General features: G+C 54.7%; 93 protein-coding genes and 1 pseudogene (1 of these 94 running past the window's edge). 44 read left to right on the top strand and 50 right to left on the bottom strand.

Going from position 1 to position 101,113, the window contains the following annotated elements; all coding sequences use genetic code 11:
• Positions 1-121: 121 nt before the first annotated feature.
• Complete coding sequence (locus DEU53_RS10430) at positions 122-1,483, bottom strand: bifunctional diguanylate cyclase/phosphodiesterase (RefSeq protein WP_110866977.1); 1,362 nt, start codon at positions 1,481-1,483, stop codon at positions 122-124.
• A gap of 198 nt (positions 1,484-1,681) precedes the next feature.
• Between DEU53_RS10430 and DEU53_RS10425 the strand changes: the two genes are divergently transcribed.
• The 3 genes from DEU53_RS10425 to DEU53_RS10415 all read left to right on the top strand — a co-directional run bounded on the left by DEU53_RS10425 (position 1,682) and on the right by DEU53_RS10415 (position 3,454).
• Positions 1,682-2,242: a non-canonical purine NTP pyrophosphatase gene (locus DEU53_RS10425; RefSeq protein WP_101761408.1), complete on the top strand. Its 561-nt coding sequence runs from the start codon at positions 1,682-1,684 to the stop codon at positions 2,240-2,242.
• Positions 2,239-3,033, top strand: a complete 795-nt coding sequence (locus DEU53_RS10420) for an SIR2 family protein (RefSeq protein ID WP_110866976.1) — start codon at positions 2,239-2,241, stop codon at positions 3,031-3,033. Before DEU53_RS10425 ends, DEU53_RS10420 begins: the two co-directional genes overlap by 4 nt.
• A gap of 73 nt (positions 3,034-3,106) precedes the next feature.
• On the top strand, positions 3,107-3,454 hold the full coding sequence (locus tag DEU53_RS10415; RefSeq protein WP_110866975.1) for a YebG family protein: 348 nt from the start codon (positions 3,107-3,109) through the stop codon (positions 3,452-3,454).
• A 42-nt stretch (positions 3,455-3,496) separates the two neighbouring features.
• Here the strand turns inward: DEU53_RS10415 and DEU53_RS10410 are convergent, their stop codons facing one another.
• Complete coding sequence (locus DEU53_RS10410) at positions 3,497-4,606, bottom strand: Fic family protein (protein ID WP_110866974.1); 1,110 nt, start codon at positions 4,604-4,606, stop codon at positions 3,497-3,499.
• 270 nt (positions 4,607-4,876) lie between these two features.
• Between DEU53_RS10410 and DEU53_RS10405 the strand changes: the two genes are divergently transcribed.
• Positions 4,877-6,817 carry a methyl-accepting chemotaxis protein gene (locus tag DEU53_RS10405; protein WP_110866973.1) on the top strand — a complete coding sequence of 647 codons (1,941 nt, stop codon included), beginning with the start codon at positions 4,877-4,879 and terminating at the stop codon, positions 6,815-6,817.
• Positions 6,818-6,828: 11 nt separating this feature from the next.
• Here DEU53_RS10405 and DEU53_RS10400 read toward each other — a convergent pair whose 3' ends face one another.
• Both DEU53_RS10400 and DEU53_RS10395 read right to left on the bottom strand, forming a co-directional pair.
• Positions 6,829-8,046 (bottom strand): MFS transporter, encoded by a 1,218-nt coding sequence (locus DEU53_RS10400; protein WP_101761412.1) that lies wholly within the window; start codon positions 8,044-8,046, stop codon positions 6,829-6,831.
• A gap of 79 nt (positions 8,047-8,125) precedes the next feature.
• Positions 8,126-9,124, bottom strand: coding sequence for a GlxA family transcriptional regulator (locus DEU53_RS10395; RefSeq protein WP_233501722.1), 999 nt, complete (start codon positions 9,122-9,124; stop codon positions 8,126-8,128).
• 108 nt (positions 9,125-9,232) lie between these two features.
• Here DEU53_RS10395 and DEU53_RS10390 point away from each other — a divergent pair, with 108 nt between their 5' ends.
• Entirely contained in the window at positions 9,233-10,069 is an 837-nt protein-coding gene (locus tag DEU53_RS10390) for an alpha/beta fold hydrolase (protein ID WP_110866972.1), read from the top strand.
• A gap of 82 nt (positions 10,070-10,151) precedes the next feature.
• Here the strand turns inward: DEU53_RS10390 and DEU53_RS10385 are convergent, their stop codons facing one another.
• Complete coding sequence (locus DEU53_RS10385) at positions 10,152-11,360, bottom strand: MFS transporter (protein ID WP_110866971.1); 1,209 nt, start codon at positions 11,358-11,360, stop codon at positions 10,152-10,154.
• 137 nt (positions 11,361-11,497) lie between these two features.
• Between DEU53_RS10385 and DEU53_RS10380 the strand changes: the two genes are divergently transcribed.
• Positions 11,498-12,121, top strand: a complete 624-nt coding sequence (locus tag DEU53_RS10380) for a TetR/AcrR family transcriptional regulator (RefSeq protein WP_110866991.1) — start codon at positions 11,498-11,500, stop codon at positions 12,119-12,121.
• A gap of 5 nt (positions 12,122-12,126) precedes the next feature.
• Here DEU53_RS10380 and DEU53_RS10375 read toward each other — a convergent pair whose 3' ends face one another.
• Complete coding sequence (locus DEU53_RS10375) at positions 12,127-13,242, bottom strand: metallophosphoesterase (protein ID WP_110866990.1); 1,116 nt, start codon at positions 13,240-13,242, stop codon at positions 12,127-12,129.
• 87 nt (positions 13,243-13,329) lie between these two features.
• On the bottom strand, positions 13,330-13,686 hold the full coding sequence (locus DEU53_RS10370) for a MerR family transcriptional regulator (RefSeq protein WP_110866970.1): 357 nt from the start codon (positions 13,684-13,686) through the stop codon (positions 13,330-13,332).
• A gap of 85 nt (positions 13,687-13,771) precedes the next feature.
• Here DEU53_RS10370 and DEU53_RS10365 point away from each other — a divergent pair, with 85 nt between their 5' ends.
• Together DEU53_RS10365 and DEU53_RS10360 are read left to right on the top strand one after the other, a co-directional pair.
• Complete coding sequence (locus DEU53_RS10365) at positions 13,772-14,656, top strand: alpha/beta fold hydrolase (protein WP_110866969.1); 885 nt, start codon at positions 13,772-13,774, stop codon at positions 14,654-14,656.
• A 56-nt stretch (positions 14,657-14,712) separates the two neighbouring features.
• Positions 14,713-15,066, top strand: coding sequence for an MmcQ/YjbR family DNA-binding protein (locus tag DEU53_RS10360; protein WP_110866968.1), 354 nt, complete (start codon positions 14,713-14,715; stop codon positions 15,064-15,066).
• Here DEU53_RS10360 and cybB read toward each other — a convergent pair.
• Together cybB and DEU53_RS10350 are read right to left on the bottom strand one after the other, a co-directional pair.
• On the bottom strand, positions 15,050-15,604 hold the full coding sequence (cybB, locus tag DEU53_RS10355) for a cytochrome b561 (protein WP_110866967.1): 555 nt from the start codon (positions 15,602-15,604) through the stop codon (positions 15,050-15,052). The two genes, DEU53_RS10360 and cybB, sit on opposite strands and share 17 nt — an antisense overlap.
• A gap of 91 nt (positions 15,605-15,695) precedes the next feature.
• Entirely contained in the window at positions 15,696-16,190 is a 495-nt protein-coding gene (locus DEU53_RS10350; RefSeq protein WP_110866966.1) for a MarR family winged helix-turn-helix transcriptional regulator, read from the bottom strand.
• A gap of 204 nt (positions 16,191-16,394) precedes the next feature.
• Here DEU53_RS10350 and DEU53_RS10345 point away from each other — a divergent pair, with 204 nt between their 5' ends.
• Together DEU53_RS10345 and DEU53_RS10340 are read left to right on the top strand one after the other, a co-directional pair.
• Positions 16,395-17,543, top strand: coding sequence for an MFS transporter (locus DEU53_RS10345; protein ID WP_110866965.1), 1,149 nt, complete (start codon positions 16,395-16,397; stop codon positions 17,541-17,543).
• Positions 17,544-17,630: 87 nt separating this feature from the next.
• Positions 17,631-18,053 carry an NUDIX hydrolase gene (locus DEU53_RS10340; RefSeq protein WP_110866964.1) on the top strand — a complete coding sequence of 141 codons (423 nt, stop codon included), beginning with the start codon at positions 17,631-17,633 and terminating at the stop codon, positions 18,051-18,053.
• Here the strand turns inward: DEU53_RS10340 and DEU53_RS10335 are convergent.
• From DEU53_RS10335 to DEU53_RS10325, 3 genes are read right to left on the bottom strand one after another with little or no spacing between them, the layout of a single operon-like run.
• Positions 18,040-18,411: a RidA family protein gene (locus DEU53_RS10335; protein WP_110866963.1), complete on the bottom strand. Its 372-nt coding sequence runs from the start codon at positions 18,409-18,411 to the stop codon at positions 18,040-18,042. The genes DEU53_RS10340 and DEU53_RS10335 overlap by 14 nt on opposite strands.
• 10 nt (positions 18,412-18,421) lie before the next feature.
• Positions 18,422-18,886, bottom strand: a complete 465-nt coding sequence (locus tag DEU53_RS10330; protein ID WP_110866962.1) for a GNAT family N-acetyltransferase — start codon at positions 18,884-18,886, stop codon at positions 18,422-18,424.
• Between the two features lie 43 nt (positions 18,887-18,929).
• On the bottom strand, positions 18,930-19,625 hold the full coding sequence (locus DEU53_RS10325) for a B3/4 domain-containing protein (protein WP_110866961.1): 696 nt from the start codon (positions 19,623-19,625) through the stop codon (positions 18,930-18,932).
• A gap of 43 nt (positions 19,626-19,668) precedes the next feature.
• On the opposite strand from DEU53_RS10325, the gene DEU53_RS10320 reads away from it, so the two are divergent.
• The gene (locus tag DEU53_RS10320) at positions 19,669-20,271 is read left to right on the top strand and encodes a helix-turn-helix domain-containing protein (protein WP_101761427.1); all 603 of its coding nucleotides are present in this window, start codon (positions 19,669-19,671) and stop codon (positions 20,269-20,271) included.
• A 33-nt stretch (positions 20,272-20,304) separates the two neighbouring features.
• On the opposite strand, the gene DEU53_RS10315 is transcribed toward DEU53_RS10320, so the two are convergent.
• Positions 20,305-20,445: a hypothetical protein gene (locus DEU53_RS10315; protein ID WP_225608253.1), complete on the bottom strand. Its 141-nt coding sequence runs from the start codon at positions 20,443-20,445 to the stop codon at positions 20,305-20,307.
• On the opposite strand from DEU53_RS10315, the gene DEU53_RS10310 reads away from it, so the two are divergent.
• Positions 20,444-20,938 carry a helix-turn-helix domain-containing protein gene (locus DEU53_RS10310; RefSeq protein ID WP_233501718.1) on the top strand — a complete coding sequence of 165 codons (495 nt, stop codon included), beginning with the start codon at positions 20,444-20,446 and terminating at the stop codon, positions 20,936-20,938. The genes DEU53_RS10315 and DEU53_RS10310 overlap by 2 nt on opposite strands.
• Here the strand turns inward: DEU53_RS10310 and DEU53_RS10305 are convergent.
• Entirely contained in the window at positions 20,935-21,264 is a 330-nt protein-coding gene (locus DEU53_RS10305; protein WP_110866960.1) for a DUF2000 domain-containing protein, read from the bottom strand. The two genes, DEU53_RS10310 and DEU53_RS10305, sit on opposite strands and share 4 nt — an antisense overlap.
• A 484-nt stretch (positions 21,265-21,748) precedes the next feature.
• Between DEU53_RS10305 and DEU53_RS10300 the strand changes: the two genes are divergently transcribed.
• A complete protein-coding gene (locus tag DEU53_RS10300) occupies positions 21,749-27,724 on the top strand; it encodes an autotransporter outer membrane beta-barrel domain-containing protein (RefSeq protein WP_110866959.1) in 5,976 nt (1,991 codons plus the stop codon).
• 106 nt (positions 27,725-27,830) lie between these two features.
• Here the strand turns inward: DEU53_RS10300 and DEU53_RS10295 are convergent, their stop codons facing one another.
• From DEU53_RS10295 to DEU53_RS10280, 4 genes are read right to left on the bottom strand one after another with little or no spacing between them, the layout of a single operon-like run.
• Complete coding sequence (locus DEU53_RS10295) at positions 27,831-28,667, bottom strand: metal ABC transporter permease (protein ID WP_110866958.1); 837 nt, start codon at positions 28,665-28,667, stop codon at positions 27,831-27,833.
• Complete coding sequence (gene sitC / locus DEU53_RS10290) at positions 28,660-29,523, bottom strand: iron/manganese ABC transporter permease subunit SitC (protein WP_101761431.1); 864 nt, start codon at positions 29,521-29,523, stop codon at positions 28,660-28,662. Before sitC ends, DEU53_RS10295 begins: the two co-directional genes overlap by 8 nt.
• Positions 29,507-30,313, bottom strand: a complete 807-nt coding sequence (locus DEU53_RS10285; protein WP_110866957.1) for a manganese/iron ABC transporter ATP-binding protein — start codon at positions 30,311-30,313, stop codon at positions 29,507-29,509. Before DEU53_RS10285 ends, sitC begins: the two co-directional genes overlap by 17 nt.
• Entirely contained in the window at positions 30,310-31,212 is a 903-nt protein-coding gene (locus DEU53_RS10280; protein ID WP_110866956.1) for a metal ABC transporter substrate-binding protein, read from the bottom strand. Before DEU53_RS10280 ends, DEU53_RS10285 begins: the two co-directional genes overlap by 4 nt.
• A gap of 197 nt (positions 31,213-31,409) precedes the next feature.
• Here DEU53_RS10280 and DEU53_RS10275 point away from each other — a divergent pair, with 197 nt between their 5' ends.
• Positions 31,410-32,738: an FAD-binding oxidoreductase gene (locus DEU53_RS10275; protein WP_110866955.1), complete on the top strand. Its 1,329-nt coding sequence runs from the start codon at positions 31,410-31,412 to the stop codon at positions 32,736-32,738.
• A gap of 38 nt (positions 32,739-32,776) precedes the next feature.
• Here DEU53_RS10275 and DEU53_RS10270 read toward each other — a convergent pair whose 3' ends face one another.
• Positions 32,777-34,063, bottom strand: a complete 1,287-nt coding sequence (locus DEU53_RS10270; protein WP_110866954.1) for a PAS domain-containing methyl-accepting chemotaxis protein — start codon at positions 34,061-34,063, stop codon at positions 32,777-32,779.
• A gap of 449 nt (positions 34,064-34,512) precedes the next feature.
• Between DEU53_RS10270 and DEU53_RS10265 the strand changes: the two genes are divergently transcribed.
• Together DEU53_RS10265 and DEU53_RS10260 are read left to right on the top strand one after the other, a co-directional pair.
• Positions 34,513-36,492, top strand: a complete 1,980-nt coding sequence (locus DEU53_RS10265) for an autotransporter outer membrane beta-barrel domain-containing protein (protein WP_110866953.1) — start codon at positions 34,513-34,515, stop codon at positions 36,490-36,492.
• Between the two features lie 320 nt (positions 36,493-36,812).
• Positions 36,813-38,669, top strand: coding sequence for a hypothetical protein (locus tag DEU53_RS10260; protein WP_110866952.1), 1,857 nt, complete (start codon positions 36,813-36,815; stop codon positions 38,667-38,669).
• 55 nt (positions 38,670-38,724) lie between these two features.
• Here DEU53_RS10260 and DEU53_RS10255 read toward each other — a convergent pair whose 3' ends face one another.
• From DEU53_RS10255 to DEU53_RS10220, 8 genes are read right to left on the bottom strand one after another with little or no spacing between them, the layout of a single operon-like run.
• Positions 38,725-40,113: an FAD-binding oxidoreductase gene (locus DEU53_RS10255; RefSeq protein WP_110866951.1), complete on the bottom strand. Its 1,389-nt coding sequence runs from the start codon at positions 40,111-40,113 to the stop codon at positions 38,725-38,727.
• A 54-nt stretch (positions 40,114-40,167) separates the two neighbouring features.
• Entirely contained in the window at positions 40,168-40,968 is an 801-nt protein-coding gene (locus DEU53_RS10250) for an ABC transporter permease (protein WP_110866950.1), read from the bottom strand.
• Entirely contained in the window at positions 40,965-41,798 is an 834-nt protein-coding gene (locus DEU53_RS10245) for an ABC transporter ATP-binding protein (protein WP_110866949.1), read from the bottom strand. Before DEU53_RS10245 ends, DEU53_RS10250 begins: the two co-directional genes overlap by 4 nt.
• Complete coding sequence (locus DEU53_RS10240) at positions 41,795-42,766, bottom strand: ABC transporter substrate-binding protein (RefSeq protein ID WP_110866948.1); 972 nt, start codon at positions 42,764-42,766, stop codon at positions 41,795-41,797. The genes DEU53_RS10245 and DEU53_RS10240 overlap by 4 nt, the downstream gene beginning before the upstream one ends.
• 9 nt (positions 42,767-42,775) lie before the next feature.
• Positions 42,776-43,654, bottom strand: coding sequence for a creatininase family protein (locus DEU53_RS10235; protein WP_110866947.1), 879 nt, complete (start codon positions 43,652-43,654; stop codon positions 42,776-42,778).
• A 14-nt stretch (positions 43,655-43,668) separates the two neighbouring features.
• The gene (locus tag DEU53_RS10230) at positions 43,669-44,124 is read right to left on the bottom strand and encodes a RidA family protein (protein ID WP_101761775.1); all 456 of its coding nucleotides are present in this window, start codon (positions 44,122-44,124) and stop codon (positions 43,669-43,671) included.
• On the bottom strand, positions 44,114-45,313 hold the full coding sequence (locus tag DEU53_RS10225) for an amidohydrolase family protein (RefSeq protein ID WP_110866946.1): 1,200 nt from the start codon (positions 45,311-45,313) through the stop codon (positions 44,114-44,116). The genes DEU53_RS10230 and DEU53_RS10225 overlap by 11 nt, the downstream gene beginning before the upstream one ends.
• Complete coding sequence (locus DEU53_RS10220) at positions 45,310-46,257, bottom strand: PDR/VanB family oxidoreductase (RefSeq protein ID WP_110866945.1); 948 nt, start codon at positions 46,255-46,257, stop codon at positions 45,310-45,312. Before DEU53_RS10220 ends, DEU53_RS10225 begins: the two co-directional genes overlap by 4 nt.
• A gap of 143 nt (positions 46,258-46,400) precedes the next feature.
• Here DEU53_RS10220 and DEU53_RS10215 point away from each other — a divergent pair, with 143 nt between their 5' ends.
• Complete coding sequence (locus tag DEU53_RS10215) at positions 46,401-47,321, top strand: LysR family transcriptional regulator (protein WP_110866944.1); 921 nt, start codon at positions 46,401-46,403, stop codon at positions 47,319-47,321.
• A 161-nt stretch (positions 47,322-47,482) separates the two neighbouring features.
• Here DEU53_RS10215 and DEU53_RS10210 read toward each other — a convergent pair whose 3' ends face one another.
• On the bottom strand, positions 47,483-48,820 hold the full coding sequence (locus DEU53_RS10210; RefSeq protein WP_370445560.1) for a glycoside hydrolase family 10 protein: 1,338 nt from the start codon (positions 48,818-48,820) through the stop codon (positions 47,483-47,485).
• 176 nt (positions 48,821-48,996) lie between these two features.
• On the opposite strand from DEU53_RS10210, the gene DEU53_RS10205 reads away from it, so the two are divergent.
• Positions 48,997-49,323, top strand: coding sequence for a hypothetical protein (locus DEU53_RS10205; protein ID WP_101761446.1), 327 nt, complete (start codon positions 48,997-48,999; stop codon positions 49,321-49,323).
• Positions 49,324-49,355: 32 nt separating this feature from the next.
• Here DEU53_RS10205 and gabP read toward each other — a convergent pair whose 3' ends face one another.
• Complete coding sequence (gene gabP / locus DEU53_RS10200) at positions 49,356-50,750, bottom strand: GABA permease (RefSeq protein WP_110866943.1); 1,395 nt, start codon at positions 50,748-50,750, stop codon at positions 49,356-49,358.
• A gap of 94 nt (positions 50,751-50,844) precedes the next feature.
• On the bottom strand, positions 50,845-52,107 hold the full coding sequence (gene gabT / locus DEU53_RS10195; RefSeq protein WP_110866942.1) for a 4-aminobutyrate--2-oxoglutarate transaminase: 1,263 nt from the start codon (positions 52,105-52,107) through the stop codon (positions 50,845-50,847).
• 109 nt (positions 52,108-52,216) lie between these two features.
• On the opposite strand from gabT, the gene DEU53_RS10190 reads away from it, so the two are divergent.
• Positions 52,217-53,701 carry a PLP-dependent aminotransferase family protein gene (locus tag DEU53_RS10190; RefSeq protein ID WP_199559696.1) on the top strand — a complete coding sequence of 495 codons (1,485 nt, stop codon included), beginning with the start codon at positions 52,217-52,219 and terminating at the stop codon, positions 53,699-53,701.
• Positions 53,702-53,788: 87 nt separating this feature from the next.
• On the opposite strand, the gene DEU53_RS10185 is transcribed toward DEU53_RS10190, so the two are convergent.
• Positions 53,789-54,652 carry an aldo/keto reductase family oxidoreductase gene (locus DEU53_RS10185; protein ID WP_110866941.1) on the bottom strand — a complete coding sequence of 288 codons (864 nt, stop codon included), beginning with the start codon at positions 54,650-54,652 and terminating at the stop codon, positions 53,789-53,791.
• Between the two features lie 97 nt (positions 54,653-54,749).
• Here DEU53_RS10185 and DEU53_RS10180 point away from each other — a divergent pair, with 97 nt between their 5' ends.
• Positions 54,750-55,676: a LysR substrate-binding domain-containing protein gene (locus DEU53_RS10180; RefSeq protein ID WP_110866940.1), complete on the top strand. Its 927-nt coding sequence runs from the start codon at positions 54,750-54,752 to the stop codon at positions 55,674-55,676.
• 37 nt (positions 55,677-55,713) lie between these two features.
• Here DEU53_RS10180 and DEU53_RS10175 read toward each other — a convergent pair whose 3' ends face one another.
• The 4 genes from DEU53_RS10175 to DEU53_RS10160 all read right to left on the bottom strand — a co-directional run bounded on the left by DEU53_RS10175 (position 55,714) and on the right by DEU53_RS10160 (position 59,900).
• Positions 55,714-57,180, bottom strand: a complete 1,467-nt coding sequence (locus tag DEU53_RS10175; RefSeq protein WP_110866939.1) for an aspartate aminotransferase family protein — start codon at positions 57,178-57,180, stop codon at positions 55,714-55,716.
• A gap of 12 nt (positions 57,181-57,192) precedes the next feature.
• Entirely contained in the window at positions 57,193-58,578 is a 1,386-nt protein-coding gene (locus DEU53_RS10170) for a diaminobutyrate--2-oxoglutarate transaminase (RefSeq protein WP_110866938.1), read from the bottom strand.
• Positions 58,579-58,784: 206 nt separating this feature from the next.
• The gene (locus DEU53_RS10165) at positions 58,785-59,552 is read right to left on the bottom strand and encodes an A24 family peptidase (RefSeq protein ID WP_101761452.1); all 768 of its coding nucleotides are present in this window, start codon (positions 59,550-59,552) and stop codon (positions 58,785-58,787) included.
• Between the two features lie 138 nt (positions 59,553-59,690).
• The gene (locus tag DEU53_RS10160; RefSeq protein WP_101761453.1) at positions 59,691-59,900 is read right to left on the bottom strand and encodes a hypothetical protein; all 210 of its coding nucleotides are present in this window, start codon (positions 59,898-59,900) and stop codon (positions 59,691-59,693) included.
• A gap of 243 nt (positions 59,901-60,143) precedes the next feature.
• Between DEU53_RS10160 and arnB the strand changes: the two genes are divergently transcribed.
• Genes arnB through arnF form a run of 7 tightly spaced genes read left to right on the top strand, consistent with a single transcriptional unit; the run spans position 60,144 to position 67,483 of the window.
• Positions 60,144-61,280: a UDP-4-amino-4-deoxy-L-arabinose aminotransferase gene (gene arnB / locus DEU53_RS10155; RefSeq protein ID WP_110866937.1), complete on the top strand. Its 1,137-nt coding sequence runs from the start codon at positions 60,144-60,146 to the stop codon at positions 61,278-61,280.
• Between the two features lies 1 nt (position 61,281).
• Positions 61,282-62,268 carry an undecaprenyl-phosphate 4-deoxy-4-formamido-L-arabinose transferase gene (gene arnC, locus DEU53_RS10150; protein ID WP_110866936.1) on the top strand — a complete coding sequence of 329 codons (987 nt, stop codon included), beginning with the start codon at positions 61,282-61,284 and terminating at the stop codon, positions 62,266-62,268.
• Complete coding sequence (gene arnA, locus DEU53_RS10145; RefSeq protein WP_110866935.1) at positions 62,265-64,244, top strand: bifunctional UDP-4-amino-4-deoxy-L-arabinose formyltransferase/UDP-glucuronic acid oxidase ArnA; 1,980 nt, start codon at positions 62,265-62,267, stop codon at positions 64,242-64,244. Before arnC ends, arnA begins: the two co-directional genes overlap by 4 nt.
• Complete coding sequence (gene arnD / locus DEU53_RS10140) at positions 64,241-65,125, top strand: 4-deoxy-4-formamido-L-arabinose-phosphoundecaprenol deformylase (protein WP_110866934.1); 885 nt, start codon at positions 64,241-64,243, stop codon at positions 65,123-65,125. Before arnA ends, arnD begins: the two co-directional genes overlap by 4 nt.
• Before the next feature lie 17 nt (positions 65,126-65,142).
• Positions 65,143-66,804: a lipid IV(A) 4-amino-4-deoxy-L-arabinosyltransferase gene (arnT, locus tag DEU53_RS10135; RefSeq protein ID WP_110866933.1), complete on the top strand. Its 1,662-nt coding sequence runs from the start codon at positions 65,143-65,145 to the stop codon at positions 66,802-66,804.
• Positions 66,801-67,121, top strand: a complete 321-nt coding sequence (gene arnE / locus DEU53_RS10130; protein WP_101761459.1) for a 4-amino-4-deoxy-L-arabinose-phosphoundecaprenol flippase subunit ArnE — start codon at positions 66,801-66,803, stop codon at positions 67,119-67,121. Before arnT ends, arnE begins: the two co-directional genes overlap by 4 nt.
• A complete protein-coding gene (gene arnF / locus DEU53_RS10125; RefSeq protein ID WP_110866932.1) occupies positions 67,118-67,483 on the top strand; it encodes a 4-amino-4-deoxy-L-arabinose-phosphoundecaprenol flippase subunit ArnF in 366 nt (121 codons plus the stop codon). The genes arnE and arnF overlap by 4 nt, the downstream gene beginning before the upstream one ends.
• A 59-nt stretch (positions 67,484-67,542) precedes the next feature.
• Here arnF and DEU53_RS10120 read toward each other — a convergent pair whose 3' ends face one another.
• Complete coding sequence (locus tag DEU53_RS10120; protein WP_110866987.1) at positions 67,543-68,703, bottom strand: alpha-hydroxy acid oxidase; 1,161 nt, start codon at positions 68,701-68,703, stop codon at positions 67,543-67,545.
• A 369-nt stretch (positions 68,704-69,072) separates the two neighbouring features.
• Between DEU53_RS10120 and DEU53_RS10115 the strand changes: the two genes are divergently transcribed.
• Positions 69,073-69,894 carry a hypothetical protein gene (locus DEU53_RS10115; protein WP_110866931.1) on the top strand — a complete coding sequence of 274 codons (822 nt, stop codon included), beginning with the start codon at positions 69,073-69,075 and terminating at the stop codon, positions 69,892-69,894.
• A gap of 1 nt (position 69,895) precedes the next feature.
• Complete coding sequence (locus tag DEU53_RS22955; RefSeq protein WP_146222853.1) at positions 69,896-71,662, top strand: helix-hairpin-helix domain-containing protein; 1,767 nt, start codon at positions 69,896-69,898, stop codon at positions 71,660-71,662.
• A 103-nt stretch (positions 71,663-71,765) separates the two neighbouring features.
• On the opposite strand, the pseudogene DEU53_RS23170 reads toward DEU53_RS22955, so the two are convergent.
• Positions 71,766-72,215 (bottom strand): annotated as a pseudogene (locus DEU53_RS23170) (MFS transporter); the annotation flags it as partial.
• Between the two features lie 123 nt (positions 72,216-72,338).
• Here DEU53_RS23170 and DEU53_RS23165 point away from each other — a divergent pair.
• From DEU53_RS23165 to DEU53_RS10085, 6 genes are all read left to right on the top strand, one after another.
• A complete protein-coding gene (locus DEU53_RS23165; RefSeq protein WP_233501717.1) occupies positions 72,339-73,430 on the top strand; it encodes a hypothetical protein in 1,092 nt (363 codons plus the stop codon).
• A gap of 9 nt (positions 73,431-73,439) precedes the next feature.
• Positions 73,440-74,870: an autotransporter outer membrane beta-barrel domain-containing protein gene (locus DEU53_RS23160; protein WP_233501714.1), complete on the top strand. Its 1,431-nt coding sequence runs from the start codon at positions 73,440-73,442 to the stop codon at positions 74,868-74,870.
• A gap of 234 nt (positions 74,871-75,104) precedes the next feature.
• Positions 75,105-76,541: a sugar porter family MFS transporter gene (locus DEU53_RS10100; RefSeq protein WP_110866930.1), complete on the top strand. Its 1,437-nt coding sequence runs from the start codon at positions 75,105-75,107 to the stop codon at positions 76,539-76,541.
• Positions 76,542-76,672: 131 nt separating this feature from the next.
• The gene (locus tag DEU53_RS10095; RefSeq protein ID WP_110866929.1) at positions 76,673-77,494 is read left to right on the top strand and encodes a TIM barrel protein; all 822 of its coding nucleotides are present in this window, start codon (positions 76,673-76,675) and stop codon (positions 77,492-77,494) included.
• Positions 77,495-77,505: 11 nt separating this feature from the next.
• Positions 77,506-78,516 carry a Gfo/Idh/MocA family protein gene (locus DEU53_RS10090; RefSeq protein ID WP_110866928.1) on the top strand — a complete coding sequence of 337 codons (1,011 nt, stop codon included), beginning with the start codon at positions 77,506-77,508 and terminating at the stop codon, positions 78,514-78,516.
• 127 nt (positions 78,517-78,643) lie between these two features.
• Positions 78,644-79,864 (top strand): aromatic amino acid transporter, encoded by a 1,221-nt coding sequence (locus DEU53_RS10085; protein WP_110866927.1) that lies wholly within the window; start codon positions 78,644-78,646, stop codon positions 79,862-79,864.
• Positions 79,865-79,904: 40 nt separating this feature from the next.
• On the opposite strand, the gene otnK is transcribed toward DEU53_RS10085, so the two are convergent.
• On the bottom strand, positions 79,905-81,185 hold the full coding sequence (otnK, locus tag DEU53_RS10080; protein WP_110866926.1) for a 3-oxo-tetronate kinase: 1,281 nt from the start codon (positions 81,183-81,185) through the stop codon (positions 79,905-79,907).
• On the bottom strand, positions 81,179-81,844 hold the full coding sequence (locus DEU53_RS10075) for an aspartate/glutamate racemase family protein (protein ID WP_110866925.1): 666 nt from the start codon (positions 81,842-81,844) through the stop codon (positions 81,179-81,181). Before DEU53_RS10075 ends, otnK begins: the two co-directional genes overlap by 7 nt.
• A 205-nt stretch (positions 81,845-82,049) precedes the next feature.
• Here DEU53_RS10075 and DEU53_RS10070 point away from each other — a divergent pair, with 205 nt between their 5' ends.
• Both DEU53_RS10070 and DEU53_RS10065 read left to right on the top strand, forming a co-directional pair.
• Positions 82,050-83,297 carry an alpha-hydroxy acid oxidase gene (locus tag DEU53_RS10070; RefSeq protein WP_008106273.1) on the top strand — a complete coding sequence of 416 codons (1,248 nt, stop codon included), beginning with the start codon at positions 82,050-82,052 and terminating at the stop codon, positions 83,295-83,297.
• A 2-nt stretch (positions 83,298-83,299) separates the two neighbouring features.
• The gene (locus DEU53_RS10065) at positions 83,300-83,989 is read left to right on the top strand and encodes a substrate-binding domain-containing protein (protein ID WP_101761467.1); all 690 of its coding nucleotides are present in this window, start codon (positions 83,300-83,302) and stop codon (positions 83,987-83,989) included.
• Here DEU53_RS10065 and DEU53_RS10060 read toward each other — a convergent pair.
• A complete protein-coding gene (locus tag DEU53_RS10060) occupies positions 83,986-85,020 on the bottom strand; it encodes a LacI family DNA-binding transcriptional regulator (RefSeq protein WP_110866924.1) in 1,035 nt (344 codons plus the stop codon). The genes DEU53_RS10065 and DEU53_RS10060 overlap by 4 nt on opposite strands.
• Before the next feature lie 263 nt (positions 85,021-85,283).
• Here DEU53_RS10060 and DEU53_RS10055 point away from each other — a divergent pair, with 263 nt between their 5' ends.
• From DEU53_RS10055 to DEU53_RS10025, 7 genes are all read left to right on the top strand, one after another.
• The gene (locus tag DEU53_RS10055; protein ID WP_110866923.1) at positions 85,284-86,591 is read left to right on the top strand and encodes an MFS transporter; all 1,308 of its coding nucleotides are present in this window, start codon (positions 85,284-85,286) and stop codon (positions 86,589-86,591) included.
• Positions 86,592-86,604: 13 nt separating this feature from the next.
• Positions 86,605-87,243 (top strand): aldolase, encoded by a 639-nt coding sequence (locus DEU53_RS10050; protein WP_110866922.1) that lies wholly within the window; start codon positions 86,605-86,607, stop codon positions 87,241-87,243.
• A gap of 34 nt (positions 87,244-87,277) precedes the next feature.
• A complete protein-coding gene (locus DEU53_RS10045; RefSeq protein ID WP_110866921.1) occupies positions 87,278-88,426 on the top strand; it encodes a beta-propeller fold lactonase family protein in 1,149 nt (382 codons plus the stop codon).
• 42 nt (positions 88,427-88,468) lie between these two features.
• Positions 88,469-89,176, top strand: a complete 708-nt coding sequence (locus DEU53_RS10040; protein ID WP_110866920.1) for a hypothetical protein — start codon at positions 88,469-88,471, stop codon at positions 89,174-89,176.
• Positions 89,177-89,291: 115 nt separating this feature from the next.
• Positions 89,292-90,701, top strand: a complete 1,410-nt coding sequence (locus DEU53_RS10035) for a cytochrome c (RefSeq protein WP_101761472.1) — start codon at positions 89,292-89,294, stop codon at positions 90,699-90,701.
• The gene (locus DEU53_RS10030; protein ID WP_110866919.1) at positions 90,691-91,209 is read left to right on the top strand and encodes a sugar dehydrogenase complex small subunit; all 519 of its coding nucleotides are present in this window, start codon (positions 90,691-90,693) and stop codon (positions 91,207-91,209) included. Before DEU53_RS10035 ends, DEU53_RS10030 begins: the two co-directional genes overlap by 11 nt.
• On the top strand, positions 91,206-92,858 hold the full coding sequence (locus DEU53_RS10025) for a GMC family oxidoreductase (protein WP_101761474.1): 1,653 nt from the start codon (positions 91,206-91,208) through the stop codon (positions 92,856-92,858). Before DEU53_RS10030 ends, DEU53_RS10025 begins: the two co-directional genes overlap by 4 nt.
• Positions 92,859-92,929: 71 nt before the next feature.
• Here the strand turns inward: DEU53_RS10025 and DEU53_RS10020 are convergent, their stop codons facing one another.
• From DEU53_RS10020 to DEU53_RS09980, 10 genes are all read right to left on the bottom strand, one after another.
• Entirely contained in the window at positions 92,930-94,033 is a 1,104-nt protein-coding gene (locus DEU53_RS10020; RefSeq protein ID WP_110866918.1) for an NADH:flavin oxidoreductase/NADH oxidase, read from the bottom strand.
• A gap of 97 nt (positions 94,034-94,130) precedes the next feature.
• Positions 94,131-94,883, bottom strand: coding sequence for a type II toxin-antitoxin system HipA family toxin (locus DEU53_RS23155; protein ID WP_233501712.1), 753 nt, complete (start codon positions 94,881-94,883; stop codon positions 94,131-94,133).
• Positions 94,877-95,410, bottom strand: a complete 534-nt coding sequence (locus DEU53_RS23150; RefSeq protein WP_233501710.1) for a toxin HipA — start codon at positions 95,408-95,410, stop codon at positions 94,877-94,879. Before DEU53_RS23150 ends, DEU53_RS23155 begins: the two co-directional genes overlap by 7 nt.
• A 9-nt stretch (positions 95,411-95,419) precedes the next feature.
• Positions 95,420-95,869, bottom strand: coding sequence for a helix-turn-helix domain-containing protein (locus DEU53_RS10010; RefSeq protein WP_110866917.1), 450 nt, complete (start codon positions 95,867-95,869; stop codon positions 95,420-95,422).
• 153 nt (positions 95,870-96,022) lie between these two features.
• Positions 96,023-97,408, bottom strand: a complete 1,386-nt coding sequence (locus DEU53_RS10005; protein ID WP_110866916.1) for an amidohydrolase family protein — start codon at positions 97,406-97,408, stop codon at positions 96,023-96,025.
• Entirely contained in the window at positions 97,405-98,178 is a 774-nt protein-coding gene (locus DEU53_RS10000) for a cysteine hydrolase family protein (protein WP_110866915.1), read from the bottom strand. The genes DEU53_RS10005 and DEU53_RS10000 overlap by 4 nt, the downstream gene beginning before the upstream one ends.
• A 1-nt stretch (position 98,179) precedes the next feature.
• Positions 98,180-98,602: a cupin domain-containing protein gene (locus DEU53_RS09995; protein ID WP_110866914.1), complete on the bottom strand. Its 423-nt coding sequence runs from the start codon at positions 98,600-98,602 to the stop codon at positions 98,180-98,182.
• 3 nt (positions 98,603-98,605) lie between these two features.
• On the bottom strand, positions 98,606-99,544 hold the full coding sequence (locus DEU53_RS09990) for an ABC transporter permease (protein ID WP_081112569.1): 939 nt from the start codon (positions 99,542-99,544) through the stop codon (positions 98,606-98,608).
• Positions 99,541-100,656: an ABC transporter permease gene (locus DEU53_RS09985; RefSeq protein WP_110866913.1), complete on the bottom strand. Its 1,116-nt coding sequence runs from the start codon at positions 100,654-100,656 to the stop codon at positions 99,541-99,543. Before DEU53_RS09985 ends, DEU53_RS09990 begins: the two co-directional genes overlap by 4 nt.
• Positions 100,640-101,113 carry the end of an ABC transporter ATP-binding protein gene (locus DEU53_RS09980; RefSeq protein ID WP_110866912.1) on the bottom strand. 1,080 nt of this gene lie beyond the right edge of the window, so the window shows 474 of its 1,554 coding nt (coding positions 1,081-1,554); the start codon falls outside the window, past its right edge — the gene reads right to left on this strand; it ends in the stop codon at positions 100,640-100,642. The genes DEU53_RS09985 and DEU53_RS09980 overlap by 17 nt, the downstream gene beginning before the upstream one ends.

Here is a 101,113-nt window from a genome sequence, read left to right as displayed (position 1 = left end):
AAAATGGGGTTGGGTGGGCTGAGTCCGGTAGCGTACAGGACTCAGCATTACGCAGCGCTTTAACTAAACGGTCCAGGTTATGGGGTTCAGTTCATAAATGGCGACCCTGCAAAAAAGCAGATTATATTTTGGCTTTTTTGATCCATACTTGCGCATCTGCGGGCGGCAGCGGGCGGGCGAAATGGTAGCCCTGAAACAGATGGCAGCCTTTATCGCGCAGGTAGGTGAAGTACTCCTCACTCTCGATGCCTTCAGCCAGCACATTCAGACCCATTTCACGCGATAACTCGATGGTTTTCTGCACCACAATCGCCGATGACTCATTTTTAAAAATCTGCATGATTAATGATTTATCAATCTTAATATCATCAATGGCAAAATCACTGATCGATTTAAGCGATGAATAGCCGACGCCAAAGTCATCAATCGCCCATTTAACACCTAATTGGCTAAAATGGCTGATTACGTCGCCAATGCGCTTCTGGTCGTAGACAAAGGTGGTTTCAGTAATTTCAAACTTGAGGCGTTCGGGGCGGATTTTATAATGTGACAGCGATAACAAGGTATCCTGGGTGAAATCGCGGTGTATTAACTGCAGCGGACTGATGTTAACAGAAAAAACCAAATCACTAAGGTGCTGACCGCGATCCCATTCGGCGATTTGCTGTAAGGTGTGTTCCATCACCCACTTGCCAATGTCGATAATCAAGCCACTTTTTTCGGCCACTGGAATAAACACTTCGGGTGAGATAAAGCCTTTAACAGGATGCTTCCAGCGCAGCAGGGCTTCAAATCCAATCAGCTTTTTATTGCTGTCGACTTGTGGCTGGTAATAGAGCTCCAGCTGATTCTTTTCGATGGCTTGTGAAAGTTCGCGTTTGATCAAATCGGTTTCGGAGTAGTTGCCGCGCAGCGTGAATGCCGTCAACAACAGCGCGATCATTGGCACTGCACAGTTGACGATATAAAAGCCGGATTCATGCGGAATATTGAGCTGAAACGCGCTATGTTGCCAGGTTAATCCGGTCGAGATAAAAAACAGATAAACCACCAGGCAGATTAACGGGAATATTTTACTTAAGTAAGGTGTTTGCTGGCGTAATACCAATGCTGAGCCGACGGTTAACGCCACCAGATAATTGTACTCTGAGTGTTTTTCTACTCTGTGGTCATTATCCAGCAGAAACAACAGCATTATGATCAGTAACAAAGCATGCACGATGATGTAGAGATGTTTGTTCAGCTTGTCACGGAATGCCGCAATGACAATATAAAATCCCATCGCGGTGCTCAGGCAATATAAGGCGGAAACACCATTTTCTCCCTTAATGAAATTCGTCGCTACCATATAAAAACCCGCCAGGATGCTGGAAAATCCAGCAATGAGCAGAGTTAAGCGCAATTTTTTTTCTGGGTTATCACCCTGCAAAATGAAGGGTAAATCTTTTAGCATGGAATATCTGGAGCTAAAATAAGAAATCATCTGAGGTTCTCATTTTTACTGTCATATTTATTAAATTGAATCGCATAATTATTCTAGATTCTTGCATCGATAAAGTCATAATTTTGTTTTCTCCTATCAGAGATTGTTCCTACCCAGTGCCCGGTAGGCGCGCTAGAATCAACGACCAACGGAAAGGCTTTTACAGAGCTTAAACTCACCTTCAACATACTGATTGCAATGAAAATACGATTCCTGTCTGCCAATGAACTAAAGCTGGCCGAGGTGCGTACCATCCTTGAGCCGGTCGGTGTCGAAGTGCTGCCCATCGCACGCCGTATTGAAGAGATTCAGACTGAAAATGAGGTTGAACTGGTGCGCGACAAGCTCACCAAAGCGTTCTCTATTATTGGTCGTCCACTGTTTGTCGAACACACCGGGCTCTATCTGGATGGCCTGAACGGCTTACCGGCCGGATTGACGCGCATCTTCTGGAGCCGCCTGAATGCCGAGCGCTTCACCAAACTGGTGAACGGTTTAGATAGCGCCTGCGTCACGGCAAAAACCGTGCTTGGCTATTGCGATGGGCAAAAAATGTATCAGTTCGAAGGCGAACTGCGCGGCACCATCGCCACCGAGCCTGCTGGTCCACGCGAATTTCAATGGGACTGCGTGTTTATCCCGGAAGGACACACGCAAACTTTCGCCGAAATGGGCGAGCTGAAAAATGAGATTTCGATGCGTCGCCTGGCGCTGGATCGCTTCGCAACCTTTTTGAAAACATCGCGGGGATTGGCATGAAACCCGAGCTAAAACGCGCCTATGACACCGGTAAACTGATCCTGTTCGCCGGTGCAGGCATTTCACGCAATCTTGGCCTGCCGGAATGGCATGAGCTGATTGCGCACCTGGCTAAAGAGCTGGGCTACGACCCAAAAATCTTCAATACCTACGGCACGCATCTGTCGCTGGCGGAGTATTACAAGCAGCGTAAAGGCTCCCTGGGACCGCTGCGCAGCTGGATGGATCGCGAATGGCATCGCCCGGATATTGACGTGCGCAGTTCTGAAATCCATACCATGATCACCCAAGGCAATTTCTCACGCATCTACACCACCAATTACGATCGCTGGCTTGAAATGGCGCATGAGGCGCACAACGTGCCTTACAGTAAAGTAGCGAACGCGGCAGATTTGGTGTCGTTGACTGAAGATAAGCGCCACATCATCAAACTGCATGGTGATTTCGACGACGATACGTCAATTGTGCTGGATGAAAGCAGCTACTTTGAACGCCTCTATTTTGATTCGCCGCTGGATATCAAACTCACGCACGACGTCATGGGCAACTCGGTATTGTTTGTGGGCTACAGCATCAGCGATTTCAATATTCGTCTGTTATTCTACCGCCTGACAAAAATGTGGGGCCGAACCGGCTTGGCCACCGCGCGTCCTAAATCGTACCTGTTCACCAACCGCAATAACCCGGTGGCAAAAGAGGTATTAGGGCAGTGGGGCATTGAGATGATCGTCTCGGAAGAGGACGATCCGCGCAAAGCGTTGGCGCTGTTCCTGGAAGAATTACTGGCTTAACAGCAGAAAGTGATTGCCTGGAAAAGTTTGATCAGAATATACTGTATATAAATACAGTTAATCGAGGTGCATCATGGCAGTCGAAACCAAATATGTTGTAGTCAGAAAGGGTGAAGAAAAGATGACGTTTGCCAATAAAAAAGACGCGGATGCCTGGGACAAAATGCTCGATATGGCAGACGCCTTTACCGATTGGCTACAGCAACATCAGCCAGATTTGGGTGAAGCGCAGGCCGAAGCATTGGGTCTGCTGTTGGCTGAACAGAAAGACGCGGTGCAGCATATCCTGCGCACCAGCAAGCTGCCGGATATTGTAAAGGCAGAAGAGGTTGCGCAAGCGCCTGAAGCCGCTGCGGAAACCGAGAGCGAAGCGGAAGCGGTAGCGCCGGAAAAGAAAGTCCGCGCGGTTAAAGCGGCGTAAGCCGTTTTGTGAGGTGCGCATTGATGCGCACCTGGTTACCCATCAATGCTTAATCTGGTAGCGCGTGCTGCGCCCGCCGCCGGGTAATTTCTCCAGACAACCTTTCGCCAGCAGTTCTGTCAGATGTCGCGTCGCCGTGGCTTTACTCACTTTCGCCACCTTCTGATACTGGCCGGCGCTTATGCCTGCGTTAAATCCCTGTTCACCGCCATCCAGTAAGCGATTCAGCACGCGGGTTTGCTCCGCACTCAGCTCAGCAGCATTGTGCATTAACCAGAAGCGCGCTTTGTTTTGCGTGCGCGTGACGGTTTCCAGCGCGCGCTCAAGGCTGTCATTCAGCACATCACAAAACCACAGCAGCCAATCTGTGACGTCCAGCGCACCGCGCTGCGTCTGCTGCAGGATGCGGTAATAATCGGCACGTTGCGCCAGAATCGATGCGGACATGGCATACAAACGAATGCTTTGGCTATCCGCCTGCGCCAGCGCCAAATCGGTCAGGGCGCGGGTGATGCGTCCATTACCGTCATCAAACGGGTGCAGCGTAACGAACCACAGATGGCACAGCGCGGCGCGCAACAGCGGGTCGAGCAGCGGATCCGCGCGGCTGTGATTAAACCACGCGATAAATTCTTCAAGCTGTACCTCCAGCCCGGCGCGCGGCGGCGCTTCGAAATGTACCGTTGGCCGATCGATACGCCCCGAAACGACCTGCATCGGTTCATCGCCGCGCAGCGTGCCAACATTTAGTCGCTTAATGGTCCATTCGCTTGCGGGGAATAACCAGCGATGCCACTGACATAAACGCGCCAACGTGAGTTCCTGATCGCGTTGCGTGATGGCATCCATCATCATGGTTGCCAAACCTTCGGAACGTTCGGAAACCGGGTAAGGCTGATCGAGCGAAACGCCTAAACGGCGGGCAAGGGACGATCGTACCGACTGCGCGTTGACGCGCTCATCTTCAATCGCTGAGGAAGAGAGGATATTGCTGAGCAGCGTATCCAGCGTTTGTTGATCGCTGTTATCTTGCACGCTGGCGCGGCCCAGCAAGACGCCGCGCTGCTGCTGCAACTGGCGCAGGCGCGGCAGTAATTTCTCATCCTGCCAGCGAAACTGCGGCCAATCAGGCTGCTGCCAAATCCACATCATAAAGTCACTCCTGAATCGCATGAGCTGAATAGAACAGCTATTCGGCTCATATGGTGAGCTGAATAATAGTCTGTAATCGGCTCATTGACCAGTAGAGCAGGCAGGCATCTGGCGCTGACCTGATGTCGGTGACCATCAATGGCAATCCACCGGAGTTTGGTACCTTGCCATCAAGTTCCACCGCCGCGCGCCGATAGAGTGTTCAAAGGGATGTACGCGCACAGGGAGTGGTTCTGAATACCGAAAAGTGTCAACTCCAGGAGCGCCATAATGGCCAAACACGCATCACCTAAGAAAACAATGAGCACCCGCACGCAGATGCTGCTGACGGGCGCCTTAACCATCACACTCGGCTTTGCTGTAACCATCGGCGTGCTGAGCTGGCAATCCAGTAACGAACAAAAGTCGCTGGCCGAAAGCTATCTACAGCAGATTGCACAAAGCCAGGCGCTGCAAATTCAGCATGAACTTAGCTACGCGCGCGATGTGGCGCATAACCTCGGCCACAGCTTGATCGCACTGCCAGCGGCGGGCATTCAGGACCGTAAAGTTGCTGATAAGCTGATGGAATCGGCGCTGCGCGATAATCCCGATTACCTGTCGATCTCGGTGATCTTCGAAGAGAACGCCTTCGACGGACGTGACGCGGAGTTCGCCACCCAAGCCAATGCGGCACCGAAAGGTCGCTACGCCTTCTTCGTCGATCGCGATCAAACCGGCAATTTTAACCTGCATCCGCTGACCTCGATCTTCACGCCAGGTCAGGGCGATTACTATCTGCTGCCGCAAAAAAGTCAGAAAGATATGCTGATTGAACCTTACAGCTACGCCTACAACGGCGTGCCGACGCTGCTGACTTCGGTAGCGGCGCCGATTGTGAGTCAGGGCAAACTGTGGGGCGTGGTGACGTCCGATATTTCGCTGGCGTCGCTGCAGGAAAAGGTCAACAAAATCAAACCGTGGGATGGCAGCGGCTATGCGATGTTGCTCTCCAGCGCGGGTAATGTGGTTTCCTATCCGGATAAAAGCCAGACCAGCAAGCCGTGGAAAGGTGATACCCATAACTTCAGCAGCAGCGTGATGGAACATCATGATGCGTTGCTGGGTGAAGATGCGCTGGTAACCTGGCAGCCGGTGGTGATTGGTAACAGCGATCAGAAATGGTATCTCGGCGTGGTTGCGCCGGTCAGCCAGGTGATGGCGGCGGCGCATCGTCAACTGATTAACGCGGTGATCCTGATGATCATCAGCATTCTGGTGGTGTGTACGCTGCTTGGCATGCTGTTCAGCCGCAAAGTGCTGAAGCCGATTGGTGGCGAACCGCTGGAAGCCGCGACCATCGCGCTGGCCGTCGCCGATGGCAAACTCGATAACGTCATCACGTTGAAAGGGCGCGATAACAGTAGCTTGTTCTATGCGCTGCATACCATGCAAAATCAGCTGCGCGATATCGTGGGGCAGATTCAGGATGCCAGTTCGTCGGTGCGTCAGGGCGCGGGTGAAATCGCCAGCGGCAACCTCAATCTCGCCTCGCGTACCGAGCAGCAAGCTGCCGCGCTGGAGCAAACCGCCGCCAGCATGGAGCAGATTACTGCCACGGTGAAACACAACGCTACCAACGCGCATCAGGCGACAACGCTCACCGACAACGCCACGCACATTGCCAGCCGTGGTGAAACGCTGGTGGGCGAAGTGGTGCAAACCATGGCGCAAATTGACGACAGCGCGAAGAAAATTGGCGACATCACCGCCATCATCAATAGCATCGCCTTCCAGACCAATATTCTGGCGCTGAACGCCGCAGTAGAAGCGGCGCGTGCCGGAGAACAAGGACGCGGCTTTGCCGTGGTGGCGTCGGAAGTCCGTAATCTGGCCCAACGCAGCGCCAATGCGGTGAAAGATATCGGCGCGCTGATTGAAGAATCCACGCAGCGCGTCGGCAGCGGCGTTCAGCTGGTGCAGGATGCGGGCAAGACCATGCAGGAGATGACGCAGGCGGTGAATTCGGTGCGCACCATTATCGGTGAAATTGTGATTGCTTCCGATGAGCAGGCGCGCGGCATCAGCCAGGTGACCATCGCGGTGAACGAGATGGACAGCACCACGCAGCAGAACGCCGCGCTGGTGCAGGAGATGTCTGCCGCCGCCAGTTCGCTGGAAGATCAGGCCTCGCAGCTGGCGAACACCGTTGGGCGTTTCCAGCTGAGTTAATCGAGCCTCAGCTAAGAACGCGCTGAGCGTGGCACGCCGTTTTTCTCTGAATAACGGCTGCCTATCCACCAGGTGATCAGCGCCGCCAGGGCGATTGCGCCTAGCACGGCAAACGCACTGCGATAGGAATAGGCTGCGGCAATGTTTCCCGCCAACGCGGGACTCATTGCCGCGCCGACGCCCTGCATGAGCATGATAAAACCCTGACCGGCATTGGTATGTCCGCTGCCCTCAAGCACCTTCACGATATAACCCGGCACCGCCACGCCCAGCAGACCCGCCGCTACGCCATCCAGAATCTGTACCGGAATCATGAAATAAGCGCCGTCAAAAGCGGAGGCAATCAACGCACGTAATGGCAGCACCAGCAGCGCCGCCGTGATCAGCACGGGGTAGCCAAAACGCGGTGCGTGGCGTGCAGCATACAGCGCCATGGGAATCATCACACATTGTGAAATAACCACCGTGGCGGCAGCATAAAGTCCGGGGCTGATGGCTGCATTGTGCGCTGCCGCCACCCGCAGGCTCAGCATAGGTAATAGCGCGGCATTGCCAAGATGGAAGAGTAACAGCGTGACTCCCGTGATAATGACGGCAGGATTACGGGCAATCTGATAAAGACGCGGGACGTTGCTGGCCGATTCGCTGCCAGAAAGCCCGCGCGCGGCAAGGTTATCGATGTCGTTATGACGAATAGCCAGCACGGCTGCACCTGCGCACAGCGCCATCGTCGTCATGAGTACAAACACCGCACCCGTGCCCCACAACCACACTGAAGCACCCGCAATAATGGCGGCCGTCATATTTCCGCCGTGGTTGAAGGCTTCATTTCTCCCCATTTGATGGCTGAATCCTTGCGGACCGGCCAGGCCAAGGGTAATACCCGTCAACATCGGCGCGATGAGCGCGGCGGAAAGGCCAGTCACAATCTGCGATAAAACCACGATCCATCCCTGATGGAAATACCACAGCAGCAAGGTGGATAGGGTGATCAGGAGTGAACCGATGAGCAACAACGATCGTTTATGGCGAGTAGCGTCTGTGGCTAAACCTGCCGGCAGGGTGGCAACCAGCCCTGCAAGGCCACCGGCGGTCATCACCCAGCCAATATCTCCTGCATTCCAGTGGCGTTCTGTCAGAAATATGCCGAGAAAAGGCCCAAGACCATCTCGTACGTCAGCCATAAAAAAGTTAACCAGACACAGAGCCTGAAGCGAACGCAGTGGCATAGAAATCCTTAGCAAGTAATCGGAACGGGACGAACGTAATCATGGCAGGAAAACGGCAATTTTCCTGCTGTGATGGGCGTTAATTATGTTGCCGGGTACCAAACCGCTGCCGATACTGGCCGGGCGTGACGCCGGTGAGTTTGCGGAAAATTTTGCGGAAAGCGGAAGGGTCGCTGTAGCCGATCTCCCAGGCGATCTGATCGACCGAACGATTACTCAGCTCCAGCGCGTCGCGCGCTTTCATAATGCGTACCTGCTGCAAATAATCCGTTGGCCGCAGGCCGGTCGCTTTCTGGAAATGGCGCAGAAAAGTACGTGGCGTCATGCTTGCCAGCGCCGACATGCTCTCAATGCTGTGCTGCTCGGCAACATGGGCATGAAGATGATGCTGCGCGCGCAGAATCTGGCTATCACCGTGATCGAAATTGGGGATAAATGCCGAATAGGTGCTTTGCTCGCGTCGCGGCGGGTCGATCAGTAAAAAGCGTGAGGTCGCCAGCATGGTGCCGGTGCCGAGCACTTTTTCGATCAGCGTTAAACCCAAATCGGTCCACGCCAAAATCCCACCGGCGGTAATAATGTCGCCATCGTCAATCACCATATTTTCCACCGCGACGTCTACCGCAGGAAAACGCTCCGACAGCGTCTGCGCAAAGGCCCAGTGCGTGGTGGCGCGACGGTGATCGATCAGTCCGGTTTCGGCCAGCACAAAGGCACCGGCGCACACCGAACAGAGCGTTACGCCTGCGTCATAAAGCTCACTCATCCAGTCGGCGGGCACCTTCATTGGCACCATTTTCGCTGGCACCACCAGACTTGGCGGCGCAATCACGTGGCTCAGGCGATGTGCTGTATCGGGATGGCTATCCCAGACGCAAACCATGTGATCGCTGTGCGCATCAATCTGCCAATGTGAGACACGAATCGTCCGCTTGCGCTCTTCACCCGATATATTCTCGGCCCATTCCGCAGCAATCCTGAACATATCGGTTAAGCCATATATCGCCGCGAGTTGGCAATCGGGATAGATCACCAAGCCAATCTCCGCGACAACGCTGCTTTCGTCAGTTTTTATCATTTGTCAGTTACGGCCCTTAATGTGTCATATTTGACAATATTAGCCACTGCCGCTTTCCATAACAATAAGCCCATCGAACGCAGACAATCACATACAGAGGACTTACTCATGAGCAACGGCATCATCACCACCCAAGACGGCACCAAAATCTTTTACAAAGACTGGGGCCCAAAAAACGCCCAACCGGTAGTGTTTCATCACGGCTGGCCGTTAAGCGCCGATGACTGGGATAACCAAATGTTGTTCTTCCTGGCACAAGGTTATCGCGTTATCGCCCACGACCGTCGCGGCCACGGACGTTCCGACCAAACCGCTAGCGGCAATGATATGACCACATACGCCGCTGACGTGGCAGAACTGGCCAAAGCGCTGGACCTGCGCAACGCCATCCATATCGGTCACTCTACCGGTGGCGGCGAAGTGGCGCGTTATGTGGCGCATGCCGAAAAAGGTCGCGTGGCGAAAGCAGTGTTGATGGGCGCCGTGCCACCAATCATGTTGCAAACCGCCGCCAATCCTGAAGGTTTGCCAAAAGAAGTGTTTGACGGTTTCCGCTCGGCGCTAACCGCTAACCGCGCGCAGTTCTTTATCGATGTGCCAGCGGGGCCGTTCTACGGCTTTAACCGTCCGGGTGCGAAAGTGAGCCAGGGTTTGATCGATAACTGGTGGCGTCAGGGCATGGCGGGCGGCGCTAAGGCGCAGTACGACTGTATCGCTGCGTTCTCGGAAACCGATTTTACCGAAGATTTAAAAGCGATCACCGTGCCGGTGTTGGTGCTGCACGGGGAAGACGATCAGGTGGTGCCAATTGATGATTCGGCGCATAAGGCGATTAAGCTACTGAAACAGGGCACGCTGAAAACCTACCCAGGCTTGTCGCACGGTATGTTCGCGACGCATCCTGAGCAGATTAATCCTGATTTGTTGGCGTTTGCGAAAGCGTAAATTACCGAGTTCACGAATCGTAGCGGCGCAATTATTTGCGCGATAAATCGCGCCGCTACAGCATGTGCAATGTATGTTTACGCTAAGCCACCGGTGTAATGCCGGTTTCCCGGCTGTTCTCAGCCGGGAAACCCTGCTTAGCACGCAGCGCAATTCCCAACGCGACCAACAGCAATAGCAGAATCGCCCACGGAAAAGATTGGGAGCCGACATGTTCCAGCAACATTCCGCCGGTCAAACCGCCGAGGGCGATAGCGCTGTTCCAGGTGACGACATTCATGGAGAGCGCGACATCGGCATATTCACCGGCGGCATCTGCCAGAGCCGTTTGCAGCAGCGTCGCGGCACCGCCGAAGGTGAGTCCCCAAACGGCTATGCCCGCATAGATCACGGCGGGTGTTGGCGTACTCAGACCAAAAATCACCGACACCGCAGCAAAGATGGAGAGTGACAGCAGCACCGCTTTGCGCAGATGCGTATCAATGATCTTACCGGTAATGAATATTCCCCCCAATGCCGCCATACCAAAGATCAGTAGCACCACATCCACGCGATCTGCCAGACCGGCTGAAGCAATGAACGGTGCAATGTAGGTGTAGAGAATGTTATGCGCCAGCATCCAGGTCAGCACCACACCCAGCACGGCACCTACGCCGGGGAGGCGTAATACTGCGCCGAGCGGCATTTTTTGCGTAGCAGATTGGCCGGGATAGTTCGGCACGGCCAGCAGAATCCAGCCGATAAGAATGAGAGAGAGACCCGACATGGCGGCAAATGTCAGACGCCATCCCAGCAACGAGCCCATCCATGTGCCTGCCGGAACACCGAGTGAAAGAGCGATGGGCGTGCCCACCATGGCGAGCGCCAATGCACGTCCCTGCAGCGATGGAACCACCATTCTTCGCGCATAGCCCGCAATCAGACTCCACGCCAAACCGGCTGACGCACCAGCAAAAAATCGCGCTATTAAGATGATGACAACGTCAGAAGAGACGGCGGTAAGAGTGTTAAACAGCAGAAATCCACACACGGTGCTCAGCAGCACAACCCGGCGCGACCAGCTTCGGGTCAGCAATGTGAGCGGAATCGCGGCCAGTAGCGAACCGGCTGCATAGGCGGTAACCCATTGACCGGCCAGCGAGGGGGAAATATTAAGGCCCTGACTGATTTGTGGCAGCAATCCCGCGGGTATGGTTTCAGTCAGGATGCAGATAAAACCTGCCATTGCGAGCGCCAAAAGCGCCAGGATTGGCAGCCGTTGGGCTTCTTCGTGCTTAAATGTTGAATTCATTATTTAGCCTGCTCTTGATTTGCAACAGCGCCGCGAAGCGCCATGGATATATGTATCGATCGGTATTTATATTGCGGAGGCGAGCTGTGCGTTGTCAATGAATTCTGTATCGATTAGTATAAATGGCGGAGGATGTGATGATGAGAACAGGCAGACCAAGACAATTTGATCGGGATGAAGCAGTGATCAAAGCGATGCACCTTTTCTGGGAAAACGGCTATGAATCAACCTCGCTGGCGCAGCTCAAAGCCTCGATAGGCAAAGGCATCACCGCGCCAAGCTTCTACGCCGCGTTTGGATCGAAAGAGGCACTCTTTGCTGAAGCCGTGAACTGTTATTTGCAAACCCATGCTCAGGTCACGGAAGCTTTGTGGGATACCCGCGTGCCCGCTCGGCAGGCGCTGGAAACCGCGCTGCTCAACTCCGCCAGAATGCAGTACGATCCTGCGCATCCGCGTGGATGCATGGTGGCGCTAAGCGTGATGTCTTCCTGTTCTGAGGAAAATCGCCACGTGCTTAAACCGCTTGAAGCATCGCGCATGCGCACCCGTGAAGGGATAAAGCATTGCGTTGAAAGAGGGATCGGCAGCGGCGAGTTGCGGGATGAGGAGGAGACGCTTTCGCTGGCGGTCAGCTTCAACAGTTTTATGCTGGGGATCTCAACCCTAGCGCGCGATGAAGTTCCTCTCCACGAGGTTGAGCGCGGAATCGCGCAGATGATGAGATTGTGGGATGCCTCGCGGGCAATCCCACAATCTTAAGGGCGTTACGGTTTGCGCTGCAGCGTAATGCGGGTCAACTCTGAGGGGCGGCCCAAACGCACCGCCATGCCAGGCCAGAGCGCGGTACCATTGTTGACGTAGAGCTGCATGCCGTCGACCTGATACAAACCCGACACGAAGCCCGCGTTGGGTTTGGCAAACAGGCGATCGAAGCCAACAATCAGGCCGCCGTGCGTGTGGCCAGACAGCTGTAGATCGATGTTTTTCAGTGCGTTTTGCCGGGCGTTGCGCGGCTGGTGGTCGAGCAAGATCACCGGAGCGTCTTCCGGCGCACCGGCCAGCGCCAGTTCCAAATTGGGGCCAACTGCGCCACGTCGTGCTGCTGACGTATCCGGCATGCCGGCGATCACCAGCTCGGCGTTATCGCGCTTAATCACCGTATGGCGATTGAGTAACGGCTCCAGACCTAGCGACGCCAGATGTGCGGTCCAGCGCTCCTGCTCAAAGAAATATTCGTGATTGCCGGTGATGGCGAAAACGCCATCGCGCGCGTGTAATCCGCGCAGCGGTTCGACGTCCGCACGACGGTTCTGCAGCGTGCCGTCAATCACATCGCCGGTGACCAGAATCAGATCGACGTCCAGCATCATGGCTTTTTGCACTAGCGCGCGCGTCCATTTCTCATTAAAAAGTTTGGTGATGTGCATGTCCGTTAACTGCAACAGTTGATAGCCTTCGAATTCGCGCGGAAGGTTGTCGATTTCGATGGTCACATCTTTGATGGGCGGAACGCGGATAGCCTGATAAACGCCAACCGTGGCCAAAATCAAGGCAAACGCCGCCGCCACATAACGCACCGCGGGTACGATTTCGAACGGATGGCGGAACAACAGTGAAACCAGCGCCACCCCATCAATCACAAACTGCGTCAGCGCGAGGAATAAAACGGCGCTGAAACCCCAGTTGAACAGGATGACGATGGCGCGCGGCATTTCCGGCGAAAACATGCTGCCAGAGGTAAAACGGCTCACCAGCAGATATTGCGAAGCCAGCAACACCAGCAGAGAAAGGATGATTTTTAACAGCAAGGGCATTGCTAACGGGAACAAAAATCGGGCGATCACATACCAGCTCGGTATGCTGAAAATCAGATGGAACATCATTCACTTCCCTGGTATAAGAGCGCTGATTTAGCGCAAAAATTTATCCGCAAAGAACATTACTACCGCCCTGTTGATAAAACCGCATCATCGAGTGATGCCTTCAGCCAGCGTGGCCATCAGCAATGCCCGACGAGATTCGAGTTCACTAATTTGGCGTTCAATATCCGCCAGTCGCTTATATTGCACAGCCTGAGTTTCCGGGCAGAATGCTGCCCCTTCGATCATGCGCATGCAATCCGGAAAAGAGCAGATTTCGGCAATGCTGAAACCGGTATTGATGAGCCGTTGAATCTGGCGCACCTGGGTTATCGCCTGTGGCGGGAAAAAACGGTATCCATTGCAGGCACGTGTTGAAGTTAGCAGATGATGGCGATCGTAATGACGAATGGCGCGCACGCTCACGCCTGTCTCTCTTGCCAGCTCTCCAATTGATAACTGCATAAGTGACTCCCCATAAAGCGGCTTGACTCTGACATAAGTGTCAGGGTTCAGGATAGCCGGGAATCATTCATTTAAGGAGATTTTTATGCTGTTACTTTTTAAACGCACACTGTTTAGCGTCGTTCTCATGCTCTTTTCTGCCACGCTGTTTGCCGCTGAGAAGCAATACACCATTACCGCGCCAGATGGCGTGAAGCTGGCAGTACAGGAATCAGGTAATCCTGATGGTTTACCTATTGTGTTTATTCATGGTTTGCTTGGCAGCCACTTAAACTGGGAAAAACAGATCAGTGATGCGCAGTTACAGCAACGCTATCGGCTGATTACATTCGATATGCGTGGTCACGGTTTATCCGACAAGCCTGAACAAGAATCAGCTTACCGCGATGGGAAACGCTGGGCCGACGATCTCCGTGCAGTAATTAATCAAAGCCATGCAAATAAGCCGTTATTAGTCGGATGGTCATTGGGCGGGGCGGTGATCACCAACTATCTGGCGGCCTATGGTGACGGTAATATCAGTGGCGCTATCTACGTCGACGGCGTGGTAGAGCTCAATCCCACGTTGATTCCGGCGCATGACGTATATGGCGCAATGACGGCAAGTGATTTGAAAACACATCTGGATGGCGAGCGGGCATTTCTGCAGCTGTGTTTTTACCAGCAACCGGACCGCACCACCTTTGAACGCCTGCTGGCCAACGCCGCGCTGGCTGCGTGGCCCATGCAAAGAGCGGTGCCCACCATGACCATTGCATTAGAAAAAGGAGTAAAAAATGTGCGTGTGCCGCTGCTGTTCATCTACGGTGAGCATGATGCATTGGTGAATCCTGCTGCATCTCTCGCCAGAGTAAAGCGTATCAATTCGCGCATTCAGATACAGATGTTTGCCGATTCTGGCCATGCGCCATTTATCGAAGAACCTGCGCGTTTTAATCGAACACTGGCAACTTTTGCTTCAGCTTTATAAAGTCTCAGGGCCGCCATCTTCGGCGGCCCTTATCCCGCGTTCACCACGGAGGATGCATGCAACGCCAGCAGCTGTTCGACTACATCAATCAGCACTATCAGGTAGAACCCGATTATCCGTGGAAAAAGCACAGTGAGTATGCAGTGCTGCGTCATCCGCGGCACCGCAAATGGTTTGCGCTGGTGTTCCCGCTGGAGAGTCACAAACTCGGTTTACCGGATGGGCCGGTAATTGATGTGATGAACATCAAAGCGCGACCTGAACTGATTGGGTCGCTGCGCCAGTTGCCCGGCGTTTATCCGGCTTACCACATGAACAAAGAGCATTGGCTGAGCATCACGCTGGAGAACGGCTTACCGGATAGCGAGATTCTGGCGTTGCTGGATGACAGCTTCAGTCTGACGTTTTAGCGCGCGAGCGGCGCGCAGGCATCATGCGCATTAACGTATTGTCTTTGAACAGATAATGGTGCGCCAGCGCGGCCACGGCATGAATGCCGATCAGCCAGTATCCGTAAGGCGCGAGGGTTTCATGCCAGTCCGCAATCATGTCGGCGAAATCCGGATCCGGATCGCCACTCACCGGCATCGGAATGCCAAAAATCCACCAGGTGCGGCCCATATAGAAGCGCGACAAAATGCCCAGCGTGGGTAAGACAATGAAAAACACATAGATCGCCAGATGCATCAGATGCGCCAGGCCGGTTTGCCAGTGCGGCGGCTTGGGCAGAATCGCCGGGCTGCGATGGCGAAAACGCAGCAGGATGCGTGACAGCATAATCACCAGCACACAACTTCCTGCGCTGAAGTGACCAATAATCATGGCAAAGCCTTGCCACGAACCGCGCGTCGCCAGTCCACGAAATTCCATGGTGCAATACGCAGTGACGACCAACAGGAAGGTCAACCAGTGAAGAAAAATCTGCGATGGGGCGTATTTATTGCTCATTTTTAATCCGTAAAAAGGCCTGGCGGGACGGTTACTTTAATGGAAAATGCGCTGAATTAATTCATTATTTGACACATCAGCAACAGCGTTTTTACCTTTCCGCTTCTGTTGCCACCAACAATTGACTCAGCAAGGTTTTCAGCTGCGCTTGCTGCGCTGCATCCAGCGTTTCCAGCAGGCTATTTTGCGTTTGCGAGTGTACCAGCAGGGCTTGCTCGATCTTCGCTAATCCTTCTTCAGTCAGCGCCACCAGCATGCTGCGCTTATCGTCGGGATCGGCAACGCGCACAATCGACCCCACTTCTTCCAGCCGATTGAGGCGATTGGTCATCGCGCCCGATGTCACCAGCAATGATTTATACAGCTGAGTCGGCGATAAGCGATAGGGCGCACCCGCGCGCCGCAGCGTCGCCAGCACATCAAATTCGCCATCGCGAAATCCAAACGGTGCCAGCGCTTCAGCGCGCGTTTTTGCCAGATGTTTCATGATGCGCAGCATGCGACCAAATACCGCCATCGACGATGCATCCAGCTCCGGCATCGCGCTGGCCCACTGTTCAACTACAAAATCGACGTGATCGGTCAAATTGATTTCTCCTGATGCTGTTGTTGCCTGTTTGCACAATCCGTAGCGGCGCGATTCATCGCGCAATAAATTGCGCCGCTACGGATTGTGCGGTGATTAATATTCGCCATCTCATCCCCATTTGTTGCTTTGTGCGCATGGGCTGTTGCTGCTGCGAAAAGTATCTTAACGTTAAGATACTTTTAATGAGCATGGAGATGCAAAGTGAATCGTACTTTACCTGCGGTTGGGATGTTTGCCTTACTGGTTTTTGTTATCGCACTGAATTTGCGGCCGATTATGGCGGCGATGGGGCCGCTCTTTCCGCTGCTGCAGCGCGACGCGCAGCTCAGCGCCACGCAGCTTAGCCTGCTGACCACGTTGCCGGTCATCATGATGGGATTGGCGGCGCTGGCCGGGCCGCTGCTATTGCGCCGGCTCGGCGAAGTACGCGGTATCGCTGCCGGATTGCTGTTGCTGGCGCTGGCGAGCGTCGCGCGTGGGTTCGACCAATCTGCCACAGCGTTGATTACCAGCGCGCTGGTGGCGGGTTGCGGTATCGGATTGATTCAGGCCTTAATGCCAGCGCAGATCAAACGTCACTTTGGTGCGAAAGCAGGCACGCTGATGGCGCTATTCACCACCGGGATTATGGCAGGCGCAGCGATTGCTGCCGCCAGCGCCGCACCATTGGCGAAATCGCAAGGTTTAGCGTTAACGCTGGCAATTCCTGTTGTCCCCGCAGTCATCGCGCTGTTGCTGTGGTTGACGTTTTCACGCGGCGTAACGCCAATGCAAAGCAGCCAGGCTCCACGCACTGCTCGCTCACCGCGTGCCTGGCTGTTGATGATCTTCTTTGGCATTGGCACCGGCGCGTACACCTTGGTGCTGGCGTGGCTGCCGCCATTTTACATGCAGCACGGCTGGCAACCTGAACAAAGTGGCTATGTGCTGGGCGCGCTCACGCTGACGGAAGTTGCCGCGGGTTTTGTGCTGTCGGCGTTGATTCATCGCTTCTGCGATCGTCGCCGTCCGTTGCTGGTGGTGTTAACTTTGATTCTGCTGGGCTTGATCAGTCTGCTGTGGCTTGGCGGGGCGCAGGCGTGGCTGCCTACATTGCTGCTCGGATTAGGCATTGGCGCGCTGTTCCCGCTCTCGCTGATCGTCACGCTCGATCACGCGCGCACGCCGGAAGAAGCGGGCGCATTGCTCTCCTTCGTGCAGGGCGGCGGTTATTTGCTGGCGGCGTTGATGCCGCTGATCGCTGGCATCGTGCGTGACCGCGCCGCCTCGCTCGATAGCGCGTGGATAATCATGAGCGTGGGCATTGTGTTGCTGATGGTGATGGCGCTGCGGTTTAAAACGCAGCGATAAACGCACGGCACAGAATGTGATAAAACGTGGGGCAATTTTTAACGCAGGGTCGTCATTTTTGACGGCCTGGCAAACCAAGGAGCAACCATGTCGCCACAAGTGGGAATCGGCGTTTTAATTTTCCGCGATGGAAAACTGTTATTAGGGCGACGCAAAGGCAGCCACGGCGCGGGCGACTGGTCTGCGCCGGGCGGGCATCTGGAGTTTGGCGAATCGCCGGAAGCCTGCGCGCGTCGTGAAGTGCTGGAAGAAACTGGCTTACAGCTTGGTGAACTGCAAAACGGCGCATTCGTTAGCGATGTGTTTCCCGAGGTCAACAAGCACTACATTACGCTACTGATGGTGGCGCAGGACGCAATCGGTGAACCACAACTGATGGAGCCTGAAAAGTGCCACGGATGGCAATGGTTCGCACCAGAGAATCTGCCGCAACCGCTGTTTGCGCCGCTGCGCACATGGATGGCACGCGATGGATTGGCGGCGTTACAGGCGTTGGCTACAGGGCGATAATCGCCTCGATCTCAATCTTTAAATCCGGCGAGAAAAGTTGACTAATTTGTACCAGCGAACTCGCCGGCAGATGTTCGCCATAATGTTTAAACAGCACGCCGCGTAAGACGTTGATCTCATCAAATGAGGTGATAAAAATCGTCACCTTGATTAACTTTTCCAGCGAACTCTTTTCTTCAGCCGCGATGGTATGCAACTGCTGGAATATAGTTTCTGCTTGTGTAGCGATATCAGCTTGCTGCGCTGGCGTACCGAAAGCGGTCAAGCCAGAGACATATAAAGTTTCATTGTGCCTTACCGCGTGCACATAAGGCGCTTTGACTTCACCCAATTGCGGATAGTTTTTACGCATCAGCATCTGCTTCTCCTTAAACAATGTTTAGAACCATCACCGTAACATCTTCATCAGCAATCTCGCGCTGCTCCACATCCTGCCAGCCGAAGCGGCGATAGAGCGCTTGTTGATCCGGCGTATACAGCCACAACGCGGTGATCCCACGCTGACGCGCTTCGGTAATTAAGCGCGTTACCAAATCACTCGCCAACCCTTTTCCACGATGTGTTGCGGCAGTAATGACTTCGCCGAGCCAAAACTCGCGCTCGGCGATATCGTGCAGTTCGTAATGGATAATGCTGGCGGTCGCCATCAATTCGCCATCGCTTGTGGTGGCCACCAGCGTCAGCGTTTTGGCCTCGACGGCATTGCGCGCCTGTAATCGCTGCTCAATCACTGCCGCATCGCGCCAGTTGGGGAAATCTGACCATTCTTGATGCAGCATTTGCGTCACCGCATCCAAAAACTGTGGCTGTTGTGCCAGCAGGCTGATGTGCATTCCGATTCCTAAAAGGTGGCAGGCGAGAGTGACAACATAGCGATTAGTGATTGATATTGCCAAGTATACTGCGTTCGATAATAGCGCCGGGCATCATCTGCTGAATACCTTGCTCCAGCATATCGCCCGCATGTTGCAATGCTTCGAGTGGCATCGCCGGTAATCGCTCCAGCACAAACCACATCTGCGTTTGCTCAATACTGAGACGCGTGCGCACACCTTGTCGCCAGTTCCAGCGACGACAGGTTACGCCTGCGTCATCCCGCCACACCACTTCACCAGGTTCGGGAGATTCATGGCTCAAGACGCCTTCTTTATAGACATCGAAGGGTTCGCTGCCATCGGCGCGCGTCAGCCGCGGGTTCCCCACGTAAGCGGCCACATTCTCACCACCAACCGGAATGGCGAAACGAATGCTCACCGCATTGTAGAGATCCACGATTGGATCGATGGCTGCCATTGATCCGTCGCGCTGCACGCGCTTGCGCAAGGCATCTGCCGAACAGGGCGTACGTTTCGGTTTGGCACCAAAATGTTTGAACATTTCCGTCCATTGCGTCAGATGTGCTTCAGCCCACGGAAAATCATCCTGCAGCATATCGCGACAAGCTTGTACGAGGGCTTCTTTACCAACTTGCGGACGCAACACTGGCGCAGCCTGAACTAAAATGCTGAGCGCGGTAAAGTCAGGCGCTAAGGCAGAAACGGAAGGATCGATTGACGGGCTTAAGGCGAACATAACATAATCCTGTAATGACTAATTTATTCCATGATAGTGACCGATGAAGACAAAAGTCAATAAATTGACCGAAGCAGGTTCTGATATCGACTATGTCAGCGCCGCCGTTTCAGCCAGCGTCAAAAGTTTCCGCCAACAGCAAAAACTGTCGCTGGATGAGCTCTCGCGCCGCGCGGGCGTCAGTAAAGGCATGTTAGTTGAGATTGAAAAAGGCAGCGCGAATCCCAGCATCGCCATTTTGTGCAAAGTGGCGGCAGCGCTAGGAATATCGGTGGCCGATATTGTGAATGTCACCGCCGATCCGCTGGCGCATCTGGTTGCTGAAGAGGACATTCCAATACTTTGGCAAGGGGACAAGGGCGGTACGGCGCGTTTGCTGGCGGGCACGCAAGGCCCGGATATGATCGAGCTATGGCGTTGGGAGATGTTCCCCGGCGAACAGTTCGCCTCGCCGGGCCATCCGCAGCGCACTTACGAACTGCTGCATGTCGAGCAAGGTGAACTTACGTTGACGGTTGATGAACAGCAGTTGCAGGTGCCGCGCGGTAGTTCAGCGGTGGCGAAAACCGCCGCACCGCACAGTTATGCGAACCTCGGCGAACTGCCGCTGGTTTTCACCATGGCAGTCGCCGAAATTCACAGTTAACCCACTTCGTTCGCCAGCGCCACCGCATCTTTGTCAGCTGGAATGCGCATCGGTCGCCGCACGCCACACCGCTTCCGCCACATCCAGCGCCTTGGTGGTGGGTTGTGGCTGCTGCATCGTGCTGAAAACGCCATCTAACAGCGGCTGATACGGCTCAAGCTGCGTGTTCTCCATGCGCGGCGAATCGCGCCTGACCACGCTTGTGCAGTTAGTGATGGATGAGTGCCGCGCACAGCGTCCGGCGCGTCATGTGGTACTGGAACGCTTGCTAGAGCTGCTGTTAATCGAAGCGCTGCGATCAATGCCGATCTGCAATGCGTGTCCGGGCGTGATGAGCGGGTTAGCCGACGGACGGCTGGCGGCGGCAATCCGCGCCATCCATGCAAACCCTGCGCACAGCTGGACGGTGGCCGAACTGGCGAAAGCCGCCGCGCTGTCACGCTCCTCTTTCTTTGTGCGTTTCCGCGAAGCGGTTGGCGTGGCGCCGATGGTCTACCTGCTGACGTGGCGCATGGCGCTGGCGAAAAATCTGCTGCGCGGTAAAAGCATGGCGGTAGCCGAAGTGGCAGAGCGCGTTGGCTATCGCTCCGCCAGCGCCTTCAGCGTGGCATTCAGTCGCTACGTCGGCCAGCCGCCGGCGTGGTTCGCCGCCGAAGAGGATGTTTAGCGATAAAGCTTCAAATTGCCGGTTAAACGGGTAATTTTTTTCTTAGGACCGATCAAACCGATCGCCACCAACTCAATCTGATCGCTGTGCGCGTCAGCAATACGTTCGCCATACTCTTCGTACGTTTTGCAGGATTGCGCCAGCGGCGCGTAGATGACGCCGGGATAATCAACGCCATCCTGGCTTTGCTGATTCGGCCCCACCAAATTTCCTGGTAATTTGCCAAAACTAATGCCGATAATGCTGGCAGCGTTCATTGCCAATCCGGCGGGCAGTTGCTGATCAATCAAGATGGTGCAGCGATGGGTGTTTGCGTCGAAATCCATGTTGAGTATTTCACCTTGAGTGGGAATGCAAAAGTAAGCGATCGCTGGAGTATAAATTCCGCACATTTTGTAGCGGCGCGATTTATCGCGCAGTTGGAGATGCAGAGTATGTTTGTACTGCAGGAATTAAAGGGATTAGCGGCCTGGCCTTTGGCTGAATAAAAGATTCGAATAAATCACAATGAATTCATGAGAGTTTTATTAAATCCCATATAGCTTACTTGATGTTTCAATATCATCATCTTTACGACTATTAGATCCGGATAATTATAAAATCACCCTGGCTTAATTCCTAAATCCTTTCTCCCACCTCACAAATCCTTAACTCAAACTGGACGCTTGCCAGCTAAAGCGTAGATACTCATTTCACCCGATTTCAAACATTAAAAAGCTGAAACAAAATAATTCGATTACTTAAACAAACCTAAAGCGCAACGGTAATAATCCGTGCGCGTATTGTCTTTTCTCTGTTGAGGAAAACATTGTGTTTAAATTAAATCCGGTGTTACTAAGCCTTGTGGCTGCGCAAGGCGTGATGTTTCCTGTGTTGCCGACAACGGCTGCGATATTAAAGCCTTATACGCCTGAAATTAATGACAATAAAGTTGGTGCTTACTGTTTATGTAATGGCAGCACGCAAACGCTGAGCGGATTGCCGCAGTTCGCGCCGGGTGAAAACGGTACGGGCAGCGTAACGATTGGTGAGTTGCGCAATATTGGGCGAATTATCAATGACAACGTGATTGGCGCGGCGCGGCTGCAAATCGGTGCGCAGAATTACGCTATTGGCATCCCCAATTACGAAGAAAATACCTACACCACCTATCAGGTATTTAATACTGCAGAACTGGTTGATTTACCTGCTGTAGGTCTTGATACCGTAGTGCCAGATTATTTTGATGTAAACGACAAACAATATATCAATGCGCGTGTCGCTTCCGTCAGTAATGGCACGCTGAATATCGATATTGGCAAGCATAACGCGGCGACGACGTCTTCCAGTAATAGCTGGTCGATGGCGGCGAAGCAAAGCCAATTATTTACCGCCAGCAAAAAAGGCAATTTGAACTGGAATTCAAATAACCGCATCGCTTTCACCGCCGGCACCACGCCGTACGGTGGTGATCGCCTGGCTTATGATGTTGGCAACGTGGTGCAATACGCGGGTGTGTTCACCGTCAATACACTGGATGGCGGCACTAACACGTTCAACGTCACTAATCTCAATGAACTGCGCAATTACAACGACTGGCTGATCGATCAGCTCTCCAACGCCAACCTCAGCACCGAAAGTTACAACACAGAATTCAATAAGGCCTACGCGCTGCGCGAAGGGCGCGTGGTGTATCGTATGAGCACCAACAACTTCGATGATGAAGTGGCGCTACCGATATTCGATCAGGTGGTGCTTAGCGCCGATGGTCCGAAGGCGACAGTGAAAATCAATCGCGGCAAAACGCTGGAAGTGGTGAACAGCAACAGCGCGGTGATGCGCGCCAGCAACGGGGCGAAGGCCATAGTCGATGGCAAACTTGCCAGCACCGGTTCTGGCCTCGAGTTGCTTAGCGGCGCGCGCGGCTTCAACAACGGCGTCATCAACGCCGGTTTTCTTAATAACGCCAATGGCAAAGGCGTCGATATCAGCTCGGTTGGCGCGGGCGGCAGCGCGGTCGACGTCAGTTATGAAAGTCGGTTTATCAATCGTGGCGTGATCAACCTGCAACCCGGCGCGGGCTTCAGTACCGGCATCAATGCCTACAACAGCAAAGTGGTTAACCACGGCAACATCAACGTTGGCGTCAGCGATGTCAGCAGCGGCGGCACGGCGGCGGGCGTCTTGCTGAGCAGCGATGGCAAAGGCGGTTTCGTTAACGCCAAAGACGGCATCATCTACATCGGGCGCACGCCGCAAAATCGCAAAAATGATCCCACCGAAGATGTCGCCGTCAATCTAAGTGGCGGCGCCAGCGGCATCTATCAATTTCTTGATTCAAAAGCCGTGAATAATGGCCACATCGTGATTGGATCCAAAGTGCAAAACGCGGCAGGGATGAAGGTGGAACTCGCGCCTCACGCGGTTACGCTGAACAATGGCGTCATCGACGTTAACGGCAAGGCGCAAGTTCAACCCGCCGAGAACGTTGGCATGTTGGTGCTGGATTCCGGCAGCCTTGGCAAGGTTGGCAATATCGGCACCATCAATGTCAACGGCTACAACAGCACTGGCCTAAAAGTCATCGCGCGCGATGGCAATGACTCCGTGGCATTTTCCAGCGGCGCGATCAACGTGCCTGGCGATGGCGATCGGTTTGTTAATTCCTTTAACACGGCGGTATGGGTGAAGGGCGATCCGGGCGGCACGGCTTACGCGAAACTGACCGGACCGATCCGGCTCGGCGGAAGCTCGAATATTGGTATTCGTGCCGAAGGGCTTGCGGTGGTTGATGTCAGCGCTAATGCGGTGCCGGTATTCGTGCCTGATCCCAACGTGTATACCGCACGGCATATCAGTTTTTACACCCTTGGCCCCAACGCCAAAATCAACTTGCCCGCCGACGGCAGCTACAGCACCACCGTGCCGTACGGCAATATTTTCCGCGTTGCAGATGGGGCAGATTTTGACGGCACCGGCCGCACGCTTTCCATGACCAACTCCTTCGCCACGGGCGTGTACGGCAGCGGTGAGTTCACCGACGTCAACACCAATGGCGCGACATTCAACGTTGCCGGCAATTACGCGCGTGCTATTGAGATCAGTGATGGCGCGCACGCCACCATTGATGCGGCGACCCGCATCAGGCTGCTCAGCAATGGCGCGACCGGCGCGGTGGCGGATGGCAATAAATTCACCCTGACAGGCGACCCGATCAATCCGCAAACCCAGTTCAATCCCGATACGCTGCTGGTCAACCATGCGGCGCTCAGCGGCGTTGCTGATAATCAGCAGGCGCTGGTTGTCAGCAATCACGCCCAGTTGATCAATACCGGCGACATTACCTTAGGCGGTCAGAGCACCAACGGTATTTATGCGCAGAATGGTGCCTTTGCCTTCAACCGTGGCGATGTCACCGTGACGCGCAGCAGCACCGGTCTGTATGCGTACGGCAATCCCGAGTACACCGATGGCGTAACGCCGACTGAAGTTATCAATATCGGCTTGCTCAATGTGTATAACGTGGATGCCGAGAGTTTCTCACCCAGCAGAGGATTGATCTCCTATCATGAGCTGGCGCGCTTCTATCAAAACGGCACCATCAATTTGTTTGGCTCAAACGCGCTGGCGGGCGCGGTGTTTGCCGGTGGACTACTTGATTTAGGTGATGGCAATCGCGTGGTGTTCCACGACAGGAACCAATACGGTTTTCGCGCCGCGGATCCCGGCACGCGTTTGATCAGCCACGGCGGCAGCGTTGATGTCAGCACTGAAAACTCAAGGCTATACGAGATTGTCAACGGCGCGTGGCTGTATGCCGAAACGCCAGGCAATGTAACGCTCAGCGGGGAAAACAGCACTGGGATGGAGGTGAGCGGATACGACGCGATGGTTTCCCGCACCGACAATTACACCGTGACCGGCAAAAATGCCACCGTGATGCGCGTCAGCGGCAGCGCCGAGGGCGTGATCACCAGCGGCATTGCCCTGAATGGCGAAAACGGCACCGCGGCGGTGGTCGGCGGCGATGAGTCGGAAATCTACGCCGCCTCGCAAATCATCGGTAACGGCAGCAATAGCACCGCTTTTGATGTGAGCGGTGGCGCACGGTTGTTTAATCAGTATCAAGGCGTCGTCGATCTCACCGGACCAAACAGCACCGGCGCGCGCGTGCATGACGGCGGTAACTTCATTAACCGTGGCAGCATGCGTATCGCGTCGGGCATCGGTGTGGATGTCAGCAGCGGCTACGGCCAATACGTACCGGTGGACAGTTCCCTGCGCGTTGATGACGGCACCGCAGCGTTACGCGTTGGCAACGGCGGCTGGCTGAGAATCTACGGCGACGGGCAGGGCGCGAGCAATATTTATGCGATGGGCAAAGCCGATGGCTTGTTGCTGGATCATGGCGCGCAGGGCTTTGAAGCCAACGACATCATCCTCGGCGCTTATGGCAGCGGCAGCGTAATCAACAACCGCGCGGAAACCAGCAATATCTCGCTGGATAACGTGATGCTCGATGTGAGCGGAGGCAACGGCGTGCGTTCGGCGACCTCATTTGATCCTAATGGTCGCGCGTTGATCAACGTCAGCGGTGGTGCTACCGGTTATCGCTTCGAAAATGCCGATGGCTCAACCACCAGCAACGATCTGGTGATCGGCAAGGATTACGCCATTCTGGTTTCCGGCCAGGGTACCGGCGTTCGCGCTAACACCAGCGGCAAGGTGATTTCGCAGGGCTCAATTGGCATTCGCGATTTCAACGGCGGTTCGGCGATCGTCACCAGCACCGCCAGCCAGGTGATCAATCAGGGTTCGATTGCCTCACTCAGCCGCGTCTCTCCGCTGATCGATCTGCGCGGTGGCGATACGGTATTTATCAACCAGGGCACCATCTCCGCGCCGTTCCCGGATCAGGTCGTCGTAGCCGGAGGCGCAGGCAATGATGTGATCGCGCTGCTCGATGGTGCGGTGGTCGGCGATGTGAATACCGGCAGCGGCAGCGATGAACTGGTGGTGGCCGGCGGCACGCTGAACGGCAGCCTGACGATGGGCAATGGTGCGGCGAATCAGGCAACGGTGCAGAGAGTCAGCCTGGCCGATACCCGTCACATCACCACCGAAAACGGCGCTGGCAGCACGCTCAATCTCAGCGAACTGACGGCGCGCGGCGGCTCGTTTACCCGCGATGATGTCAGCAAAGGCACCAACCTCGGCGCGGGCTGGAGCACGCTCAACTTCTTCGCCACCCAATGGACGCTAACCGACAACATCAAGCTGGCGCACAGCACCATCAATATCGACGCCGGCAGTACGCTGTTTGCCGGTGATAACGTCAATCCGCTGCTGCAAGGCGCGACCGATGATTCGCTGGTGGTAAATAACGCCGGTACGCTGGATCTCACTAACGGCGGCAACGCGGCGGCGAATGTTTTAACCATTGATGGCCAACTGGCATCGGCGGGCGGCAGCCTGAAACTCAACTCTACCGCCACGCAGAGCGACAACCTGCGGGTAAACGGCAATGTGTCGGGCACCACCTTGATCGACGATACGCTGATCGGCGGCCCGCAGCTGGATAGCAATCGCGATGGCGTGATTGCCGCCAGCGAAGGTGTGTCGCTGGCGCAGGTAACCGGCAGCGCCAGCGCAACCAGTTTTGCGCTCAAGAGCGGCTATGTGGCGTCCGGGCCGTGGCAATATGGTTTAGCCAGCTTCGCGCCGGGCAGTTCAACATCCGGTGCGTGGGATTATCGACTCGCTAACACCTTTGTCTGTGAAGACGGTTCGCTGTGCCAGCCACAAGCGGGCAGCAATCAGCGTGCCGTGCGGCTGGCCTTTACGCCGCAGGTGCCGTCCTACATCTCCGCGCCGGTGGGTTTGGCGTATTACTCGCTGGCGGTGACCGACGATCTGCATAAACGTCTCGGCGAACTGCGTCAGCAGCAAACCGCGTCCGATGCCGTGGGCGGCGAGATGTTTATCCGCTATCTCGGCTCCAACCTGAAGTATCAAAGCAATCGCGGTTTGGCCGATTACGGCTACGATTTCGATCTGGATTACAGTGCGGTGCAGCTGGGCGGCAACGTGCTGCGCGCCGACGGCCCACAAGACAGCTTGCGCGGCGGCGTGGCCTACACGCGTGGTAATACGCGCATTCGTCCTCATGCAGCCGACGGTTACAGCTCTACCAGTTTCGACAGCGACAGCATTTCGCTGTACGGCACCTGGCTGCGCGACAGCGGATTCTACCTCGATGGCTCGCTGAGTTGGGGTTGGTATCGCGGTGAAACCGACATCGCCCGGCAGAAAGAGGTGGCAACGCCGAAAGGCAAAGGCTGGACGGCGTCGTTGGAATCGGGCTATCCGTTCACCTTCGCCAACGGCGTGCGCCTTGAACCGCAGGCGCAAATCACCTGGCTGCAGATGAAGATGGACAGCTTCACCGATCAGGATCGCACGCGCGTGTCGTACAACGATTACGATCAAACCATCGGCCGACTCGGCGCGCGCCTCGATCGCACCTGGCTGGACGCCAGCCAGAATGCCTACACGCCGTACGTTCGCGCCAATTACTACAAAGGCTGGGGCGGCACCGCGAAAACCAAAATCGGTGCGGCGGATACTGAAGGCAGTCAAATCTTCGAAAGTGGCAAGTTTGGCCAGATGTGGGACGTTGGTTTAGGCGGCAGCGCCACGCTGAATAACGACGTTGCGCTGTATGCCGAAGCCGATTACCGCAAAGAGATCGACGGCAACGGCGCCAAAGGCTGGCGCTATAACGCGGGCGTGAGGTGGTCGTTTTAAAATTCAGCCTGTCCATCGCGCATGCTGGAGTGCGTCAATATAAGTGGTTTTCAACCCCTCAAGGATGAGGGGTTAGAGGTGATTTAATGCCTGGCGACCAAAATCATTAGCCATGCACGTGCTGCGTGCGCCGATCCTTCACCGTGACATATAAAAACGCCAGCACGAACAGCGCCGCGTAGATCACCACAATGGTTGGACCCGGCGCGCTATCGAGGAAGAACGAGGCGTACACGCCGCTGAAACCTGTCACCACCGCAATGCCAATCGCCAGCAACATCACCTGCACGAAACGACGTGCCAGCAGCAAAGCGATAGCGCCAGGCGCGATCAGCATGGAAATCGACAAAATCACGCCCACCGATTTCAGCGCAGCGACGATGGTTAACGAGATTAAACACAACAAGCCGTAATGCATCAGTTTGCCGTTGATGCCGCAGGCGCGCGCCTGATTGGGATCGAATGCGTGCAGCAGTAAATCTCGCCATTTGATGCCAATCAACAGGCTAACAATCAGCGCGATAGCCGATGTCTGGATAATATCCGCCAGGCTGATGCCCAACATATCGCCGAACAAGATGTGGTCGAGATGCACTTCGGGCTGCAATTTCAGATACAGCACCAAACCGGCGCCAAACATGCCGGAGAAGACGATGCCCATTACCGTATCGGGTTTGATGCGGCTGTTCTCACTGATGTAGCCGGTAGCGACGGCGCACACCATGCCAGCGACAAACGCGCCGATGGCGTACGGCAAACCAATCAGCCAGGCGATCACCACGCCAGGAAATACCGCGTGGCTCATCGCATCACCGAGCAATGACCAACCTTTCAGCACCAGAAACGCCGACAGCATCGCGCACGGCAGCGACAGTACCAAGGTGGTGATCAGCGCCATGTTCATAAATTCGAACTGGAACGGACTCAACAATAATTCAGCCATTTACGCCGTCCTCCATGGTCTGACGCGCACGGCGTCGCGAAGCCAGTACGCCATGTTTTGGCGCGAAAACAAAGGCTACTAAAAAGACCAGCGTTTGCGCGACCACAATTACGCCGCCGGTCGCGCCATCGAGGAAGTAGCTGCTCCATGCGCCGAGGAAACTGGTGACGCTGCCGATGGTCACGGCGATCAGCAACAGGCGCGGAAAACGATCGGTCAACAGATAGGCGGTGGCGCCGGGCGTCACCACCAGACAAATCACCATAAACGCGCCGACGGTTTGCAGCGCAGCGACGGTGGACGCCGAGAGCAGGGCAAAGAACAGGATCTTCAGTCGCAGCGTATTCAAACCGAGCGAGCGCGCGTGGCTCTCGTCGAAGAAGGTCACCATCAGGTCTTTCCACTTCAGCAGCAGAATGGTCAGGGTGATAAAGCCAATCGCGCCGAGCTGCCAGATATCAGCAGGCGCGACCGACAAAATATTGCCCAGCACAATGGTTTGAATATTCACCGACGTGGGATTGAGTGAAACCAAAAACAGGCCGATGCCGAAAAACGACGAGAAGATCAGGCCGATAATGGCATCTTCTTTTAAGCGTGTGCGCTGATTGAGAAACAGCATGCTGCCCGCCGCCAGCCCGCCGGAGAGAAACGCGCCGAGGGAAAAGGGCAGTCCGAGCATGTACGCGCCCGCCACGCCGGGCACAATTGAGTGCGACAGCGCATCACCGATCAGTGACCAGCCTTTCAGCATCAGGAAGCAGGAGAGAAAGGCGCAAATCGCGCCGACCAGCGCTGCGATCCACATCGCATTCAGCATGTATTGATAGCCAAACGGTTCAATAATCCACGACATGGTTCGCTCCCCGGTCAGGATTTTTGTCTTTCATCAGCTGCATTAACACCGCGTTACGCTCATGCAGCGCGCCATCAAAAGTCTGCGCCAGATTATCGGCGGTGAAAGTGTCATGCAGCAGGCCGCTCGCCAGCACGGTATTTTTTACCAGCACGCAGCGATCGCAGAAATCGGGGATGGCGTTGAGATCGTGAGTGGAAACCAGCATGGTGCGGCCTTCATCGCGCAGCTCTTTTAGCAGGGCGATAATCGCGGCCTCGGTTTTAACGTCCACGCCGGTAAACGGCTCATCCAGCAGGATAATCTGACCACTTTGTGCCAGCGCGCGTGCCAAAAAAACGCGTTTTTTCTGCCCCCCCGACAGCTCGCCAATCTGCCGGTGGCGATAAGCGCTCATGCCCACGCGCTCCAGCGCTTGATCAACGCTAAGTTTATCGGCGGCACGCGGAATACGCAGCATGCCCATATAGCCGTAACGGCCCATCATCACCACATCTTCCACCAGCACCGGGAAGCTCCAGTCCACTTCCTCGGACTGCGGGACATAGGAAACGATGTTGTGTTTGAGGGCCATATTGGCCGGTAAACCCGCTAGCGTTACCGCGCCCGAGGAGAGCGGCACAAATCCCATGATCGCTTTGAACAGTGTGGATTTGCCGGAGCCGTTAACGCCAATCAACGCGGTAATGCTGCCTGCGGGCACGCTGAAAGAGGCTTTACGCAGCGCCGTGTGGCCGTTGCGGTAGGTAACACCCACATTCTCGACGATTAATCCTGCGGCTGGGTTCATTTCTGACTTCCTTCTGTGATGCCTTTCACCACGGTTTCGGTGGTGACGCGCAGCAGATCCAGATAGGTCGGCACCGGGCCATCGCTGTTGCTCAGCGAATCGACGTACAACACGCCACCGTAATGAATGCCGGCTTCACGCGCCACTTGCTGAGCGGGTTTGGCAGAGATGGTGCTTTCACTAAAGATGGCAGGAATTTGATGATCGCGCACCGCATCGATCACCTTACGCACCTGCTGCGGGGTGCCTTGCTGATCGGCGTTAATCGGCCATAAATAGAGCTCTTTCAGACCGAAATCGCGCGCCAGATAAGAGAAGGCACCTTCACTGGTCACCAGCCAGCGTTTATCGGCGGGAAGCTTATCGACAGCGGCACGCATCGGCGCGATGGTTTGCTGAATCTGCGCTTTGTAACGCTCAGCGTTGGCCTGATAAATTGCGGCATTGGCGGGATCGTATTTCTGCAGCGCGTTGCGGATGTTATCGACGTAGATCAGCGCGTTATCCGGCGACATCCATGCATGCGGATTCGGTTTACCGTTATACGGACCTTCAGTAATGCCCATCGGCTCAATGCCTTGCGTTACGGTGACCTGCGGTACATCGTTAAGACGCTGGTAAAACCGGCTGAACCACAGTTCCAGATTAAAGCCGTTTACCAAAATCAGATTAGCGCCCTGCGCGCGACGAATATCGCCTGGCGTGGGTTGGTATTCGTGGATTTCTGCGCCGGTTTTGGTAATCGACGTCACGTCCGCCGCATCGCCCGCGACGTTTTTCGCCATATCGGCGATCACCGTAAAGGTGGTGACCACTTTGAATTTTTCAGCCGCTGACGCGGTAAATGCGCTGAGTGACAACAGAACGGCAATCGCAGGCAAAAGGCGTTGAGTGAACATGATCATCTCCAGAGTAATATAGCCAATGCTATAATATATAGCTGATGCTATCTATATGAGTCATTTTTGTTCACAACGCCAGTGTAAAGACAAAAATTTACGAAAGGGTCAAGTGTCATAAAGACGGAATTAAACGGCATTTCCCCTAAAACATTAAATATGGTTACATCAACAAAAAGCGGACAGGATTTAAGACGATGCGCATCAAAATCAATGCAGTAGCAGACAGTGAACGCTTTCCCGAATCCGTTGATGTGATTGTGATTGGCGGCGGCATCATTGGCACGTCAGTAAGTTACGAACTGGCAAAACAGGGCGTTTCCGTGGCGCTGTTTGAAAAGGGCGTGATCGGCGGCGAGCAATCCGGCCGCAACTGGGGCTGGGTTCGCCAGCAAAACCGCGACCTGTACGAATTGCCGATGGCGATGCGCAGTTTGCAGCGCTGGGACGAGTTGAGCAGTGAAATTGGCCTCGATCTCGGCTTCTCGCGGCAGGGCATTACTTACGGTACGCAGAGCGAAAGCGATCTGGCGCGCTGGGAAGCGTGGGGCAAGCAGGCGCAGCAACTGGGTTTCGTCAGCCATTTGATGACCGCACAAGAGACGCGCGAGCGCATCGGCAACAATGCGCCGTGGATTGGCGGCGTGTGGTCGCCCAGCGATGGTCGCGCAGAGCCGTCGCTGGCAGCACCGGCGATGGCGACTGGCGCGAAAAATCTCGGCGCATCAATCCAGCAAAACTGCGCGGTGCGCGGCCTCGATGTATCTGGCGGACGCGTCACCGGCGTCTGGACCGAGCGCGGCCTGGTGAAAGCTAACCGTGTAATCTGCTGCGGCGGCGCGTGGAGTTCGCGCTTCTGCAAGCAATATGGCATTGAACTGCCGAGCGCCAATATCCTGGGCACCGCGTTCAAAACCACGGCGGCGCCTGAAGTGATCAAAGGCTGTCTCAGCACCGGCGGGTTGTGTATTCGCCGTCGTCAGGATGGCAGCTACACCGTGGCGCTCGCCGGACGCGGGCAGATTGATCTCGCGCCGCAAAATATCCGTTACGCCACCAGGTTCTATGCGATGTATCGCAGCAAGATCGCTAAGAAGCTCAAGGTGCGCATCAACGGCTCGTTCTTCAACGGCCCGGAAGCCGCCGGTTCGTGGTCCAATCAAAGCGAGTCGCCGTTCGAAAAGATCCGCACCCTCGATCCGGCAGCGGATAACGGCATTGTGCAGGAAGCGATGCAGGCGCTGGTGCAGCTCTATCCGGAGTTGAACGGCATTAAGGTGGATTACGCGTGGGGCGGCTGGATTGATACCACGCCGGATTTGGTGCCGGTGATTGATGAGATGACGAGCATACCGGGCTTATTTATCGCCTCCGGCTTCAGCGGCCACGGTTTTGGTATTGGGCCAGGCGCAGGCTTGCTGTGCGCGCAGATGGTCAATAACAAACCGCTGTTCACTGATGTGAAGCCGTACAGCCTGGCGCGGTTCGCCAAAGGTCAGGCGATCCGTGAACCGCAGATGATGTGAGGGTGGGCCGGTGCGCGTTGTTACACACCGGCCGAACATTACACATCCAACCGATGAATCACGTTCACAAACTCATGTACGCCGCTGTTAATTTCTCGCAGGCTGCGTGACAACACGCTGATTTTATCCTGCTCGGTCACCACAAACTGCTTGACCTCATTAAGCTGCTGCTCCATCTGCGCAATCAGGCTGGCGTTGTGTTCCACCACTTGCGTGATCTGCTTCGTCGCGCTGGAGGTGGACGCCGCCAAACGTCGCACTTCGCCCGCCACCACGCTGAATCCGCGTCCTGCTTCACCGGCGCGCGCAGACTCAATTGCCGCATTCAGCGCCAGAATATTGGTTTGCGAGGCAATCAGGTTGATGGTCTCGACCACTTCGCTAATGCTTTTCGCCGAGGCGTTGAGCTCGCCCCCGATCGCCGTTGCTGCATTAACCTGCAGCGCCACCAACCCTGAATTGCGGATGGTTTCGTCCAGCACCTCGTTGGCGTTGTCGGTAATTTGTGACGTTTCTTCTGAGGTCGTCAGCGCGATGTCGGCCACGCGCTTGGCGGCTTCCACGCGCGCGGTGATATCTGAGGCGATTTTGATCACCTTGTACACCTTGCCATCGGCGTCATAAACCGGGTTGTAGCTGGCCTCAAGCCAGATGCGTTCGCCGCCGGCGGTTTTGCGTTCGAAGCGGCCGACAAAGTGCTGGCCTTTGGCCATCTTGCGCCAGAAGTCGGGATTTTCACTATAGAAGTTATCGAAGCAGAACATGCGATGATGCTGCCCCACAACCGCAGCTAGCTCATATCCCATGTGCTTGAGGAAGTTATTGTTGGCCGTGAGGATTTGTCCGTCCGGCGTGAACTCAATCACCGCCATGGAGAGATCCAGCGCGGTGATCACCGCTTCTTTATGCTCCAGCTCCTGATGACGTTCTGTGATATCCGATGCCACCTTGATCACTTTGTAAACCTGGCCTTTGTCATCGCTCACCGGGAAATAGGTGGCGCTGAGATAGAAACGCTGGCCTTGCTTATTGAAGCGCTCAAAAATGCCGGTCACCGATTCGCCAGAAGCCAGCGTTTGCCAGAAGGCAAGATAGCGCGAGGATTGGCTGTGTTGCGGGCTGCAGAAGAGGCGGTGATGCTTCCCCTGAATCTCATTTAACTGATAGCCGGTGGTGGCAAGGAAGAGGTGATTGGCGGTCAGAATCTCGCCGTTAGGCGTAAATTCAATCCATGCCACATGCTGTTTGATCGCATTGATATCTTTAGCCACATCGCCACTTTTATAAAACGGCAAAAAAAGACTCGACTTTTTCACACCAAACATGGGAAGCCTCAGGTGATTATTGTGCTGTTGAACGTAATGCGTGCAGTGCAAAATTGGTCACGCTCAACATGCGTCACCTGAGCTGCCCGCAGATTCCCCTTCGCCGTACACTTAAGTGTCTCTGTGCGCCGCAGCGCCGCACGGGGTATGTAATTAACCTACCTGATGTTTTCGAAATGTACCGTTCAGAGCGTACTCGCACTCCGCAACACTAGTTATCGGCGGCCTTATTTAAAGGTTTAATTTAAATGCATGTAAAAGGGCTGTTAATAAACTTAAGTTTATTTGCCGCTGCAAACTGGCATAACGCCCCCTTCCTGACTAAACAGTTAAACGTCCTTGATATTTTCTTAACGCATTCCTGATGCGATGTTGCGGGTTCGCTTGATGCGCGGACCTTACCTTTTGCCGGTCAGACGCTGCGTCTCTGGCCCATCACGGAGTTGATGATGAACAACCACAAATCTGCGCTTTCTGCCGTCGCCATCGCCACACTCACTGCGTTGTTGACGCCCGCACCTGCGCTGGCATGGGACAGTCTGACCGTGTTTGGCGATAGCCTGAGTGATAGCGGCAATGTGGGCCGCTTTACCTTCGACGGTGCACAACATCCTTTATATGATGAGATTCTTGCCGCGCATTTGGGGGAGGATTTACAGCGCTCAACGTTAGGCGGCAGCAATTATGCGCAGGGTGGCGCAGTTTCGGTACCCAAGCTCGATCCTGATTTAAACACCCAGGACCAACTGGCGGGTTATCTCGCTTCAACCGGCGGTCGCGCGGATAGCAACGGTTTGTATATTCATTGGGTCGGTGCCAATGACATCGCCGTTGCCGTCACCAATCCCTTAACCGCCAGTGAAACCATCAGCAACAGCGCCAATCAATCGGTTGCGCAAATCAAAACCTTGCTGGATGCCGGCGCGGGCGCGGTGATTGTGCCCACCGTGCCGCAGCTCGGCTCAACGCCCTATATGATCCAAACGGTGCTGCGCGTGCTGGGAAGTGAAGCCACACCGGCAATGGTGGCAGCGTTTCAGTCACTGGATGGCGTGACCACGCCAGATAAAGCCGCGCGACAGCAAGCGGTGCAGGATGCCTTCACGCAAGCGGCAGGCGAAGTTTCGTCGGTTCCAGCGGTGCGTGACGCACTAGCGCAACAGCTTTATAACGCATGGCAGGAGCTGAGCGAGCAGGTCACGGCGCTCTCCGACGGTTATAATCAGCAGGAAGAAGCGGGGCTGGCGACCTTGAATGGCAATATTGTGCGCGTGGATATCGCCGGGCTGTTCGATGAAGTGATCGCCAATCCAACCCAATATGGCTTAACCAACACCATCGGCATCGCTTGTCCGATTGGCACCTCAGCGGATGAGTGTCAATCCAGCACGCCGGGCTTCTCCACGGCGCAGGATTATCTGTTTGCCGATCGTCTGCACCCGAGCCCAGCGGTGCATGCGATGATCGCCGATTACATCCAGTCGATTCTTGATGCGCCAGCGCAGGTGGCGGCGTTATCACAATCGCCACTGATGATGGCGCGGGATACGCAAAACACGCTGGATGGACATTTGCAGCAGCAGCGTCAACAGCCCGCCAGCGCCGGAAAGTTCACGGTATTTGGCGGCTATGCCGGGCAACATGTCGATTATCAGGGCGACAGCTGGAGCGACGGAAATGCCAACACCACCAACTTAACGCTGGGTATCGGCTATCAGATCACCGACAACTGGCAAACGGGTGTGCTGTTCTCCAACACCAATCAGCGCCAGGAACCTTCGTCGAACTACGACTATAAACTGCGCGGCAATCTGGTGGCGCTTTATAGCCAGCTGACGGTGTTCGATCAGGGCTGGATTAACGCCGATCTGCATTATGCCGATCTCGATTTCGACAGCATCGAGCGTGATATCCACATCGGCCCGGCCAAACGTACCGAGCAGGGTAGCACCAGCGGTAAATTGCTCGGCATGCGCGTGCAGACTGGCTGGACGCTGCCGATTACTGAAAATCTCAGCACCGGGCCGGTTGCCAGTTACGCGCTGGATTACGGTCGCGTCGGCGGCTATAGCGAGAACAGCGACAGCAGTACCGCAATGCGCTACTCCGATCAAACCACCCATTCACAGATTGGCTCAGTGGGTTGGCGCATCGACAGCAAACAGTGGGTGGTTAATCCCTGGGCACAGGTGAGCTACAACCATCAGTTTGGCGATACCGATTCCACGGTGCGTGCCGGGTTGAAATCAACGCGTACTTCGTTTGAACGCAGCGTTGAGGCGCGCGATAAAAACTGGCTGGATCTGTCGCTGGGTGCCAACGTGCCGCTCGGCGAAACGGTGAATGCGTTTGCCGGGGTTTCAACCGTCGGTGGGAATAGCGATTACCATCAGGTGACCTGGAATGTCGGTGTGAACGCCACGTTCTAAGCATGCAGGCCAGTAACTGTTAGTTGCTGGCCTGTTAATTTATAACGATCACAAATGCTTTCTCTGCTTAGCAATCAACCTTGTAATTCCGCGTAACCTCTCCTGTTTCGTGCCATGTAAATAAAGAAGTTGTCTGCGATTAATCTGTAAATCGCCTCGCTGCCGCTACGCTTTTTTCCATTAATCATATTGTTGTCTGGCCATGCAAAAATCACATAAGTCAAATGCCCCAGTTAGCGTGGTACGCATCAACACATTAATTTTCAGTTACTTATACTCGATGGTGCAGTTACTTTCTCTTAATAGTTAAGGGGTACACCATGGCGAATGCGTCCAGCAATACGAATACCACACCACAAAATACTGTCACGGCGGCGGCACCGGTTATTCAGGTCATAGATATCGAACAGCTCAAAGCCACCGAACCTACCACCGGCGGTGAACTCGCTACGGTGCTGGAATATAAGCGCGGAACTAAAGCTGGCGGCGGCGTATTTGTTTATGACGCAACAGATACCACATCGCCAGACGATGGTGGGTTGGTGATTGTGACAGCGGGAAAGAAACGCTGGAAAAGGGTGATACTGGATTATAACTCGGTCACCGTGCTGGATTTTGGCGCGGTGCCTGACGGGAAAACCGACTGCATCGAGGCGGTAAAACGTATGTTTAACTGGTCGCAGCGCGTGCTGCCATCAGCAGGGATACGTTTTACTGCGGGCGAATTTAGTATGTCGACGTTTGATATCTCAGATAAAGAAATTAACCGTTTTAAGGTGACCGGTGCGGCGGTCAATTTCGGTTATTTTCCAACAACGACGTTGTTTTTCGACTGGGATACCAAACCTCGTGGTCAACATTTCTTTAAAGTGCAGGCACGCTATGCCGAAATTTCTGGGCTGGTTGTGAAAGGCAAGAGTTCGGACAGCGGTGGTGATGGCGGCACGGCGTTCAATAATGTCGGTTTCTATGCCAACACCATTATCGGCGGCCAGTTCTTGCGCGTCAGCAGTATGGAATTCCGCTATTTGGGCGGACGTGCGCTTGATCTTATCGATACGCTGGATTGTAAAATCGACCAGTTCTATTCCCGTGGTTGTCAGGACAGCATTGTTTATGCTCGTTGGTCCGATCGCCAACAAGGCGCGTGGGATCACTCTACGGCAATTGAGCTGTCGAATTTTAACTTACAAGGCAGCACGAAGAAGCCAGTATTGGATCTTCCGCGCTGTACGCAATCCTTTATTCGCAACGGCTGGATTGAACACTCCGAATTCGCCGGTGATCTCTCCAATGGCCAGTGGGTGATTGAGGGATTAGCCATTGAATCCACCGATAACCCATTAAAACTGGGTTATTGCCGCGCCACTATTATTCAAAAAAGTATTCATAACCAAAGTGCCGGATTCGATTACAGTACCGAAGGTATTGAGCCGTGGACGCTTATCGGTGAAGGCGATCGTGGCGTACTGGAGATGTCGGATTGGGGAATCGTTGCGCAAGGTTCATTGAGCTATGACTATATCTCCTCGCAGTATCACATGGATAATCAGGGGAAGGAGGCTGAACAGTGGTTTTATGTCGGGGAATTCGCCTTCTCTAATGCCAACTCGCAAATACATGTGCGAATTATTGGCACCGCACAATTCCTCTCACAAAGTGAAACCCAAACTGACTTTAGTAGCCGTACGCCGGAAGGCGTGGCAAATATCTATCTGCAGGCAAGAAATGGTGCAGATTCTATTGGCAGCTGGTACGGCGAGGGTTCCAGTCCGGTGACCAAAGTGCATATTTCGGGTAATGGTGCCCGAACCAAACTCTATGTGAAAATTGCGGGCTTTACCGCCTATTCCATTGCGCTAGTCGATACCAATGGCAAAGACCGATACCAGGCTGGAAATTGCTTTATTTTCCGTAAAAGCTTCACGGCCTGTAGCGCCGAAGAGAGCACCAGACTGAATGCGGAGAAAGTTGTTGCCTTTGAACAGCACTGGATTGGAAATAAACAAGTTGGCTTTGGGTACAACGACAATAAAGAGTTGTTATTGCATGGTCCGGTGTTCGAAAAGAGCGTGCAAAATCCCGATGGATCATGGAGAACGCGTCGTTTCTTAAAAGTTCGAGTCAATGGAACGGAGCGCAGTATTGAATTGCACAGTGCTACCGATCCCTATTAATTTTATCGGGCCAGCAATCGAGGTTGCTGGCTCGACAATAATAAAATCTACGTGGTTAATTGACGCCAGGGATATGCACATCCGGTAACGTATCGCGTACTTCCCAGCCGCGCAATTTGCCGGGATTTAATAAATTATGGGGATCACAGGCGCGTTTCATCGCCACCACATCAGCACGCACCATGCCCTGTTTGCCATCTTCAATATGAATTACATGTGGATTATTAATTTTCACGCCATTCGTGCGGTAAATAGCCATAATCGCGTTGAGGCGATCTTCGTCCTGATAACGCACCAACGGTAAACCGCTACAGGTAATGCTGCCGTTCATATCGCGTAAGAATTCAATGTGCGACATCACCTCATCGGATAATTGCGCTTCCAGCGTTAGCGCCTGCTGCAAATAGTTATCCGTCGCGTAAGCAGTTTGCAGGTAAGTTAGCGTCTTATTGATTTTCAGCGCCTGCAGCGTGGTGTGATTCCAGCAATATTCAATCAGCGAATGCCCGCTATTTTCTCCTGCGGCAAAATGCAGCGCATTGCGGCCCGCATGCTGGCTCAGCAGCGCAGGTAACAGCCCGTCGCTTTCGCTGCCCACCACGGAAATCACCCCATGTTTGCCCGCCACATCGGCATCGGCCAGATCGCTGAAGTAATCAAGCACCGGCGCGGCGAACACGGCGATTTGGCGCTTCACCATGCCTGGCGAACGGGCCAGCGCATCAGCAAAGGCCATCGCCGTAGGGAAGTCGTTGAAAGTGTCGAGACGTTCGATCCAGTCGTGGCGCGGTGCCAGCGCCAGTTCAATCTCCAGCACGATGCCATTGCTGCCGTACGCGTGATGCAGCAGCAGCGCATCCGGCGCTTGCAGGGTGATAATGCGCGGCGTCTCTTCCATGGTCATCAGGCGCACCGACAACACATTGCCTGGCGCGGCCAGCGGACCGTAATTAATCGAACCTACGCCGCCAAATCCGCCGCCAAACAGGCCGCCGAGCGTCGCCAGTTTCCAGGTGGAGGGCATGCAGCGCAGCTCCCAGCCGAGTGGGCGGGTATGCGCTTCGAGATCGCCAAGGCGAATGCCCGCCTGCGCACGCACCGTGCCGTTGCCGACAGCCGTGACGGCGTTGAGGCGCGTCATATCAACCATCAAGCCGCCATGCAGCGGAATCAGCTGACCGTAATTGCCGGTGCCGCCGCCGCGCAAATTGAGTGGCACGCGCTGTTTGGCGCAGGCTGCCACGATCAGGGCCAGCTCCTGCTCATCACGCGGACGCACCGCCAATTCGGCAAACTTCGCTTCCAGCTGCGGTTTCAAGACCGGGCTGAACCAGTGGAAATCGCGCGACAGACGTTTGACCTTCGGCGCTTCTTTGATCCAGTCGAGTTCAGGCAACGCCGCGACCAGCGCCGCCAGTGCAGACTGGCGATCGGAATCAGACATGTTTATTTCCTGTGTGAAAAGGGTTATTGCGCCGCTACGGCGCATGCGTGTTTCTTAACTGGGGCTCAATTCACTCTCATGCCATGCTGCCAGCACGCGGCGCGTTAGCCACGACATCAGCGCGAAAAGCAGGAAGCCTGCCAGTGAAATCAGCAGCAGCGCGGCAAACATCAGCGGGATATTGAGCTGATAACCGGCCTGCAAAATCTGGTACGCCAGCCCGGTATCGGTGCCGCCGGTGCCAGCGACAAACTCTGCCACCACCGCGCCAATCAGCGACAAGCCGCTGGAGATGCGCAGCGCGCCGAAGAAGTACGGCAGCGCCGAAGGAATACGCAGGCGCAGCAGAATCTGCATGCGTGACGCATGATTAAGGCGGAAATAGCTCAGCAATCCTGGCGACACGCTACGCAGACCTTGCGTGGTATTGGAAATTATTGGAAACACCGCCATTAAGGTGGCGCACACCACCAGCGATAGCATGGTGTCTTTCACCCAGATGATGATCAGCGGCGCGATAGCGACAATCGGCGTCACCTGCAAGAACACGATATAGGGAAAAAGGGCGGTCTCAATAAAACGATTTTGCACCAGCAGAAACGCCACAATCGAACCAATCACAATCGCCACCGCAAAGGAAATCACGGTGATTTTCAGGGTGTAGAGCAATGACATAAACAGCGTCGGGAAGTTCTGCACCAGACTTTGCGCCACCACTAGCGGCGACGGCACCAGAAACACCGGCACTTTGAAGGTGGTGACCAGAAACTGCCACAACAGCAGCATGGCGACCGCGACGATGGCGGGGAACAGCCACTGCTGAAATTGCCGATGGCTTGCTAACGGTTTCATCATTGACTCTCCTTGCTCGCCGCCAGCAGGCCGCGTTGCAGCTGTTGCGCATAATGCGTGAAATCCTGACTGACGCGGAACTCATCGTCGCGCGGCAACGTGGTTTCAATGCGGATGTCATCTACCACGCGCCCGGGGCGCGCCGCCATCATAATCACCCGCTGCGACAGAAATACCGCTTCCTGAATCGAGTGAGTGACAAACACCACCGTTAGCTTCTGCTCCTGCCACAAATCCAGCAGATCGCTGTCCAGCTTGTTGCGGGTGATCTCGTCCAGCGCGCCAAACGGCTCATCCATCAGCAGCACTTTCGGGCGCGTGACCAGACCGCGCGCTATCGACACGCGCATCTGCATGCCGCCGGAAAGCTCGCGCGGCAATACGTGACCAAACTGGCCGAGACCGACCAGCTCGAGGATTTCGCGCACGCGGGTGTCCGCTTCGGCACGCGGCACGCCTGCCAAATCGAGCGGCAGACGCACGTTTTTGTGCACGTTGCTCCACGGCATCAGCGTCGCTTCCTGAAACACAAACGACAGCGGCAGATCGCGCTGATTTTCCCGCCGATCGCGGCGAAACAGCATTAACTTGCCATCGGTGGGTTCAATCAGCCCGGCGATCATCTTTAGCAAGGTACTTTTGCCGCAGCCGGACGGGCCGAGCAGCGAGACAAATTCGCCCTGACGAATAGTGAGATCGACCGGCAGCAGTGCGCGCGTACCGTTGGGATAAATTTTCTCCGCTGACAGCACCTCAATAGCCGGTGGCGCCGTAGAACGCGGCACCGCTTGCGCATCGGGATGCAGCAGCGTCAAATGGCTGGCGCTATTCATGGCAGAACCTTGACGTCTTGGATGAATTTCAGCGTGTAGCTGCCGTCAAACGGTACTTTGGCAGCATCGATCAGCTTGGTATCGACCAGCAGCTGCCAGGTTTGCTTGAGGCGCGCTTCGGTCATGATGCCGATGCCGCCGGTTTGCGCATCGCCGCCGGTCAGCATCTGGTATTTCTTCATCTGCGCAATGCCGAAAGCGATCTGTTCATCGCTCATCTGCGGGTTCTCTTTCTTGATCAGCACGTTGCCAGCGGCAGGATCCTGCAGATAGTTTTTCCAGCCCTGCATCGACGCCTTCACAAACGCCGCCACTGCAGCCGGCCGTTTCTCGATGGTCGATTTCATGCACACGATGCTGTTGCCGTACGGCGGATAACCCCAATCGCTGATCGGGTAAACATTGGCCTGCGCATTGGCTTTTTGCACTGCAAACGGTTCGGAGGTGATATAGCCTTGCTGCACCAGATTTTTATCGGCAAGGAACGGCTGAATGCTGAAGGTGTAAGGACGCACGCGGGCATTTTTCAGCTTCAGCGCGCTCTGCGCCCACGGCCAATATGAGGTGTAGGCTTCCGCCGCCAGCAGGAAGGTTTTGCCCTGCAAATCGGCCTGGTTTTTCACATCCGGATGGGTGAGAAAGGCAATTGCCGAGTGCTGGAAGGTGGTGGCAACCGGCATCGCCTGCACGCCTTGCTGCCAGATTTCCAGCGCCTGCATGTTATCGCTGATGATGCAGTCGGCCTGACCGGCCGCCATCAGCTGCATGGTATGCACCTGCGGACCGCCCATCTTGATGGTGACATCAAGGCCGGCATCGCGATACAGATTCTGCGCCAGCGCCTGATAGAAGCCGCCGTGTTCGGCCTGCGCATACCAGTTGGTCATAAAGGTGAATTTCTCCGCCGCCATGCTCGGGGCCGAGAGTGCCAGCGCAAGCGCGGCAACAGTGCTCAATGTCTTTTTCATCATTATTCCCTAGCGAGGTGGTAAAAAGGCGGCTGCGTCGTGGTGATCTAATACTTTGCCTTGCCAATGGCCGGTGCCCCACGCCGGTTCGGCGCGGGTTACCCATGTCATCTGGTGCACTTCGGTAATCACCTGCGCCCAGCTTTCTGCCAGTGAATCGAGAATGGCTGCACCTTGCTCGGGCGTGGAGGGCAAAGGATCGCCAATCACGCCGCTCGGGCCGAAATCGTAGGAGGCCCACGCCGCCATCGGTTTGTTGGTCGAAAGCGTCGGGCAGGGGAATGCCGGCGGATAATTAGCCACCGCTTTATCCATCTGCACGGTATCGGGCGCCAGCGCCAGCATCAGCGCGGTTTCGGCATGTCCCGCGTGCATCGCCATCTGCCGCTCTTTGTCGTCCATAAAGCTTTCCGCGCAGTTCGGCACTTTAAAGGTGTCTTGCATGATGATGATCATGTCGCCGTGGCGCAGACGCAGCTCGCGCGCCGCCATCTGCAACGGCTGCGGCTGGCCGCCGTGACCGTTAACCATCAGGAACTTGCGGAAACCGGCGCGATAGAGTGATTCGCCAATCTCCAGAATAGTGTGCAGCAGGGTTTCGCCGGTCAGCGTTAGTGTGCCGGGAAAATGCAGATGCTCATCCGATTTGCCATATGTGATCGGCGGAATGGCGTAAGCCGGGATTTCCGCCGGTAAGCGCGCCAGCGCATAGCCGACCACGCCGGAGGCGATCACGCTATCCACCGCACACGGCAAGTGCGGGCCGTGCTGCTCAATCGCGCCGGTCGGCAACACGATCACGGTGTTGGCTTTATTTTCCAGCGTGGCGATGTCGGTCCAGCTCAGGTACGGCAAAAAGCGGTTTGCCGGAATATAACCATGCAACATTTCAACTCCTCGTGTTATTGCGGCAACCACGCCGTGGCTTCAACTTCAATTAAGACGTCCGGACTCGGCAGCATTTCGCTCACCTGCACCACAGTAGAAACCGGCGGTGCATCCGGGAAAAATTGCTTACGCACCCGGCTGTAGTGGGGAAAATGGTCGAGATTGCGGAAGTACTGCACCAGTTTGAAGACATCGCTCATCTGTCCGCCGGCGCTTTCGATGGTGGTGCGGATGCTCTCCAGCACGTACCAGCTCTGCGCCAGAATCGGCCCCTCTTTAATGTCGGTGGAGAACTCGCCGGTGCGGCCAAGCAGCTGTTGCGCCGCTGCGGGAATGTCGTCGTAGCCGCGCACAATGGTGGCGGTTTGTGGGTTCACCGGAATAATGCCGGAGAGGAAAATGAAGTCACCCGCGCGTCGCCACGCGGCATATTTCGCCAGCGGTTTTCCCGCTCCTGCATCAAGCGCCATCTGTTGTTTCTCCATAACGCACACCCCTTTTCAGCCGATAGCGCTGACGTTGACGCAACGGCCAGCTCGCCACATCGGCATGCGGAAAAATCACCAAATCATTGGCCAGCAGCGCGCGGCGTTGGCAGATCAGCGCGGAAGCCTGATCAAACGCCGCGCCCAGTTGCAGGCTCAGCAAACCGCTAAACAGCGTATCGAGCGGGTCGTAACTGCCAAACGGACAGAACGCGTCCTGCACGTTGTCCGCGCCTAGCAGCAGCGGAATGCCCAGCGCCTGCGCCTCTTTTACCAGCGTTAAACCGCGCAGACGCGGCGTGCGGCCGGGCACCGCGTCCTGTAACAGCAGGTTGGTGAGCGGCAGCGCAATCAACGTCACATTGTGTTGCGCCAGTAAGGCAAGAATCTGTTGCGCATCGTCCTGCTGCGCCAGCGCGCAGCTGTGGCTGCAGGTGATAGCGCCGCTAAATGGATGCTGCTGCAAATAGTGCGCCAGCCAGCGCAATCCCTGCGCCTCGACGTTAAGTTCTTCATCAATATGCAGATCAATATCCAGCTGCCACAATTCGGCGGCTTCCATCAGATGCTGAAACGCCTGCGCATCCCAGTTGCTGCTGTGAATAAAGCCGCCCAACAGCGCGCCGGGACCGCTGGTCGCGACCTGCGCGGCAATATGCTGCGCATCGCTGGCGTCGGCAAAGAAGGTGAGTGGCGCGAGGGCCACGCGCTCAATGCTGCACAGGGGATGGTGCAGATCGCCAATCACTTGCCACGCTAATGGTGCATCAACGGAGAACCAGTCGATGTGGGTGCGCAGCAAACCGACGCCAGCTTCTACCGCCCAGCGCAGCGCCTGCGTAGCGCGCTGCTGCAGATCTGCTGTGTTCCAGTGCGCGCGGTCCTGATGCATGGCAGCAATCGCGGCCAGCAAACCGGGCTGTTGCGCCGGGCTGCGTTGAATAGTGAAGGTTTTATCCAGATGCGCGTGCGGTTCGATAAACGCGGGCAGCACCAGCGCGCCGTGAAGCGGCAGATAATCAGCGGGTGCTGCTGCATGGTCGGGTTCGAATTGCAGGCCCGCGGCGTGGAAATGTAAGGTCGCCAGCTGCGGTTGATTGTTGGCTTCAGGCCAGTTTTCTGGCAGCAGCCAGCGGGGTAAACGTGCGCCGGTCGCACCCGGATAGCCGCTCATAGATCCAGTACCAATAAAGGTGAACGCGCACGTGAACAGCACAGCACGATGCAATCGTTGGCCGCACGCTCTTGCTGGCTCAGCACATCATCACGGTGATCCGGCTCGCCCGCCAACACGCCGGTGATGCAGGCGCCGCACATGCCTTGTTCGCAGGAGAGTTCAATCTCAATCCCTGCTTCTTCAAGTACTTCAGCGATGGTTTGTTGCTCGCCCACGGCAAAGCGTGCGCCGGAGGAGGCGAGCTGCACTTCGAAGGCAGCGCCAGCCATCAGCGAAGATGTGGATTGGAAGCGCTCGCTGTGCAGCTGTGCTTCGTCCCAGCCATGTTGCAACGCCAGCTGCTGCAGATGATGCATAAAACCCGCCGGGCCGCAGAACACCAGCGCAGCGTTGTCTGGCTGGGTGAGATCTTCGGGAACGCGCTGGCGCAGGCTGTCGCCTTCGCTGCTGTAGTGGATGACCACGCACGCGCCGAGATTGCGCAGACGTTGGCTGAAAGCCAGTTGGTCGGCGTGTTTCAGGTAAAGGTGCAGGGTGAAATTCGCCTGACGCGCCGCCAGTGCTTCGGCCATCACCAACAGCGGCGTCAGGCCGATGCCGGCGGCAAACAGTAGCGTGCGCGGCGCGTGCGGCAGCGGAAAGTGGTTACGTGGCGCGGATATCTCTAGCTTATCGCCGGTGGTTAATTGCTGATGCAGCCAGCGCGATCCGCCGGTTGAACACTCATCCAGACGTACGCAGATTTCATAATACTCGGCTGGCGCAGAGCAGAGTGAATACTGGCGTTTACCGCCGTCAGGAATAATGACATCGATGTGCGCGCCGGGCGTGAAAGCAGGCAGCGGCTGCCCGCTGCGATTCGCCAGCGTCAGTAACACATTGCCTGCACCGTTGAACTGCTTTGCGATGACGGTGACGGCGAGAGGATTGGATTTCATCATCTATCTGCCTGAGCAGGGATGTCGTCGGTTGGGAGGCCGCGCAAACCCTTGTTTTAATCATGGCAGCGATTATTATTTTGCCCATGTGTAAGCGTCCATCTGTTTAATTCGCATGATACGTTGCAAAAAAGAGAGCACCCCTTATGTTCGCCTTCTCCCGATTTCTGCTCTATTTCACTGAGGTGGCCCGCCAGGGTTCGCTGCGCAAGGCTTCTGAGGTGCTGCACGTCTCGGCATCCTCAATTGATCGGCAGATCCTGCGCGTGGAGGAACAGCTGGATATGCCGCTATTTGAGCGTCATCCATCAGGATTACGTATGACCGCAGCGGGTGAGATCCTGCTGAATGCGGCGAAAAACTGGCAGCGGGATTTTGGTCGCGTCTGCACGCAGCTGGATGATTTGCGCGGATTACGTCACGGCCATGTGCATATCGCCACCATTGATGCGATTAATCGCGGCTTTTTTTCATCGATTTTGCAGCGCATTCGCAGCGACTATCCCGGCATCTCCTTCACGCTGACCACCATGAGCAATATCCACATCGCCAATGCGCTGACCTCGGGCGATGCGGATTTCGGCATCCTGCTTAATCCGCAAAGTTCGCGCGAGTTGCTGGTGAAGTCGTTTGCCGATTTACGTCTGGGTATTGTGGTGAGCAGTCAACATCCGCTGGCCAATCTGGAGTCGATCCGTTTCAGCCACTGCGAATCCTGGCCATTTATCGTGCCCGCCGCGCCACTGATGCTGGCCGATCCGCTGGAGGCGCTGATCAACAGTTCGGGCATTAAGATCAACGAAGTGGCGCGCACCAATAACATTCATATGCTGCGTTCACTGGTGCGTGATGATGTGGGGATAAGCCTAATGTGCTGGCTGGATATCGTTGATGAGTATCGGCGCGGTGAACTGAAGTTTATCCCGTTGATCGATACGGTGCTGAAGCCATTTACCTTGTCGCTGTGTGTTGCACCGCAGCGCCAGCTTTCGATTGCCGCTTCGATGATGCTGCGCGAGCTGGAGTCGTTTTTTGCACTGATGCAGAGTGAGGAGTTGCTGGCGTAATGCTCGTTAGTTAAGGCATGAAAACCCCTCATTATCGAATGCACACATTGTAGCGGCGCAATTCATTGCGCGATAAATCGCGCCGCTACAGAAGGTGCGGTTATATGATACGGCGCTTAACTGATCGGCATTACGCCATGAATGGCGACCTTAGGATAATGTTAATCGGCCCAACGGCTGCGCAAATAATTCACCGCATCCTGGGTTTGTGGCTGATTAAGGTAATTTTCGCGGAACAAAATCGTGCCGTTAATTTGCGGTAGCGACTCGTTGAGATCGAGTTGCTTTTTCAACTCCGGCACGCCGCCATTCACCGTCCAGTCAGGTTCGCTTTTCGACGCTTCGCCGATTTTGTACAGCGCTACACCGATATAGAGTCGCGTATGCGTTGGCTTCACCACGTCCGCCCACCAGTGGGCTAACACGTCGTAACGGGCGGCCTGGCGCGCAAACGGCCAGTAAAGCTGCGGCGCGATGTAATCCAGCAGTCCCATTTGCACCCAGCGACGCGTATCGGCGTAGGCTTCGTCGTAGGCGGCCGCGCCGCGTGTGTCGGAGCCCGCCGCATCATGCGACAGATTGCGCCACACGCCTGCCGGGCTGACGCCAAATTCTACGTTCGGGTTCAGTTGCTTGATGGTGCGCGACACCTGCTCAATTAATAGCAGCGTGTTGTTGCGCCGCCAGTCAGCTTTCGATGCAAAACCCTGACCATACTGGCGGAACGTGGCGCTGTCGTTGAGGGTTGAACCGGGCGTTTCAGTATAGAAATAGTCATCGAACTGCACGCCGTCGATCGGATAGTGCGACACCACTTCCGCAACGATGCTGGTGATCCAGTCGCGCGCGGCGGGGATGCCGGGATCGAGCACGAAGCGGTCGCTGGCGGTGCGGATCCAGTCGCGATGCAGCACAAATACGCTGGCCGGTTGCAGCGCAAGCGTATTATTCAGCGCGTTAACCGTGGAAGGTTTGACGTTGGTCGAGACGCGATATGGGTTGAACCACGCGTGCACCTCCATGCCGCGTTTGTGCGCCTCATCCAGCATAAATTTCAGCGGATCGTAGCCGGGATCTTCACCAATCCTGCCGGTGAGCATATCTGACCACGGCAAGATGCTGGAGCGCCACAGCGCGGTGCCATCCGGCTTTACCTGGAAAAATACCGTATTGATGCCGAGGCTTTTCAGTTTATCTAGCTTATCGGTCAACGCCTGTTGCTGCTGGTGGATGCGGTTGGCCGGGCTGGCATTCACGGAATTGATTGGCGGCCAGTCGAGGCGTGAAACGGTGGTGAGCCACACGCCGCGTACCGGTTCTTTGCTCAGTGCTGGTTTAGTGGGCATTGGCGGTTTGGTGACCGTCGGCAACGGCGTGACCAGTGATTTCGGTGGTGGCGAGGAGCAACTGGCCAGTGAGAGGGCGACAGCAATGGCGACCAGCGCAGCGGATTTTTTATAGGTGTTAACCCAGGGAAAACGATGTGAACAGGCTATGATAAACTCCCTTTTTTGCAACTTTCTGTTCGAAGAGCCTCATTCTCTTATCATGCGAACTAAAGTCAATAATGGTGTCATGGTTTGCACGATGAATCGCGCCGCTACGGATAAGTACGGGATTTTGTAGCGTCGCAATGAGTTGCACGCAGTAAATTTATTTGAGGAACCCAAAACCTATGCAATACGAAGACCTTTATCGCCGTATCGGCCAGATCATCTTTAGCTGTGGCCCGCAAGGTGCGCGGGAATTGATCGTTCAGGCTGAACTGTTTGCGGACGATGATGGCGGGCAGTTTCAGTTCGATTACATCGATGAAAACGGTGAACCGGATTGGTTTGAACCCGATGCGCGCGCGATAGGCGATCTCTCGGAGGCGCTGAAAGATTTTCAGCAGTACTTCGTGGATAACAATATGACCAACGGTCTGCCGGTGTGGCGTAAATGCGCGATAAACCTCAACGTGCAGGAAGAAGCCATCAGCATCGACGTGCAGTACGACTAAGTTCCGCGGCATCCTTGCCTGGAAGTCATGCGTTACGAACGTAACGCCACCATCTCCTCGTTTTTCCGCGCCACGCGTTTGCGATGCACAATACGGCTGGCGGCGACGACACCCAGCGTCAACAGGCCGGTGGCGATAATCTCTGGACGGTGTTGTTGGTTGAAAAGCATGGCAACCAATACGCCAACGATGAACACCATCGTCGCCCACGTCAGGCCAGGGAACAGCCACATGCGATAGCTGAGGATTTCACCGCGCGCTTCGCGCTTTTTACGCAGCACCAGATGAGACGCGGCGATCACCAGATACACCAGCAACGCGATGGCGCCGGAACTGGCGAGCAGGAACTCAAATACTGCGCTCGGCGCCAGATAGTTAGCGATCACCGCGAGGAAGGCCGCCGCCGTGGAGAGCAACACCGCTACCCACGGCGTGCCGCTGCGTGTAGTGCGCGACGCGACGGCAGGCGCATCTTCACGACGTGAAAGCGAATAGATCATGCGCGATGCGGTATACAGCGCAGAGTTGAGACAGCTACACACCGCAATCAACACCACCACATCAACGATCTGCTTAGCATAAGGCACGTTCATCATCTGCATCGCTGTCTGATAAGAACCGGCTTTCATCAGCGACGGCGTATTCCACGGCACCAGCGCTACCACGATGAAGATCGACAGCAGATAGAACAGCGCGATGCGCCAGATCACCGAGTTGGTGGCCTGGGTGATTTGTTTCTTCGGCTCGCGCGATTCGGCGGCGGCAATGGTGACAATCTCGGTGCCCATAAAAGAGAACATGGTCGTGAGGATCGCCGCCAGCACCGCGCCGATGCCGTTAGGCATAAAGCCTTGCGTGTCATACAGATGTGAGATCCCCCGCGTGCTGCTGCCCGGCATCAAACCAAACACCGCTAAGCTACCCGCGCAGAGAAATGCCACAATCGCCACCACTTTCAGCAGGGCGAACCAGAATTCAAACTCGCCATAGTTTTTGACGCTGAATAGGTTGCTGATGGTCAGGAACGTGGTGATCGCCAGCGTGTATTCCCATACCGGAACCTGCGGAAACCACGAATGCAGGATGGTGCCAGCGGCGTTGGCTTCCAGCGGGATCACTAACACCCAGAACCACCAGTACAGCCAACCGATGGTGAAACCGGCCCAGCGGCCCAGCGATTTGTCGGCGTAAGTGGAGAAAGAGCCGGAATCCGGTGACGCCACCGCCATTTCTGCCAGCATGCGCATAATCAGCACCACCAACGCGCCCGCGGCGATGTAGGCCAGCAGTACCGCCGGACCGGCTTCGGCGATCGCATGGCCAGAGCCAACAAACAATCCGGCACCAATTACGCCGCCAATCGATAACATCCGTACATGGCGCGGCTTCAGGCCTTGCGCCAGTACATCGGCATTCTGTGAACTCATCAATGTTTCTCCAAAGCGTCTCTCAGGCCGCGCGACGCGCAGCCGGGTTACAACAGGTGAGAAGCCCAGCCCGCCGCGCGAGCTGGGTAGATTGTTACGAATCGGCGTGTTGACTCAGCACGCTGCTGAGGATCTCCAGCGCCTGGCGGAACTGCGCATCAGGAATGGTGAGCGGATAGAGGAAGCGGATGACATTGCCCTGCGGGCCGCAGGTGAGCAGCAGCAGCCCGCGCGCCATCGCGTGTTGCTGGATGGTTTGCGCGGTTTGCGCGCTGGCGAACTCCACCGCAATCATCGAGCCAAGGCCGCGAATGTCGGTGATGGAGGAACACTGGCTGCGTGCGCTGTGCAGGAAGTCGGTTAACTGCGCACCGAGTTGTTGAGCACGTTGGCACAGCTTCTCGTCGGCGATCACGTCCAGCACCGCATGCGCCGCGGCAATCGCCAGCGGATTGCCAGCGTAGGTGCCACCCAGGCCGCCTGGACCCGGCGCATCCATAATCTCGGCCCGGCCGCTGACCGCCGATAACGGCATGCCACCCGCGAGGCTTTTCGCCATGGTGATGAGATCCGGTTTCACCGTATAGTGATCCATCGCGAACAATTTGCCGGTGCGGGCAAAGCCGGTTTGTACTTCATCGGCAATCAGCAGAATGCCGTGCTCATCGGCCAGCGACCGCAGGCGGTTGAAGAATTCAGGCGGCGCGACGTGGAAGCCGCCTTCGCCCTGAATTGGCTCCAGCACGATAGCCGCAACATCCTGTGGCGCGATGTCCTGCGTGAAAATATCCTGCAAGCTGGCCAGCGCATCATCAACGCTGATACCTGTGACGCCGTTGGGATAGCGCGCGTGCCACACCGACGCGGGCATCGGACCGAAGTCGCGTTTGTAAGGGGCCACTTTGCCAGTCATTGCCATTGTCATGAAAGTACGACCGTGGAAGGCGTTGCCGAAGGTGATGATGCCGTGACGACGCGTCGCCGCACGCGCCACTTTTACCGCGTTTTCTACCGCTTCAGCGCCGGTGGAGAAGAACGCGGTTTTGGCTTTACCGGCAATCGGCACCACGCGATTGAGGCGTTCCGCCAGCGCCACATAGCTCTCATACGGCGTCACCTGGAATGCGGTATGGGTAAATTTCTCTAACTGATCGGCAATCGCCTGCACGATGCGCGGATGGCGATGCCCGGTGTTCAGCACCGCGATGCCGCCAGCGAAATCGATCCAGCTGTTGCCTTCACCATCGCGCAGCGTGGCGTTCTCCGCGTGCTCTATATACCACTGACAAAGATTACCTGTGCCGCGTGGCAGGGCATCATCTTTACGTTGCTGCAACTGGCTGTTTTTACCTTCCATAACCTTTCCTTAGCGATAAGCGTCTTTACAAATCACGACAAACACGCTTATTTATGCCTGCGCTGAGTTATCTTGCCAGAGCCACTTTCAGTGAAAAGAGGGGAGCCAATTGCGAAGTTTGTACGCCGATCATGTATTAGAGCGCATGCAGTTTATGCCGGAAGGGACGTTGCAGCAGCGTTTGCTGAGCTGTATGCAAGCCGCTATTGCAGAAGGCATTTTTCCGCGCGCCACGCGCCTGCCCGCCACGCGCGATTTGGCGCGCGAGCTGTCGGTGTCGCGCAACACGGTGTTGAACGTGTATGAGAATTTGATGGCACAAGGCTACGTCACGGCGCGTACCGGCAGCGGAACATGGATTGCAGAAAATTTGCCGGAGGGATCGCTGAACACGCCGCGCAACGTGGCGCCGATCAAAACGTTAAGCGCGAAACCGGCGGCGATTTCCAAACGCGGCGCTTCGCTGCTCGGCCATGCCAATGCCTCGCCATATCAGTGGGGCGCTTTTGTGCCTGGCGCGCCGGATGTCACGCAGTTCCCGCATAAACTCTTCAGCCAGATTCAGGCGCGTCTGAACCGTGAACCGGATATCGAACGGCTGATCTACAGCAGCAACGGCGGCTGTGCACAGCTGCGTGCTGCGCTGGCGGAGTACCTGAGCGTGGCGCGTTCGGTACGCGCCGATGCCGACCAAATCATCATCACTGAAGGGATTCATCAGGCGGTGGATTTGGTTTCGCGCGTGTTATGCGATCCCGGCGATCAGGTGTGGATCGAAGAGCCTGGTTATTGGGGGACGCGCAATCTGCTGCGCATTAACGGACTGAAAATCAACGCCATTGCAGTGGATGAGCAGGGATTGATCCCCGATTTGCCACCGCGCAGTCGTGCACCGAAGATGATTTTCGTGACACCGTCACATCAATATCCGCTGGGCGTGCATCTCAGCCTGGAGCGGCGCAAGCAGTTGCTCGATCTGGCGCGCAAACACAAAACCTGGCTGGTGGAAGATGATTACGACAGCGAGTTTCGCTTCTCCGGCCAGCCATTCCCGTCGTTGCAGGGCTTTGAGCCGGATGCGCCGGTGATTTATATGGGCACTTTCAGCAAGACACTCTATCCGGCGCTGCGCCTCGGTTATCTGGTGGTGCCAAAAGCGCTGGCGCAGCCGCTGCGTGTGGCGGCGGCGGAACTCTATCGCGGCGGGCATTTGCTGGTGCAGCGCGCGCTGGCAGAGTTCATCCAAAAAGGGCATTACATGTCGCACATTCGCCGCATGCGTAAACTTTACAGCCAGCGGCGGCGCTTTATGGTGAGCCTGATTGAGCGTTATTTGGGCGCCGATTTTCTGCCGGTAGTGAATCATGAGGCGGGATTGCACCTGGTAATGAATCTGCCAACCGGCTGCGACGATGTGGCGGTCGCCGCGCTGGCGCTAAGGCGCGGCGTTAAGGTGCGGCCGTTGTCGCAATATTATATGCATCCGCAGGAGCGGCGCGGCCTGCTGTTGGGTTTTGCCTGCGTCGATGAGCGGCAGTGTCAGGATGCGTTTGGTATTCTCAAAGGTTGTCTGGTCGAGGCAAAAATCATTTAAACAGTGAATAATCCGTAGCGGCGCAATTTGTTGCGCAATGTATATGGCAAAACACGCGCAATAAATGGCGCCGCTACGAAGGGTGCTCTATCGCTGGCCGATGGTGTTTAGCCGCTGCACAATTTCTGGCGTAAGTTTCACTTCACTACTCGCCAGGTTCTGCTTCAGGTGCTCCGGCGATGACGTTCCCGGAATCAGCAGAATATTAGGCGAACGCTGCAGCAGCCACGCCAGCGCCACCTGCAGCGGCGTAGCATTGAGCTCAATCGCTACCTCGCTCAGCTGATCCGACTGCAGCGGTGAAAATCCGCCGAGGGGGAAAAATGGCACATAAGGAATGCCTTGCGCTGCCAGCTGGTCGAGCAGCGCCTCATCCTGACGATTGGCCAGATTATAGAGATTTTGCACGCAGGCGATCGGCGTCATCGCCTGGGCATCGGCCACCTGTTTAGCCGTCACATTGCTCAGACCAATGTGTCGAACCAGCCCGCGCTCTTTTAGCTTGATCATCGCTTCAACCTGCGGCTCCAGCGAACCCTCTTTCGGTCCGTGCACGTCCAGCATCGAACGCAGATTGACCACTTCCATCACATCAAGCCCAAGATTGCGCAGGTTATCTTCCACCGCTTGCGTTAGCGCGTCTGGCGTGAATGCCGGTAACCAGCCGCCTTTATCGTTGCGGCGCGCGCCCACTTTGGTGACGATCACCAGATCGTCGGCGTAAGGATGTAACGCTTTTTTGATCAGCTGATTGGTAATGTGCGGACCGTAGAAGTCGCTGGTATCAATGTGATTCACGCCTGCTGCGACCGCATCGCGCAGCACCTGTAAAGCACGCGCTTCATCTTTCGGCGGACCAAACACGCCGGGACCGGCTAACTGCATGGCACCGTAACCGAGTCGTGCAACCTGGCGGTCGCCAAGGGTGTAAGTCAATGCTGGATGAGACATGGAAAGCTCCTTCGTCAGTGTGTGGTTAGATTGTAATCGCCAAAACGCTGTGCAACTATCCGTACAAATCAGGACACAGTGTACGAGGTAGCGAACAATGGCATTGGATATCGCCTTGCTGCACGCGGTGGCGGCGGTGGCCAAAGCGGGCGGGTTTCGTGAGGCGGCGCGCATAACCGGCAGTAATCCGTCGCGCTTGAGCGATGCGGTGCGGCGTGCCGAAGAGCAACTTGGCGTGCGGTTGTTTAATCGCACCACGCGCACCGTGGCGTTAACAGAAGCCGGCAGGGCGCTGATGTCGCGCCTGCTTCCGGCAATGAACGAAGTGGATGCGGCGCTGGATGCGTTGAACACGTTCCGCGATACGCCGGGCGGCACCTTGCGCTTAAACGTGCCGGTGAGCGCCGCGCGCATTGTGTTACCGTCGATTGTGCCGGGATTTTTGAAGCGCTATCCCGATATCCAGCTGGAAGTGGTGGCGGAAAGTAATGTGCAGGATGTGTTCCGCGATAGTTGTGATGCCGGCATTCGTTACGACGATCATCTGGAGCAAGACATGGTGGCACTGCCAATCGGTCCGCGCACCCAGCGCTTTGCCCTGGCGGCATCTCCCGCGTATCTGGCTCAATTCGCTAAACCACAGCATCCGCGCGACTTAGTGCAGCATCGCTGTTTACACGGACGCTATGCGACTGGCGTGATTGCCGAATGGGAATTTACCTGCGGCGAGGAAACCGTGCGCTTGCAGCCGAAAGGTCCGCTGATTTGCAGTATCGGCGCGGCGATGGACTTGACGGTAGAAGCGGCAATCGCTGGCTGCGGCGTGGTCTACTTATTTGAGGATTGGATTAGACCGGCGCTGAGTGATGGCAGCCTGCAGCCGATTCTGCCGGATTGGTGGCAAAGCTTCTCTGGCCTTTGGCTCTATTACAACGATCGCCGGTTGATTCCGGCGCCGCTACAGGCGTTTCTGGATTATGTGCGCGAACTGAATTCAGGTGCAGAAGCGAAAAAAAGCCGATAACAGTTGCCAGTTATCGGCTTATTCGCATCACAGGTAATTATGCGTTTAGCAGCTGATTCGCGGTTTTCTCAACCAGCGCCAGCAGGAGTTTAACATCTTCCAGCGTCACGGTTGGGTTCAGCAAGGTCAGCTTCAGGCAGGTTACGCCCTGATTCTCGGTCACACCTACGTTGGCGCGGCCTGAATCCAGCAGCGCATCGCCAATACGCTGGTTGAACAGCGCAATCTGAGCAGTATCGGTCAGTTGCTCTGGACGATAGCGGAACAGTACGCTCGCCAGCTGAGGCTGCATTACCAGCTCGAGGCGTGGTTCAGAGGTAACAAATTTCGCCACTTCCTGCGCCAGCGTCACACCGTGATCGATGATCGCCGCATACTGTTTCTGACCCAGCGCTTCCAGGCCCATCCACAGTTTCAGCGCATCGAAACGACGCGTGGTCTGCAGTGATTTGGATACCAGATTCGGTACGCCGGCCTCTTCGTCAAACTCAGAGTTCAGGTAAGCCGCCTGATAACGCATCAGCTCGTAATGACGCTCATCTTTCAGCAGGAACGCACCGCAGCTGATGGTCTGGAAATACTGTTTATGGAAGTCCAAAGTGACGGAATCCACCCGCTCCAGGCCATCGAGGTAGTCGCGATACTTCTCGGACAGCAGCAGCGCGCCGCCCCATGCTGCATCAACGTGTACCCAAATGTTGCGCTCGGCAGCAATGCCGGCAATTTCACGCAGCGGATCGATCGCACCGGCATCGGTGGTACCGGCGGTCGCCACGATCGCCAGGATCTGTTCGCCGTTAGCGTCGGCCTGCGCCAGTTTGGCTTTCAGGTCTGACACATCCATACGGGCGAACTCATCAGACTTCACCTGCACCACAGATTGGTAGCCATGGCCAAGCAGCGCCATGTTCTTCTGTACGGAGAAGTGCGCGTTTTCAGAACACAGCACTTTGATCTTACGCAGATCACCAGTGATCCCGTGCTGCTGCACCGAGTGACCCTGACGCTGATAGAAGGCGTCGCGTGCCAGCATCAGACCCATCAGGTTGCTCTGGGTGCCGCCGCTGGTGAACACACCGGCGTCGCCAGCCGGGTAACCCACTTGCGCACGCAGCCATTCGATCAGTTTGATCTCAATGATGGTGGCAGAAGGGCTCTGATCCCACGAATCCATACTCTGATTGGTGGCGTTGATCAGGACTTCTGCCGCCTGACTTACCACCAGACTCGGGCAGTGCAGATGCGCTACACATTGCGGGTGATGCACTGAAAGACTGTCTTTCAGAAAATATTCAATCGCGCGTTCAATCGCGGCCTGGTTACCCAGGCCGTTTGGATTGAAGTCGAGCGTGATACGCTCGCGCAGTTCGGCAACGCTTTTGCCTTGATACATCTCAGGCTGTTGCAGCCACTGCACAACCGCGGCGCTGCTCTGGGCAATCGCCTGCTGGTACGCCTCAATGCTCTGTGCAGAGGCGGCCAGAATCGGGTTTACTTCAGACATTTACTCTTCCAATCAAACAGGTTTGACGCCAGCGCCAATCAGCGCCTGCTCAAATTTATCCAGGAAAATCGCCAGCTCATCGTTGGTGATCAGCAGTGAAGGCAGCAGACGCAGAACTGCGCCATGACGGCCACCGCGCTCCAGAATCAGACCTGCTTCGAAGCACTTCTTCTGCAGCAGCGCAGAGAGCTCGCCGTCAGCCGGGAAGCTGCCCATGTGATCGGCCGCTTCGTTCGGTTTAACGATCTCAATGCCGATCATCATGCCGAGACCACGAACGTGACCAATTACCGGGAAGCGTTTCTGCATTGCGGCCAGCTGCTGTTTCAGCCATTCACCCTGCGCGGCCACTTTGCCTGCAATATCCTGCTCTTTGAGGATTTTCAGCGTGGTCAGGCCGGTAGCCATCGCCAGCTGGTTGCCACGGAAGGTGCCGGTGTGATGACCAGGTGACCAAACGTCGAACTGCTTTTTGATGCCCAGCACAGCCAGTGGCAGACCACCGCCCACAGCTTTAGACATCACGATAATGTCTGGCTCGATGCCGGCGTGTTCGAAGGCGAAGAATTTGCCTGTACGGGCAAAGCCAGCCTGAACTTCGTCGAGGATCAACAGAATGCCGTGTTCCTGCGTCACTTTACGGATGCGCTGCAGCCACTCAGCGGGTGCTGGGTTCACGCCGCCTTCGCCCTGAACGGCTTCGAGGATTACCGCAGCAGGCTTACGCACGCCGCTTTCCACGTCGTTGATCAGGTTGTCGAAGTAATAGGTCAGCGCTTTTACACCAGCTTCACCACCGATACCCAGCGGGCAACGATACTGATGCGGATAAGGCATGAACTGCACTTCTGGCATCATGCCATCAACCGCTTCTTTCGGTGCAAGGTTACCGGTGACGGACAGCGCGCCGTGCGTCATACCGTGATAACCGCCAGAGAAGCTGATCACGCCGCTACGGCCAGTGGCTTTCTTCGCCAGTTTCAGCGCGGCTTCAACCGCATCGGCACCAGAAGGGCCGGTGAACTGCAGGCAATAATCTTTACCCTGGCCTGGCAGCAGCGAGAGCAGAGACTCAGAGAACTGATCTTTCAGTGGAGTAGTCAGATCAAGAGTATGTAACGGCAAGCCGCTGGTAATGACATTTTGAATGCTCTGGAGAACATCAGGATGGTTGTGACCCAGTGCCAGCGTCCCTGCGCCAGCCAGACAGTCAAGATATTGTTTATTCTCAACATCTGTGATCCACACGCCATGGGCTTTAGCGATAGCTAAAGGCAGTTTGCGCGGGTAACTCCTGACGTTAGATTCAAACTCAGCCTGACGGGCTAAGAATGCGTCGTTATTTCCGTTGAATGCATTGGCACCAAAACTATCAATACGGACTTTATCCGTCATCATATCTCTCCTTCAACCGGGGCACGTAAGGCTCGCCAATTGACTAATTGAACAAAAAAGTAACAGCTGTGAAAAAACGCGGCCAATATAGAGCCTTTTGACCTACATCACAATGATTAATTTTGTTTAGATTTGTTTACTCTTTCCATATATGAATCAGGGCGTTGGCCAGAAATTGGCCACTTAATTTCGCACCGCGGTTGGGGTGGTTAAAAAATAATCGAATGAATAAAGAGACTTATAGCCGCTAAGGCGATCCACGGACCAAAGGCGATGACGTGATTGAGCTCGCGCTGCCCGCTAACTCTGGAAATCAAAACACATAAAATAGCGCCGCCCGAAGCCAATAAAAGCACCCAGGGTAAAAGCGACCAGCCCAACCAGGCGCCGATTGCCGCCAGCAGTTTTGCATCGCCCATCCCTAATCCCTCAATCCCTCTAATCCATTGATATAAAATTGATAGCGCCCACAACAAGCAATATCCCGCTATGGATCCCCATACCGCTTCTTGTAATGAGCCGGGTAGCCATCCCATCGCTTTAAACAGCAGCGCAATCCACAGCAAGGGCAGCGTAATCACATCCGGTAAAAGCAGATGTTCGAGGTCAATAAAGGCTAATACCGTTAACGCCCAGAACAATATGAGCGCGCCCAGCAATTGCATATTGACTGGCATCAGCCAGATAAGCAGCAGCGTCAGAAGCGCGGTAATTATCTCCACCTGTGGATAACGCCCGCTGATTTTACAATGGCAATAACGGCATTTACCGCGTAACAGTAACCAACTTATGAGCGGAATGTTGTCGCGCCAGCGCAGCGCGGTGGTGCATTGGTGACAGTGAGAGGGCGGACAACACACATTTAGCGGAGTGTTCGGGTGCACTATTTGCAATGGCAACCGCGAGATCACCACGTTAAGAAAGCTGCCTACGGCCAATCCTAATAGGCCACTAATTAAGCCATATACGTATTCCATTACTCATACCTCGCGCCATCCAGGCTTGTCGTTGCCAGGACTTTACGCCGAAGCGAGGATAGGTGCGAGAGGTAAAATGGCGTTACAGCGGCATACATCGGGATTGCAGAGCGGGCTCCAGAAATGGAGAGGAGAAGATTAAGCTTGCTGCTTGAACAGCTGAATCGCTTCCTGCACATTGCTGGTATTCAATGACATTACGCGGTCGTTATTAAGGAAAACATCGTAGTGGCCGGCGTTATAGCGGAACACATATAGATCGCCGCGATAGCGCAATCCTTTGGTTTTCACCCCAATATGGTGGCGGCGCAGCGCTGCCTGAGAAAGTCTGTCAGTAGCCGTACTCATCGCATTATCCTCCAGACGTTATAAGACATATCCTGGCTTAGTATAGGGTCAAAACCTTAATTTAACCTTAAGAAGTGTGCTGGTTCATGATGATAAACCGGCAAATTTGACCCTTCCTCTACCAATCCTCAACGTGTCAGAAAAAGCCGACTTAGTACCCTTCTCATTTAATGTTGCGTTAAGTTAACCCGCGTATTTTGGAATAAATGGCCGTTAAATAGTGCTTAATTCCAAGGTAACATAATGAATTTTCTACCATTCTCACGTCCCTCGTTGGGCGAGGAAGAGTTAGCCGCCGTTAAATTGGTGTTTGAGTCGGGTTGGATCACCACCGGCCCGAAAAATGCCGAACTGGAAGAGGCTTTTTGCCAGCTCACTGGCAATCAGCATGCGATTGCTGTCAGCTCCGCCACGGCGGGGATGCACGTCACGCTGCTGGCGCTGGGCATCCAGCCTGGCGATGAGGTGATCACGCCTTCGCTAACCTGGGTTTCCACCATCAACATCATCACGCTGCTGGGTGCGACGCCGGTGATGATCGATATCGATCGCGACACCTTGATGGTAACGCCGGAGCTGATTGAAGCGGCGATCACGCCGCGTACGCGCGCCATCATTCCGGTGCATTACGCTGGCGCGCCCGCCGATATAGATGCCATTCGCGCTATTGGTGAGCGCCATGGCATTCCGGTGATTGAAGATGCGGCGCATGCCGCAGGCTGTTATTACAAAGAAAAGCACGTTGGCCAGCAGGGCACGGCGATCTTCTCCTTCCACGCCATCAAAAACATGACCTGCGCCGAAGGTGGCTTGATTGTCACCGATGATGCGGCGTTGGCCGACCGCATGCGCAGCCTGAAATTCCACGGACTTGGCGTCGATGCGTACGATCGCCACACGCACGGCCGCAAGCCGCAGGCCGAAGTGATCATGCCGGGTTTCAAATACAACCTGCCAGATATCAGCGCAGCAATTGCTTTGGTGCAGCTGAAAAAGCTGCCCGCCATCAATCAGCGCCGCGCGGCGATTGCGCAGCGCTATCTCACTGAACTGGCGAATACGCCGTTTCTGCCGCTGGCGCAGCCAGAATGGTCACATCAACACGCGTGGCATCTGTTCATTATTCGCGTTGATGAGGCGCAGTGCGGCATCAGTCGTGATGCGCTTATGGAAACCTTGAAAGCACAGGATATCGGCACCGGGCTGCATTTCCGTGCCGCGCACACCCACAAATATTATCGCGAACGCTATCCGCAACTCTCGTTGCCGCACACCGAATGGAATAGCGATCGCATCTGCTCAATCCCGTTATTCCCTGATATGCGCGATGAAGATGTCACGCGCGTGATTAGCGCATTACGTCAGATCGCTGGAGTTTGACATGCTGGAAGAAAAAACCATTCGCAAAGTTTCCGTGGTGATCCCGGTGTACAACGAAGAGGAGAGCCTGCCGGAACTGGTGCGTCGTACTGATGCGGCCTGTGCGGGATTAAATCTGGCGTACGAGATTCTGCTGGTCGATGACGGCAGCAGCGATCGCTCGGGCGAGATGATTGCCGATGCCGCCGATATGCCGGGCAGCCATGTGGTTGGCGTGTTGCTGAACCGTAATTACGGTCAGCACTCGGCGATCATGGCGGGCTTTAGCCACGTCAGCGGCGACCTGATCATCACGCTGGATGCCGATCTGCAAAACCCGCCGGAAGAGATCCCGAACCTGGTGAAAGCGGCTAAGCAGGGTTATGACGTGGTGGGCACCGTGCGTCAAAACCGCCAGGACAGCTGGTTCCGTCGTCGCGCCTCACGCACCATCAATCATCTGATTCAGCGCGTTACCGGCAAAGCGATGGGCGATTACGGCTGCATGCTGCGCGCTTATCGCCGCCATATCGTCGATGCGATGCTGAACTGCCACGAACGCAGCACCTTTATTCCCATCCTCGCCAACACCTTCGCGCGCCGCACCACCGAGCTGCCGGTGGCGCACGCCGAGCGCGAATTTGGCGATTCGAAGTACAGCTTTATGCGGCTGATTAACCTGATGTATGACCTGGTCACTTGCCTGACCACCACGCCGCTGCGCTTGCTGAGTATCGTCGGAAGCCTGATTGCGCTGGCCGGTTTTGCCTTCTCGCTGATTCTGATTGTGCTGCGTCTGTTCCTCGGCGCGGTATGGGCCGGTGACGGCGTGTTCCTGCTGTTCGCGGTGCTGTTTATTTTTGTCGGCGCGCAGTTCATAGGTATGGGATTACTCGGCGAATACATCGGCCGCATTTACAACGACGTACGCGCCCGTCCGCGCTACTTCATCCAACGTGTGATTCACCCACAGCAAAACGCCTCATCTGTACAGGAAATTGAGCAATGAAAACTGTCGTCTTCGCCTACGCCGAAATGGGCTGTGCGGGTATTTCTGCACTTCTGTACGCTGGTTATGAAATCAGCGCTATTTTCACCCACTCAGACACAGGAACTGAGAGCCACTTTTTCGACTCCGTTGCGCGTTTAGCCGCTGAGCAGGGCATTCCGGTCTATGCGCCGGAGGATGTCAATCATCCGCTGTGGGTCGATCGCATTAAAACCATGGCACCGGATTACATCTTCTCCTTCTATTACCGCGCTTTGTTGAACGACAGCATTCTCAGCAGTGCGCGTTTGGGGGCCTTTAACCTGCACGGTTCGCTGCTGCCCAAATACCGTGGCCGCGCACCGCTGAACTGGGTGCTGGTCAATGGCGAAACCGAAACCGGCGTAACGCTGCACCGCATGGTGAAGCGCGCCGATGCCGGTGACATCGTGGCGCAACAGCGCGTGGCGATTGACGAGCAGGACAACGCGTTAACGCTGCATCGCAAGCTGGTTGCCTGTGCAACGCAGGTGCTGGAAGGCGCATTACCGGCGGTGAAACGCGGCGATATCGTTACCACACCACAAAATGAGCGCGAAGCCACGGTTGTGGGGCGCCGCACGCCAGAAGATGGCCGCATTAAATGGGAACAACCGGCGCACACGGTCAATAATCTGGTGCGCGCGGTGACCTATCCGTGGCCCGGCGCGTTCGCCTATGCCGGAACGGTAAAATTCGTGGTGTGGAAAAGTCGCGTACACAGCACTGAACATCAGGCCAAACCGGGTACCGTGCTTTCTGTTGAGCCATTCCTGATCGCCTGCGCTGAAGGCGCGCTGGAAGTGGTGACCGGTCAAAGCGATAACGGCGTGTTTATGAACGGCAGCCAGCTGGCGCAAAACCTCGGTATGGTGAAGGGCGCCTTGCTCTATTCTCAGCCAGTGGCGGCGGTGAAACGACGCACGCGCGTGCTGATTCTCGGCGTGAACGGTTTTATCGGTAACCACCTCACCGAGCGTCTGCTGCAGGATGATAACTTCGAAGTCTACGGTTTAGACATCGGTTCTGACGCCATCAGCCGTTTCCTCGATCAGCCACGCTTCCACTTTGTCGAAGGCGACATCAGCATTCACTCAGAATGGATCGAGTATCACATTAAGAAGTGCGACGTGGTGTTGCCATTGGTGGCCATCGCCACGCCGATTGAGTACACACGCAATCCGCTGCGCGTGTTTGAGCTCGACTTTGAAGAGAACCTCAAAATCATTCGTGACTGCGTGAAGTACAAAAAGCGCATCATTTTCCCATCGACTTCCGAAGTGTACGGCATGTGTACCGATCAGCATTTCGATGAGGATCACTCTAATCTGGTGGTTGGGCCGATCAATAAACAGCGCTGGATCTATTCGGTGTCTAAGCAGCTGCTGGACCGCGTGATTTGGGCTTACGGTGAGAAAGAAGGGCTGCGCTTTACGCTGTTCCGTCCATTTAACTGGATGGGGCCGCGCCTCGATAATCTGAATGCCGCGCGTATCGGCAGTTCTCGTGCTATCACGCAGCTGATCCTCAATCTGGTGGAAGGCTCACCAATTAAGCTGATTGATGGCGGCGCACAGAAGCGCTGCTTCACCGATATTCGCGACGGCATCGAAGCGCTGTTCCGTATCATCGAAAACAAACAGAACAACTGCGACGGCCAGATCGTCAACATCGGTAACCCGGATAACGAAGCCAGCATCAAAGAGTTGGCCGAGCGTCTGCTGGCGAGTTTCGAACGTCACCCGCTGCGCAGCAACTTCCCGCCGTTTGCCGGCTTCCGTGAAGTGGAGAGCAGCAGCTATTACGGCAAAGGTTATCAGGACGTGGAACACCGTAAGCCGTCGATCAAAAACGCGCGTCGTCTGCTGGACTGGACACCAACCGTAAAGATGGATACCACCATCGATAACACGCTGGACTTCTTCCTGCGCGCCGTTGAGCTACAGGATAAATCATGAAGAAAGTCGGTTTGCGTGTCGATGTCGATACCTGGCGCGGCACCCAACTTGGCGTGCCGGCGTTACTGGAGCAATTCAGTTTGCATCAGCTGCAGGCCAGTTTTTTCTTCAGCGTTGGGCCGGACAATATGGGGCGCCATTTGTGGCGCCTGTTAAAACCGCGTTTCCTGTGGAAAATGCTGCGGTCGCGCGCCGCATCACTCTACGGCTGGGATATTTTGCTGGCCGGCACCGCCTGGCCGGGACGTGAGATTGGTCGCGGTCTGGAGGAGATCATCAGCGCCACCGCCGATCATCATGAAGTCGGTTTGCATGCGTGGGATCACTTTGCCTGGCAAACTTGGGCGGGTGTGTGGCCGCAAGAGAAACTGGTTGAGCAAATTGCGCGCGGTAAACAGGCGCTGGAAGCGATCATCGGTGACAATGTCACCTGTTCAGCGGTGGCGGGCTGGCGCGCTGATGGTCGCGTGGTGGCTGCCAAGCAGCAGTTTGATTTCAGCTATAACAGTGATTGTCGCGGCAGCGGCCCATTTATACCGATTCTCAGTGATGGCAGCCACGGCACGGTACAAATCCCGGTGACCTTGCCGACCTGGGATGAAGTGGTTGGGCAATCGGTGAGCGCGGAAGGTTATAACGACTTCATCCTCGAGCAGATCCATGCCGCAAGCGGTTCGCCGGTTTACACCATTCATGCCGAAGTGGAAGGGATTGTCGGGCTTGAGGCGTTCGCCGATCTGCTGAGGCGTGCGGAGCAGCAAGACATTCAGTTTTGTCCACTCAGCGCCTTGTTACCCGACGATCTCACTACGCTGCCACAGGGCAATATCGTACGCGGGCATATTCCCGGACGTGAAGGCTGGCTAGGCTGCCAGCGTTAATTTTACAGGAACCACGGATGCGTACAGGCACTAAAACCGCGTTACTTATCGCGCTCTTCGCGCTGTTTTACCTGATGCCAATTGAGTTCCGCGCCTTATGGCAGCCGGACGAAACCCGCTATGCCGAAATCAGCCGGGAAATGCTGTTTAGCGGCAATTGGGTGGTGCCGCATTTCTTCGATCTGCGCTACTTCGAGAAACCGATTGCCGGTTATTGGGTCAATAACCTCGGCCAGTTGCTGTTTGGTCACACCAACTTTGGCGTGCGCGCCGGATCGATTTTCAGCACCACGTTGAGCGCGGTATTGGTGTATTGGCTCGGCACGCAGATGTTCGCCAGCCGTAAAATCGCGCTGAGCGGCAGCATTATTTTTCTCACCTCGTTGCTGGTGTACGGCGTCGGAACCTACGCGGTGCTCGATCCGATCCTGATGCTGTGGCTGGTCGCGGCAATGTGCAGTTACTGGCTGGCGTCGCAGGCCAGTAGCACGCGGCAACGATTGATCGGATATGTGTTGCTGGGTGCGGCCTGCGCGATGGGATTTATGACCAAAGGTTTTCTCGCGCTGGCGGTACCGGTGCTGGCGATTCTGCCTTGGGCCATCTGGCAACGTCGCTTTGGCGAATTGCTGCGTTGGGGACCGCTGACGATGTTGGTCGCTGCGCTGCTCAGCACGCCGTGGGCGCTGGCGATTCATCAGCAGGAAGGCGATTTCTGGCATTACTTCTTCTGGGTTGAGCATATACAGCGTTTCGCCGAGTCGGACGCGCAGCATAAAGCGCCATTCTGGTACTACATTCCGGTGTTGCTGGCGGGCACTTTGCCGTGGCTGGCGCTGCTGCCGGGATCGCTGGTTGGTGCGTGGCGTCAGCGCAGCCAGCAAGCGGGTTCGATTTATCTGTTGAGCTGGGTGCTGTTACCGCTGCTGTTTTTCAGCATCGCTAAAGGCAAACTGCCGACCTACATTTTACCGTGCTTCGCGCCGCTGGCCTTGCTGATGGCGCATTACGCAAACAGCGGTTCGGCACAGGTGATTAAAGCGCTGAAGGTGAATGGTTGCATCAATCTGCTGTTCGGTTTGGTCATCACCATTGTGGTTTTAGTGGTGCTGGCACCCTGGGGCGTTGCGCATCGTCCGGTTTATAGCGGCGATGAAGGGATGGGCGTGCTCTGTGCGGCGCTCTCCTTTATAGGTTGGGCCGTGATGGGCTGGTTGAGCCGCAAGCCGGAGAAGGGTCGCTGGCAGTTAGCCGCGCTCTGTCCGCTGGCGCTGGCGTTACTGGTGGGATTTGCCATTCCTGACAAGGTGCGCGATTCAAAGCAGCCACAAAGTTTTGTTAGCGCGGTACACGATCAGCTGGCGGATAGCCGTTATCTGCTGGCAAACAATCCTGGCGTGGCATCAGCGGTGGCCTGGGAACTGCAGCGCAGCGACATCAATTTCTACGATGCCAAAGGTGAGTTGCAATATGGCCTGAGCTACCCGGATGCACAGTCACACTATATTGATGCGGATAACTTTGCCGACTGGCTGCGTATCCATCGTCGTCTGGGCAAGGTTTCGCTGGTGTTGATGCTGAATGCCAGCGACAGCACGCCGGATAAAAACCTACCGGAACCGGATGATGTCTATCGTCAGGGCCGCCTGGTTTACTACGGCTACGATGCGAAACCGTGAATCTGCTGCTGATTTTACTGGTGAGCGTGCTGAGCTGTGCCGCCCAGCTGTGTCAAAAGCAGGCGGCCCATCTCGGTATCAAAAAGGGGATTTCCTGGCTGGCGCTCAGCATCCTGCTGCTCGGTATCGGCATGCTGCTGTGGCTGGCGGTATTGCGCGTGGTGCCGGTGAGCGTGGCGTATCCGATGCTGAGTCTTAACTTTGTGTTGGTGGCGATCGCCGCGCGTCTGATCTGGCGCGAAACCTACAGCGTGCAGCAGTGGATCGGTACGCTGGCGATTGTTGCTGGCGTGGCGCTGATGGGAAGTCATCTATGAAAGGCGTGATGCTGGCGCTGTGCAGCGTGTTGCTGGTTTCGCTGGCGCAGCTGTTGCTGCGGTTGGCGATGCTGGATTTCCCGCCATTAAGGGAATTGCTGAGTGTGCAGCACTGGAAACCGCTGCTGCTGTTGGCGATGGGCCTCGGGGCGTATGCGCTGTCGATGCTGTGCTGGATGCTGGCGCTGCGCCAGCTGCCGCTTAACCGGCTCTATCCGCTGCTCAGTTTAAGTTATGTAGTGGTGTGGCTGGCCGCGATTTCCTTGCCGATTTTGGGCGAAACCTTCCGCTGGAGTAGCTTTGCCGGCGTGGTGCTGATTGTGTTTGGCTTGCTGCTGGTTTCGCTGCCGCGCCGCAGGTGAAGGGGTTTATTTATGCACATACCGTAGCGGCGCAATTCATTGCGCAGTAAATTGCGCCGCTACAGTATTTGCGCTCGAAGATGCTTCTCCCCTAAATCCGCCAGCGACGCCGCGCCTAACATACCTAAATCGCGGCTCACTTCGCTGGTAATCAAATCAATGGCTAAATTGACACCCGCTAAACCGCCCACCGCACAAGCATAATTAAACGGTCGCCCGACAAAACAGGCTTGCGCGCCCAGCGCGATGGCTTTGATGGCGTCGGTGCCGCGGCGAATCCCGCTATCAAACATCACCGTCATTTCACCGGCCGCTTCGACGATTTCCGGCAGCACATACAACGGTGGGATCACCGTATCCAGCTGTCGGCCGCCGTGATTGGAGACCACAATGCCGTCGATGCCGATGGCTTTACAGCGCAGCGCATCGTTGCGGCTGAGAATGCCTTTAATCACCATCGCGCCAGGCCAGCGCGCGCGGATATGCCCGATATGCTGCCAGGTTAAGTGGCTGCGACCGCTGAAATCCCGCACCGCGTTTTTCGAAAACAGCGGCGCGCCACGTTGCGCATTATTGTTCTCAAAATAGGGCATGCCGCTTTTCATCAGCGTCTTTAATAAGGTGCCGGTTAACCAGCGCGGATGCGTAATGCCTTGCCACGCCAGACGCAGGCTGGGACGGAACGGCGTGGCAAATCCGGCGCGCACGTTGTTTTCCCGATTGGCTTTAACTGGCGTATCGACGGTGATCACCAGCACCGGGATGGCGGCACGCTTCACGCGATCGATCAGCGCATCAATCTCCTCCAGCGTTTTCGGCAGATACGCCTGGAACCACATATCAGGATTCACCTGCGCCACATCTTCCAGCCGCGTCAGCGAAGAGCCGCTCATGATAAACGGCACCTTCTTCTCCATCGCCGCGCGGGCCAGCGTGCAATCGCCGTCAAACCCGGTTAACGCCGAGATGCCCATTGGCGCGATGCCAACCGGTGCCGCGTAGCGCTGGCCAAACAGCTCAACTGCAATGCTGCGCTGCGACACATCCACCATGTTTTCCGGGATCAAGTTGTAGCGTGCATAAGACGCCAGCGTGTTGCGCAGTGCGATATTGTCCTCGACGCCGCCAGAGACGTAGGCGAACAGCGGATGCGGCAGATAACGTTGGGCGTACTTCTCGAAGTCGTTCAGTGACAGGCAACGCGACTGCATATTGCGCATGAAGATAGCGATCCGATTAGGCGGGAGGTGCAGGAAAATGATGAAAATCAAGGATATTGCATTAGCGGGATTTTACAAATTCTTAAACCAGCAATACTTTTGTGATTAATGCATAAACCTAGTACTTTCAATAGATGCGATGTGCGTCTCGTATATCTTGTCTTCAAAACAATAAATTTTGATAGATTAAAACAGCCCCATACTCAAATAAAAAAGCTTTCAAATTCATAAGAAAATCAATAAAATCAAAATGACGTGCGATGTTTCATACATAAGGCTATTAACATTCGAAATGAATGTTGATTGAAAAGTTGAAATTTAATCCTCGCATAATTAGCTCACATAACAGCCTCATTGTTAAGGAAACCAATGATAACCATACGCCCTGCTTGGAATATAGAAGCCACTATAGAAAATGATGCTGATTCGCCTCAGAGTCAACTCATAGGTATTCAAATTCAAGCGACACAAATCTTGAGTCTGTGTCATGAAATTGCTGAAAACATTTTAGAGAAAGACTATGTAAGTGAAGTGCATTTTCTTCTCCGCAGCGGTAACAATGATTTAGTAGCTGGATGTGAGCTAGCAAGAGCTGGATATTTAAAACAAGCTTATTCATTGTGGAGGTCGTGGTTCGAACAGGCAATGTTTACTTTATATTTTCTTGAAGCACCGATTCATAGGGCTGCATGGAAAGTATCTTTGAAAGTTGAGCTAAGTGATAATCCAAAGTACAGATTAATGTTGCACCAACTTTTAAATGAGTCTAGCGAAAAACATCCATTTTCTCTTGTTTACAATGAAAGATATGAGAGCTTAATCTCTGCTATTAAAGCAACACCTCCTGATCAGTTAAATATTAGTAAGCTTGCGCGTCCTATATCTCGAGCCAATAAAATTTTGACATTATTTAGTCAGGGAGTACATGGTACATTCCAACCAAAACAACCAAAAAATTTAGAAGATTGCTCAGAATTAATTGCTAATCATTGCCTTACTCCTCTCAAAGAAGCTCTGGATACAGTTGTTCTTTTTTGGGCGCTTTTCCTAACAAGTGAGGTAAGTCTACCGCATCAGGTTCTAATAGATATGAAAGAAGGGAAAGCCACAATCGAAGATATTCAAAAACTTGGATTGGAGTCTTCGGAAAGCATATTAAATATAAGCGCTCTTCTAAAAGAGGTAAAGTAAAATGGCAGATTATACGTTACAACTCCAAGCCGACAATATACCTAATGAACTTATTGAGCAATTACTTGTGGTTGGGCCATGGAAGCCGATTTTGTCCAGGATGTATACTGGGGAAAACTTACTAATAGAAGGTTGTAGGGGCGCAGGTAAAACAATGCTAATGCGCTCCGCTAGCTTATATTTGAGAAATGCTTATAGTCAAGGAGGTAAAGTTCTTGGCGTACATACTACTTTCAAAAGGTATTTAGCAACTTTACCACCTCCTAACTTACAGGATGGTAATAATTATGAGTTATCTTATTTTAGAGCTTGGATAAATGCTCGTATTTTGAGTGCAGTGAAGGATACTGTTTCCTCAATTTCTTCAGATAGCATAAAAAAAATACCTGAGTTAGATAATATTAACTGGAGTGTTATTGTTAGCGCACTTGAAACGACTTATCGCGGCGATGTTGATGTTAATAGCATTTTAATTAAAGAAAATATACCTTCCCAAACACTATACTTACTTCAGGGCTACACATACACGTCCGAGATACTTAAATCCGTAGTCGATAAACTAAATTTAGATCTTCTAATTCTATTCTTAGATGATGCTGCCCATGCTCTTGATACTCGTGCTCAGGGAGCTTTTTTTACAGCCATTAAGTCTCTATACGACCCTAAGTTAGCTTTTAAGATATCCGTTTATCCTGCAGTAACTAGATATGGTTTAGATTTTGCTTATGGGCATGATGCTGTCGTTATACCTATTGGTGACACCCCTAAAACTGAAACTATCGATGTATTTATTGAGTTACTTGAGAAAAGAAGTGAGGTTGCTGATTCTGATGAAAGTAGAGGTATTTTCCATCAATTATTGAGCAACAATGAATGGATTAAATTACTGGCCTATTGTGCAAATGGTAATCCTCGTGGTTTACTTCGTCTAGTTGCGCAAATACAAACAACTTTGGGCTCTAAACAACCTGAAGAAATGAGATTTGAAGATGTCAGAATTGCTATTACAACAGTAATAGATAAACATCTCGATAACATGGTTCCTGGAGTTATAAAAGATTTAGATCCTAGGTTATTAAAAGCAGCTGAATATCTTTTACATGAGTTCAGACAGAAAATATCTGATAAGCCTGGTCCATATGAGTCTGGAAAACCACGCGGATATTTAGCTGTCACCAATTCAATGCAAGTACCTTATCTATGTCAGGCAGCCTTAAAGCTTTTAGTTGCAGCTAACGTTTTAATTCCTGAGGGGCCAGCCAGACTAAGTAAACGAGAAACGGGAACACTATTTTTACTACATCCGGGATTCATGTTTAGGGATAATGTAATAGGTGTTAATTTTAGAGGAACATTAAAAGCCTCTGATTGGTTATCATTTTTCTCAGGATTATCAAGCAGAATTCATGCGGAAGTAACAAAAAGCGCTGAGCTTTGGCAAGAAATTGTAGGAGATATATCATCTGAGCCATTATTTGAATGCTTTAATGGACATCCAATAAATATACCTTCTGAAAAATGTTCTGTTTGCGGAGAGAAAGGCGTAGAAAGATCTCCGGTTCAGGTTCTGCTGGATAAAGATATTAGTGTTTTGGATTTATCAGATGCAATTAAAGAGCGATTGTATAAAAATGGCTTTACTACCGTAAGAATGTTATTTGAATGCACTAACGAAGAACTTGATAGAGTCGAATACATCGGTGAAAAACGAGTATCTCAAATTAAGAGTGCAGTTAGTTTGGCTGTAGACGAATTTGTTGCAGGCTGACCATTAATTTAAGAAAATCAGTTACAACTATAAACCTGTCATTTTTATTGACAGGTTTATAGTTAGACTCATAATCTATTATTTTTATTAACAATTTTAAATGTCGCCAATGATGATATTCGCCGTTGCGGCGACTTGGCGCAATTTCGGGCAACCGAAATAAATCAATGACCGAAATAATCCCCAGCACCGCAACATAAAGCGCTAATCCATACCAATGTCCGTCGGTCATTTGCAGAATTTTTACCGCCGCCAAAACCCCAGCACTCCGCTGCCAATCAACGAGCCGACCTGCCAAATTATCGCGATGCCGCTGCAACGAATATGGGTGGGGAATAGCTCCGGGAACCATGAAGCTTGCGGTGCGCAACACATGCTGTGGCCGAGTGTTAGCGCGACTATCAAAGGCGATCTACGTCAGCCAGTAGCTGTTTTGCTGCAGGGCGAGTAAGAACGGTACAATAGCGACAATGCTCAGGATCGCGTCCATCAGATAGACTGGTCTGCGGCCAATTTTATCCGATAGCGCCCCCATTAACGGAGCAGCGGTAACGGTTCCCGCATTGAGAACCAAAGCAATATTGAACTCACCGGCAACAACGATGTTGGTGCCCGACTTTACTACGGCGGCAACCTTATCAATCGCGGCACGATTCACGTCACCAACGGTGTGGGCGTGGATGTCAGCAACGGCTACGGCCAATACATGCAGATGAGCTGCCAGTTACAAGTGGATAACGGTAGCGCGTTACGCGTCAGCAATGGCGGTGTGCTGAACATTGTGGGTGATGGCGCCGACGATTATTTCAACTACACCAGCACAACCTACGCCGGTAACAGTGCGGATACCGTTTTTATCGATCACGGCGCGAGCGGTTTTATCGCCGATCACGTGGTACTCAGCGCTTATAAAGGCAACGTGATCAATAACCGCGCGGAAACCAGCAATATTTCCCTTAACCGGGCACGACTTGAGATCAATGGTGGCAACGCGATACGTTCAGCCACCTCGTTTGATCCTACTGGCAGCGCCTATATTGGCGTCTCTGAAGGTGTGGGTTATCTGTTTGAAAATGAAGATGGTTCGACCACCAGTAACGATCTGCTGATTGGTCCCAATTACTACTTCTTTATCACCGGTTCCAACAGCACCGGCGTTCGCGCTAATACCACTGGCCGCGTGATCAACGAAGGTACGCTGGCGGTGTATAACGTGGACGGAATGACCGGTGGTTCCGCCATCGTTACCAGCACGGCCAGCGAAGTGATTAACCGTGGCGGCATCGTCTCGCTGAGTACCGTTTCGCCGATCATTGATCTGCGCGGCGGGCAAACGGTGTTTATCAATGAAGGCAATATCAGCGCACCGTTCCCGGAAACCGTGATCGTGGCGGGCGGGGCGAGTAACGACCAGTTTGCCTTGCTGTCGGGCAGTGTGGTCGGTGACGTTAACACCGGTAACGGCAATGACACGCTGCAACTCTCTGGCGGCACTATTGACGGCAGTTTGACGATGGGCAGCGGAAACAATCAGACGCTGGTTGAGAATGTCAGCCTGGCTAACACGCGCCACATCACCACCGACAACGGCGCGGGCAGCACGCTCAGCTTCAACGACATCAATGCGCGCGGCGCTTCGCTGGCAGCAGACGATCTCAGCAAAGGCACCAACCTTGGCGGCGGCTGGAGCACCATCAACTTCTACAACACGCAATGGACGCTGACCGATAACCTCAAGCTGGCGCACAGCACCATCAACATCGATTAGGCATCGACGTTGTTCGCGGGTGATGGCGTCAATCCGCTGCTGAGCGGCGCGACTGATGGCTCTCTGGTGGTGAATAACGCCGGCACGCTGGATCTCACCAACGGTAGCAGCGCGCCGGGCAATACGCTCACCATCGATGGCGATCTGGTTTCCACCGGCGGTCACGTGAAACTCAATACGCCAATTGTCGCCAACCGCACCAGCGATAGCCTGCGCGTCAACGGCAACACCAGCGACACCACGCTGCTCGACGTCACGCCGCTCGCCGGTAGCGCGGCGATCATCACGCCGAATCAAGGCATCTCGCTGGCGCAGGTCACCGGCAGCGCCAGCGCGAACAGTTTTGCGCTGAGCAACGGCTATGTGGCGAGCGGTCCGTGGCAATACGGCCTGTACGCCACGCAAAACACCGCGGTGTGGGATTACCGTCTGGCGAACAATGTGGTGACGGATGCGGCGGGCAATGTGGTGCGGCCGAAGGTGACGCCGCAGATGCCTTCTTATATCTCCGCGCCGGTTGGGTTGGCCTACTACAACATGGCGGTGATGAACGATCTGCATAAGCGTTTGGGTGAACTGCGCGCCGATGACAGCAGCGGCAGCGGTGAGATGTTTATTCGTTATCTGGGTTCCAATCTGAAGTACAAAACCAATCGCGATCTCGGCCAGTACGGCTATGACTTTGACCTCGATTACAGCGCCGTGCAGCTCGGCGGCAATCTGTTGCATCTGCAGGGCACCAGCGACAGCCTGCGCGCGGGCCTGGCTTACACGCGCGGTAACGCACGTATTCGCCCGGACGCGTCGGACGGCTACAGCTCAACCAGCTTCGATAACGATACCTTGTCGCTCTACGCAACCTGGCTGCGCGACAGCGGTTTTTATCTTGATGGCGCGCTGTCATTTGACTGGCATCGCGGCGACACCGATATCGCGCGGCAGAAAGAGGTGGGCAAGCTGAAGGGCAACGGTTGGGGTGCCTCGCTGGAAACCGGTTATCCGTGGCAGTTTGCCAACGGTGTACGCATCGAACCGCAGGCGCAGCTGATGTATTTGCAGCTGAATATGGATGATGTGGTCGATCGGGATAACACCCGCTTTAGCTGGGGCAATTACGATCAAACCATCGGCCGCGTGGGTGCGCGTCTCGATCGCACCTGGCAGGATCAGGCGGGGCAGCAATATACGCCGTATCTGCGCACCAGCTATACGCGCGGTTGGGGCGGACCGGCGACCACCCGCGCCAGCGCTAACGGATCGCCGGAGAGCGTGAATTTCGATAGCGGTAAATTTGGCCAGATGTGGGATGTCGGCATTGGCGGCACCGCAACGCTGAAGCGTGATGTTTCGTTGTACGCCGAAGCGGATTATCGTCAGGAAATAGACGGTAATGGCACCAAAGGCTGGCGTTATAATGCCGGCGTACGCTGGATGTTTTAATTCCTATGGTCGCCATTAATGGCGACCTTTTTTTATTTACCCCCTCAAATCCGTCCCTAAATAAACACTTTTCCCTGATGTAATTCCATCAAAATAAAAATCAAAAAATGCTTGAACTCACATTTCGGAAAGCAAATTCCAAATAAAAATTAACATGAAATAAAAACACCGTTAGCGTGAGCGCTCTGTTTTGTTCTGCCGTATTTCCTTAATTGTTTTTCACCAGGAGGTATTATGGAAAGAGAACTTTATATATCCACCAACACCGCTTCCGGTCCCAATAGCACCACGCGCACCGAGCCATTTGTTAAAATTATTGCGCTGGTCGCCACGCTAGGTGGATTGCTGTTCGGCTACGATACCGGTGTAGTATCGGGCGCTTTACTCTTTATGCGTGACGATCTACAGCTCACGCCTTTTACCACCGGGTTAGTCACCAGTTCACTGCTGTTTGGCGCCGCTTTTGGCGCGCTGCTCGCCGGTCATTTCGCGGACGCGCTGGGACGCCGCAAGATCATCATTTCTCTGGCCTTTATTTTTGCCCTTGGCGCCATCGGTTCGGCCTTCGCGCCGGATGTCATCTCAATGATTGCTTCACGTCTGTTCCTCGGTATCGCCGTCGGTGGCGCAGCGGCCACGGTGCCGGTGTATATCGCGGAAATTGCCCCGGCGAACAAGCGCGGTCAACTGGTGACCTTGCAGGAGCTGATGATTGTTTCAGGTCAGTTGCTGGCGTACGTGTCCAACGCCACTTTCAATGAAATCTGGGGTGGAGAACACACGTGGCGCTGGATGATCGCTATCTCAACTGTGCCCGCAGTATTGCTGTGGTTGGGCATGATCTTTATGCCGGAAAGCCCGCGCTGGCATGTAATGCGCGGTAATAGCCAGCAAGCACGCAAAGTACTGGAGAAAACCCGCGCGGCCGATGACGTCGAATGGGAGCTGGAAGAGATAGAAGAAACCATCGAAGAGAACCGGCAACAGGGCAAAGGCCGCCTGCGCGATTTGCGTACGCCGTGGCTGCGCAAAGTGTTCCTGCTTGGTATCGGCATCGCGGCGATTCAGCAGCTGACCGGCGTCAACACCATCATGTATTACGCGCCTACCATGCTGACGGCAACCGGCTTGAGCAACGATGCCGCGCTGTTCGCCACCATCGCCAACGGCGTGATTTCGGTGCTGATGACGCTGATCGGTATCTGGATGATCGGCAAAATCGGCCGTCGTCCGCTGGTACTGGTTGGTCAGATGGGCTGCACCGCGTGCCTGTTTTTTATCGCCGCGGTGTGTTTCTTCATGCCGGAATATCACCCGGCAGGCGACGTCAATCTGCTGCGCGCCTATCTGGTGCTGGCGGGCATGCTGATGTTTCTGTGCTTCCAGCAAGGCGCGTTGTCGCCGGTTACCTGGCTATTACTTTCCGAGATCTTTCCAGCGCGGATGCGCGGTATTTGCATGGGCGGCGCGGTATTTGCGTTGTGGATGGCCAACTTCGCCATTTCCATGGCGTTCCCGTTGCTGTTGGCGGCATTTGGTCTGGCCGGTGCCTTCTTAACCTTTGCCGTGATTGGTATTGGGGGATCGATGTTCGTGTTGCGCACCATACCGGAAACCAAAGGACGCAGCCTGGAACAGGTCGAGCACTATTTCCATGAGTTGTACAAATGATGTTGCATTGATGTAAATCAATCAAGGTTCTGGCAGAGCAGCAAAACAACATCGCTTACTATCGCAAGATATCGACGCGACATGACAAAACAGAAGCTAATAAATATTACTCTTTCAGGATAGAACACACCATGACCTACAAAATAAGCCATGACCGACTCTGCGTTAATCGTAAAATCGCGCCTAATCTTAGTCTCAAGCGTTTTTTCTCGCTGGTTGAAAAGCTGGGGTTAAATAAAGTCGAAATCCGCAATGATATGAAAAGTGGTAGCGTGACCGATAATTTAACAGGCGAAGAAGTTCGCCATCTCGCGACGCAGCATGCTTTTACCATTGAAACTATTAATGCGGTTTATCCGTTTAACCAATTAAGCGATGACGTGCTGGAGAAAACGCGCGCTTTATTAAAAGACGCGCGTGCCACCGGTGCGAAAGCGTTAGTCCTTTGCCCACTGAATGACGGCACCGTTATTTCCCAGCAGCAAACCGTCGATGCGTTAAAAACGCTGGCGCCACTGTTTGCCGAATATGGCATTGCCGGTCTGGTGGAGCCGCTCGGTTTCCCGCAAAGCTCGCTGCGTTCAGCGGCTCTGGCACAGCAGCTGATCAAACAAGCCGGCGCGCCGTTCAAAATCGTATTGGATACCTTTCACCATCATTTGTACGAAGGGGCTGAACAAGACTTTGCTGGCGGCGTCGACGTCAACAATATCGGGCTGGTGCATTTGTCCGGCGTGACCGACGCGCGCCCAACGCATCAGTTAACCGACGAAGAGCGCATCATGTTAAGCGCCGACGATGTGCTGAAATCGAAACAACAAGTGCAGCGTCTGGAAGAGATGGGCTATCGCGGCATTTACGCTTTCGAACCGTTTTCGTCGGTGATGGATAACTGGAGCGAAGAACAAATTGCTCGTGAAATCCACTCCAGCATTGCTTACCTGAATAACTAAGGAACACTTCCATGACGCTCAATATCGGTGTAATTGGCACGGGCGCGATCGGTCGCGAACACATTCGTCGTTGTAGCCAGGTACTGCAACATTCGCGTGTAGTGGCGCTGAATGACATCAACCGCAGCAACTGCGAGCAGATCATCCACGATTTCGGCATTCAGGCGGAGATTTACGACAACGCACATGATCTGATTAACGCGCCAGAGGTGCAGGCGATTCTGGTCACCTCGTGGGGCCCAACCCATGAAGAGTTTGTGCTGGCAGCGATCAAAGCCGGCAAGGCGGTGTTCTGCGAAAAGCCGCTGGCGGTCACCGCGCAGGGTTGTATGAACATCGTGGAAGCGGAAATCGCCGCCGGTAAGAAGCTGGTGCAGGTCGGCTTTATGCGTCCTTACGACGCGGGCTACCGCGCGCTGAAAGCGGTGATTGAGAAGGGTGACATCGGCGAACCGCTGATGCTGCACTGCGCGCATCGCAATCCCGAAGTCGGCGATTCCTACACTACTGATATGGCGATCACCGATACGCTGATTCATGAGCTCGATGTGCTGCGCTGGTTGCTGAAAGATGATTACGTCAGTGCGCAGGTGATCTACCCGCGCTCAACCAGTAAAGCCGCTTCGCATCTGAAAGATCCGCAAATCGTGCTGCTGGAAACCGCCAAAGGCGTGCGCATCGACGTCGAAATCTTCGTGAACTGCACATACGGCTACGATATTCAGTGTGAAGTGGTCGGCGAAAGCGGTATTGCGCGCCTGCCTGAACCGATGTCGGTACAGACGCGCAGCGCGGCCAAACTCTCCACCAGCATTCTTACCGACTGGAAAAAGCGTTTCATCGATGCCTATGACGTGGAGTTGCAGGACTTCATCAATAACGTGTTGTCGGGTGAAATGACCGGCCCGTCTGCGTGGGATGGCTACGCTGCGGCGGTTGCTGCCGATGCCTGTGTTGCGGCGCAAAAATCCGGAGACATCGTACCGGTCACTATGCCAGTGAAACCGGCGTTTTATAACTAAGTTGTTTTCCCTTCCTTAAACGCGCGTCAGGTTTAACTGGCGCGCGTATTATCGCGTATCACACTCTCTTCTCAGCGTTTTCCCGTGTATCATCGCCGCCTTTAAGATGTTTTGTAGGGAATAAGTGATGACGGAGATGACATTGTCCCGCCGCCAGCCTTCCGTATGGTGGGGCGCGATGATTATTTGCGGCACCGTGGTGGGCGCAGGGATGTTTACGCTGCCGGTGGTGATGGCGGGCGCGTGGTTTGGCTGGGCGATGATGTTACTGCTGATCAGCTGGGGCGGCATGTTGCTGTCCGGCTTGTTGTTTATGCGCGTCAGCCTCACGTATCCGCCGGGCGCGGGTTACAACACTTTAACCAAAGATTTGCTTGGACGCGGCTGGGCGGCGCTGAACGGCCTCAGCATCTTATTCGTCCTTGGCATCCTGACATACGCCTACATTTCAGCCAGCGGTCCGGTCTATCAGCACTCAATCAGTCAGTTGGGATTACCGATCTCAACTGCAGAAGCCAAGGTGTTACTGACGCTGTGCGTCGCCGTCGTCGTTTGGCTCGGTACGACGGGCGTCAGTCGCTTGATGACCTTCTGCGTGCTGGCGAAAATTCTGCTGTTGATCGTGCTGTTTGGCGGACTTCTGACACAGGTGAACGTGCCGTCGTTACTGAGCGGACCCGCAGCCGGTGAACGTTACTGGCCTTATGCACTCGGCGTGCTGCCGTTTTGTCTCGCTTCGTTTGGTTACCACGGCAACATCACCGGTCTGGTGAGTTATTACGGCGGTAATAAGCAAAACATCACGCGCGCTTTGGTGTTGGGAACGCTGCTGTCGCTGGCGTTGTATCTGTTTTGGCTAACCAGCACCATGGGAAATCTACCGCGCGACGCGTTTCCTGAGATTGTGAAGCAGGGCGGCGACATCGCTGCGCTGATGGCGGCGCTGCGTGCGCATCTGCACGTCAATGCGCTGGCGCTGATGATGTCGATCTTCTCGCATTTCGCCGTGATTGCCTCATTCCTTGGCGTCACCGCCGGTCTGTTTGATTTCATCGCCGATCGTCTGGGATTCGGGAATTCATCCGTCGCACGCCTGAAAACCGCCAGCCTGACTTTCCTGCCGCCGTTACTTGCCTCGATTTGGTGGCCGAATGGCTTTGTCGCCGCGATTGGTTTTGCCGGACTGTTTGCCACCTTGTGGGCGGTCATCATCCCCGCGCTGTTGGCATGGAAATCTCAGCAACGCTGTTCGCTGGCGGTGGCCTTTCTGTTGATGTTTGGCGCGATGAATATATTGGCCTGGCTGTTGAGCTGGTTTGGGGTGTTACCGGAATTTGGTGGCCGTTAGAGTGAGAAGAAGACAACGTCAGCGCGACGTTGTCTTCAATTTAATGCGTAGAACCGGCTAATACGTTAAGGGCATGCGAGAAGAAGTCGCGCCGACCAAAATTCCCCGATTTAAGCGCCAGCGCCAGCGGCCGCTCGCCCTGAGCAAACAGGGCGGGCACGCCAGGATCGATTTCACTTCCAACCTGCAGCGAACCCAAATTTAACGCGCTGACCACCGCGCCCGAAGTTTCTCCGCCGCCAACCACTAAACGCTGAATGCCCGCTTCAAGCACCAACTTGCGTGCCGTATCGCCAAATAAGCGATCAAGGCGTTGCGAGATGTTGTGTTGGCCAAACTGCTGCTGCGCTTGCTTCACTACTGCCGGATCGCCTGAGGAATAGATCAGCGGACAACGTTCCTGATGGGTGAGGATGAAGTCCACGAGATCGTCAGCATCAATACGTTCCGCCATCACATCCTCAATCTCAATGGCCAGCACCGCATGCTGTTTTTGGTGTTCCTCTATTTGTCCGCGCGTCGCACCTGAACAACTGCCAACTAAAATGGCGCTGGAACCTTTAATGGCAGGAAACTTACTGTTATTACCTTGTGCTTTACCGGCGCTGATAAAGTTGTGCGGCAGGGCAAGCGCGATGCCCGATCCACCACTGATCAACTTCTCTCCTGCAGCGGCGATGCCGATCAGCGTTAAATCGTGATCGCTGAGGGCATCCACCACCACCAATTGCGTTTCCTCATCTGTTTGGTCTTGCAGTATCTCGCGCAGTGCTTCACTGCCTCGCACCACTTGCTGCCAGCCAATGTGGCTGACGCGCGTTTTCGCCTGGCGCGCCAGCAAACGGCGGATGTCCGCATCCTTCATTGGCGTCAGAGGATGATGCTCCATGCCTGATTCATTCAGCGGACGGTCATGCACAAACAAATTGCCCTGATAAAGCGTACGGCCCATCGCGGGAAATGCCGGGCAGACAATCACATTGCGCGCCGCTAATCGCTGAGCCAGCGCATCGAGTACCGGACCAATGTTGCCGGCATCGGTCGAGTCGAAGGTCGAGCAATATTTAAACACGATCTGCGCACAGCCTTGCTGCAACAGCCATTCACAAGCAGCCAGCGATTGTTGAACGGCTTCCTGTGCTGGCAAAGAGCGTGATTTCAAAGCAATGACGCCTGCTTCCACCTGTTCCTCGGCAGGCTGTTGCGGTACGCCAAGATATTGCGTCGTGCGCAATCCGCCTTCGCCCTCCAATCCTTTCGACAGCGTGACGGCGATATCGCTGGCACCGGTAAAATCATCGGCGATGACCCCAATCAGCATGATGAGCCTCCAATCGCTAACTGCATTTTTTTTACCGCGGCATGCGGTGCCGTTAACACCGGAATCGAGACTTTTTCACGCACGGCGTCGGCGGCGCGCGAGGTGGAGAAGTGAGCCAGCATAATTACATCGCAGTGACTTAACTGCGGCGCGAACTCTGCGACCAGACGATTGTGGCTGGCGACATCGCCTTTACGCAGCAGGTCGATGGCATCCGGAACCAGCACGCTTTCCAGCGTTGCGGATGAACCAATTTGTTCGGCATAGTGATAAAACTCATCGCACATCGTCACTAATGACGGGCCAAAGGTCGCCAGCATGCCGATACGTTCGCCTTGCTGCAGTGCAGCCTCGAACATCGCTTCATTCGGTTTCAGCACCGGCACCGGCAAAGCCGCAGAGAGTTCATCAATCGCCGGGCCAAAAGCTGAGCAGGTCACCAGAATACCTTGCGCATTCATCGCATAACCGTAGCGGCCAAAAGCAACAAAGCGATCAATCAACTGGCGCGAAAGCTGTTCCTCTTTAGCGCGATCCAGCGTCAAACCATCATCCAGCAAATTCACCACTTCAGCCTCTGGCCAAAGATCGTTAAAGGCTTCCTGAATAGGGGGCATCGCCACCGGCGTGGCATGCAGTAAAACTATGCGTTGGCTCATCATTTTCTCCGACACTAGCGATACACAAGTGAATTACAGCACACCATACCTGAGGCAAAATGAAAATGTAAGGGCTTACATTTGTCTTCATAAGGTGATGCTCGTCACACAAAAAAACTGCGTATCTGTCAGGATAGAAATGAATGCATTCGTCTGAATGCCTATTTTGAAATCGCTTACTTTTAGCTAACCCTGAGAACGCACTATGACCATTCGTGGAGAAACCACCGCAATTAACGTTAACGTGACACCCGAAGCGCAGGTGCGCCCTGCGAATACGGTGCCACGCCATTTTCGTGATTTACTGGCGCTGGAAGATTTTGAACGCCATGCGCGTAAGCGGTTACCTAATATGATTTATCAATATGTAAAAGGCGGCGTGGAAACCGGCAGAGGACTTGCTGCCGCGCATGAAGCTTATCAGCAATATGTCTTTGTACCGCGTATGTTCCGCGATGTTTCGGGCCGCGATCAGCGGGTGAATTTATTGGGCCATGACTGGGCGCATCCCTTCGGTGTGGCTCCGCTTGGTGGCGCGTCGTTTGTCAGCTATCGCGCGGACTTAATGCTGGCGAAAGCCGCACGGGCCATGAATGTGCCGATGATCCTGAGCGCCTCATCGCTGATTCCGCTGGAAGAGGTGATCGCCGCTAATCCGGACGCCTGGTTTCAGGCCTATCTGGCGGGCGATCAACCGCGCATCGATCGATTAGTCGATCGCGTTGAACACGCAGGCTATAAAACGCTGGTGGTGACCGGTGATACGCCGATGCTGGGTAATCGTGAACACAATACCCGCAGCGGCTTCAGCATGCCGATAAAAATCACGCCGAAAGTGATGTGGCAAAGCGCCATGAGTCCGCGCTGGCTGCTGGGCACGGTGGCGCAAACCTTCCTGCGTCATGGTGCGCCGCACTTCGAAAATACCGATGCTGAACGCGGCCCGCCGATGATGTCGAGCAAAGTGCGTAACACCAATGCACGCGACAAACTGAGCTGGAAGCACGTTGAAGCGATCCGTAAAAAATGGAAAGGCAATCTGGTAATTAAAGGGCTGATGTCGCCGGATGATGCCTTCATCGCGCGTGATCTTGGCGCCGATGCGGTGATTCTCTCCAACCACGGCGGCCGTCAGCTGGATCACACGGTGCCACCGCTGCATACGCTCGCTGAAATCGCGGCGGCGAAGGGCAATATGAAGGTGATTATTGATAGCGGCATCCGTCGCGGCACCGATGTTATGAAAGCCATGGCGCTGGGCGCGGACTTCGTATTTCTTGGTCGTCCATTCCTGTATGGCGCGGTGATTGGCGCTCAGGCGGGCGTTGAACATGCCATGCATATCCTGCGGGATGAAATCGATCGCGATTTAGCGCTGATTGGCGTGACACGGCCTGAGCAACTTAATGCTGCGCTGCTGCGTCGCGCACCCTTTTTCGCACGCGAGGATTAATCATGGCGTTAACGATTTATAGTGCGCTCGCACTGAGCGCGCCGTTTAACACGCTGGTTGCGCAATGGCAGTCGCAACATCCCGATATACCGCTGGCGATACGCTGGCATCCCAGCACCATCATCGAAAAAGAGCTCAACGCCGGCGCCGAAGCGGATGTGGTGATCGCTACGGTTGAGACGCTAGACCGCCTGACACAATCGGGTTTGGCGGAAGCGGGCACGCGCATCGAACTGGTCGATTCTCCCATCGGAATTGCGGTGCGGGCGGGCGCTGCACAGCCTGATATCAGCAATCGCGAAACGTTGATTCAGACTTTGTTGGCTGCGCGTTCGGTGGCCTGGTCAGAAGCCGGAGCCAGCGGTGTCTGGTTCTCGCAATTGTTGAAACAACTCAACATTGATACGGAACTGCGCGCGCGTGGCACGGTGATTCCTGCTGGTTTCACCGCCGAGCAACTGGTGCAGGGCAACGCTGACCTGGCAGTACAGCAGATCAGCGAATTGCTGATGGTGGAGGGCATTGATGTTGTTGGACCGCTGCCAGCGGGTACGCAGCAGGCGATTTCGCTCTCGGCTGCGGTGTTAAGCCACGCCCAACAACCGGAACGGGCGCAGGCATTTCTGGGCTGGCTGAAAACGCCGTCAGTCACGGACGTGTTCAACCGTTTTGGCATGGACAGGCGCGATTAGCGTTCCTGACGGGGCACCGAGCCGCTGCTGCCCCGGACAATCAACTCGGTACTTATCTGCGTCTGCGTTTGCGCAGGTAAGTTATTCAGCGTGTTCAATAAATAGTGCGCCGCGTGTTCACCAATCGAGGCTAAATCCACGCGCATAGTGGTCAGCGGATGCTCAAGATGCTCGGCGTATTCATAGTCGTTGAAGCCCACGATGGAGATATCATTCGGAATGCGCAGATAACGCTCGCTCGCCGCGCGCATGGCACCAAACGCCAGCAGATCGTTCCCGCATACGATGGCGGTGGGCGGCTGCGGCGCATCGAGTAAACGAAACACCGCTCTGCGCGCATCATTCATGGTGAAGGCGTTATCAATTAAATGCGTATCCGGCAGCGTCAATCCATACTGCTGCAGGGCGCGGCGCGTACCGTTCAGACGTTCTGAAATACGATCGTTCGAAGGCGGCGTGCCGACAATCACCGCAAAGCGCTGATGCCCTAATCCCAGCAAATGCTGCGCCAGGGTTTCAGCCGCACCCTCGCTGTCATAACCGACACAAGGTCTTTCGCTGTCTTGCGAAAAGGTCTGCACGCAGGCGATATCCTGCTGAATGATGCGCTCCCACAGTTTTGGATGATGGGTATTGCCCACCAGCATCAAACCATCGATACCGTACTCAATCAGCTTATTGACTTCTTTCAGCTCGGTTTCCGGATCAAAGTTGGAGTTGGCCAATAGCAGCGTGTAGCCGGCTTCATGAATCAGTTGCTGAAACGCCGCCAGCGGACGCGAAAAGGTTTCTGTCGCCAGCGTGGGGACCACCGCGCCAATTGTCATGCTGCGTCGCGAGGCAAGGGTGCGCGCGGCGCGATTAATCACATATCCCAACTCTTCGCAGGCCTTTTCCACCGCTTCACGGCGTGATGCTTTGACCGTGGTGCTGCCGTTCAATACGCGTGAAACCGTCGCCGTTGAAACGCCAGAGAGACGCGCAACATCATCCAGTGAAACGCGGCCAGATCCATTTTGCTTCTCACTCATCAAGTCACTCCTGCAGAAAGAGTGAGCTTGCCCACAAAAATTGCAGACAACTCACAATCAATTTTGAAAGCGCTTACTTTTGGCTTGACTGAATTTTGTAATCGCTTACTTTTGACATCATGTTATCAGTTTGGGTGTGCCTGCTCACGTTTTTTTAACAGGTTCGCGAACTGTCACCCCCAAATTTAACCCCAACGCGGGCTGCAGCCGCTCTACGGCCGCAGAACCTCGTTAACCCTATATAAATCATAAAGGAATTCACCATGCGCAGATATCCACGAATTCGCTGGCTGATGATCGTGTTCTGCTTTTTCGCCATCGCAATCAATTACATCGATCGTATCAACCTCGCGATCGCCGCACCGCACATCAAAGCAGATTTAGGCCTCGATGACACCAGCATGGGACTGATTCTGGGCGCCTTCTTCTGGACCTATGCGCTGATGCAAATTCCGGCCGGACGTCTACTCGATCGTCTCGGTGCGCGTGCCGGACTTGCCATCGCCGTCGGCTGGTGGTCGTTGTTTACGGTGTTTACCTCGTTTGGTAAAGGATTCACTTCTCTTTTTGCGGCGCGCTTAGCATTAGGCCTGGGCGAAGCAGGGGGAAATCCGGGCTGTGTCAAAGTGGTTTACAGCTGGTTCCCGAAAAAACAGCGTGCAACGGCCAGCGGGATCTTTGATGCCGGTCCGCGTGCTGGCAGTGCGCTGGCGCTGCCGCTGGTTGCCTGGCTGATCAGCGTGTGGGATTGGGAAACGTCCTTCATCGTGACTGGCGCATTAGGACTGATTTGGGTGGTGATCTGGTTAGTCTTCTATCGTGAGCCTGAAGAGATGAAAGGCCTTGATGAAACTGAGCGGCAAAATCTGCTGGAAGATCGTGCTTTGCCCACCACGCAGGCCGACGCCAAAGTTGAACTGTGGTCACTGTTCCGCCATCGCAACGTATGGGGAATGATGATTGGTTTCTTCTGCATGAACTTCGCTACCTATTTCTTTGTGACCTGGTTCCCAACCTATCTGACTGTGGCACATGGCTTCTCGCTGAAAGAATTGGGAACGCTGGGTGCGATCCCTGCGCTGATGGGGATTCCGGGAAGTCTGCTTGGCGGGATTGTGTCGGATACCCTGTATCGCAAAGGATTTAGCCTGACGGCGGCGCGTAAAACTTGTCTTATCAGCGGCATGTTGCTTTCCAGCGTGATTGCTTTCGCCGCATTCACCGACAGCATTACGGTGATCCTGACGCTGTTTTCCATCACTTACGCCGGTTTAGCTTTTACCGCCGCCAACATTTGGACGCTGCCAGCCGACGTTGCGCCCGCCAGTAATTATGTGGCCACGCTGGGCGGCATTCAGAACTTTGCCGGTAACCTGGCCGGGATTGTTACGGCTTCATTCACCGGCTTAATGCTGAGCCTTAGTCACGGTTCATTTGTGGTGCCGTTACTGGTCGCGGGCGGCATCTGTGTGCTGGGTGCGCTGACCTTTATGTTTGTGCTCGGCAAGCTGGAGCCATTACCGATTAGCTCCAAATCTGATGCCAACGTCATTGCCACCGCCAATCAATAACAGGAGAAACCACATGCAAAACGAACAGTCCTTACGAGAAGAGATTTGCCAGGTGGGAGCCGATCTGTTTAACCGCGGCTATACCACCGGCACCGCGGGAAACATCAGCGCTCGGCTGGAAGATGGCTGGCTGATTACGCCAACCGATGCTTGTCTGGGACATCTGGAGCCAGGCCGGATTGCCAAGGTCAATCGCACCGGTGAATGGGTTTCGGGCGACAAGCCATCGAAGACTTTGCTGTTACATCGCCAGATTTATGATCGCAACCCGGAGGCGCACGGCGTGGTGCACACCCATTCCACGCATCTGGTGCAACTGACGTTAGCGGGTGTGTGGCAGCGCGACAGCATTTTACCGCCGCTGACGCCGTATCAGGTGATGAAAGTCGGTCGGATTCCGTTAATCGACTATCGCCGCCCAGGCCATGCCGATGTGGCTGCGCAGGTGGCTGAACTGGCCAATGACGTGCGAGGCGTGATGCTGGAGAGACTTGGCCCGGTGATGTGGGGCAAATCCGTTTCAGCGGTAAGCTTTGCCCTTGAAGAGCTGGAAGAAACCGCGCGCCTTTGGCTGAACTGCGTGGATAAGCCCGCCGCGCTGCCAGAACAAGCCGTATTGGAGCTGTGCGAACACTTTAATACGCGCTGGTAATACCCGCATTGTCCCTACAAAAACGAGATCCAAGATGAAAAAGACGGTAATAGCCGCAGGCATGATGCTTTTTGCATCAACGGTATTGGCGCAGGAGAAATCCTTTGTCTACGTATCCAACGGCGACAGCGGCACGGTGACGGCCTACGAACTGCAAAAGGCGCAGCGCCAGCTGAAACCGATTGGTGAATACCCCAGCGGCCTGAAAAGTATGCCGATGGTGGTATCGCAGGATAACAAGACACTTTATGTCTCCGTTCGCAGTAAGCCTTACCATGTTTCGGCCTGGCATATTCAACCTGACGGCTCACTGCAGCATTTTGCGGATACGCCGCTGCCAGAGGCGATGGCGTATGTCGCGCTGGATAAGAGCGGGAAATTCCTGCTTTCATCTTCTTACGGCGGCGATCTGTTTAGCATCAATCGCATTGCCGCGGATGGTAAAGTTGAGAGTGCGCCGGTGCAGGTGGTGCATACCGGAAAACGTGCACATTCCATTCAGACCGATCCCAGCAACCAGTTTCTCTATGTACCGCTGCTGGGTGCCGATCAACTGCTGCAATACCGTTTCGATAGCCACAGCGGAACCGTTACGACGAACACGCCAGCGTTTGTGAATATCCAACGCGAGTCGGCAACCGGACCGCGTCATTTCACCTTTGCACCGCAGCGGGACCAGAAGGGTGAGCAGAATCTCTATTTGCTGACCGAAATGGCCGGCAACATCTCGCGCCTGACGCTGAATAAAGATGGCACCCTGACGGAACATGAAGCGACACCGTCACTCGATCCAGCCATTGCCGCCAACATGCAGCGTGGCGAAGCGCGACCACTGACTGGCGATGATGATTTGCCAAAATCCGCCAAACCGCGTTTATGGCAAGCCGATATTCATATCACGCCGAATGGACGTTTCCTTTATTCCACCGAACGCACCAGCAGTCATATTACTGCGTTTCATGTATCACCGATCGATGGTCGATTGACGTTGATTAATAGCACGCCAACAGAAACTCAGCCGCGTGGATTTGCTATTGATAATTCCGGGCGCTATTTAATTGAATCGGGTCAGAAGTCGACACAAATTTCGCTCTATTCCATAGATCAAACCACTGGCAAACTGACATTAATTGAGCGCGTCCCTACCGGCAAGGGCGCTAATTGGGTCACTATCGTTGAGTAAATTTCTGCTCTACTTAATTCAATCGTAAGAAAAGGAGTGTTTATGTCGACTATTCGCAAAACATTATTCAGCACATTATTGTGCTCGACGCTGTTAAGCGCAGGATTAACGACACAAGCGGCTGAAAAAGGGGTTGCCACCGATCTGGAACCGCTGCACCACGTCATTCTGGAAAATAAATACGTCACGGTAATGCGCGTATTAATTCAACCCGGACAATCGACGCTATTTCATGAGCAGCATCTGGATTATGTTAATACGCACATTGAAGGTAGCCCGGTCAAAATAGAGTATCCCGACAAGCCGGTAAACATGACCGAAATGAAAAGCGGCAATGTTAAATTCGGTGAGCATCAAGGGAAATCGGATACGGATAAGGTCACCAATACCGGAAATAACGTCAATCATCAGGTGGCGTTCGAAATTAACATCCCAGGCCCGCAACATTTTGGTAACGCTTCGCGGCCTGACAATGCCGGATTTAGTCAGGTGCTGGATAAGAAAACCGTCAGAGGCTGGAAGGTCACGCTCAAGCCTGGCGCCAGTACCGGCGAATATACGCAACACGGGCCTGGCGTGCGCGTGTTCTTCACCGAAGGGCGGGTACTGATTGCCGATCAAACTCATACCAATCGGGTAAAAGAAGTTTGGGTACATCCCGGCGATGCCTTTTTAACCGAGCCAGGTAAAGTCGATATAACGGCCGCAAGTGGCGAGAATATTATCTTCAATGATTATGAATTGTTATAGCACTGTTTGTATTTTGTGAATTGACGTTGTCTGATAATGTGCACTTCTGTGGGTTGCCACAGAAGTGCATTATTGTTTTTACCATACTAATAATTATTTACCGGAAGTAATTACAATGAAAGCAAGAAAGGTGAGACAGTGTTGTCTGCCTTTCGCGTTGAGCATTCTGATGTCTGCCACATTTTCAGCTCACGCTGAAGATGCAGCTGAGTCTGCAGCTCTTATTGCGAAAGGCAAGTATCTGGCTATTGCTGCGGACTGTGGAGCTTGCCACACCGCACCGAATCAGGGCAAGGAAATGTCGGGTGGCTATATTATCTCCTCGCCGTTGGGGAATATTGTTGCCAGTAATATCACGCCATCAAAAACCGCCGGCATTGGCGATTATAGCGAACAAGATTTTGTTAAAGCCGTGCGAAGTGGCATTAATAAACAGGGGCAACATCTTTATCCGGCGATGCCTTACACCTCATATGCGAAAATTTCTGATGCCGATATGCATGCGCTGTATGTTTATTTTATGCACGGTGTAAAAGCAGACGATAATGTACCGCCAGCAACGGATTTGCCTTTCCCGTTTAATATTCGTTCAAGTATGTTCTTCTGGAATATGCTGTTTGCCGATAATAAGCCGTTTATTCCGGCAAAAGATAAATCTGATGTGGTTAATCGCGGTGATTATCTGGTCAATGCATTGGCGCACTGCGATACCTGCCATACGCCACGTAACGCGCTGATGGGGCAAAACAATGCTCAGGCCCTCAGCGGTGGCAGCCTGGGCAGTTGGTATGCGCCGAATATCACTCCCGATCAACAAGCCGGCATTGGCAACTGGAGCAATGCGCAGATCGCGCAATATCTCAAAACGGGCCATGTTGCAGGCAAAGCGCAGGCAGCAGGTCCGATGGCGGAAGCTGTCGAGCACAGCTTACAGCATCTATCTGATGACGATATCAAGGCGATAGTGGCTTATCTGCGGCAGATCCCCGCAGTGACTCAGGCCACCCATTCGCCACGCGACGCGCTTGGCAAACCTGCAACAGATGAAGCGGCGCTGCGCGCGGTTAAAAATCCTGATGCGGGCTGGCAGGTTTACGCCAGCTCTTGCGCTAACTGCCATCAGGCGGATGGTGCGGGCAATCACTTCTATCCTTCGCTGTTTCATAACACCGCCACTGGCGCACCGCAGGCCGATAACCTGATTGCCACCATTGTCTACGGCGTACATCGCCAGATTGATGGCAAAGATGTGGTAATGCCCGCTTTCGGCCCGGATGGATTATTTACCGATCGACTGAGCGATCGGCAAATTGCCGACGTCAGTAACTACGTGCTGAAAAACTTTGGTAATTCTCAGCTGAACGTAACGCCTGAACAGGTGAAAACCGTGCGTGAAGGCGGCCAGCGCCCGCTGATTGCACGCCTGGCGCAGCCTACTGTGTGGGGCGGTGGCGCTGTAGTTGTCATTATTTTACTGGTGCTGCTGGTTTCAATTTCGCGTAAGGGGAAAAAGCATGGCGCATAACCTTTCCCGACGTCGTTTGCTGCAAGGCATGTGTATTTTGTCACTCGGCGCGATGTGTAATTCCCTGTTCCCGGCGCGCGCTCTGGCTGCCGATCAGCTGGCTGAAAATGGTTTTCTGACCGTTTCGCAGTTCCTGGTGAGTCGCCCGGTCGGCCCGATTTTGGGGCAGCGCTATTTCGATGCCTTAAATCGCCATAATGCCGACTTCACACACCGGCTTAGCAGCCTGCAGGCATTGTTGCAGCAGCATAATTTTGCTCATGTCGACGAATTTCTTGCCGCATTTGGGGCCGATAATTCTGATTGGCAAACGGCAAAACGCATCATTTCTGCGTGGTACACCGGCGTTGTCGGCGACGGCAGCGATCTGGAGTTGATCGCGTATGCCGATGCGATGATGTACCTGCCCACCAAAGATATTCTGGTGGTCCCAACCTATGGCGGCGGGCCGTTCTACTGGGCAGTAACGCAAGATGGCAAAGTGGCAACCACAGGAGAAGGCGCATGAGTGCACAAAAAGTCGATGCCGATGTGATCATCATTGGCTCGGGCGTGATGGGCGGGTTGATCGCCTGCCAGATGGCGAAAGCGGGTAAATCGGTGATCATCCTCGAGGCGGGCCCGCGAGTCTCTCGTCAGGAAATCGTCGAACGTTTCCGTAATTCCCCATTCAAGATGTCGTTAACCAACATCAAATTACAGGGCGTGGGTTCGCCTTACCCCAATCCGCCGCATATTCCGTCCACCTACGGTGACTATTTGCAGCAGGTTGGGCCGGTTAAATATCCCACCAAATACCTGCGCGTTGTCGGTGGCACAACCTGGCACTTTGGCTCCGCGCTGTGGCGCATGATCCCCAACGATTTCAAACTTAACACCCTTTACGGTCGTGGCCGCGACTGGCCTTTTGGTTACGACGAGCTGGAGTCGTGGTATGGCAAAGCCGAGCATGAGCTGGGCGTTTCAGGCGTCGATGGACAAGATGAAAGTGGGCAGGGCGGCAAAGCCTGGCCACCGCGATCTACGCCATTCCCGATGCCGGGTTTACCAACCAGTTATCTGTTTGATCGCCTAACCGAGATGTTGGGTAAAGGCGGTTATAACCCGGTACTGGAACCGAACGGTCGCGCGACTAAGCCGTGGGGTAAGCGCCCGATGTGTGGCGGCAACAATAACTGCAATCCGGTTTGCCCCATCGCCGCCAAATATGATGGCTCGATGCATATTGATGAAGCGGAACGTTTGGGAGCGAGGCTGCTGGATAACGCGGTGGTCTACCGTATTGAAGCGGCGGATGACGGCAAAATCACCGGCATTTGGTATAAAAAGCCGGATGGTTCCGAGCACCATTTAACCGCCGACTACTTTGTGCTGGCGGCCTACGGTATCGAATCGCCCAAGCTACTGTTGATGTCGACGTCGGAGAAATATCCCAACGGCATCGCAAACTCTTCCGATCAGGTGGGGCGCAATTTGATGGGCCACACCGGCATTAGTATGAACGTGATGATGTCGGAAGATGTGTGGCCAGGTCAGGGGCCGACTGAATTACTGGTGTATCTGAACAACCGCGATGGCGCCTTCCGCAAGGATTTCCCCAGCTACAAGATCAAAGTGCGTAACACGGTGCCAACTGCAGATTATGCTGCATCGCTGATTGAGAAAGGCGTGCTGGGCTCCAAACTGGATGCTGAAATCCGCCGCCAGTCGGCGCGCTCGCTGAACTTCGCTATTGATTTTGAAACCTTGCCGCTGGCGGAAAACCGCGTTACGCCGAGCAAGACGAAAAAAGATGCGATTGGTATTCCGTTGCCGGAGATTTATTACAGCGTGACGGATTACTGGCATGCCGGGAAAGAAGCGGGCATCAAAGATTTTCACAGGTTTGCAGAGCTGCTGAATGCGGAAATATTATCGATCGATACTAAGTTTCAGGATCGCCAGCACATCATGGGCACCACCATTATGGGCGATGATCCCCACAATTCAGTGGTAGATCGCGATTGCCGCACGCACGATCATCCCAATATGTGGATTGCCGGAACCAGTGTGATGCCGTCGGCGTCATGCATGAACCCAACCTTGACCGGCGCGGCGTTGAGCTTGCGTTTGGCTGAGCATATGTTGCAGACCATGAAGTCGGAAGTAGCAGGTTAGGTGTGAATCGGTCGCCATAATGACGACCCTACGTTGGAGCGGTGCGCATTGATGCGCACCGGCTCAAATAATCACTTTTTATTCGAAATTAGCGTGCCTTTCAGGCCGTGCGGCTCGGAGCGCAGATACTGCGGTGGCGCTTTGGCCTGCGCACCCAATTCAGCGGCGGCATGCCACGGCCAGCGCGGGTCGTAAAGTACTGCGCGCGCCAGCGCGATCAAATCTGCGTCACCTACCTGCAATGCTTGTTCTGCCTGCTTTGGTTCCGTAATCAAGCCTACGCCAATCACCGGAATCTTTACCTGTTTGCGGATGTCGCGTGCAAAAGGCAATTGATAACCGGGACCAACCGTGATTTTCTGCTGCGGTGACAAGCCGCCGCTGGAGACGTGCACGTAATCGCTGCCCGCCGCTTCGAGTTGCTGGCTGAAGACAATCGACTGCTCAACATCCCAGCCACCGTCAACCCAATCCGTTGCCGAGAGGCGCACACCTACCGCCACTGAATCTGGCACGGCGCTGCGCACCGCATGGAACACTTCCAGAGGGAAACGCAGACGATTCTCCAGCGAGCCGCCGTACTCATCCTCACGCTGGTTACTCAGTGGCGACAGTAACTGATGCAGCAAATAGCCGTGCGCAGCATGCAGTTCAATCAACTGGATACCGAGTTTCGCCGCACGCTGCGCGCTGTCAACGAAGGCCAGTTTCAGGCGCTCAAGATCCTGTTTAGTTAGCGCAACCGGTGCGCGATCTTCAGGATTAAAGGCTTGCGCGGATGGTGCAACGGTTTGCCAGCCACCTTGCTCCAGCGACAGCTGATTGCCGCCCAGCCACGGCGCGGCGCAGGACGCTTTGCGTCCTGCGTGACCGAGTTGAATACCAATGGGAGTGTCAGAATAGTGACGGATATCTTGCAGAACGCTGGCTAAAGCCGCTTCCGTTGCATCATCCCACAAGCCTAAATCGCCCGGAGAAATACGTCCGGCGGCTTCCACTGCTGTCGCCTCAATGATCAGCAAACCGGCGCCGGAAAGCGCCAGTTGCCCGAGATGAATGCGGTGCCAGGCGCTGGCTTTGCCATCCTCCGCAGAGTATTGGCACATCGGCGCGATGACGATGCGATTATCGAGCGTTAACTTACCCAGTTGCGTCGTACTAAACAGTAAACTCATTGAAACCTCATCTTCAGTGGCTGAATGGCTTTAAGCTTAGGGCGAAAAGTGCATTTTGCAGAGGGCTATGAGTTTGAATGTTGTAGCAAAAAGTAAGTTAAGCGGAATGTGCCGCCGCAAGTCGAAACGCATCAGACATTTTTTCCTGCTCACGTTGTGATAACCCCAAGTGTCTGGCGACTATGCGCCATTGCGCAACAATGCTGCTGAATTTTTCAATGATAGTTTCGGCTTCACGTGCCTTCAGCCGGAAATAGGGCGCAACTTCCCGCGCCAAATCGAGATCAAGCGCATTATCAGCTGCCGTCACATTTAATTTTAGGCCATCAGCATAGGGCACTGGATTGAGATCGAAGGCGGCAGATAACCGCCAGCCCTTGTCTGGAACCAGAATAAATCCATGATTACGCAGATGATCATCGCTGTTAGAAACCAGCATATTAAAGACTATCCGCGACCACAGCTCGCGTAAATCAGCATTGGTTTGGGAGCCATGACGAATCAATACTTCTGCCAGTTCGAGATAACTCACTCCGGTAGACGCATCTTCGCCATCAATATGGCCAGTCATGGTCATCGCGGAGGCAAAGTGCAGACGCTTTCCTTCGGGCGTGCGATCGAAACGGCGCACCATGAAACAGTGATAATCGCTGGCAAATTTTTTCGCCATCGCAGCGGCAACGTCAAGTTCACAAGCCGTGGCGAGAGCATTGACGACCATTTCCCATCCACCCACATCATATTCATCGCGGATGCTGGGGAACTTGGCGATAAATAGCTGACCTTCCTCATCAACCACACTGGCTTTGGGCCGTGCGCCACCCAGAGAACCGCCTGGAGCGATCAACATCCTGAGCATTCATGTCCCTGAACAGCACGGTTATCCGGATCGCTTTCCAGCGCGCGGCTTGCACGTTCAAGTGCTGCGATTTCAGTAAATGGGGGAGCCGCAATTTCCAATCTGTTATCAAGAAATTCCCCCTGATCCTCCAGCCGGTAACGCAAAGCACCCACGCGATACAGGTCATGAACCCCCAGTAAAAAATCGGATTCAAACATGCGCGTGCCGGAAGGCAATAATCCGCCACGGATATCGCGTTCCAGACGACGCTCCATCAATAAGCGTCCCCATCTGTCGGGGCTGGAATCGCCAAACACACCAAATCCAGCACGATTGTTGGCAGGATATTGTGGCCCTTCGAATAAGTGGATGCCGGGATCTAACTGGATCAACATCAAATCGGGATCGCTAAGCGCTTGCGGATCATACTGAAATTCAAAAGATTCACGCGCCCGGCTGCGGCGAATATGCAGATAACCGAGACGTTTTGGTTGCTTGAGTCCGTTCCAGTCGGCGTAGACGCTAATCATGGTCATTGTCGGGTCCTATTTTTTCTTCCCTGAAATTAGCAGTGAGGCGAGGCCGGCAGAGGTGACTGTCTGAGCGTTTTTTTGCTCAACTCCGCGCTCATTCGCCTCAGCTACCTGCGTGCTGTTCTCACCCTCATCAACCTTATACGCTGATTTAGCAGCAAATAATTTAGTCGTTGAGGTAAGACGTGCATCTTGCAGTTGGCGACCCAAAGTATCCTCAGCAGCCAGCAGATTGAGATCCTGTTCGAGTCCTAACACCTGCATCACAGCCAGATAGGCTCCGATAGTCACACCCGCGCTACCCGCTTCAAGCGAACGCAACGTCATCGGGGTCATTCCCGCGCGTTCCGCCACCTGTTTAGCCGTAAGTTTTCTTCTTTTACGAGCGAGTTTTAATCGCTCTCCAAAAGCGGCAAGCATTTCGTTCGTTTGAGGAAGAAGCAGAGAAGTTCGCTGTGCCATTGTGTCACTATTTTATCTTTAAATGGGTTTAATGGATAAAATATTAGCACTTTGTCGATCTGCATTCCATTTTTAATGATTAAAATAAAAACGAAAAAGTGCTAATAAATTATCATTTAATGAACATAAAAGATAAAATATTAGCACTCCAATTTAAAATGCCGCCGATCGCCAGCCGCGCGCGTCATCATTGCCGGTGCGCACCGCCAGTGAATGCGCTGCACGTTGCGAACGCGCCATCACCTCTTTTTGATTGAGCTGGGTAAACTCCCCGGCTCGCAGCAGATAAGCGCCATCAACAAACACATCGCTGACCTCGTGGCCGAGCGCCGAGTAGACCAACGATGAAACCGGATGATGGATTGGCGTCATCGCCGGATGCGAAGTATCAACGATCACCACATCGGCGCGTTTGCCGACTTCCAGCGAACCCACCAGATGTTCGAGGCCAATAGCCCGCGCACCGTCGATGGTGGCCATCTCCAGCACTTTTTCCGCCGTCATAATGGTGGGATCGCGGTGCACGCCTTTTGGCAGCAGCGCCGCCACTTTCATCGCCTGAAAAAGGTTGTGATTGTTGCTACTGGCCGGGCCGTCTGAACCTAAACCAACGGTCAGGCCGGCAGCCAGCATATCCGGAATCGGCGGCACGCCGGAAGCGAGGTAGAGATTGCTGCAGGGATTGTGCGACACACGCGTGTCGTGATGTTTGAGTGCGCGGATGTCGCGCGAGTTGCACTGCACGCAATGCACCGCCAGCACATCCGGGCCGAGGAAACCGATATCGCTGAGAAATTCGGTGTCGCTGGCCTGAAAACGCAGCTTCGCCTGCTCGATCTCAAAATCGGTTTCCGCCACATGCGTAGTGATCAGCACGCCGGTTTCATCCGCCAGCTGGCGCGTGCCGCGCAGCACTTTCTCATCCAGCGCCCAAATCATACTCGGTGCCAGACCGACTTTTACCCGGCCATCGACCTGATGATAACGATTGATCACCGCGCGCGCATCGGCCAGCGCCTGTTCAGGCGTTTCGATCAGTTCAGCAGGAATGCCGTGCTCAGCGCCGCTGGTGAGAAAACCGCGACACACATGACCGCGAATGCCGCTGACTTCAAAGGCCTCGATCACTTTGGCGGTTAATCCTGGGCGCGGATGCGCGTACATAAAATCGACCAGCGACGTGACGCCCGAACGCAGTGATTCCATGCAGCCGTGCAGCGCGGCAGCGTAAACATCTTCTTCGGTCAACGCTACGGCGCTGGGTCCGGTCATGCAGGTGAACCACTTTTTCAGCACCATGTCATCGCCGAGACCTTTCAGCAGCGTCTGAAACAGATGCGTATGCGTGTTCACCATGCCCGGCATAATAATGCGTTCGCGGCAGTCGATAATTTCCGCTTCAGGATAGCGCTGCTGCAAAGCGTCGCGCGTGCCGATGGCGCGAATGGTCTTATCTTCAATCAGCAAACTGGCCTGTTCCAGAATCTCGCGTTGCGGATTCATGGTGATCATCCAGCCGTCAGCCAGCAGGTAACTCATGAGGCGTTCTCCAGTTGCTGCTGTAATTCAGCGGCATTGACCACAAAACCAAAGCATTGCTGCACGTTATACAGCGTGGCATCGCGGCAATAAGCCGGCGAGGTGGTGGCGCTGCAATCTTCCAGCAGCAGGCAGTCGTAACCGCGAAAGTTGGCATCCTGTAAGGTGCAAAGCACGCACTGATCGACATTAACACCGGCAAACAGCAGCGTGGTGACGTTGAGATTGCGCAGAATGCTGTCGAGCTCGCTGTCCTGAAAACCGGACATGCGGTATTTGTTGACGCGAATGTCATTGGCATCCGGCGTCAGTTCGTCCACTACTTCCGCCGCCCAGCTGCCGGCCTGCAACACCGGCGCGCCGGAAACCGGCAGCGGATCGCCTAATCCCACGCCATCACCGTTCGGGTTATAGACGTGCAGCAGCGCGGGGCTGAGATTGAGTTTATCAGCGCGATTGCCCCAATTGAGCCAAATCACCGGTACCTGAGCGGCGCGCAGCGTTGGCAGCAAGGCTTGCAGCGGTGCAATCGGCGCGCGCGCGGGCGTGACATCGACGCCGATATGCCCGAGCCAGCCTTCGGCATGACAAAAGTCGTTCTGCATATCAATCACCAGGATCGCCGTGCGCTGCAGATCAAAAATCACTGAACGTTCACGCGATGTAAGCTGCACGCTGCGCGACACCTGCGCTGGACGCCGCGTATCAACCACTTGCGCTGAAACGCGCCATTGATTGTGTCGACTGCTGCCTAAAACGTTCTCCGGCATATCAGGCTCCCGTTAACACGCGGATATCTTCAGCATCGAGCGTGACAGGGTCACCGCTACGAATCAGTTCGGAGAAGCCTTCATTCGGCGTCATCACCGTCAGCGTATAGAGTTTGCTGCTGCCGGTATTACGAATGGCGTGATCGTTGCCCGGATGCAGCAGGAGAGAATCGCCTTTCCTTATCTCAATTTCATCATCGTTACAGCGCGCCACGCCTTCGCCGTGTAGTACATAAAAGAACTCGTGCGCGGTGGCGTGTTCATTAGGTGGCGTAGCACCGCCGACGTTGAAAATCTCCACCACGAAAATGTTCTCAATGCCGTCTAACGGCTTGTCGAACAAGATGGCGAAATAGTTGCTGCTGTCCGCACTGATACGGAACGCCTTAACATCCGCAAGATTGTTGAAACGAAACGATTTCATAATTTATTCCTTTCGATAAGGCTGCGTTAATGCGCCGGGTTGCAATGTGCGTCCCACCACGCCGGACATCGCCAGAATGGTGAGCAAGTAAGGCAGCGCCAGCAGCACCTGCGGCGGCAGCGTGTTTTCAAACAGCTGTAGCGAGAGTTGCAGGGCATCTGCGGCGCCAAAGATAAAAGCGGCGACCAGCGCTTTAAGCGGGCTCCAGCGTCCAAAGATGACAATCGCCAGCGCGATAAAACCTTGTCCACTGACGATGTTGTCGCGGAACAGGCCGATCTGCGCCGTGACCAGATAGCTGCCCGCCAATCCAGCGCCCACGCAGGAGAACAGCACGCCCCACGTGCGAATCTTCAACACGTTGAGCCCGGCGGCATGTGCCGCGCGCGGGTTTTCGCCCACCGCACGCAGCGACAGGCCGAAGCGGGTGTGAAACAGACCAAAGTGCGCCAGCACCGCCAGCAGCAAAGTGAGATAGAGCGGCAGCGGCTGCTGGAACAGAATCGGGCCAATAAAAGGCAGCGAAGAGAGCAGCGGCACATGCCAGGGTTCGAGCATTGGGATGGTAGGTGAGGATGCATTGCCCATCACCAGCGCGTAAATCCAGGTGGCTAATCCCGCTGCCAATATATTGAAGACGATGCCCACCACAATCTGGCTGGCATGGGCGCGCAGGTAGAGCGCCGCCAGCACGCAGCCAACCAGCAGTCCGCCGACGCCACCGGCGATAAAGCCCAGCGCGGTCGATCCGCTCTCCACCGCCATCATGTAGCTGGAAAGCGCGCCGAGCAGAATAGTGCCTTCAATACCGATATTCAGTACGCCGGAGCGTTCGGCATAGATCTCGCCCAGCGCCGCCAGTAATACCGGACCGGCAAGGCGCACCGCGGCGGCTAGCCAGCTGACGAAAAAGGCGGTATCGAGATTCATCCACAGATTCATGAGTGTTCCTCCGCCAGATGGCTGCGCGATTTACGCCCGCCGGGCAGGTTGATGCGGTAATAGCGCAGCAGATCGCCCGCCAGAATCAGTAGCACCACAAGACTTTGCAGAATCAGCACCACCGATGTGGGCAAGCCAGTTTGGCGCTGCATGGCGCTACCGCCCACTTCCAGCCCGCCGTAGAGAATGGCGGTCGGGATCACCAGCAGCGGATTGAGGCGTGCCAGCAAAGCCACCACCACGCCGATAAAGCCGACGCCGCCGGAAATGCCTTCCATCAGGCGATGTTGCACGCCTAATACCGCGCACAATCCCGCCAGCGCCGCCAATCCTCCGCCGAGCAGCACCGCGCCCATGTGGCGGCGATTGACATCCACGCCGCTGTAGCGCGCCGCGCGCGGATTCAGCCCGGCAATTTTGATTTCGAAACCGGCGGGCGTGGCACGCATCAGCCAGAAGACAAACAGCGTGGCGACTAGCGCGATGGCGATGCCCCAATGTGCGCGCATGCCGTTCATCACAAACGGCAGCCAGCTCTCCACCGGCAAACGTGGCGTCTGCGGCAGATCGCCCGGCGCGCGCATTGGGCCGGAAACCAGATACTGCACCATGAACAGCGCCACATAGTTGGCCATCAGCGAAATCAGCACATCGTTGCCGCCAAATTTTACCCGTAACGCGCCAACCCAACCGGCCCAAAGCGCGCCCGCAAGGAAGGCGGCAATCAGCACCATCGGCCAGTAGAGCAGCGCGGGAATCGTCCACGGAAAGCCCTGCGGCGTACCCGACAGCGCGATCCAGCTGGCCGCCGTGGCACCCAGCAGAAAACAGCCTTCGAAGCCGATATAACCGAGCCCGGCGCGCCACACCACGATGGTTGCCAGCGCGATCAGCATCAGCGGCGTGGATTGCACCAGGCTGAGACCAAAGCTGCGCAGCGAGCAAAAAGCGGCATCAAACAGGAAGCCATAAGCCGAGAGCGGATTGCCGCCAAACGGGATAAACAGCAAACCGGCAATGATGAAAGCGGCAAGGATGCCGCAAAAACTGGTTAACACTAGCGCGCCGCTGGATTCGGCGGGCGCCAGACGTCGCTCAAGCAGCTTCTTCATGGTTGCCTCCGGTTTTTTTCAGGTGCGCGCCCGCCATCAGTTCGCCGAGGCGTTCTGGCGTGGCGTCGGCGGCGTCCATTTCTCCGGCAATCTGGCCGCTGTACATCACCGCGATGCGATCGGAGAGATTGATGATCTCCTCCAGCTCGGCGGAGATCATCAGAATGGCGCAGCCGCGATCGCGCGCCGCCATCAAACCCTGCCACACGCTCTCAATCGCGCCGACATCCAGCCCGCGCGTAGGCTGTTCAACCACTAATAAGCAGGGATTGCTGGCGACTTCGCGCCCGAGAATCAACTTTTGCAGGTTACCGCCGGAGAGTTTTCCGGCTTCGAAATCGGCATCCGGCGTGCGTACCGCAAAGCGGGCGATGATGTCGCGCGCATGCTGGCTAATGCGCTGGCGATCCAGCAGCCAGCCGCCCGCGCGGGTAAAGGTGCGCTGGCGGCCAAGCAT

It is taken from the genome of Pantoea sp. AG1095 (genome assembly GCF_003208415.1).
Classification (GTDB): domain Bacteria; phylum Pseudomonadota; class Gammaproteobacteria; order Enterobacterales; family Enterobacteriaceae; genus Pantoea; species Pantoea leporis.
Note: the sequence above shows the minus strand (reverse complement) of the source record. Positions and strands in the feature narration are given on the sequence as shown.

Coding starts and splice junctions, on each gene's coding strand:
- DEU53_RS10270 (WP_110866954.1), bottom strand. CDS start 34,063: ATGTTTGGTGTGAAAAAGTCGAGTCTTTTTTTGCCGTTTTATAAAAGT.
- DEU53_RS10055 (WP_110866923.1), top strand. CDS start 85,284: ATGCGCAGATATCCACGAATTCGCTGGCTGATGATCGTGTTCTGCTTT.
- gabP (WP_110866943.1), bottom strand. CDS start 50,750: ATGAGTTCACAGAATGCCGATGTACTGGCGCAAGGCCTGAAGCCGCGC.
- DEU53_RS10205 (WP_101761446.1), top strand. CDS start 48,997: ATGCAATACGAAGACCTTTATCGCCGTATCGGCCAGATCATCTTTAGC.
- DEU53_RS10375 (WP_110866990.1), bottom strand. CDS start 13,242: ATGTTCCATCTGATTTTCAGCATACCGAGCTGGTATGTGATCGCCCGA.
- cybB (WP_110866967.1), bottom strand. CDS start 15,604: ATGAGCAATAAATACGCCCCATCGCAGATTTTTCTTCACTGGTTGACC.
- DEU53_RS10330 (WP_110866962.1), bottom strand. CDS start 18,886: ATGCACATCAGCCTGCTGGCACAACAGCCACAGTTTTTGGATGCGGTG.
- DEU53_RS10410 (WP_110866974.1), bottom strand. CDS start 4,606: ATGATGTGGATTTGGCAGCAGCCTGATTGGCCGCAGTTTCGCTGGCAG.
- DEU53_RS10255 (WP_110866951.1), bottom strand. CDS start 40,113: ATGTCTGATTCCGATCGCCAGTCTGCACTGGCGGCGCTGGTCGCGGCG.
- DEU53_RS10070 (WP_008106273.1), top strand. CDS start 82,050: ATGACCATTCGTGGAGAAACCACCGCAATTAACGTTAACGTGACACCC.
- DEU53_RS10175 (WP_110866939.1), bottom strand. CDS start 57,180: ATGTCTGAAGTAAACCCGATTCTGGCCGCCTCTGCACAGAGCATTGAG.
- arnF (WP_110866932.1), top strand. CDS start 67,118: ATGAAAGGCGTGATGCTGGCGCTGTGCAGCGTGTTGCTGGTTTCGCTG.
- DEU53_RS10360 (WP_110866968.1), top strand. CDS start 14,713: ATGCAACGCCAGCAGCTGTTCGACTACATCAATCAGCACTATCAGGTA.
- DEU53_RS10025 (WP_101761474.1), top strand. CDS start 91,206: ATGAGTGCACAAAAAGTCGATGCCGATGTGATCATCATTGGCTCGGGC.
- DEU53_RS10040 (WP_110866920.1), top strand. CDS start 88,469: ATGTCGACTATTCGCAAAACATTATTCAGCACATTATTGTGCTCGACG.
- DEU53_RS10100 (WP_110866930.1), top strand. CDS start 75,105: ATGGAAAGAGAACTTTATATATCCACCAACACCGCTTCCGGTCCCAAT.
- DEU53_RS10235 (WP_110866947.1), bottom strand. CDS start 43,654: ATGTTGCATGGTTATATTCCGGCAAACCGCTTTTTGCCGTACCTGAGC.
- DEU53_RS10005 (WP_110866916.1), bottom strand. CDS start 97,408: ATGAGTTACCTGCTGGCTGACGGCTGGATGATCACCATGAATCCGCAA.
- DEU53_RS10320 (WP_101761427.1), top strand. CDS start 19,669: ATGAAGACAAAAGTCAATAAATTGACCGAAGCAGGTTCTGATATCGAC.
- DEU53_RS10415 (WP_110866975.1), top strand. CDS start 3,107: ATGGCAGTCGAAACCAAATATGTTGTAGTCAGAAAGGGTGAAGAAAAG.
- DEU53_RS10240 (WP_110866948.1), bottom strand. CDS start 42,766: ATGAAAAAGACATTGAGCACTGTTGCCGCGCTTGCGCTGGCACTCTCG.
- DEU53_RS10365 (WP_110866969.1), top strand. CDS start 13,772: ATGCTGTTACTTTTTAAACGCACACTGTTTAGCGTCGTTCTCATGCTC.
- DEU53_RS10165 (WP_101761452.1), bottom strand. CDS start 59,552: ATGGAATACGTATATGGCTTAATTAGTGGCCTATTAGGATTGGCCGTA.
- DEU53_RS10045 (WP_110866921.1), top strand. CDS start 87,278: ATGAAAAAGACGGTAATAGCCGCAGGCATGATGCTTTTTGCATCAACG.
- DEU53_RS10380 (WP_110866991.1), top strand. CDS start 11,498: ATGATGAGAACAGGCAGACCAAGACAATTTGATCGGGATGAAGCAGTG.
- DEU53_RS10325 (WP_110866961.1), bottom strand. CDS start 19,625: ATGTTCGCCTTAAGCCCGTCAATCGATCCTTCCGTTTCTGCCTTAGCG.
- DEU53_RS10000 (WP_110866915.1), bottom strand. CDS start 98,178: ATGCCGGAGAACGTTTTAGGCAGCAGTCGACACAATCAATGGCGCGTT.
- DEU53_RS10425 (WP_101761408.1), top strand. CDS start 1,682: ATGAAAATACGATTCCTGTCTGCCAATGAACTAAAGCTGGCCGAGGTG.
- DEU53_RS10295 (WP_110866958.1), bottom strand. CDS start 28,667: ATGGCTGAATTATTGTTGAGTCCGTTCCAGTTCGAATTTATGAACATG.
- gabT (WP_110866942.1), bottom strand. CDS start 52,107: ATGGAAGGTAAAAACAGCCAGTTGCAGCAACGTAAAGATGATGCCCTG.
- DEU53_RS10315 (WP_225608253.1), bottom strand. CDS start 20,445: ATGGAGAACACGCAGCTTGAGCCGTATCAGCCGCTGTTAGATGGCGTT.
- DEU53_RS10020 (WP_110866918.1), bottom strand. CDS start 94,033: ATGAGTTTACTGTTTAGTACGACGCAACTGGGTAAGTTAACGCTCGAT.
- DEU53_RS10370 (WP_110866970.1), bottom strand. CDS start 13,686: ATGCAGTTATCAATTGGAGAGCTGGCAAGAGAGACAGGCGTGAGCGTG.
- DEU53_RS09990 (WP_081112569.1), bottom strand. CDS start 99,544: ATGAATCTGTGGATGAATCTCGATACCGCCTTTTTCGTCAGCTGGCTA.
- DEU53_RS10340 (WP_110866964.1), top strand. CDS start 17,631: ATGTCGCCACAAGTGGGAATCGGCGTTTTAATTTTCCGCGATGGAAAA.
- DEU53_RS09995 (WP_110866914.1), bottom strand. CDS start 98,602: ATGAAATCGTTTCGTTTCAACAATCTTGCGGATGTTAAGGCGTTCCGT.
- DEU53_RS10170 (WP_110866938.1), bottom strand. CDS start 58,578: ATGATGACGGATAAAGTCCGTATTGATAGTTTTGGTGCCAATGCATTC.
- DEU53_RS10420 (WP_110866976.1), top strand. CDS start 2,239: ATGAAACCCGAGCTAAAACGCGCCTATGACACCGGTAAACTGATCCTG.
- DEU53_RS10400 (WP_101761412.1), bottom strand. CDS start 8,046: ATGCCACTGCGTTCGCTTCAGGCTCTGTGTCTGGTTAACTTTTTTATG.
- DEU53_RS10395 (WP_233501722.1), bottom strand. CDS start 9,124: ATGATAAAAACTGACGAAAGCAGCGTTGTCGCGGAGATTGGCTTGGTG.
- DEU53_RS10180 (WP_110866940.1), top strand. CDS start 54,750: ATGGCATTGGATATCGCCTTGCTGCACGCGGTGGCGGCGGTGGCCAAA.
- DEU53_RS10390 (WP_110866972.1), top strand. CDS start 9,233: ATGAGCAACGGCATCATCACCACCCAAGACGGCACCAAAATCTTTTAC.
- arnD (WP_110866934.1), top strand. CDS start 64,241: ATGAAGAAAGTCGGTTTGCGTGTCGATGTCGATACCTGGCGCGGCACC.
- DEU53_RS10085 (WP_110866927.1), top strand. CDS start 78,644: ATGACGGAGATGACATTGTCCCGCCGCCAGCCTTCCGTATGGTGGGGC.
- DEU53_RS09985 (WP_110866913.1), bottom strand. CDS start 100,656: ATGAAGAAGCTGCTTGAGCGACGTCTGGCGCCCGCCGAATCCAGCGGC.
- DEU53_RS10335 (WP_110866963.1), bottom strand. CDS start 18,411: ATGCTGATGCGTAAAAACTATCCGCAATTGGGTGAAGTCAAAGCGCCT.
- DEU53_RS10030 (WP_110866919.1), top strand. CDS start 90,691: ATGGCGCATAACCTTTCCCGACGTCGTTTGCTGCAAGGCATGTGTATT.
- DEU53_RS10065 (WP_101761467.1), top strand. CDS start 83,300: ATGGCGTTAACGATTTATAGTGCGCTCGCACTGAGCGCGCCGTTTAAC.
- arnT (WP_110866933.1), top strand. CDS start 65,143: ATGCGTACAGGCACTAAAACCGCGTTACTTATCGCGCTCTTCGCGCTG.
- DEU53_RS10035 (WP_101761472.1), top strand. CDS start 89,292: ATGAAAGCAAGAAAGGTGAGACAGTGTTGTCTGCCTTTCGCGTTGAGC.
- DEU53_RS10250 (WP_110866950.1), bottom strand. CDS start 40,968: ATGATGAAACCGTTAGCAAGCCATCGGCAATTTCAGCAGTGGCTGTTC.
- DEU53_RS10305 (WP_110866960.1), bottom strand. CDS start 21,264: ATGGATTTCGACGCAAACACCCATCGCTGCACCATCTTGATTGATCAG.
- DEU53_RS10405 (WP_110866973.1), top strand. CDS start 4,877: ATGGCCAAACACGCATCACCTAAGAAAACAATGAGCACCCGCACGCAG.
- DEU53_RS10310 (WP_233501718.1), top strand. CDS start 20,444: ATGCGCGGCGAATCGCGCCTGACCACGCTTGTGCAGTTAGTGATGGAT.
- DEU53_RS10215 (WP_110866944.1), top strand. CDS start 46,401: ATGTTCGCCTTCTCCCGATTTCTGCTCTATTTCACTGAGGTGGCCCGC.
- DEU53_RS23150 (WP_233501710.1), bottom strand. CDS start 95,410: ATGACCATGATTAGCGTCTACGCCGACTGGAACGGACTCAAGCAACCA.
- DEU53_RS10265 (WP_110866953.1), top strand. CDS start 34,513: ATGAACAACCACAAATCTGCGCTTTCTGCCGTCGCCATCGCCACACTC.
- DEU53_RS10225 (WP_110866946.1), bottom strand. CDS start 45,313: ATGAGCGGCTATCCGGGTGCGACCGGCGCACGTTTACCCCGCTGGCTG.
- DEU53_RS23155 (WP_233501712.1), bottom strand. CDS start 94,883: ATGTTGATCGCTCCAGGCGGTTCTCTGGGTGGCGCACGGCCCAAAGCC.
- otnK (WP_110866926.1), bottom strand. CDS start 81,185: ATGCTGATTGGGGTCATCGCCGATGATTTTACCGGTGCCAGCGATATC.
- DEU53_RS10230 (WP_101761775.1), bottom strand. CDS start 44,124: ATGGCGCTTGATGCAGGAGCGGGAAAACCGCTGGCGAAATATGCCGCG.
- DEU53_RS10285 (WP_110866957.1), bottom strand. CDS start 30,313: ATGAACCCAGCCGCAGGATTAATCGTCGAGAATGTGGGTGTTACCTAC.
- DEU53_RS10280 (WP_110866956.1), bottom strand. CDS start 31,212: ATGTTCACTCAACGCCTTTTGCCTGCGATTGCCGTTCTGTTGTCACTC.
- arnB (WP_110866937.1), top strand. CDS start 60,144: ATGAATTTTCTACCATTCTCACGTCCCTCGTTGGGCGAGGAAGAGTTA.
- DEU53_RS10160 (WP_101761453.1), bottom strand. CDS start 59,900: ATGAGTACGGCTACTGACAGACTTTCTCAGGCAGCGCTGCGCCGCCAC.
- DEU53_RS10220 (WP_110866945.1), bottom strand. CDS start 46,257: ATGATGAAATCCAATCCTCTCGCCGTCACCGTCATCGCAAAGCAGTTC.
- DEU53_RS10260 (WP_110866952.1), top strand. CDS start 36,813: ATGGCGAATGCGTCCAGCAATACGAATACCACACCACAAAATACTGTC.
- DEU53_RS10120 (WP_110866987.1), bottom strand. CDS start 68,703: ATGCGCAATATGCAGTCGCGTTGCCTGTCACTGAACGACTTCGAGAAG.
- DEU53_RS10275 (WP_110866955.1), top strand. CDS start 31,410: ATGCGCATCAAAATCAATGCAGTAGCAGACAGTGAACGCTTTCCCGAA.
- arnC (WP_110866936.1), top strand. CDS start 61,282: ATGCTGGAAGAAAAAACCATTCGCAAAGTTTCCGTGGTGATCCCGGTG.
- DEU53_RS10090 (WP_110866928.1), top strand. CDS start 77,506: ATGACGCTCAATATCGGTGTAATTGGCACGGGCGCGATCGGTCGCGAA.
- DEU53_RS22955 (WP_146222853.1), top strand. CDS start 69,896: ATGGCAGATTATACGTTACAACTCCAAGCCGACAATATACCTAATGAA.
- sitC (WP_101761431.1), bottom strand. CDS start 29,523: ATGTCGTGGATTATTGAACCGTTTGGCTATCAATACATGCTGAATGCG.
- DEU53_RS10115 (WP_110866931.1), top strand. CDS start 69,073: ATGATAACCATACGCCCTGCTTGGAATATAGAAGCCACTATAGAAAAT.
- DEU53_RS10430 (WP_110866977.1), bottom strand. CDS start 1,483: ATGATTTCTTATTTTAGCTCCAGATATTCCATGCTAAAAGATTTACCC.
- arnA (WP_110866935.1), top strand. CDS start 62,265: ATGAAAACTGTCGTCTTCGCCTACGCCGAAATGGGCTGTGCGGGTATT.
- DEU53_RS10050 (WP_110866922.1), top strand. CDS start 86,605: ATGCAAAACGAACAGTCCTTACGAGAAGAGATTTGCCAGGTGGGAGCC.
- DEU53_RS10075 (WP_110866925.1), bottom strand. CDS start 81,844: ATGAGCCAACGCATAGTTTTACTGCATGCCACGCCGGTGGCGATGCCC.
- DEU53_RS10010 (WP_110866917.1), bottom strand. CDS start 95,869: ATGGCACAGCGAACTTCTCTGCTTCTTCCTCAAACGAACGAAATGCTT.
- DEU53_RS10185 (WP_110866941.1), bottom strand. CDS start 54,652: ATGTCTCATCCAGCATTGACTTACACCCTTGGCGACCGCCAGGTTGCA.
- DEU53_RS10245 (WP_110866949.1), bottom strand. CDS start 41,798: ATGAATAGCGCCAGCCATTTGACGCTGCTGCATCCCGATGCGCAAGCG.
- DEU53_RS10095 (WP_110866929.1), top strand. CDS start 76,673: ATGACCTACAAAATAAGCCATGACCGACTCTGCGTTAATCGTAAAATC.
- DEU53_RS10060 (WP_110866924.1), bottom strand. CDS start 85,020: ATGAGTGAGAAGCAAAATGGATCTGGCCGCGTTTCACTGGATGATGTT.
- DEU53_RS10385 (WP_110866971.1), bottom strand. CDS start 11,360: ATGAATTCAACATTTAAGCACGAAGAAGCCCAACGGCTGCCAATCCTG.